The organism is Bradyrhizobium sp. BR 10261 (genome assembly GCF_019455395.1).
In the GTDB taxonomy this organism is placed as follows: Bacteria; Pseudomonadota; Alphaproteobacteria; order Rhizobiales; family Xanthobacteraceae; genus Bradyrhizobium; species Bradyrhizobium manausense.
In genome coordinates this window covers 1-107021 of record NZ_JACOFQ010000021.1, presented here as the reverse complement: position 1 = coordinate 107021, position 107021 = coordinate 1, and the positions used below count along the sequence as shown (strand labels likewise).

Annotated in this window: 131 protein-coding genes, 4 tRNA genes and 2 pseudogenes (1 of these 137 running past the window's edge); 62 read left to right on the top strand and 75 right to left on the bottom strand. The window is 63.2% G+C overall.

Annotated features, from left to right (window positions below; translation table 11 throughout):
- On the top strand, positions 1-403 hold the final stretch of the coding sequence (locus tag HYH07_RS23845) for a Na/Pi cotransporter family protein (RefSeq protein ID WP_220004781.1). 1286 nt of this gene lie to the left of the window's left edge; 403 of the gene's 1689 nt are visible here — the last part of the coding sequence; its start codon lies beyond the left edge, outside the window; it ends in the stop codon at positions 401-403.
- Here the strand turns inward: HYH07_RS23845 and HYH07_RS23840 are convergent.
- The 7 genes from HYH07_RS23840 to HYH07_RS23810 form a co-directional block, all read right to left on the bottom strand.
- On the bottom strand, positions 377-814 hold the full coding sequence (locus HYH07_RS23840) for a DUF3592 domain-containing protein (RefSeq protein WP_220004780.1): 438 nt from the start codon (positions 812-814) through the stop codon (positions 377-379). The genes HYH07_RS23845 and HYH07_RS23840 overlap by 27 nt on opposite strands.
- 38 nt (positions 815-852) lie before the next feature.
- Positions 853-1191: a lipid-A-disaccharide synthase N-terminal domain-containing protein gene (locus HYH07_RS23835; RefSeq protein ID WP_220004779.1), complete on the bottom strand. Its 339-nt coding sequence runs from the start codon at positions 1189-1191 to the stop codon at positions 853-855.
- Positions 1188-1922, bottom strand: a complete 735-nt coding sequence (locus tag HYH07_RS23830) for a glycosyltransferase family 2 protein (RefSeq protein ID WP_220004778.1) — start codon at positions 1920-1922, stop codon at positions 1188-1190. Before HYH07_RS23830 ends, HYH07_RS23835 begins: the two co-directional genes overlap by 4 nt.
- A gap of 63 nt (positions 1923-1985) precedes the next feature.
- Entirely contained in the window at positions 1986-2831 is an 846-nt protein-coding gene (locus HYH07_RS23825) for a phosphatase PAP2 family protein (protein ID WP_220004777.1), read from the bottom strand.
- Position 2832: 1 nt separating this feature from the next.
- The gene (locus HYH07_RS23820) at positions 2833-4575 is read right to left on the bottom strand and encodes a glycosyltransferase family 39 protein (RefSeq protein WP_220004776.1); all 1743 of its coding nucleotides are present in this window, start codon (positions 4573-4575) and stop codon (positions 2833-2835) included.
- A gap of 50 nt (positions 4576-4625) precedes the next feature.
- A complete protein-coding gene (pbpC, locus tag HYH07_RS23815; RefSeq protein ID WP_220004809.1) occupies positions 4626-6734 on the bottom strand; it encodes a penicillin-binding protein 1C in 2109 nt (702 codons plus the stop codon).
- Positions 6735-6829: 95 nt separating this feature from the next.
- A complete protein-coding gene (locus HYH07_RS23810; RefSeq protein ID WP_220004775.1) occupies positions 6830-12037 on the bottom strand; it encodes an alpha-2-macroglobulin in 5208 nt (1735 codons plus the stop codon).
- Between the two features lie 404 nt (positions 12038-12441).
- Between HYH07_RS23810 and HYH07_RS23805 the strand changes: the two genes are divergently transcribed.
- Positions 12442-12518 (top strand) — tRNA-Arg (locus HYH07_RS23805).
- A 1248-nt stretch (positions 12519-13766) separates the two neighbouring features.
- On the opposite strand, the gene HYH07_RS36630 is transcribed toward HYH07_RS23805, so the two are convergent.
- On the bottom strand, positions 13767-13898 hold the full coding sequence (locus HYH07_RS36630) for a hypothetical protein (RefSeq protein ID WP_283842851.1): 132 nt from the start codon (positions 13896-13898) through the stop codon (positions 13767-13769).
- A gap of 337 nt (positions 13899-14235) precedes the next feature.
- On the opposite strand from HYH07_RS36630, the gene HYH07_RS23800 reads away from it, so the two are divergent.
- Positions 14236-14406, top strand: coding sequence for a hypothetical protein (locus tag HYH07_RS23800; RefSeq protein WP_220004774.1), 171 nt, complete (start codon positions 14236-14238; stop codon positions 14404-14406).
- 304 nt (positions 14407-14710) lie between these two features.
- Here the strand turns inward: HYH07_RS23800 and HYH07_RS23795 are convergent, their stop codons facing one another.
- The 3 genes from HYH07_RS23795 to HYH07_RS23785 all read right to left on the bottom strand — a co-directional run bounded on the left by HYH07_RS23795 (position 14711) and on the right by HYH07_RS23785 (position 16249).
- Positions 14711-15490 carry a hypothetical protein gene (locus tag HYH07_RS23795; RefSeq protein WP_220004773.1) on the bottom strand — a complete coding sequence of 260 codons (780 nt, stop codon included), beginning with the start codon at positions 15488-15490 and terminating at the stop codon, positions 14711-14713.
- Between the two features lie 197 nt (positions 15491-15687).
- Entirely contained in the window at positions 15688-15927 is a 240-nt protein-coding gene (locus HYH07_RS23790) for a hypothetical protein (RefSeq protein WP_057754848.1), read from the bottom strand.
- 85 nt (positions 15928-16012) lie between these two features.
- Complete coding sequence (locus HYH07_RS23785; protein WP_220004772.1) at positions 16013-16249, bottom strand: hypothetical protein; 237 nt, start codon at positions 16247-16249, stop codon at positions 16013-16015.
- 264 nt (positions 16250-16513) lie between these two features.
- Between HYH07_RS23785 and HYH07_RS23780 the strand changes: the two genes are divergently transcribed.
- Positions 16514-16861 (top strand): DUF6481 family protein, encoded by a 348-nt coding sequence (locus tag HYH07_RS23780; protein ID WP_057754842.1) that lies wholly within the window; start codon positions 16514-16516, stop codon positions 16859-16861.
- Positions 16862-17058: 197 nt separating this feature from the next.
- Here HYH07_RS23780 and HYH07_RS23775 read toward each other — a convergent pair whose 3' ends face one another.
- Positions 17059-17301 carry a pentapeptide MXKDX repeat protein gene (locus tag HYH07_RS23775; protein WP_220004771.1) on the bottom strand — a complete coding sequence of 81 codons (243 nt, stop codon included), beginning with the start codon at positions 17299-17301 and terminating at the stop codon, positions 17059-17061.
- A 344-nt stretch (positions 17302-17645) separates the two neighbouring features.
- Between HYH07_RS23775 and dctP the strand changes: the two genes are divergently transcribed.
- Genes dctP through HYH07_RS23760 form a run of 3 tightly spaced genes read left to right on the top strand, consistent with a single transcriptional unit; the run spans position 17646 to position 20574 of the window.
- Complete coding sequence (gene dctP / locus HYH07_RS23770; protein WP_220004770.1) at positions 17646-18668, top strand: TRAP transporter substrate-binding protein DctP; 1023 nt, start codon at positions 17646-17648, stop codon at positions 18666-18668.
- Positions 18665-19219, top strand: a complete 555-nt coding sequence (locus HYH07_RS23765) for a TRAP transporter small permease (RefSeq protein ID WP_220004769.1) — start codon at positions 18665-18667, stop codon at positions 19217-19219. The genes dctP and HYH07_RS23765 overlap by 4 nt, the downstream gene beginning before the upstream one ends.
- Positions 19216-20574: a TRAP transporter large permease gene (locus HYH07_RS23760; protein WP_220004768.1), complete on the top strand. Its 1359-nt coding sequence runs from the start codon at positions 19216-19218 to the stop codon at positions 20572-20574. The genes HYH07_RS23765 and HYH07_RS23760 overlap by 4 nt, the downstream gene beginning before the upstream one ends.
- Before the next feature lie 124 nt (positions 20575-20698).
- Here the strand turns inward: HYH07_RS23760 and HYH07_RS23755 are convergent, their stop codons facing one another.
- From HYH07_RS23755 to HYH07_RS23740, 4 genes are read right to left on the bottom strand one after another with little or no spacing between them, the layout of a single operon-like run.
- A complete protein-coding gene (locus HYH07_RS23755) occupies positions 20699-21610 on the bottom strand; it encodes a hydroxymethylglutaryl-CoA lyase (RefSeq protein ID WP_220004767.1) in 912 nt (303 codons plus the stop codon).
- A 1-nt stretch (position 21611) separates the two neighbouring features.
- Positions 21612-23615, bottom strand: a complete 2004-nt coding sequence (locus HYH07_RS23750; RefSeq protein WP_220004766.1) for an acetyl/propionyl/methylcrotonyl-CoA carboxylase subunit alpha — start codon at positions 23613-23615, stop codon at positions 21612-21614.
- Positions 23616-23619: 4 nt separating this feature from the next.
- Positions 23620-25224: a carboxyl transferase domain-containing protein gene (locus HYH07_RS23745; protein ID WP_220004765.1), complete on the bottom strand. Its 1605-nt coding sequence runs from the start codon at positions 25222-25224 to the stop codon at positions 23620-23622.
- 31 nt (positions 25225-25255) lie between these two features.
- Complete coding sequence (locus HYH07_RS23740; RefSeq protein ID WP_220004764.1) at positions 25256-26428, bottom strand: isovaleryl-CoA dehydrogenase; 1173 nt, start codon at positions 26426-26428, stop codon at positions 25256-25258.
- Between the two features lie 115 nt (positions 26429-26543).
- Here HYH07_RS23740 and HYH07_RS23735 point away from each other — a divergent pair, with 115 nt between their 5' ends.
- Positions 26544-27572, top strand: coding sequence for an AraC family transcriptional regulator (locus tag HYH07_RS23735; RefSeq protein WP_220004763.1), 1029 nt, complete (start codon positions 26544-26546; stop codon positions 27570-27572).
- Positions 27573-27602: 30 nt separating this feature from the next.
- Here the strand turns inward: HYH07_RS23735 and HYH07_RS23730 are convergent, their stop codons facing one another.
- Complete coding sequence (locus HYH07_RS23730) at positions 27603-28094, bottom strand: Lrp/AsnC family transcriptional regulator (protein WP_220004762.1); 492 nt, start codon at positions 28092-28094, stop codon at positions 27603-27605.
- Between the two features lie 236 nt (positions 28095-28330).
- On the bottom strand, positions 28331-28636 hold the full coding sequence (locus HYH07_RS23725; protein WP_220004761.1) for an ETC complex I subunit: 306 nt from the start codon (positions 28634-28636) through the stop codon (positions 28331-28333).
- 254 nt (positions 28637-28890) lie between these two features.
- On the opposite strand from HYH07_RS23725, the gene HYH07_RS23720 reads away from it, so the two are divergent.
- Together HYH07_RS23720 and HYH07_RS23715 are read left to right on the top strand one after the other, a co-directional pair.
- Complete coding sequence (locus HYH07_RS23720) at positions 28891-30069, top strand: OpgC domain-containing protein (RefSeq protein WP_220004760.1); 1179 nt, start codon at positions 28891-28893, stop codon at positions 30067-30069.
- Between the two features lie 179 nt (positions 30070-30248).
- Entirely contained in the window at positions 30249-30674 is a 426-nt protein-coding gene (locus HYH07_RS23715; protein WP_220004759.1) for a translational machinery protein, read from the top strand.
- 138 nt (positions 30675-30812) lie between these two features.
- Here the strand turns inward: HYH07_RS23715 and HYH07_RS23710 are convergent, their stop codons facing one another.
- Together HYH07_RS23710 and HYH07_RS23705 are read right to left on the bottom strand one after the other, a co-directional pair.
- Positions 30813-31004, bottom strand: coding sequence for a hypothetical protein (locus HYH07_RS23710; protein WP_057754803.1), 192 nt, complete (start codon positions 31002-31004; stop codon positions 30813-30815).
- A gap of 530 nt (positions 31005-31534) precedes the next feature.
- Positions 31535-32263, bottom strand: coding sequence for an outer membrane protein (locus tag HYH07_RS23705; protein ID WP_220004758.1), 729 nt, complete (start codon positions 32261-32263; stop codon positions 31535-31537).
- 356 nt (positions 32264-32619) lie between these two features.
- Between HYH07_RS23705 and HYH07_RS23700 the strand changes: the two genes are divergently transcribed.
- The 10 genes from HYH07_RS23700 to HYH07_RS23655 all read left to right on the top strand — a co-directional run bounded on the left by HYH07_RS23700 (position 32620) and on the right by HYH07_RS23655 (position 38713).
- A complete protein-coding gene (locus HYH07_RS23700; protein ID WP_220004757.1) occupies positions 32620-33282 on the top strand; it encodes a hypothetical protein in 663 nt (220 codons plus the stop codon).
- Complete coding sequence (locus HYH07_RS23695) at positions 33279-35045, top strand: hypothetical protein (protein WP_220004756.1); 1767 nt, start codon at positions 33279-33281, stop codon at positions 35043-35045. The genes HYH07_RS23700 and HYH07_RS23695 overlap by 4 nt, the downstream gene beginning before the upstream one ends.
- Complete coding sequence (locus HYH07_RS23690; protein ID WP_220004755.1) at positions 35042-35857, top strand: radical SAM protein; 816 nt, start codon at positions 35042-35044, stop codon at positions 35855-35857. Before HYH07_RS23695 ends, HYH07_RS23690 begins: the two co-directional genes overlap by 4 nt.
- A 253-nt stretch (positions 35858-36110) precedes the next feature.
- The gene (locus HYH07_RS23685) at positions 36111-36455 is read left to right on the top strand and encodes a hypothetical protein (protein WP_220004754.1); all 345 of its coding nucleotides are present in this window, start codon (positions 36111-36113) and stop codon (positions 36453-36455) included.
- A 132-nt stretch (positions 36456-36587) separates the two neighbouring features.
- Positions 36588-36827: a hypothetical protein gene (locus HYH07_RS23680; protein ID WP_220004753.1), complete on the top strand. Its 240-nt coding sequence runs from the start codon at positions 36588-36590 to the stop codon at positions 36825-36827.
- A gap of 84 nt (positions 36828-36911) precedes the next feature.
- A complete protein-coding gene (locus tag HYH07_RS23675) occupies positions 36912-37091 on the top strand; it encodes a hypothetical protein (RefSeq protein ID WP_220004752.1) in 180 nt (59 codons plus the stop codon).
- A gap of 212 nt (positions 37092-37303) precedes the next feature.
- Complete coding sequence (locus HYH07_RS23670; RefSeq protein ID WP_220004751.1) at positions 37304-37453, top strand: hypothetical protein; 150 nt, start codon at positions 37304-37306, stop codon at positions 37451-37453.
- A 157-nt stretch (positions 37454-37610) separates the two neighbouring features.
- Positions 37611-37997, top strand: coding sequence for a hypothetical protein (locus tag HYH07_RS23665; RefSeq protein ID WP_220004750.1), 387 nt, complete (start codon positions 37611-37613; stop codon positions 37995-37997).
- A 16-nt stretch (positions 37998-38013) separates the two neighbouring features.
- Entirely contained in the window at positions 38014-38433 is a 420-nt protein-coding gene (locus HYH07_RS23660) for a hypothetical protein (RefSeq protein WP_220004749.1), read from the top strand.
- Positions 38426-38713: an MBL fold metallo-hydrolase gene (locus HYH07_RS23655; protein ID WP_220004748.1), complete on the top strand. Its 288-nt coding sequence runs from the start codon at positions 38426-38428 to the stop codon at positions 38711-38713. The genes HYH07_RS23660 and HYH07_RS23655 overlap by 8 nt, the downstream gene beginning before the upstream one ends.
- A gap of 39 nt (positions 38714-38752) precedes the next feature.
- Here HYH07_RS23655 and HYH07_RS23650 read toward each other — a convergent pair whose 3' ends face one another.
- The 4 genes from HYH07_RS23650 to HYH07_RS23635 all read right to left on the bottom strand — a co-directional run bounded on the left by HYH07_RS23650 (position 38753) and on the right by HYH07_RS23635 (position 41664).
- Positions 38753-39553 (bottom strand): phytochelatin synthase family protein, encoded by an 801-nt coding sequence (locus HYH07_RS23650; RefSeq protein WP_220004747.1) that lies wholly within the window; start codon positions 39551-39553, stop codon positions 38753-38755.
- Positions 39554-39944: 391 nt separating this feature from the next.
- Positions 39945-40178, bottom strand: coding sequence for a DUF1127 domain-containing protein (locus tag HYH07_RS23645; protein WP_220004746.1), 234 nt, complete (start codon positions 40176-40178; stop codon positions 39945-39947).
- Positions 40179-40322: 144 nt separating this feature from the next.
- Positions 40323-40610 (bottom strand): hypothetical protein, encoded by a 288-nt coding sequence (locus tag HYH07_RS23640; RefSeq protein WP_220004745.1) that lies wholly within the window; start codon positions 40608-40610, stop codon positions 40323-40325.
- Between the two features lie 352 nt (positions 40611-40962).
- Positions 40963-41664, bottom strand: a complete 702-nt coding sequence (locus tag HYH07_RS23635) for a Crp/Fnr family transcriptional regulator (RefSeq protein ID WP_220004744.1) — start codon at positions 41662-41664, stop codon at positions 40963-40965.
- A gap of 422 nt (positions 41665-42086) precedes the next feature.
- Between HYH07_RS23635 and HYH07_RS23630 the strand changes: the two genes are divergently transcribed.
- From HYH07_RS23630 to HYH07_RS36625, 10 genes and pseudogenes are all read left to right on the top strand, one after another.
- Positions 42087-43406, top strand: coding sequence for an MFS transporter (locus tag HYH07_RS23630; protein WP_220004743.1), 1320 nt, complete (start codon positions 42087-42089; stop codon positions 43404-43406).
- Between the two features lie 204 nt (positions 43407-43610).
- Positions 43611-43910, top strand: coding sequence for a hypothetical protein (locus tag HYH07_RS23625; RefSeq protein WP_220004742.1), 300 nt, complete (start codon positions 43611-43613; stop codon positions 43908-43910).
- 577 nt (positions 43911-44487) lie between these two features.
- Positions 44488-44849: pseudogene (locus HYH07_RS23620) on the top strand (hypothetical protein).
- A 62-nt stretch (positions 44850-44911) separates the two neighbouring features.
- A complete protein-coding gene (gene ligD / locus HYH07_RS23615; protein WP_220004741.1) occupies positions 44912-45832 on the top strand; it encodes a non-homologous end-joining DNA ligase in 921 nt (306 codons plus the stop codon).
- Entirely contained in the window at positions 45832-46050 is a 219-nt protein-coding gene (locus HYH07_RS23610) for a hypothetical protein (protein WP_220004740.1), read from the top strand. Before ligD ends, HYH07_RS23610 begins: the two co-directional genes overlap by 1 nt.
- 80 nt (positions 46051-46130) lie before the next feature.
- Positions 46131-46496 (top strand): hypothetical protein, encoded by a 366-nt coding sequence (locus tag HYH07_RS23605; RefSeq protein ID WP_220004739.1) that lies wholly within the window; start codon positions 46131-46133, stop codon positions 46494-46496.
- Between the two features lie 445 nt (positions 46497-46941).
- Positions 46942-47832, top strand: coding sequence for an ABC transporter substrate-binding protein (locus tag HYH07_RS23600; protein WP_220004738.1), 891 nt, complete (start codon positions 46942-46944; stop codon positions 47830-47832).
- Positions 47833-48198: 366 nt separating this feature from the next.
- Positions 48199-48720, top strand: coding sequence for a helix-turn-helix transcriptional regulator (locus tag HYH07_RS36740; RefSeq protein WP_220004737.1), 522 nt, complete (start codon positions 48199-48201; stop codon positions 48718-48720).
- Between the two features lie 123 nt (positions 48721-48843).
- Complete coding sequence (locus tag HYH07_RS23590; RefSeq protein WP_220004736.1) at positions 48844-49020, top strand: hypothetical protein; 177 nt, start codon at positions 48844-48846, stop codon at positions 49018-49020.
- Positions 49021-49086: 66 nt separating this feature from the next.
- Positions 49087-49221 (top strand): hypothetical protein, encoded by a 135-nt coding sequence (locus tag HYH07_RS36625; RefSeq protein WP_283842850.1) that lies wholly within the window; start codon positions 49087-49089, stop codon positions 49219-49221.
- A 289-nt stretch (positions 49222-49510) separates the two neighbouring features.
- On the opposite strand, the gene HYH07_RS23585 is transcribed toward HYH07_RS36625, so the two are convergent.
- Genes HYH07_RS23585 through HYH07_RS23570 form a run of 4 tightly spaced genes read right to left on the bottom strand, consistent with a single transcriptional unit; the run spans position 49511 to position 51672 of the window.
- The gene (locus HYH07_RS23585) at positions 49511-49774 is read right to left on the bottom strand and encodes a hypothetical protein (RefSeq protein WP_220004735.1); all 264 of its coding nucleotides are present in this window, start codon (positions 49772-49774) and stop codon (positions 49511-49513) included.
- The gene (locus HYH07_RS23580; RefSeq protein ID WP_220004734.1) at positions 49774-50043 is read right to left on the bottom strand and encodes a hypothetical protein; all 270 of its coding nucleotides are present in this window, start codon (positions 50041-50043) and stop codon (positions 49774-49776) included. The genes HYH07_RS23585 and HYH07_RS23580 overlap by 1 nt, the downstream gene beginning before the upstream one ends.
- Positions 49985-50413 carry a hypothetical protein gene (locus HYH07_RS23575; protein WP_220004733.1) on the bottom strand — a complete coding sequence of 143 codons (429 nt, stop codon included), beginning with the start codon at positions 50411-50413 and terminating at the stop codon, positions 49985-49987. Before HYH07_RS23575 ends, HYH07_RS23580 begins: the two co-directional genes overlap by 59 nt.
- Positions 50414-50415: 2 nt before the next feature.
- Complete coding sequence (locus HYH07_RS23570) at positions 50416-51672, bottom strand: peptidoglycan-binding protein (RefSeq protein WP_220004732.1); 1257 nt, start codon at positions 51670-51672, stop codon at positions 50416-50418.
- Between the two features lie 104 nt (positions 51673-51776).
- On the opposite strand from HYH07_RS23570, the gene HYH07_RS23565 reads away from it, so the two are divergent.
- Entirely contained in the window at positions 51777-52391 is a 615-nt protein-coding gene (locus tag HYH07_RS23565) for a hypothetical protein (RefSeq protein WP_220004731.1), read from the top strand.
- Here the strand turns inward: HYH07_RS23565 and HYH07_RS23560 are convergent.
- The 22 genes from HYH07_RS23560 to HYH07_RS23455 form a co-directional block, all read right to left on the bottom strand.
- The gene (locus HYH07_RS23560; protein WP_228749735.1) at positions 52384-53577 is read right to left on the bottom strand and encodes a phage tail protein; all 1194 of its coding nucleotides are present in this window, start codon (positions 53575-53577) and stop codon (positions 52384-52386) included. The two genes, HYH07_RS23565 and HYH07_RS23560, sit on opposite strands and share 8 nt — an antisense overlap.
- Positions 53574-54800 (bottom strand): hypothetical protein, encoded by a 1227-nt coding sequence (locus tag HYH07_RS23555; protein WP_220004730.1) that lies wholly within the window; start codon positions 54798-54800, stop codon positions 53574-53576. The genes HYH07_RS23560 and HYH07_RS23555 overlap by 4 nt, the downstream gene beginning before the upstream one ends.
- Before the next feature lie 55 nt (positions 54801-54855).
- Complete coding sequence (locus tag HYH07_RS23550) at positions 54856-55638, bottom strand: hypothetical protein (protein WP_220004729.1); 783 nt, start codon at positions 55636-55638, stop codon at positions 54856-54858.
- A 10-nt stretch (positions 55639-55648) separates the two neighbouring features.
- Entirely contained in the window at positions 55649-57235 is a 1587-nt protein-coding gene (locus tag HYH07_RS23545; RefSeq protein WP_220004728.1) for a hypothetical protein, read from the bottom strand.
- Between the two features lies 1 nt (position 57236).
- Positions 57237-57713, bottom strand: coding sequence for a hypothetical protein (locus HYH07_RS23540; protein ID WP_220004727.1), 477 nt, complete (start codon positions 57711-57713; stop codon positions 57237-57239).
- A 37-nt stretch (positions 57714-57750) separates the two neighbouring features.
- Positions 57751-58182: a hypothetical protein gene (locus tag HYH07_RS23535; RefSeq protein ID WP_220004726.1), complete on the bottom strand. Its 432-nt coding sequence runs from the start codon at positions 58180-58182 to the stop codon at positions 57751-57753.
- Positions 58183-58258: 76 nt separating this feature from the next.
- Positions 58259-58651, bottom strand: coding sequence for a hypothetical protein (locus HYH07_RS23530; protein ID WP_220004725.1), 393 nt, complete (start codon positions 58649-58651; stop codon positions 58259-58261).
- Between the two features lie 10 nt (positions 58652-58661).
- Positions 58662-62201, bottom strand: coding sequence for a hypothetical protein (locus tag HYH07_RS23525; protein WP_220004724.1), 3540 nt, complete (start codon positions 62199-62201; stop codon positions 58662-58664).
- A gap of 15 nt (positions 62202-62216) precedes the next feature.
- A complete protein-coding gene (locus HYH07_RS23520) occupies positions 62217-62405 on the bottom strand; it encodes a hypothetical protein (RefSeq protein ID WP_220004723.1) in 189 nt (62 codons plus the stop codon).
- Between the two features lie 98 nt (positions 62406-62503).
- Positions 62504-62956, bottom strand: a complete 453-nt coding sequence (locus tag HYH07_RS23515; RefSeq protein WP_220004722.1) for a hypothetical protein — start codon at positions 62954-62956, stop codon at positions 62504-62506.
- Between the two features lie 157 nt (positions 62957-63113).
- Positions 63114-64616, bottom strand: a complete 1503-nt coding sequence (locus HYH07_RS23510; protein ID WP_220004721.1) for a phage tail tube protein — start codon at positions 64614-64616, stop codon at positions 63114-63116.
- A 72-nt stretch (positions 64617-64688) separates the two neighbouring features.
- Positions 64689-65003, bottom strand: a complete 315-nt coding sequence (locus HYH07_RS23505) for a hypothetical protein (RefSeq protein ID WP_220004720.1) — start codon at positions 65001-65003, stop codon at positions 64689-64691.
- 91 nt (positions 65004-65094) lie between these two features.
- Positions 65095-65697, bottom strand: a complete 603-nt coding sequence (locus HYH07_RS23500; RefSeq protein WP_220004719.1) for a hypothetical protein — start codon at positions 65695-65697, stop codon at positions 65095-65097.
- Positions 65694-66008, bottom strand: a complete 315-nt coding sequence (locus HYH07_RS23495) for a hypothetical protein (protein ID WP_220004718.1) — start codon at positions 66006-66008, stop codon at positions 65694-65696. Before HYH07_RS23495 ends, HYH07_RS23500 begins: the two co-directional genes overlap by 4 nt.
- Before the next feature lie 19 nt (positions 66009-66027).
- Positions 66028-66360 (bottom strand): hypothetical protein, encoded by a 333-nt coding sequence (locus tag HYH07_RS23490; RefSeq protein ID WP_220004717.1) that lies wholly within the window; start codon positions 66358-66360, stop codon positions 66028-66030.
- A gap of 64 nt (positions 66361-66424) precedes the next feature.
- Positions 66425-67474, bottom strand: coding sequence for a major capsid protein (locus HYH07_RS23485; RefSeq protein ID WP_220004716.1), 1050 nt, complete (start codon positions 67472-67474; stop codon positions 66425-66427).
- Between the two features lie 96 nt (positions 67475-67570).
- Positions 67571-68248 carry a head decoration protein gene (locus HYH07_RS23480; protein ID WP_220004715.1) on the bottom strand — a complete coding sequence of 226 codons (678 nt, stop codon included), beginning with the start codon at positions 68246-68248 and terminating at the stop codon, positions 67571-67573.
- Positions 68249-68337: 89 nt separating this feature from the next.
- Entirely contained in the window at positions 68338-69801 is a 1464-nt protein-coding gene (locus HYH07_RS23475) for a S49 family peptidase (RefSeq protein WP_220004714.1), read from the bottom strand.
- 2 nt (positions 69802-69803) lie between these two features.
- Positions 69804-71447 carry a phage portal protein gene (locus HYH07_RS23470; protein WP_220004713.1) on the bottom strand — a complete coding sequence of 548 codons (1644 nt, stop codon included), beginning with the start codon at positions 71445-71447 and terminating at the stop codon, positions 69804-69806.
- Positions 71448-71482: 35 nt separating this feature from the next.
- The gene (locus HYH07_RS23465; RefSeq protein WP_220004712.1) at positions 71483-71701 is read right to left on the bottom strand and encodes a phage head-tail joining protein; all 219 of its coding nucleotides are present in this window, start codon (positions 71699-71701) and stop codon (positions 71483-71485) included.
- Between the two features lie 6 nt (positions 71702-71707).
- Positions 71708-73825: a phage terminase large subunit family protein gene (locus tag HYH07_RS23460; protein WP_220004711.1), complete on the bottom strand. Its 2118-nt coding sequence runs from the start codon at positions 73823-73825 to the stop codon at positions 71708-71710.
- Positions 73761-74381: a hypothetical protein gene (locus tag HYH07_RS23455; RefSeq protein WP_220004710.1), complete on the bottom strand. Its 621-nt coding sequence runs from the start codon at positions 74379-74381 to the stop codon at positions 73761-73763. Before HYH07_RS23455 ends, HYH07_RS23460 begins: the two co-directional genes overlap by 65 nt.
- Positions 74382-74589: 208 nt before the next feature.
- Here HYH07_RS23455 and HYH07_RS23450 point away from each other — a divergent pair, with 208 nt between their 5' ends.
- The 5 genes from HYH07_RS23450 to HYH07_RS23430 all read left to right on the top strand — a co-directional run bounded on the left by HYH07_RS23450 (position 74590) and on the right by HYH07_RS23430 (position 78315).
- The gene (locus tag HYH07_RS23450; RefSeq protein WP_220004709.1) at positions 74590-75117 is read left to right on the top strand and encodes a hypothetical protein; all 528 of its coding nucleotides are present in this window, start codon (positions 74590-74592) and stop codon (positions 75115-75117) included.
- Between the two features lie 6 nt (positions 75118-75123).
- The gene (locus HYH07_RS23445) at positions 75124-75723 is read left to right on the top strand and encodes a hypothetical protein (protein WP_220004708.1); all 600 of its coding nucleotides are present in this window, start codon (positions 75124-75126) and stop codon (positions 75721-75723) included.
- A gap of 87 nt (positions 75724-75810) precedes the next feature.
- A complete protein-coding gene (locus HYH07_RS23440; RefSeq protein ID WP_220004707.1) occupies positions 75811-76047 on the top strand; it encodes a hypothetical protein in 237 nt (78 codons plus the stop codon).
- A gap of 50 nt (positions 76048-76097) precedes the next feature.
- Positions 76098-76523 carry a hypothetical protein gene (locus HYH07_RS23435; protein ID WP_220004706.1) on the top strand — a complete coding sequence of 142 codons (426 nt, stop codon included), beginning with the start codon at positions 76098-76100 and terminating at the stop codon, positions 76521-76523.
- 223 nt (positions 76524-76746) lie between these two features.
- Complete coding sequence (locus HYH07_RS23430; protein ID WP_220004705.1) at positions 76747-78315, top strand: recombinase family protein; 1569 nt, start codon at positions 76747-76749, stop codon at positions 78313-78315.
- 156 nt (positions 78316-78471) lie between these two features.
- Here HYH07_RS23430 and HYH07_RS23425 read toward each other — a convergent pair whose 3' ends face one another.
- Positions 78472-79110 carry a DNA methyltransferase gene (locus tag HYH07_RS23425; RefSeq protein WP_220004704.1) on the bottom strand — a complete coding sequence of 213 codons (639 nt, stop codon included), beginning with the start codon at positions 79108-79110 and terminating at the stop codon, positions 78472-78474.
- A 15-nt stretch (positions 79111-79125) separates the two neighbouring features.
- Here HYH07_RS23425 and HYH07_RS36620 point away from each other — a divergent pair, with 15 nt between their 5' ends.
- Complete coding sequence (locus tag HYH07_RS36620; protein ID WP_283842849.1) at positions 79126-79260, top strand: hypothetical protein; 135 nt, start codon at positions 79126-79128, stop codon at positions 79258-79260.
- A gap of 469 nt (positions 79261-79729) precedes the next feature.
- Here HYH07_RS36620 and HYH07_RS23420 read toward each other — a convergent pair whose 3' ends face one another.
- The 7 genes from HYH07_RS23420 to HYH07_RS23390 form a co-directional block, all read right to left on the bottom strand.
- The gene (locus HYH07_RS23420) at positions 79730-80356 is read right to left on the bottom strand and encodes a transcription termination/antitermination protein NusG (protein ID WP_220004703.1); all 627 of its coding nucleotides are present in this window, start codon (positions 80354-80356) and stop codon (positions 79730-79732) included.
- Between the two features lie 178 nt (positions 80357-80534).
- Positions 80535-80885, bottom strand: coding sequence for a hypothetical protein (locus HYH07_RS23415; RefSeq protein WP_220004702.1), 351 nt, complete (start codon positions 80883-80885; stop codon positions 80535-80537).
- Between the two features lie 51 nt (positions 80886-80936).
- Complete coding sequence (locus HYH07_RS23410) at positions 80937-81200, bottom strand: hypothetical protein (RefSeq protein WP_220004701.1); 264 nt, start codon at positions 81198-81200, stop codon at positions 80937-80939.
- 111 nt (positions 81201-81311) lie between these two features.
- Positions 81312-81584 (bottom strand): DUF2312 domain-containing protein, encoded by a 273-nt coding sequence (locus tag HYH07_RS23405; protein WP_220004700.1) that lies wholly within the window; start codon positions 81582-81584, stop codon positions 81312-81314.
- Positions 81584-81913, bottom strand: coding sequence for a hypothetical protein (locus HYH07_RS23400; RefSeq protein WP_220004699.1), 330 nt, complete (start codon positions 81911-81913; stop codon positions 81584-81586). The genes HYH07_RS23405 and HYH07_RS23400 overlap by 1 nt, the downstream gene beginning before the upstream one ends.
- Complete coding sequence (locus HYH07_RS23395) at positions 81910-82989, bottom strand: helix-turn-helix domain-containing protein (RefSeq protein ID WP_220004698.1); 1080 nt, start codon at positions 82987-82989, stop codon at positions 81910-81912. The genes HYH07_RS23400 and HYH07_RS23395 overlap by 4 nt, the downstream gene beginning before the upstream one ends.
- Before the next feature lie 100 nt (positions 82990-83089).
- Positions 83090-83308 carry a hypothetical protein gene (locus tag HYH07_RS23390; protein ID WP_220004697.1) on the bottom strand — a complete coding sequence of 73 codons (219 nt, stop codon included), beginning with the start codon at positions 83306-83308 and terminating at the stop codon, positions 83090-83092.
- Positions 83309-83527: 219 nt separating this feature from the next.
- Here HYH07_RS23390 and HYH07_RS23385 point away from each other — a divergent pair, with 219 nt between their 5' ends.
- The gene (locus tag HYH07_RS23385; RefSeq protein ID WP_220004696.1) at positions 83528-84154 is read left to right on the top strand and encodes a helix-turn-helix transcriptional regulator; all 627 of its coding nucleotides are present in this window, start codon (positions 83528-83530) and stop codon (positions 84152-84154) included.
- Positions 84155-84396: 242 nt separating this feature from the next.
- Here the strand turns inward: HYH07_RS23385 and HYH07_RS23380 are convergent, their stop codons facing one another.
- Positions 84397-84651 (bottom strand): hypothetical protein, encoded by a 255-nt coding sequence (locus tag HYH07_RS23380; protein ID WP_220004695.1) that lies wholly within the window; start codon positions 84649-84651, stop codon positions 84397-84399.
- An 11-nt stretch (positions 84652-84662) separates the two neighbouring features.
- On the opposite strand from HYH07_RS23380, the gene HYH07_RS23375 reads away from it, so the two are divergent.
- From HYH07_RS23375 to HYH07_RS23330, 10 genes are all read left to right on the top strand, one after another.
- Complete coding sequence (locus HYH07_RS23375; RefSeq protein WP_220004694.1) at positions 84663-84923, top strand: hypothetical protein; 261 nt, start codon at positions 84663-84665, stop codon at positions 84921-84923.
- A complete protein-coding gene (locus HYH07_RS23370; RefSeq protein WP_220004693.1) occupies positions 84920-85240 on the top strand; it encodes a hypothetical protein in 321 nt (106 codons plus the stop codon). The genes HYH07_RS23375 and HYH07_RS23370 overlap by 4 nt, the downstream gene beginning before the upstream one ends.
- Positions 85237-85446 carry a hypothetical protein gene (locus HYH07_RS23365; RefSeq protein ID WP_220004692.1) on the top strand — a complete coding sequence of 70 codons (210 nt, stop codon included), beginning with the start codon at positions 85237-85239 and terminating at the stop codon, positions 85444-85446. Before HYH07_RS23370 ends, HYH07_RS23365 begins: the two co-directional genes overlap by 4 nt.
- Positions 85439-85723 carry a hypothetical protein gene (locus HYH07_RS23360; RefSeq protein WP_220004691.1) on the top strand — a complete coding sequence of 95 codons (285 nt, stop codon included), beginning with the start codon at positions 85439-85441 and terminating at the stop codon, positions 85721-85723. The genes HYH07_RS23365 and HYH07_RS23360 overlap by 8 nt, the downstream gene beginning before the upstream one ends.
- 8 nt (positions 85724-85731) lie before the next feature.
- Positions 85732-85807, top strand: a tRNA-Gly gene (locus tag HYH07_RS23355).
- 174 nt (positions 85808-85981) lie between these two features.
- Positions 85982-86296: a hypothetical protein gene (locus HYH07_RS23350; protein WP_220004690.1), complete on the top strand. Its 315-nt coding sequence runs from the start codon at positions 85982-85984 to the stop codon at positions 86294-86296.
- A complete protein-coding gene (locus tag HYH07_RS23345; RefSeq protein ID WP_220004689.1) occupies positions 86296-86475 on the top strand; it encodes a hypothetical protein in 180 nt (59 codons plus the stop codon). The genes HYH07_RS23350 and HYH07_RS23345 overlap by 1 nt, the downstream gene beginning before the upstream one ends.
- Positions 86472-86897: a hypothetical protein gene (locus HYH07_RS23340; RefSeq protein WP_220004688.1), complete on the top strand. Its 426-nt coding sequence runs from the start codon at positions 86472-86474 to the stop codon at positions 86895-86897. The genes HYH07_RS23345 and HYH07_RS23340 overlap by 4 nt, the downstream gene beginning before the upstream one ends.
- A complete protein-coding gene (locus HYH07_RS23335; protein WP_220004687.1) occupies positions 86851-88077 on the top strand; it encodes a hypothetical protein in 1227 nt (408 codons plus the stop codon). Before HYH07_RS23340 ends, HYH07_RS23335 begins: the two co-directional genes overlap by 47 nt.
- On the top strand, positions 88064-88612 hold the full coding sequence (locus HYH07_RS23330) for a GIY-YIG nuclease family protein (RefSeq protein ID WP_220004686.1): 549 nt from the start codon (positions 88064-88066) through the stop codon (positions 88610-88612). Before HYH07_RS23335 ends, HYH07_RS23330 begins: the two co-directional genes overlap by 14 nt.
- 18 nt (positions 88613-88630) lie before the next feature.
- On the opposite strand, the gene HYH07_RS23325 is transcribed toward HYH07_RS23330, so the two are convergent.
- The 4 genes from HYH07_RS23325 to HYH07_RS23310 form a co-directional block, all read right to left on the bottom strand.
- Positions 88631-88707 (bottom strand) — tRNA-Pro (locus tag HYH07_RS23325).
- A gap of 170 nt (positions 88708-88877) precedes the next feature.
- Positions 88878-89357 carry a DUF192 domain-containing protein gene (locus HYH07_RS23320; protein WP_220004807.1) on the bottom strand — a complete coding sequence of 160 codons (480 nt, stop codon included), beginning with the start codon at positions 89355-89357 and terminating at the stop codon, positions 88878-88880.
- A 174-nt stretch (positions 89358-89531) separates the two neighbouring features.
- Positions 89532-90164 (bottom strand): cold-shock protein, encoded by a 633-nt coding sequence (locus HYH07_RS23315; RefSeq protein WP_220004806.1) that lies wholly within the window; start codon positions 90162-90164, stop codon positions 89532-89534.
- 198 nt (positions 90165-90362) lie between these two features.
- Positions 90363-91124: a Sir2 family NAD-dependent protein deacetylase gene (locus HYH07_RS23310; protein WP_220004685.1), complete on the bottom strand. Its 762-nt coding sequence runs from the start codon at positions 91122-91124 to the stop codon at positions 90363-90365.
- 263 nt (positions 91125-91387) lie between these two features.
- Between HYH07_RS23310 and HYH07_RS23305 the strand changes: the two genes are divergently transcribed.
- Complete coding sequence (locus HYH07_RS23305) at positions 91388-91552, top strand: hypothetical protein (protein WP_164933808.1); 165 nt, start codon at positions 91388-91390, stop codon at positions 91550-91552.
- Between the two features lie 73 nt (positions 91553-91625).
- On the opposite strand, the gene HYH07_RS23300 is transcribed toward HYH07_RS23305, so the two are convergent.
- Positions 91626-91910 (bottom strand): hypothetical protein, encoded by a 285-nt coding sequence (locus HYH07_RS23300; protein WP_220004684.1) that lies wholly within the window; start codon positions 91908-91910, stop codon positions 91626-91628.
- Between the two features lie 279 nt (positions 91911-92189).
- Here HYH07_RS23300 and HYH07_RS23295 point away from each other — a divergent pair, with 279 nt between their 5' ends.
- Complete coding sequence (locus HYH07_RS23295; RefSeq protein WP_057754732.1) at positions 92190-92420, top strand: hypothetical protein; 231 nt, start codon at positions 92190-92192, stop codon at positions 92418-92420.
- A 74-nt stretch (positions 92421-92494) separates the two neighbouring features.
- Positions 92495-92620, top strand: coding sequence for a hypothetical protein (locus tag HYH07_RS36615; protein WP_283842848.1), 126 nt, complete (start codon positions 92495-92497; stop codon positions 92618-92620).
- Positions 92621-92860: 240 nt separating this feature from the next.
- Here the strand turns inward: HYH07_RS36615 and HYH07_RS23290 are convergent, their stop codons facing one another.
- Positions 92861-93001, bottom strand: a complete 141-nt coding sequence (locus tag HYH07_RS23290; protein ID WP_167354004.1) for a hypothetical protein — start codon at positions 92999-93001, stop codon at positions 92861-92863.
- A gap of 470 nt (positions 93002-93471) precedes the next feature.
- Positions 93472-93768 (bottom strand): HU family DNA-binding protein, encoded by a 297-nt coding sequence (locus HYH07_RS23285; RefSeq protein WP_057754729.1) that lies wholly within the window; start codon positions 93766-93768, stop codon positions 93472-93474.
- Between the two features lie 411 nt (positions 93769-94179).
- Here HYH07_RS23285 and HYH07_RS23280 point away from each other — a divergent pair, with 411 nt between their 5' ends.
- Positions 94180-94482 carry a hypothetical protein gene (locus HYH07_RS23280; protein WP_220004683.1) on the top strand — a complete coding sequence of 101 codons (303 nt, stop codon included), beginning with the start codon at positions 94180-94182 and terminating at the stop codon, positions 94480-94482.
- Between the two features lie 130 nt (positions 94483-94612).
- Here the strand turns inward: HYH07_RS23280 and HYH07_RS23275 are convergent, their stop codons facing one another.
- Positions 94613-94777: a hypothetical protein gene (locus HYH07_RS23275; protein WP_220004682.1), complete on the bottom strand. Its 165-nt coding sequence runs from the start codon at positions 94775-94777 to the stop codon at positions 94613-94615.
- Positions 94778-94783: 6 nt separating this feature from the next.
- Complete coding sequence (locus HYH07_RS23270) at positions 94784-94990, bottom strand: hypothetical protein (RefSeq protein WP_220004681.1); 207 nt, start codon at positions 94988-94990, stop codon at positions 94784-94786.
- A 696-nt stretch (positions 94991-95686) separates the two neighbouring features.
- On the opposite strand from HYH07_RS23270, the gene HYH07_RS23265 reads away from it, so the two are divergent.
- Positions 95687-96004, top strand: coding sequence for a PilZ domain-containing protein (locus tag HYH07_RS23265; protein ID WP_057754719.1), 318 nt, complete (start codon positions 95687-95689; stop codon positions 96002-96004).
- A gap of 196 nt (positions 96005-96200) precedes the next feature.
- Here HYH07_RS23265 and HYH07_RS23260 read toward each other — a convergent pair whose 3' ends face one another.
- Both HYH07_RS23260 and HYH07_RS23255 read right to left on the bottom strand, forming a co-directional pair.
- Positions 96201-96536 carry a GYD domain-containing protein gene (locus HYH07_RS23260; protein WP_220004680.1) on the bottom strand — a complete coding sequence of 112 codons (336 nt, stop codon included), beginning with the start codon at positions 96534-96536 and terminating at the stop codon, positions 96201-96203.
- A gap of 360 nt (positions 96537-96896) precedes the next feature.
- Positions 96897-97526, bottom strand: a complete 630-nt coding sequence (locus HYH07_RS23255) for an outer membrane protein assembly factor BamE (RefSeq protein WP_220004679.1) — start codon at positions 97524-97526, stop codon at positions 96897-96899.
- A 254-nt stretch (positions 97527-97780) separates the two neighbouring features.
- Here HYH07_RS23255 and HYH07_RS23250 point away from each other — a divergent pair, with 254 nt between their 5' ends.
- The 3 genes from HYH07_RS23250 to HYH07_RS23240 all read left to right on the top strand — a co-directional run bounded on the left by HYH07_RS23250 (position 97781) and on the right by HYH07_RS23240 (position 99211).
- A complete protein-coding gene (locus tag HYH07_RS23250) occupies positions 97781-98284 on the top strand; it encodes a Spy/CpxP family protein refolding chaperone (RefSeq protein WP_220004678.1) in 504 nt (167 codons plus the stop codon).
- 23 nt (positions 98285-98307) lie between these two features.
- Positions 98308-98808: a hypothetical protein gene (locus tag HYH07_RS23245; protein WP_220004677.1), complete on the top strand. Its 501-nt coding sequence runs from the start codon at positions 98308-98310 to the stop codon at positions 98806-98808.
- Positions 98809-98947: 139 nt separating this feature from the next.
- Complete coding sequence (locus tag HYH07_RS23240; RefSeq protein WP_220004676.1) at positions 98948-99211, top strand: hypothetical protein; 264 nt, start codon at positions 98948-98950, stop codon at positions 99209-99211.
- A gap of 97 nt (positions 99212-99308) precedes the next feature.
- On the opposite strand, the gene HYH07_RS23235 is transcribed toward HYH07_RS23240, so the two are convergent.
- Positions 99309-100226 (bottom strand): alpha/beta fold hydrolase, encoded by a 918-nt coding sequence (locus tag HYH07_RS23235; RefSeq protein ID WP_228749734.1) that lies wholly within the window; start codon positions 100224-100226, stop codon positions 99309-99311.
- Between the two features lie 163 nt (positions 100227-100389).
- Between HYH07_RS23235 and HYH07_RS36825 the strand changes: the two are divergent.
- Positions 100390-101523: pseudogene (locus HYH07_RS36825) on the top strand (tannase/feruloyl esterase family alpha/beta hydrolase); the annotation flags it as partial.
- Positions 101524-101640: 117 nt separating this feature from the next.
- Positions 101641-102057 (top strand): tannase/feruloyl esterase family alpha/beta hydrolase, encoded by a 417-nt coding sequence (locus tag HYH07_RS36820; protein ID WP_409363908.1) that lies wholly within the window; start codon positions 101641-101643, stop codon positions 102055-102057.
- A 227-nt stretch (positions 102058-102284) separates the two neighbouring features.
- Here the strand turns inward: HYH07_RS36820 and HYH07_RS23225 are convergent, their stop codons facing one another.
- On the bottom strand, positions 102285-103103 hold the full coding sequence (locus HYH07_RS23225) for an alpha/beta fold hydrolase (protein ID WP_220004674.1): 819 nt from the start codon (positions 103101-103103) through the stop codon (positions 102285-102287).
- Positions 103104-104420: 1317 nt separating this feature from the next.
- Here HYH07_RS23225 and HYH07_RS23220 point away from each other — a divergent pair.
- The 3 genes from HYH07_RS23220 to HYH07_RS23210 all read left to right on the top strand — a co-directional run bounded on the left by HYH07_RS23220 (position 104421) and on the right by HYH07_RS23210 (position 105858).
- Positions 104421-104873 carry a VOC family protein gene (locus HYH07_RS23220; RefSeq protein WP_220004673.1) on the top strand — a complete coding sequence of 151 codons (453 nt, stop codon included), beginning with the start codon at positions 104421-104423 and terminating at the stop codon, positions 104871-104873.
- A complete protein-coding gene (locus tag HYH07_RS23215) occupies positions 104840-105025 on the top strand; it encodes a hypothetical protein (protein WP_220004812.1) in 186 nt (61 codons plus the stop codon). Before HYH07_RS23220 ends, HYH07_RS23215 begins: the two co-directional genes overlap by 34 nt.
- Positions 105026-105219: 194 nt before the next feature.
- Positions 105220-105858: a glutathione S-transferase family protein gene (locus HYH07_RS23210; RefSeq protein ID WP_220004672.1), complete on the top strand. Its 639-nt coding sequence runs from the start codon at positions 105220-105222 to the stop codon at positions 105856-105858.
- Positions 105859-105977: 119 nt separating this feature from the next.
- On the opposite strand, the gene HYH07_RS23205 is transcribed toward HYH07_RS23210, so the two are convergent.
- From HYH07_RS23205 to HYH07_RS23195, 3 genes are read right to left on the bottom strand one after another with little or no spacing between them, the layout of a single operon-like run.
- Entirely contained in the window at positions 105978-106145 is a 168-nt protein-coding gene (locus HYH07_RS23205) for a hypothetical protein (protein WP_220004671.1), read from the bottom strand.
- A 6-nt stretch (positions 106146-106151) separates the two neighbouring features.
- Positions 106152-106382 (bottom strand): porin, encoded by a 231-nt coding sequence (locus HYH07_RS23200; RefSeq protein ID WP_220004670.1) that lies wholly within the window; start codon positions 106380-106382, stop codon positions 106152-106154.
- Positions 106383-106428: 46 nt separating this feature from the next.
- A complete protein-coding gene (locus tag HYH07_RS23195; protein ID WP_057754690.1) occupies positions 106429-106683 on the bottom strand; it encodes a PilZ domain-containing protein in 255 nt (84 codons plus the stop codon).
- 226 nt (positions 106684-106909) lie between these two features.
- Here HYH07_RS23195 and HYH07_RS23190 point away from each other — a divergent pair.
- Positions 106910-106984, top strand: a tRNA-Glu gene (locus tag HYH07_RS23190).
- The last annotated feature ends 37 nt before the right edge of the window (positions 106985-107021 follow it).

Genomic DNA, 107021 nt, shown 5'->3' with positions numbered 1-107021 from the left:
CGCCACCAAGAAGATCAAGCGGCGCTTCCAGTTCTCGCCCGAGGGTGCGGACGAGCTCGCCGCCTTTCACAAGCGCACGATGGATTCGCTGCGGATCGCCTTCGGCGTGTTCATGTCGGGCGATGCCAACGAGGCCCGCAAGCTGCTGGTGGAAAAGACCGCGCTGAAGAACACCGAGCTCGCCGCCGTCGAGCGCCATCTCGACCGCCTGCGCGAGGGCCGGCCCGAGACGATCGAGACCACATCGCTGCACCTGGACGTGCTGCGCGATCTCAGGCGCATCCACTCGCATATCTGCTCGGTCGCCTATCCTGTGCTGGATGCGGCGGGCGAGCCCTATCGCCGCTCCGAGGCGGAGACATCAGCCCTGCCCGCCTCAGGCGCGACGGCGCTGCCGCGCTAGGGCTGCGCGCACCAGCACGGCACCGCCCGAAAGCAATAGCCCCGCCACGCAAAGCAGCGTCGGGGCGATCCACAACGTCAGGAACGACAGCAGGCGCGCATCGCCGGGGCGCTGCGGATCGTAGGCGATCCTGACCCGCTCGCCATCGGCATAGGGCTGTGCGGTCGATCCGGATGGGGAGGTGAACGTCATCACGCGGCCGTCGCGTGTGGTGAATTGAAAGGTCGGATGGAGAAACGTGCCGCCGTGGTTTCCACCGCTTCGTGCGACGGCACCGACGAAGCGCGCTTCGGTCTGCTCGGCCCTGGCAAGAAAAGCGATCGTGTCGCCCAGATCGAAAAGGCCGCGCCCGAGCAAGGTCAGGCCGATCAGGAGGACCAACAGGAACAGAACTAGCGGGATTTTGCCCATGCCGATCCGGAGATTTGCATGTCCACGCGAGCCCTGATTCAGCGATTCAACGTCTTCGACGCGCGGCCGCGGTTCTTGATGATCAGCATGATGTTGCGGACGTAGATGATCGTCGCCAGCGCCTGTCCGAGGATGATGACGGGCTCACGTTTGACGACGCCGTAGACCAGCGTCATCAGGCCGCCGCCCATCGAGCAGAACCAGAACGCCATCGGCACTACGCTGTTGCCGGCGCGCTCGCTCGCGATCCACTGCACCAGGAAACGCGCGGTGAAGAACAGCTGCGCAACCAGGCCGAACGCCAGCCAGAAATCGAACTTGGCGACGAAGACGTCGTAGAGATAATTGCTCAACGCCTGTCCGTATTGGATGATCATGCGTTCACCTCAGTTACTTCCGGCGTCGGCTTCTTGCGGCGGATCAACCACCACACGCCGGCGAGATCCATGATCCCGATCCACAGCCGGTCGAAGAAGCCGTAATTGGACACGCCGGAATGGCGGGGCCGGTCGACCACGTCGACATAGGCGATATCGAAGCCTTCGCGGCGCATCAGCGCCGGCAGGAAGCGATGCAGCCCGTCGAAATAGGGCATCATCAGGAAGACCTCGCGGCGGAACGCCTTCAGTCCGCAGCCGGTGTCGCGGGTGCCGTCATTCAGGATGGCGCTGCGAATCCTGTTGGCCACCCGCGACTGGAACTTCTTGAAGCCGGTGTCCTTGCGCCCGACGCGCTGTCCGGCGGCAAGGCCGACATTGACGCCCTTCTCAACCGCCGCGATCAGGTCCGGCAGGAAAGCAGGATTGTTCTGGCCGTCGCCATCGAGCGTCGCCACGATAGCGCCGCGCGCCGCGCGCACACCGCTGCGAACCGCGGCCGACTGGCCGCCGGATTTTGAATGACGAAGCTGCCGCAGATTGCCGCGCTGCCTCATGATCGCCGCGAGCCGCTCGCCGGTCGCATCGGTCGAGCCGTCGTTGACATAGATGATCTCATAGGCCCAGCGGCCATCGAGCGCGGCCGTGATCTCCTCGATCAGGGGCGCAATGTTATCGGCTTCGTTGCGCACGGGGACGACGATGGAGACCGAAGGCTGGGACGACGACAAATCGAAAGCTCGTGGTTGGATTGGCCCGTTCCCGGGAACCCTTGGCCCGGGAAGCAGCCGCTTTTATGGGGCGGATGGGCCGCCGGCAACCCTTTTGAGGCGCCCTGGAAGCGCTCCTGGAAGCGGCACGATGCTGCCGTCGGCGCGGATGGCGAAGGCGAGCCGTCGCGCCGCAAACCAATAGCGGACCGCCATGGCGCCGACCATGCCGACCAGCGCACCGGCCGTGACGTCACTCGGGTGATGCGCCAGCAGCACCAGGCGCGTCAGCAGGATGACAACGGCGTAAGTGAACATGACCACGCGCAGACGCGGCCAAAGCGCCGAAACCGCAAAGGCGAGCGCGAACGCCGTCACCGCATGCCCCGACGGCAGGCTGGCATAAGCCCCCGTGCCTTCGAGCGGGATGAAATTGAACGGATCGGCTTTGCCGCCGACGAACGGACGTCCGCGACCGATGAGATATTTCAGGATCTCGGTGACGAACACCGACAGCGCAACAGACAGAAACAGATATTGCAGCCGCGTCCCGAAGCCGAGCAGCAGCGCCCGGCGGCTGCCATGCATTCCGCTGGCGACGAGCGCCACGACCACCAAGGCTGCGCCCAGCACCCAGAGCACGTTCTCGTCCTTGCCGAAATCGGTGAGGATGCGGATCGGCCACAGCCAGGCCGTGCCGCGAGCCGGCATCAGCTGGATCTCGGTCCCATCGAACGCGAGCATCAGAGCGATCACCAAAGCGGCACCCGCCGCGCTGAGCCACAGCGAATGCCGCGCCAGTTTTCGCGCAGCCGCAGCACGGCGCGAATGCGACGGCGAACGCACGAGCTGCGCGAGCGCCCGTCCCACGACAGAGACCAATTGCGTGGGGTAACTCGCACGCGGCGCGATGGTGGCCGTATCAGGCATCCTAGTCAGGGCCCTCGGAACGGAAGATCGAGATCGAGATCGCACGCCCCTGCGAGAAATTATAGCCGTCGATACGCGCGCCGACCTTGTAGCGCAGCCCGATCGCCTCGGCGCGCTGCACGAAGCTGCGCTCCGAGCGCTGCTCGACCAGGGCAAACCGGCAGCTTCCCTGCCTGAGGAAATCGGCAGCCCCCGATCCGTCGGTGAGCAGCGTCTGGGTGCCGGTCAGGAACACAAGGCTCGGCTCGGCATAGCCGGCTGAGGCCGCCTTGGGCCCGACGCAAGTCACGTTGCGCAGCGCGCGCGCGACCTCGATGCTCGGAAACAGCGGCGTCAACGACGGCAGCACGATGCCGTAGACCGCGACGGCCAGCATGAGCGCTGCGACCAGCGCGTTGAGCAACGAGCGCTCGGCGCGATTGGTGTCGAACAGCCACCAGGCGAACAGGCCGAAGATCAGCGAGGCCGCGATGAACGGCCAGGCCGCGAAGGCCGGCTGCCGCGTCAGCATGACCGCGCCGACGACTGCGATGATCGAACCGCCCGCAGGGATCACGAACCACCAGGCCGAGCCGCGCGCGAGCCACGAGCGCGACAGCACGTTTCGCTCCACCGCCCCGGCGGTGAGGATCGCAATCGCGGGATAGAGCGGCAACACGTAATGCGGCAGCTTGGTCAGCACCGCCTCGAACACGATCCAGGACGGGATCAGCCAGGCCAGCAGGAATTGTGCGCCGGGCTCGCGCCGCGCCCGCCACACCGCCGGCGCCGCCATCGCCGCAAGCGGCGCGCCGGGCCAGAAGGTGATCCAGAACAGCGCCAGATAGACACCGGGCGGCGCGCCATGGGATTCCTGCGCGCCGATCTTGCTCAGCATGTCGCCGCCGACGGAATCCGCAAAAAAGGCATCGCCGGCGCGCCAGAAGATCGCGACGAACCAGGGCAGCACCAGCACCAGCACCCACATCAGACCCCAGACCGGGCGCAAGCGCCATAGCCAGGAGGCATCGCGATCCTGGATCGCGAGCGCGACGATGGTGAGCCCTGCGAACATCAGGATCAGCGGGCCCTTGATCAGGATGCCGACCGCGAGCGCGGTCCAGAAAATCGCCGGCCAGCTCCAGGGCGGATGGGCCTCGTCCTCGGCACGCTGCCAGGACAGATAGGCGCGTGACATCGCGCCCATGGCGGCGACCACCGAGAACAGCAGCACGGCGTCGGTCTTGGCGAGGCGCGCCTCGACACCAAGCAGCACGGAGGCGGCCATCAGCAGCGCGGCGAGCACTGCCCCGCGCCGCGTGACGAAGCCCAGCGCCGTCCAATAGGTCATCAGCACCGCGCCGATCGCACCGATCAACGAGGGCAGCCGATAGACCCAGATGCGCAATTCGGCCTTGGGCAGCTTCAGCACTGTGGCCACGTCGACGGCCGCGGATTGCAACCAGTAGATGCCGACCGGCTTCTTGTAGCGAACGTCCTCCTGGAAGCGAATGTCCACATAGTCGCGGCTCTCGACCATCTGCTTGGTGGCCTGCGCGAACCGTGCCTCGTCGCGGTCGACGGGCGGGATGGTGAAAAATCCCGGCAGAAACAGCAGCAGCGCGCACAGCACCAGGAAGCCCACGGCGCGGGCGTGGCTGGCGGTGACAAAGTCGAGCATCAGCACAAGCCGACTGCCCGGATTCACGGGCGTTTTCGGCTGTCGGGGCGCTCCAAATCGGGGAGTCGGATGGGTCTCGGCCATTGGTTCCGCTTACGCTGAAACCGCCATCGCCACAACCGCTTAAGCCGCTCTCATTGAATTCGAATGACGACTGTGTCCGCGGCGCCCGTGGCGTCGATCACCGTCAGCCGTGCAAAGCCCGGACCGGGCGGATCGATCAGGCGCTGGCGCCGTCCGTCGATCTCGCCCAGCGCCGTTCCGTTGACCATGACAGTCATCGGCAGCACCCCGCCGGCGACCTTGACCGGCATGGCGGCCGCCTCCGCTCCGCCCGACCGATCCACATCGATCCGGGAGCCGTTGAGCGGGAACTGGATGTGGAGCGCCTGCTCGCCGCCGGTCCGGACCAGTTCCCCGACGGGCCGGAACCGTTTCAGCGGCAACGGCAACTTGGCGTTGTTGGCAAGGAGGGTTCCCTTGGGGGGCTTTGGCAGTGGGCTCAACGTCTTGCCGGTCCGTGCGAAGGCATCGAACAGAATGGGCGCGGCGGCGAGGCGGCCGATCAGGCCGGGCACCGGCGCGCCATCGGGCCGGCCGACCCAGACGCCGATGGTCATGCGGCCGTCGAACCCGACCGACCAAGCATCGCGATAGCCATAGGAGGTGCCGGTCTTGAAGGCGATGCGGTTATGGGCTGCGTTCTCCGGCGGCGGGGTTCCCAGCAGCACGTTGCCGACCTGCCAGGCCGCCACGGGGTCCAAGAGCCGCAGCGGCTCGCGATCATCCTTGGTGGCCATGATCTCGCGGAGTGGCTTGGTGGTGCCGAGCCGAGCGAAGCCTGCATAAAGCTGCGCCAGATCCTGGAGCGTAACGCCGACACCGCCGAGGCCCATCGCGAGCCCTGGCGACTCGTCCTTGGGCAGAACCAGATTGCCGCCGGCCTGCCGCAGCCGCGAGGCCAGCCGGCTCGAGCCGACGCGGTCGAGCAGCACGATGGCCGGCACGTTCAATGACATCTGCAGGGCCTTCTTCACCGGCACCGTGCCCTGGAACGTCATGTCGAAGTTTTCGGGCGCGTAGGAGCCGAAGCGCACCGGACGATCGTCGATCAGGCTGTCGGGGTGAACGAAGCCGTCCTCGAAAGCCAGGCCATAGATGAACGGTTTCAGCGTCGAGCCCGGTGAGCGGATGGCGCGGGTCATATCGACCTGCCCTGCCCGGCTCACATCGAAATAATCGGCCGAGCCGACACGGGCGAGCACGTCGCCGCTCTCGACGTCGACGACGATGATGCCGACCGAAATGTTCGGCCCCAGCGCAATGGCGCGGTCGCGCGCCAGCGGCTCCAGCACCTTCTGCAGATTTGAGTCCAGCGTCAGCTTGATAACAGGCGCATCCTTGACCGTTGCCAGCGCGTTGTCGGAGGCATGCGGCGCCAGGATCGGCATCGGCTTGCGCAGCGTTGGCACGGGCACGGCCTTGGCCTGCCTGGCATCGTCGACGCTGACCACATGCTCCTCGACCATGCGGTCGAGCACGCGATCCCGCGCGATGCGCGCGGCGTCGGGATAACGATCGAGCCGACGGGTTTCCGGCGATTGCGGCAACGCGACCAGGAGCGCGGCCTCCGCCAGCGACAGCCGCTTCGGCTCCTTGCCGAGATAAGCGATCGATGCGGCACGAATGCCTTCGAGATTGCCGCCATAGGGCGCGAGCGCGAGGTAGAGGTTAAGGATCTCGTCCTTGCTCAAGCTTCGCTCCAGCTCGATCGCGCGCACGATCTGATGCAGCTTCGCGTAAAGCGAGCGCTGCCGCCGCGGCTCCATCAGCCGCGCCAGCTGCATCGAGATGGTCGAGCCGCCCGACACGATGTGACCGCGCGTGCCGAGCTGCACCGCCGCGCGCCCGAGCGCCAGCGGATCGATGCCGTCATGGGCGTAGAAGCGCTGGTCCTCATAGGCGAACAGCAGCTTCAGATAGGTCGGATCGACATTCGTCTTGGCATCGACAGGCAGACGCCAGCGCCCGTCCGCCATCGCGTAGGCACGCAACAGCTTGCCGTTGCGATCGACGACAGTGGTCGAGACGCCTCGCGCCTCGTCGAGCGGCAGCGGGCCGAGGGAATAGACCCAGCCGACGAAGCCGATGATGGCGAGGATGAACGCGAGCGCAGCTGCCGATAGAAGACGATGGCGCCAGCCCGGCGCTCTGTCATGGCCGGGCTTGTCCCGGCCATCCACGATCTTGCTGGCCGCATCAAAGCCCGTGGATGCCCGGGACAAGCCCGGGCATGACGACGGAGTATGAGGCGCGAGCTCGTTCATCCAATCACCACTCACTTCGCCGCCCGCACCTCGACTGTGCCCGTGCCGGTGCGGCCGTAGCGCGAGGGGTTGTACATGTCCTCGACATAGGCCTGCGGCAGCACATATTTGCCCGGCGAGACCACGCGCACGACATAGGCGACGGTGAAGACCGCCTTGGAATCCGAGGCCCGGTCGACGGCCGCGGTGAAGCGGTCATCGCGGAATTCGGTATCCTCGGGCTCCGCGCCATCCTCGATCCAGTCCAGCGTGCCGCTGTCGCCCGACGACACCAGCTTCGGATTGTCGATCTCGAGCCCGGCTGGCAGATAGTCGGACACCATGATGTGGCCATATTCAGGCTTGGCTTCCGTAATCTTCAACACCACGGCAAAGCGGTCGTTCTGCTTGACCTTGCTGATGTCGGCCGGCTTGCCGTCGAGCGTGAAGTAGTTGCGCTCGATCTTGAAGCCGTTCGAGGCGGCCGGCTCCGGCGTCACCGGTGAGCCCGATACCGAGATCACCGCCTGCACCGGCGCATCGCCGGTGTTGGTGATCTTCAGCGGCTTGCCGCTCAGCGTATCAGCTTTGTAGCTGCGGTAGAGCGCAGTCTTGATCGGCTGGCCGTCGTCGACCTCGATCGAGAGGTTTTCCTTGGCCAGCGCCCGCGCGGCCAGCACCAGCCATGCATTCTCCTGCGTGGAGGTGTAGGGCGTCAGCCCGCGCGCGACTTCCACCCGCGAGACCGCTTGCGTCAGTGTCGCCTTGGGCGCATTGCCTTCGCTGGCGAGCGAGACCAGCGCTGCGGCATCGCGGAGCTGCGAGCCGTAATCGGTGCGGCCGAACTCCAGCACCGGCTTTGGCGCCAGACTGTCGAGCGCCGCGCTGTAGACCCGTTCGGCGCGGTTGCGATCGCCGACCAGAGCGAGCGCCGCCGCAAGCTGAGATTTGGCGATCGGCGTCGCCAGATTGCTCAGCTTGGTGTCGGCGAGATAGCGGAGATCGCCGATCGGAGCTGCGCCATTGCGGGCGAGCACGTAGAGGCCGTAGGCGAGATCGCGGCCGCCGTCCTTCTCCGGCTCGTTGCCGTTGACGACAGAGTTTCTGATGCGGTCGAGCGCGTTCTTGAACAGAACGTCAGGCACCACAAAGCCCTTTTCACGGGCGCGAGTCAGGAAGTCCGTGACGTAAGCATCGAGCCAGGCGTCATCGCCGCCGGCCGACCACAGGCCAAACGAGCCGTTGGAGCCCTGACGGGCCAAAAGCCGCTCGATGGCGTCGCGGATGCGGTGGTCGACCTCGGTATCCATGGCGAGATGCGCCCCGGCCGCGAGATCGTTGACGTAGAGCAGCGGCATGGCGCGGCTCGTGATCTGCTCCGAGCAGCCATAGGGATAGCGATCGAGCGCCTTGAGGATCGTCGCCGCATCGAGCGCGGTAGACAGGCTCGCCGAGACCGAGACGCTGCCGGTGCCCGGCACGAGGTCGGAGAACATGTCCGAGGTCAGCGTCAGGCTCTCGCCTTTCGCCAGCGTCCGGATCGAGCGCCGCGCCAGCACCTGCGTTGCCGCCTTGACGTCGAGCGCGTAGTGGCGCGCGAGCGTCAGGCCGTTCGGCCCCTTGATGTCGACGTCGAGCGTTGCCTGCCCGGCCGCGGTGGCATCGATGGCAAGCGCGAACGAGTTGCGCTGCTTGGCGGCGAGCTTCACCGTGGTGGCGGGGTGGCCCGTCATCTTCACCGGACCGCCCGTCTTGACGCTGATGACGTAATCGCCGGTCTGGCCCTCGACATTGTCGATCTCGAGATTGACCGTGCCGTGGTCGCCATTGAGCAGGAAGCGCGGCAGGGTCGTGGTCAGCACCACGGGGTCGCGGATCACGACATCGGTGTTGGCGCGGCCGAGTTTTGTGGCCGTCCACGCCACCGCCATCACGCGCGCGGTGCCGGCGAACTCCGGAATGTCGAAGCTGACTTCCGCCGTGCCGTCGGCGCCGACGGTGACGATGCCCGAATAGAGCGCCAGCGGCTTTTGCGCGGGCGGCGAGCCCTGCAGCTCGTCAGCGCCTGCGTCGCCGCCGGATTTGATCTGGCCGCGGGTGCCGGACATGCCGTCGATCAGCTGCCCGTAGAGATCGCGGATTTCCGCCGAGAGCTGACGCTGGCCGAGATAATAATCGTCAGGTGCCGGCGGCTTGTAATTGGTGAGGTTGAGGATGCCGACATCGACCGCGGCGATCACGATCTTGGCGTCTTCGCCGGGATTGAGCCCGTCGAGCCTGACCGGGATCTTGAGCGTCGAATTCGGCCGGATCAGATCCGGCGGCGTCAGCTTCATGGCAAGCGTGCGGGCCTGCTTGTCGATGCCGAACCATTTCAGGCCGATCGCGCGGCCCGGCATGCGCTGGGCGGCCGCATCGAGCGGACGGCGCAGCGTCGCCACCACATAGGCCCCGGTGCCCCAGTCCTTGCCGACCGGGAGCTTCACCTGCGCGGTGCCTTCCTTGACGTCGACGGTCTGCGTCGTCAGCAGGCGGTCGCCGACGACGTTGATGGTCAGCTTGCCGGCGGAGCGGACATTGACCGACACCGTCATGGTATCGCCGGACGCATATTGCGGCTTGTCGATGGAGGTCTCCAGCAAATCAGGCGTATCGGCGCTGCCGTCGGAATACCAGCCGACGTCGAACTGCACCGAGGTCACCGGACCGTCTGCGTCATTCGACTTCACATCGAGCCGGTAGCGGCCGGGCCGGGGCGCCAGCGAGATCCGCGTCGGCTTGTCGGCGGCGATCGTGACGTCACCGTCGGCGACGCGCGAGGTCGACTTGACCGGCTCGTACTCCCAATAATTGTTCTGGCGGTACCATTGATAGCGCGATTCCATCTTCAGGAGCTCGTAGCGCAGGCCGTCGCGGGGAAGCGTCTTGCCCTCGGGCGAGACGAACACGATTTCGAACTCGGCCTTGTCGCCTTCCGCGACGTTCTTGTCGCCGAATAGCGGCTTGATGCCGATCAGCGCGGTCGCGGGCGCGACCGGCAGAACGAGCTTGCGCTCGACGGCGCGGCCGCCGGTCTCGACCATGCGGACGAAGATCTGCGCCTCCTGCGGACGGGTCGAGGCAGGCTGCTTCTCCAGCGTCACGGGGAAGGTCGCAACGCCATTGGCGTCGGCCTCGGGCAGGTTCTCCAGTGGCGTACGCTCGTTCGAGGTGGTCTGCTCGTCATCGACGCCGAACTGGTAGCCAGCATAGCCGGGTCGCCCGGAGGCAGGCGCAATCAGAATGTCGCCCTCGAGGCCGAGGCCGGAGGCCGGTGCGCCGTAGAGGAAATGACCGTCCGCCTTGAGCTCCACAGGAGTGTTAGCTTTGATCAGCTTGTCCTTGGCGGACAATTCGAATTCGATCCGATCGGGGACGTAATCCTCGACCATGAAGGTGGTCTCGCCGACCGACGAGCCCTTCGGATCGGTGAAGGCGCGCACCCGCCAGGTCCCGGTCGGAACGGCCGAGTTGAGCGGCACGGCGAGCGTGCGGCCGCCGGCGCCCTGGTCAGCCAGCACGGCGCGGCGGAATTCGACGCCATCAGGACGCTCGATCACGAGCGTCAGCGGCCCACCATTGACGGCATTGCCCTGCCCGTCGCGCAGCAGCGCGGTGAGATAGACGGTCTCGCTGGAGCGATAGACGCCGCGCTCGGCATAGACGAAGGCATCGGCACCCGCGGGCACGACGCGGCCCGCGACACCACGGTCACTGAGGTCAAAGGCCGAGCTCTTCAGGCTCAGGAAAGCGTAGTCGGCCTTCTCGCCGGTCACCGTCAACATCGCGGGCGACAGGCCGCCCTCGCCGCGCGCCAGCCCCGCCTCGAACAGCACGTGGCCGGCATCGTCGGTCTTGCGCGTCGCCAGAATCTCGTTGTTGCGGGCGACCAGCCGCACCTCCGCTTTGCCAACCGGATCGGTCGAGGCCAGTGAGTTCACGAAGACATGGATGCCGTCATTGCCGGAATACGCTGACACGCCGAGGTCGGAAACGATGAACCATTGGGTTGCGAGCTGATAATCATCGTCGCTGCCCGGCCCCTTGGCCGCCGCCGTCATCACATAGACGCCGGGCTGCAGCTCGCCCAGTGCCTCGTCGACCGGGAACGCGGTGGTGACGTCCTGGTTCAGCGTCATCGCGGTCGCGAGCTCGCCGGACCAGACCTTGACGCCGCGCTCGTTGCCGAGATCGCTGAGCTGGTACTTCGACAAAGTCTTCTGGAAGTCGCTGTCGACCACCGTGTTGATCAGGTTGCGATCGCCGATCCGGAAAACATTGATGTTCACCGCGGGCGTGTTGACGCTGACCACGGGAATGCCGCGCTGCCCGGTCCGCGGCAAGACGTAGGCGCGGCTGGTGAAGCGCACGAACGGCTTGCGGTCGCGCACATAGATGTTGAACTCGGCCGATTTCGGCAGGCCTTCCTTCACCGTCGACGGCAGGCCGGCACGTAAGTTGATGTTGTAGCGCTCGCCATGCTTCAGCCCGTCGACGCAGAGCTGCTTGCCCTCCGCCGACAGCGCCGGCTTGTCCTGGCCTGCGAGCGCCAGGAACGGCGCGAAATCGGTGCGCTTGGCGAGCTCTTCCGAGAACTGGAAGCAGGCGCGCGGGCTCGCTGAATCCAAGTCCACGGTATAGTCGAGCAGGCGGAAGCCGTGCTCGTCGCGCAGCTTCTCATATTGGCCGCGGACATCGGCGACCTCGCGCATGTCCAGCGACAGCCGCAATGCGTCGAGTGCCGGCCGGAACAGATGCCGTTCGGCGAGCGACCTGCCGAGCACCGCGAGCGCATCGGCCTCCTCGCCCTGATTGCCGGCACGCGTGTAAGCGATGTAGGCGGCCGTCGAGGCCCGCTCCCAGAGGAACGTCTGCTCGCTCGAGCTCCGCGGCGTGATCTGGAAGATCACCTTCGCGAGCCGCAGCCAGTTACCGGCGTCATCGGGCGTGGTCGCGGCGATCTGGCCAAGGACCGAGAGCCCGGTGCGGTAATCGTTGCGCTTGAAGGCGGCGTCGGCGTCCGTCTTCAGCGTCGCATTGGTCTTGGCGACCGGCCCTGCCTCGCTCTTGATCTGCGCCTCCAGCTTGATCGCAGAATCAGCGAGATCGTCGCGCTTGAACGCCTTGTCGGCGGCATGCGCCGCGCTCAGGCCAAACGCCAGCGTTGCGCAGAGGGTGACGGCGCGAACCAGACCGATCATGAATGGACTCCCGGAAATCGCGGACGAGCGCCGCGGCGGCGATAATGTGTGCGGAAAGGTGACGGACTCATGGCGATGGAACCAAAGGTGCAAAACGTCGCATTCGCCATGGCAAGGGCACGCCCAGAGGAGACCGATCACGCTACCGCCGCGCACGCCGTCCTGAGGCGCAGGCAATATCGGACCAGTCGACCGGCGACCGTGTCCCGGAAGCTGGTCAGCGTTGCCGGCGACGTAATCCGTCGTCCAGTCCGCTGCCGCTCAACCCGGCACCCTGACACTTCACCGTTCCGGTTTGTCGCAGCACTGAGGAAAACGGTTCGGTTCAGGCTTGGCGAAAGACCAGATTTTTCATATTGCCATGATATATGGTCAGCCGGGCCCCAACCCGGGCTGGCCGGAACGGTCCCGTAGCTCAACTGGATAGAGCATCAGATTTCTACTCTGAGGGTTGCAGGTTCGATTCCTGCCGGGATCGCCACCCGTTCAACTTATCCGCTTCGTTCTTGCGCCCGATCCGTGTTGCGCAACGTCGCTTGGCGCCGACAGCAAATTCAACGCGTTGCGCGGCACTACAAATCACTCCAGGCAACCCGGCAGCAACACGCTCATTCGCTTTCCGTTCACGAACGGAGCGCTGCGATGATCAACGCAATACTTGCAGGGATCGGAGGATCGTCGCGACACTAGTCCCAGCCGTGATCGCCTTAGGCGCCGTCGCGACCAACGACTGGCAGTAGCTCGCGCTCGTTCAGTGCCACAAGGAATCGACTATTTGACTCTCGACAGTACCGAGTTTCGATCGAGGGATGAGTGTCCGCCTTCTCAAACACGAAGCCGTACCCGGCACAGGAAGCTTCGAGGTCCGCTTCGCGGATGGTCGCCGAAGTCGATACTTTTATTTCGACGACCTGCCATCGCGACGGCTCCGTCCAGGACAAGTCCCGCGCGAGCAAGCGATCGATTGGGCGAGAATGTTCGCACGGATTATGCGTGGCTTGATCGAAGGTTGGGACTGGAGGAAAGAGGCCGCCAACTGAGGCGGCCCAACGTGTGGGTGTTCCGCTTGTAGGTACACGTCCGAAGAACAAAAGCAGGTCTATTATATTCAAAGTCCGTTCTCGACCGGAGAACAAAGAGACAAGGGGCGGCCAACGCGAGCAGCATGGCTTGAGGCTGGCTTAATCATCCCAAGTTCGGTCGCCGCATTCGCATTCGAACGTGCGCACGGTCGTACCGCGGTCTGGGAAATGCACCACCCTCAACAAGCGAAGCGTTCTTCCGCAAAATCTACACTTCTTGTCGGGTCGGCTTTCGGTTTCGCCGATCTTTTCCGCCTTAAACAGTTCCATCTGGCTCTAGCCAAAGGTGTTGATGCCTTAGAATTGGGCACAGATCCCGCGCGTTGTTTGTTCAAAAATTAACCTATGTTACCTCTCAAGACGCCCACCCCTACCTGGGTGTTCCGCTTATAAATACACGTTCAAAAGACAAAGCAGGATCAGCACAACCTTTCTCCGCCCTGAGAACTATGGGCCCGCCAGAGCGAACCGGCGGCTCCCCTATATTCTAATCAGCGACCATGCAGGGTTGAGGTTCATTGAACCACCGTCGGCGATCGAGTGATCCCGGTCTTCCGCGCCATCGTTGCCATCGTCAGCACTGCAACGCGCGCGATGACTGCCGTACTTGTCCGGATGTTCGACCAGGTAGTCGCGACCAAACGGGCCTACGGCCCAATGCGATCAGTCCCTGCGCTCGATTCATCGACACGACGATCGCGCGCAAGCTGATGCCACGCCAGCGCCAGCTCGATGAGGCGTTGCCGGTCGGGGCCTTCCGACTCGGCGGCGCGCTTCATAGCTGCCTCGGCTTCATGCTGTGGATCGTACTCGGTACACATGAGTGCCGACTCTAACCGCTCGATCCGGACAAGTGCGTGGCAATTTCGTCCGTATGATTGCGGATAACGGGGCGTGTTGCCGACGATTTCAGCACGCTCTAATTGTGACCTCCATAGAATTGCACTGGCGGTTTCAAACCGCCGGCAAGCGCCCGCTGCGCGCGACGTTGCTGATCATACACACAAAGCGGTGAGGCCCGTTCATTTGCACCGATCTGTGAATTGCATCACAGCCGAGGCTCGGCGCGTCCGCTAAAGAGCGACATAGTACTCCGCAGAACGCGACAGAGGATCGATGGCTCTCCCCCTCACGAGACGAGAAGCCGAAGCGCAAGCGCCCGCGTCGACGCGCAATGCCGACCTGCAAGGCTTCGCCTTTCTCGCAACCATCGCCATCGTGATGACCGCCTGGATCGGTGCCCTGGTCTGGGCTGCGATGGCGTTCCTGACCTGGCTTGTCTCGTAGCGCGAATGGCGCGCTAAAACAGGCAGTGCGCGATCTGCACCCCCTTGATACCCCCGCAAACGATCATGGCCCATAGCGCCAAGCTGATCTGGATCGCGTCCAGCATGTTCCACTCCCCTGCGACTCACCTTTGATTTTTTCTTTGATCAATCGCGCGAGGCGGCAATGAGCGCTAGTGGAAATTTAAGCCGTTGTTGTGCGCCGCCACGGAGATTGATTTGCAAAAAACAGCATTCTGTCATTTCCGCAAACAAATGAGGCGGGCTTGAGCCCGCCTCGTTCAATTCAGATCTCGCTCAGACGCTCAGTAACAGGCGCGCGGATCGACCTGCACATACTGGCCGCTCGGATAGCGGTAATAACAAACCCCTTCGGCGACATAGTAGCCCGGACGTGAAGCGGCCGTTGCTCCCGCGATGGCACCGGTTGCACCGCCGATGACCGCGCCCGCAGCCGCACCCGAGGCGTTGCCCGAAAGCAGGCCGCCGAGCACACCGCCGACAATGGCGCCGCCCAGCGCGCTCGCGCCGGGATCGGGCGCCGGCGGCGGGGGCGGTTCATAAGCCACCGGCGGACCCGGCGGGGGCGCGTAGGCCACCGGCACGTCGTCCACATATTCCTCGGAGATATAAGCGGGTGGGCCGTCCATCCGCTGCGGATAATAGTACCAGACGCCGCCCACGTCCCACCACCAGCCGGGACGGCCATTGTGGACCTCATGACGCCAGCGTCCGCCCTCCCAGGCAAGATTGCCACGGTAGGTATGTCCACCCCAGTCGCGCGCGGGCGCCGGACCGCGCACCATGGTGCGGCCGGGCCTCGGGGACGGACCATCGGCACGGTGCGGACCGGCTCCGGGCGCCGCGTGGGCCTGACCGCCAGGTTGGGAGCCGGATCGCCCTGCCTGCGGTGGCGGACCTTTGCGGGTGTTCTGGTCGGCCGGTGGCGGGCTAGCTGCGCCCTGCCCTGGCGGTTGACCTGCGCCCTTGGGCGGACCCGCGTCCTGCGCCTGGGCGGACAATGCCAGCAACGACATGGCCGAAACCACAGGAATGATGATCTTCATACGGCTGGACGCACCCATTCGTGCCTACCCCTTAACTTTCAGAAATTGCCGTGGCCCATGCGCGATAGCCGATTCCGATCGCATGTGGCTGATGCCGGCTGACATAGCTGATTTGCCAGATTGAGCTGCCAGATTGAGCTGCAAAGGCCGCTATGTCCCGTTACATCTGGTTAAGATCGCGGCGAATTTTCGTCCGGACGGGCGGTAAACCCGGCCTAGCGCGCCGGCTCGATCACATCGCAATTGCGTCGCCCCGACATCAGGCAATCCTGCATCTTGCTGGCTGCTGTGAGGTCCCGAGCGAGCCACAGGCCAACTGCGAGAAGTGCGGCAGCAATGATGAGCCCGGCGACCGCGCCACGACGGCTGTCGCCGGATTGGGATTTGGGGGATTGGGGTTTGGGCGAAGCTTTGGGCTTCTCTACGGGTTCGGGCATCAAGTCAGGCTCGGACATGGGCGGCCTTGGCGCTCGCTGAGGCCGTTTATCACCTCCGCGACGTCACGTCACATCCCCGCGCGGCCGTCGCCGCTCGGGCCGCTCAACCCTTGGTCTGCCGCACCGCTTCTTTGCGCAAGGTCTCGACCGCCGGGATCGCCTGCTGGGCGCGCGGCGCGCAGCTCGTCAGGATGAACGCGGTTTGGGTACACTCCCAGGCGGCTCCAAGAACGGCACTCTCGATCGGCTGCGGACGGGCAGCCAAGAGGACCGCGCCTACGACCGCCACTGCGGCAACCACGATCGCAAGGGCTTTCGGGCTCAGCCGGAAAAAGATCATGCCCGTGCTCCGTCTCGTATGGCGGACGCTAGGCGCCGCCGCTGGGTGCCCTTATGAGGGACATCACAATTCGGCAGTTTTTCCGGGCTACGAAGGGTCGGTTGGTTCAGCGATTTCGTGGACCTGATCGGCTGCGAATATGGGTGGCTTCGCGGCGCGTGGCGATGTACACGCTTCTGCGTCGCGTGGCGCCTGCTTGTGCCCAGCCGACGTACCAACAGGCAGTGATGTAGGATCGAAAGCGAGGAAGACAAGGCTCGTCGAATGAGTGGATTTAGGGAACCCGGCTTCGCAGACCGGCAAAAGGCGGCGCTGGAAGCCCGCAAAAATCTTTTGAACAAATTCAAGTCGCAGCCGGGACCTGACGATCCCGCTGTGGTGGCGAAGCGCGCCGAGCGCGAGGCGCTCGCGGCCAAGCGCGCCGAAGCGAAGGCTGCGCGCGAGGCCGAAAAAGCCGAGCAGAAGCGCCGCGAGGAAGAAGCCAAGGCCGCGGAAGCCGCGCGCCTTGCGCGTGAGGCCGAGGAAGCGGCTGCCAAGGCGGCAGCGCTCGAGGCCGAGCAGAAGGCCAAGCGCGACGCCCGTTACGCCGCCCGCAAGGCCAAGCGGAAGTAAGCTTCAACAAAATTTGACCTGAAAATTTGACCTCAAAATTTGACCTCAAAATTTGACCTGGGGCCCACGGGCTCCAGGTCAAATCGCGCCGCACCGGCCGCGAACGCGAAATGCGACGACGGGCCGCGGATGGACGAGGCAGATGCTGGGCATGCCGGGCTCGCCCCGTTGGAGGCGGCCGGCATGACGGCAGAAGATCAGTTCTTCTTCATCATCCCGTCGTCTTTTTTCATGCCATCCTTCGCCATCGTATCCTTCTTCATGCCGTCGTCCTTGGACATGTGATCCTTCTTCATGCCGTCCTTGGACATCGTGTCCTTCTTCATCATGCCGTCGTCCTTGCCCATCTTGTCCTGGGCAAAAGCGGCCGGCGACAGCGCCAGGCCAAGCGAGAGAGCGGCAGCCGAGACGCCGAGCACGATGCGGGTGCGAATGGTCATGAGAGATAATCCCTTCGAGATGGTGTTGTGAAAGCGACAGGTGCCGCTACTCAATCTCGACGGATCGACACGCGCGCTTGTTACGCGACATTGCGAACTTTTTTCGTCAGGCCGCCGCGCGATTGGGCGATCGTTTCCCTGACCAAAAGCGTTAATGACCGAAACACGAGGCTCGGCGAGTGCAGCGCAGCAAGGCGAACACTTGCCGCGGCCTTCCATCTCGAACTATCAGATGAGAGAACCCAAGGTCTTAGACCGGCTAGAATGGGCCTCCGTGCCGGTCTCGCGACCCGCCAGATCACTCAGATGAGAAGCGTTCAAAGAACCGTCGAAGGGGATACTTCATGTTCACGCGTCGTCACCTGCTCGCGACAGCCGTCGCAGCCCCCGCCATTCTCCGCTTCGGCATCGGCACCGCGCATGCCGCGACCACGCTGAAGATCTCGCACCAATTCCCCGGCGGCACCATCGACAAGGGTGATTTCCGCGATCGGCTCTGCCGTATGTTCGCAGCCGAAGTCGCCAAACGCAGCAATGGCGACATTGCCGCCGAGATCTATCCGAACTCGTCGCTGGTCAAGACCAACGCGCAGTTCTCAGCGATGCGCAAGGGTGCGCTCGACATCTCGCTGTATCCGATGCCCTATGCCGGCGGCGAATTGCCGGAGACCAATATCGGGCTGATGCCCGGCCTCGTCACCACCTATGACCAGGGCATGCGCTGGAAGAAGGAGCCGGTCGGCAAGGCGCTCTCCGACTTCCTCGCCGACAAGGGCATCATTCTGCTCACCTGGGTCTGGCAGGCCGGCGGCGTCGCCAGCCGTTCCAAGCCGATCGTGGCGCCGGAAGATGCCAAGGGCATGAAGGTGCGCGGCGGCTCGCGCGAGATGGACATGGTGCTGCAGACCGCCGGCGCCTCAGTGTTGTCGGTACCGTCAAACGAACTCTACGCGGCGATGCAGACCGGCGCATGCGATGCCGGCATCACCTCCTCCACCAGCCTGATCTCGTTCCGCCTCGAAGAGGTCGCGAAGTCGCTGACCTCGGGCGCCGGCGCGTCCTACTGGTTCATGCTCGAGCCATTGATGATGTCGAAGGCGATCTTCGACAAGCTGCCGAAGAACCAGCAGGACATCCTGGTCGCTGTGGGCCAGGAGCTCGAAGCCTTCGGCCGCAAGGGCGCGCAGGATGACGACGTCGAGGTCGCCAAGGTCTACGAGAAGGCCGGCGCCAAGGTGAGCGCGCTCGATGCCGCCACCGTCGGCAAGTGGCGCGACATCGCCCGCGACACCGCGTGGAAGGATTACGGTGCCAAGACGGCGACCGCCGCCAACCTGCTCAAGCTTGCGTCCGACGTCGCCGCATGAGCCACGGTCCTCAACCGGATCGTGACGATCAGGCCAATGCTGCCGCAAGGACCGGCCTTGCGGCAACGCTCGATCGCGGCCTCGCCATCCTCAACCGCGTCATCGTCGTGTTCGCGGCGGTGGCGCTGGTGGCGGCCTGCGCCATCCTGAGCTACAGCGTGCTCAGCCGCGCGTTGTTCAAGGCCGCAAATTACTGGCAGGACGAGGCCGCCGTGTTTCTGCTGGTCGGCGCCACCTTCATGACCGCCGCCTATGTGCAGCAGAATCGCGGCCATATCGGCATCGAAGCCTTCGTCGGCCTGCTGTCGCCGCTGGCGAACAGGGTCCGGCTCTGGATCGTCGATGCCGCAACGTTCCTGTTCTGCGCCTTCTTCACCTGGAAGTCGTGGACGCTGACGCATGAGGCCTATGTCGACGGCCAGGTCTCGAACTCGATGTGGTCGCCGCCGCTGGCCATTCCCTATTCGCTGATGGCGCTCGGCATGAGCCTGCTCTGCCTCCAGATCCTCGTGCAGCTGGCGCTGCCCTTCGCAGGAGCCAAGCGGCCATGAGCGTTTTCGGCATCGGTATCGCTTACGGCGTTGCGACGCTGCTCGTGATGTTCTCGGGCATGCCGATTGCGTTCGCGCTCGGCGCGGTCGCGGTCGTGTTCATGGGCATCTACATGCCCTCGGCCTCGCTCGATACGGTGACGCAGAACGTCTACGAGGAAATGGCCTCGATCACGCTGCTGTCGATCCCGCTGTTCATCCTGAAGGGCGCGGCGATCGGCAAATCGCGCGCCGGCCAGGATCTCTATTCCGCGCTCCACGCCTGGCTGCATCGCGTGCCCGGCGGCCTCGGCGTCGCCAACGTGTTTGCCTGCGCGCTGTTTGCGGCAATGGCGGGCTCGAGCCCCGCGACCTGCTCGGCCATCGGTTCGGCCGGCATCCCCGAGATGCGCAAGCGCGGCTATTCCGGCGGCTTCGCGGCCGGCATCATCGCCGCCGGCGGCACGCTCGGCATTCTTTTGCCGCCCTCGATCACCATGATCCTGTTTGCGGTCGCGGCCGAGAAGTCGCTGGGGCGCCTGTTCCTCGCCGGCATCGGGCCCGGCCTGTTGCTGGTCTCGCTATTCGGCTTCTATGCGGTGTACCGCTTCCGCCGCGAATATGCTGCGGCCGAAGCGATCTACAAGAACGGCGGTCCGGAGGCGCCAATTCTCGCCCGCGACGAGTACACGCTCGCCGAACGCTTCAGCGTGCTGCCACGCGTGATCCCCTTCGTCCTCTTGCTCACCGGTGTCATGGCCGCGCTCTATGGCGGCTTTGCCACGCCGTCGGAGACAGCCGGCCTCGGCGGACTTCTGGCGCTGGGGCTGATCGCGGCGATCTACGGCGTGTGGCGGCCGGAAGATCTCGGCCCCATCATGAAGTCGACGATCCGGGAATCGACCATGCTGATGATGATCATCGGCATGTCGCTGCTCTATTCCTACGTGATGAGCTATCTGCACATCTCGCAATCGGCCGCCGAGTCCGTCGTGGCGATGCACCTGCCGCGCTGGGGCCTGCTGCTCGCAATCCTGGTCATGGTCGTTGTGCTCGGCTTCTTCCTGCCGCCGGTCTCGATCATCCTGATGACCGCGCCGATCATTCTGCCGCCGTTACGCGCTGCCAATTTCGACATCATCTGGTTCGGCGTGGTCATGACCATCGTGATGGAGATGGGACTGATCCATCCCCCCGTCGGGCTCAACATCTTCGTCATCCGCAACGTCGCGCCTGATATCCCGCTGAGCGAGGTGATCTGGGGCACGCTGCCTTTCGTGCTCCTGATGATGGGCGCGGTACTGCTGCTCTGTCTCGTACCCGAGATCTCGACCTGGTTGCCGGACCTTGTGATGGGCCCGGACGGAAGCAGGTAGCGGCATAACAGGTGCCGTAGTCCGTAGGGTGGGCAAAGGCGCATAGCGCCGTGCCCACCACGTCTCAATGTTCGGGTAGATTGCGTGGGCACGCTTCGCTTTGCCCACCCTACGGCACTAAGCCTCAGGGCGTCGCCCGCTTCTTCTTCGCATTCAGCGCCGACGCCACGCGGCTCACCGGCGGTTTGCCCAGCACCGCGCTCATCACATTCGTCGCCGCCAGCAGCTTCTCCATTTCGACGCCGGTCCTCACGCCCATGCCCTCGAGCATGTAGACCACATCCTCCGTCGCCACATTCCCCGTTGCCCCCGGCGCGTAGGGACAGCCGCCGAGCCCGCCGGCGGCGGCATCGATCACGCGGACGCCCTCCTCCATCCCAGCATAGAGATTGGCCAGCGCCTGGCCGTAGGTGTCGTGGAAATGCATTGCGACCTTTGCCGCCGGAATGTTCGCGGCCACCGCACGCAGCATCTCCTTGGCCTTGGCGGGCGTGCCAACACCAATGGTGTCGCCGAGCGAGATCTCGTAGCAGCCGAGATCCCACAGCGTGCTGGCGAGATCGGCCACCGCCTTCGGCTTGATCTCGCCGTCGAACGGACATCCGAGCACGCAAGAGATATAGCCGCGCACGGGCACGCCATCGTCCTTGGCGCGCGTTAGCACGGGCTTGAAGCGCTCGATGGACTCCGCAATCGTGCAGTTGATGTTGGCCCTCGAAAAGCCTTCGGAGGCTGCCGCGAACACGGAGACCACTTTTGCGCCTGCGGCACGCGCAGCGTCGTAGCCCTTCTCGTTCGGCACCAACACGTGGAATTCGGCGCCCTTGATGTGGCTCACGCCGCGCAGCACGGCATCTGAGCTCGCCATCTGCGGGATCGCCTTGGGCGAGACGAAGGCGCCGACCTCGACCGTATCGAGCCCGGCCGCAACCAGCGCCTCGATGAAGGCGATCCGGGCCTCGACGTTGACTGGCGTCTTCTCGTTCTGGAGGCCGTCGCGCGGCCCCATCTCGATGATGCGGACGGGATCGCTCATGTCACTCTCCGGAGGCCTCGACCACGGCGAGCTCGATGCCTTCCTGCACGATGTCGCCGACCTTGCATTTGATGGACTTCAGCACGCCGGCATAGGGCGCCCGCAGCGTCTGCTCCATCTTCATCACTTCCAGGGTCAGGATGGGCGCGCCCTTCTCGAGTTTTGCGCCTTCCTCGGCCAGAACGGCGACGACCGTGCCCGGCAGAGGCGCTGCGATCTTGTCTTCTCCGACATGTTCCTCGCTCTCGCCGCCGAACGGATCGACCCAGTGCAGGTCAAAGCGCCCATTGCGCGTGCGCAGATACAGCTCGTGGCCGTCGATCACGGCGGCGACGGATGATTTGACGCCATCCAGCGTCAGATCGAAGCCGCCATCCTTCGGCGCAACCGCGAACGCCAGCTCGCTCTCGCCGATCAGCAGCGTCGATGGCCCGCTGCCATAATTCAGCGCGATCTTCTGCTCGGGACCATGGCCGACGCGGAAGGCAAAATTGCGCTGGCGGCGGCCGACTGGCTGCCAGCCGAAGGTCTGCCACGGCGAAGGCGGCTCGCCTTGCGCCGCCTGCCGCTCGTCATTGACGATGGCTGCAACCGCGGCACAGAGCTCGAGCTCGCCCGGTGTCGGCGCCGCCGATGTCAGGACCGCCAGCTCACGCTCGATGAATCCGGTGTCGATCGCATTGGCCCGCACCTTCGGATGCGTGATCAGCGCCGACAGGAACGGGATGTTGGTGACGATGCCACGGACGTCCGAGTCTTCCAGCCCACGGTTGAGCCGGTCGATCGCCACATCGCGCGTCGGCGCCCAGGCGATCATCTTTGCCAGCATGGCGTCGTAGTACGGCGAGACGTTGTCGCCCTCGCGATAGCCGGCGTCGATGCGCAGGCCGCCTGTCTCGGCAGGCAGCCGCCAGGTCGAGATCCTGCCGACCGAGGGCATGAAATTCTTGGTGGGGTTTTCGGCATAGACACGGGCCTCGATGGCGTGGCCGTTGAGCTTGATCTCGTCTTGCTTCAGCGGCAGCGCCTCGCCGAACGCGACGCGCAGCTGCCATTCGACGAGGTCGACGCCCGTAATCAACTCGGTCACGGGATGCTCGACCTGAAGACGCGTGTTCATCTCGATGAAGAAGACGTCCTTGCCGTCGGAGACGAACTCGATGGTGCCGGCGCCGACATAGTTCACCGCGCCCGCCGCCTTGCGCGCGGCAGCGCAGACCGTCTCGCGCTGGGCTGCATTGAGCGTCGGCGACGGCGCCTCCTCGATCACCTTCTGGTGGCGGCGCTGCAAGGTGCATTCGCGCTCGAACAGCGACAGCAGATTGCCGTGGCTGTCGCCGATGATCTGCACCTCGATATGCCGGGGATTGTCGACGTACTTTTCGATCAGCATGCGGTCATCGCCGAACGCGGCCTTGGCCTCGCGCTTGGCGCTGACGATGGCCGGCCCCAGTTCGGCCGCCGAGCGCACGATGCGCATGCCGCGGCCGCCGCCGCCGGCCGAAGCCTTCACCAGGATCGGGAAACCGACCTTTTCGGCCGCCTTCGCCAGCGTTGCATCGTCCTGCGCGTCGCCATGATAGCCGGGCACCAGCGGCACGCCGGCCTTCTCCATCAGCGCTTTCGAGCCTGACTTCGAGCCCATTGCATTCATCATCTCGGCAGTCGGGCCGACGAAAACGAGGCCGGCGTCGTAACAGGCCTGCGCGAATTCGGCATTTTCAGACAGGAAGCCGTAGCCGGGATGCACGGCCTCCGCGCCGGTCTTGCGCGCGGCCTCGATCAGCCGCTCGATGTTGAGATAGCTGTCGCGAGCCCGCGCGGGTCCGAGCAGCACGGCCTCATCCGCGAGCGCCACATGCATCGCATCGCGGTCGGCCTCGGAATAGACGGCGACGGTGCGCAGCCCCATGGCACGCGCCGTGCGGATGACGCGGCAGGCGATCTCGCCGCGGTTGGCGATCAGGAGCGTGCGAAAACGGCGGTAGAGCTTTGTGCGGTCCATCGCATCACATCCTGAACAGGCCAAACTTGGTCGGCTCGATCGGCGCATTCGACGCCGCCGACAGGCCGAGGCCGAGCACGAGGCGCGTGTCGGCTGGGTCGATCACGCCATCGTCCCACAGGCGCGCGGTGGCGTAATAAGGATGGCCCTGACTCTCATATTGGTCGCGGATCGGCTTGCGGAACTTGTCCTCCTCTTCCTTCGACCAGCTGTCGCCTTTGGCCTCAATGTTATCGCGGCGGACCTGGCTCAGCACCATCGAGGCCTGCTCGCCGCCCATCACCGAGATGCGCGCGTTTGGCCACATCCAGAGGAAGCGCGGCGAATAGGCGCGGCCGCACATGCCGTAATTGCCGGCGCCGTAGGAGCCGCCGATCACCACGGTGAATTTTGGAACGGAAGCGGTCGCGACCGCCGTCACGAGCTTGGCGCCGTCGCGCGCGATGCCGCCCGCCTCGTATTTCTTGCCGACCATGAAGCCGGTGATGTTCTGCAGGAACACCAGGGGAATACCGCGCTGGCAGCACAGCTCGATGAAATGCGCCCCCTTCAGCGAGCTCTCGCTGAACAGGATGCCGTTGTTGGCGATGATGCCGACCGGATAGCCCCAGATATGGGCGAAGCCGCACACCAGCGTCGTGCCGTAGAGCTTCTTGAATTCGTCGAACTCCGAGCCGTCGACGATACGGGCAATGATATCGCGCACGTCGAACGGCTTTCTGCCATCGACCGGCACCACGCCATAAATCTCCTCCGCGGCGAACAGCGGATCACGCGGCGGATGCATGTTGAGGTTCGGCCGCGCCGGTGGCTTCAAGGTGCCGACGATGCGGCGCGCGATGCCGATCGCATGCGCATCGTTCTGGGCGTAGTGATCGGTGACGCCGGATTGCCGCGAATGCACGTCAGCGCCGCCGAGTTCTTCGGCGCTGACGACCTCGCCGGTCGCAGCCTTCACCAGCGGCGGGCCGCCGAGGAAGATGGTGCCTTGATTGCGCACGATGATGCTCTCGTCCGACATCGCCGGCACATAGGCGCCGCCGGCCGTGCAGGAGCCCATCACGATGGCGATCTGCGGGATGCCGGCTGAAGACATCTGCGCCTGGTTGTAGAAGATGCGGCCGAAGTGCCGCTCGTCCGGAAAGATCTCGTCCTGCAGCGGCAGGAAGGCGCCCCCGGAATCGACCATGTAGACGCAGGGCAGATTGTTCTGCCGCGCAATGTCCTGCGCGCGCAGATGCTTCTTCACGGTCATGGGATAATAGGTGCCGCCCTTGATGGTGGCGTCGTTGGCGACGATGACGCATTCGCGGCCCGAGATGCGCCCGATGCCGGTGACGATGCTCGCCGAATGCACGTCGCCGCCATAGAGGCCATGGGCCGCCAGCGGCGACAGCTCCAGGAACGAGGTGCCGGGATCGACCAGCAGATCGACGCGCTCGCGCGCCAGCATCTTGCCGCGCGAGGTGTGGCGGTTGCGCGAGGCCTCGCCGCCGCCGCCGGCGACCTGGGCGAGCCTTTCACGCAAGTCCGCGACGAGCGCGCGCATGGCGTCCGCATTGCGGGCAAAATCGGATGACGATGGGTCGATGCTGGAATGGAGCGGCATGTGGTCCCGCGTTTCTGACGTGGTTGAGGGTCTAAGCGGTTTCCGACATCAGCTCGCGGCCGATCAGCATGCGGCGCACTTCGGACGTGCCCGCGCCGATCTCGTAGAGCTTGGCGTCGCGCCAGAGCCGGCCGACCGGAAACTCGGACGTATAGCCGACGCCGCCGAGCGCCTGGATCGCCTCGCCCGCCATCCACGTCGCCTTCTCCGCGGAATACAGGATCGCGGCCGCCGCGTCCTTGCGCAACGTGCGCGCGTGGTCGGCGCGATCGCAGGCCTTTCCCACAGCGTAGACGTAAGCGCGCGTGGCCTGCCAGGTCGCATACATGTCGGCGAGCTTGCCCTGCATCAGCTGGAAGTCGCCGATCGGCTGTCCGAACTGCTTTCGTTCATGCATGTAAGGCACCACCGCGTCCATGCAGGCCGCCATGATGCCGAGCGGGCCGCCCGACAGCACCGCGCGCTCATAGTCGAGTCCGGACATCAGCACCTTGACGCCCTCGCCGACCTTGCCGAGCACGTTCTCCTCCGGCACCTCGCATTCGTCGAAGAACAGCGGATAGGTATTGGAGCCGCGCATGCCGAGCTTGTCGAGATGCTGGCCATGGGTGAAGCCCTTGAAACCCTTCTCGATCAGGAAGGCGGTCATGCCGCGCGGGCCGGCCTCCGGATCGGTCTTGGCGTAGACCACCAGCACGTCGGCATCGCCGCCATTGGTGATCCACATCTTCGAGCCGTTCAGCACATAGCGATCGCCGCGCTTGTCGGCGCGCAGCCTCATCGAGACGACGTCGGAGCCGGCGCCGGGCTCGGACATCGCGAGCGCGCCCACATAGTCGCCCGAGATCAGCTTCGGCAGATAGCGCTGGCGCTGCGCGTCATTGCCGTTGCGCCGGATCTGGTTGACACAGAGGTTGGAGTGGGCGCCGTAGGACAGGCCTACGGCCGCGGAGCCGCGCGAAATCTCCTCCATGGCGACGATATGGGCGAGATAGCCCATGTTGGACCCGCCATACTGCTCCGGCGCGGTCATGCCGAGCACGCCGAGGTCGCCAAGGCGCTTCCACAGGTCGGCAGGGAACAGATTGGCCTTCTCGATCTCGGCAGCGCGCGGGGCGATCTCCGCCTCGACGAAGGAGCGCAGCGTATCGCGCAACATGCTGATGTCGTCGCCCAGATCGAAGTCGATGCTCGGGATGTTCAAGGCGATTCCTCCAAGGATCCTGCATGTTTCTTGTCGGCCCCGAACCTACCCCCACCCGGGCGCTCCGGCGGTCGAAAAGGTTGCATTTTCCGCCAAGTTTGGCGAGGATTTTCCGATGCCCTTCCAGGCCGCAACCGCGACGCCCCGCCGCGCCATGACCCCCGCCGCCTTCGTCCGCGGCGTGGCCGCGGCCTACGCCCGCTATGGGCGGGATCCGACCGAGGCGCTCGCCAAGGGACAGGTCCATCCTGACCTGGTTGGATCGGCCGACGGGCGGATCACGGCCGTCCAGTTCGAGGCGCTGGCGGGCCACGCCATGCGCGAGCTCGACGACGAGGCGCTGGGCTGGTTCTCGCGCCGCCTGCCCTGGGGCAGCTACGGCATGCTGTGCCGCGCCTCTATCACCGCGCCCAATCTCGACGTCGCGCTGAAGCGCTGGTGCCGGCATCACCGCCTGCTGACCGACGACGTGCTGTTCGAGCTCGCGGTCAGCGGGGAGACCGCGACCATCTCGCTTCGCGAGCAGTGCGATCTCGCCGACTGCCGCGAATTCTGCCTCGTCACCCTGCTCCGCTACGTGCTCGGCTTCTCCTGCTGGGCGGTGGATTCCGCAATCGCGCTGCGTGCGGCGGAATTCCCTTATGGAGAGCCCGCCCACGTCTCGGTCTATCCGACCATCTTCTGCAAGCACATCCGCTTCGATGCGGAGGCCGCCCGCATCATCTTCGACAAGCACTATCTCTCACTGCCCCTGACCCGCAGCCCCGCCGATCTCGACAGCATGCTCAAGGGAGCGCTGCGCCTGACCGTGCTGCCCTATCGCCGCGACCGCTTGCTGGTCGAGCGCGTCCGCCGCGTGCTGCGCGAGGCGCGCGGACGCATTCTGGGCGCGGAGGACGTCGCGAGCGAGCTCGCGCTCTCCACCCGCACCATGCATCGGCGGCTACGTGAAGAAGCCACCTCGCTGCGCGACCTCAAGGAAGAAGCAAAGCTCGAGCTCGCCAAGCAGGAGCTGATGCGCGGGCGCACCCCGATCAAGCGGATCGCCGAGATCGCCGGCTTCCGCAACGAAAAGAGTTTTTCGCGGGCTTTCCGCTCCTGGACCGGTGCCAGCCCGCGCGAGTTTCGCGACCGCTATCGTTGATAGCGCGCAGTTGCGTGGTCTCTCATCGCCCTATCCTGCCGGCGCGACCGCGATCTCCTGCACGGGCAGCGGCACGTCCTTGGCAACGCCAAGCACTGGAAAGCTGCGCACGTTCTTCACGTTGGGCATGGCGGCGAAATGCAACAGTTGCTGCCGCATGCTCTCGACGCTCGGCGCCACGCATTTGAGCAGATAGTCGGTGTCGCCCGAAATGCGCCAGCATTGCTGGATGCGCGGGATCGCTGATATCGAGCCCTCGAAGGCCTCCAGCACCGGCTGAGCCTGGCTGCCGAGCTGGATTGAGACGAACGACACCACTTCATAGCCGAGCAGTCGCTCGTCGATGACGGCGCGCACGGCGCGGATCACGCCGCGGCTGAACAGTGATTTGAGCCGCCGCAGGCAGTTCGGCGCCGATACGCCGATGCGCAGCGCCAGCTCGTTGTTGCGGACGCGCCCGTCCTGCTGCAATTCGGAGAGTATCTTCAGATCGACGCTGTCGAGCTGGACACGCCCGGCCATCCCTTAACCTCGTCATGGTCCCGTCATGCGAGTTAGCGAAGCACGGGGGGCAGACGGTGCCAAGGGCTTGGAGAGCTGGTGTCTCCTCGCGTCATGGCCGGGCTTGTCCCGGCCATCCACGTTCTTTCACGCGGCCCGAAAGACGTGGATGCCCGGGCCGTCGCCACGCCGAAGCGGCTTTGGCCGCGCAGGCGGGACAAGCCCGGGCATGACGTCCCGATAGAGTTTGTCGCGGATCAGTGCGTCCAGGGCTCGCCGCGGCGGAAGGAGAAATTGTCGGCGTAGGCGACCTGGCGATGCAGGGATTCCTTGGGCTCGATCACCTGGTAGGCGATGCCCTTGCGCTCGCAATAGGCCACCGCCTCGTCCTTGGTGTGGAAGCGCAGCGTGATCTGTTGCTTCATGTCGCCGGATGAGGTCCAGCCCATCAGCGGCTCCACCGCGCGCGGCAGCTCCGGCTCGTAATCGAGTTGCCATTCCTTGGTCTTGGACCGGCCGGATTGCATCGCGTTCTTGGCGGGCTTGAAAATGCGTGCGGTCATTGGCGGTCCGGCCTCTTCGTCTTTCGTTCGATTTTCGTGCGTCACGGTAGCGATTGGTGCAAACCGCGGGCATAGTATAGAGACACCTTCGGGAACTGATCGGTGATTCCGGCCCTCCCGGGTCTCTCACCGACGGGTATAGTCATTATGCTGCACTGTGACAATTGCGTACCCACCCTCCGCCCGGGAATCCCGCCTGGCGGCCTCACCTCGTCGCCTTCAGGGTATCTGCCCCCTTCGAGAGCTTTCGTCGCATGGCCTTCCTGAACATCAATGCCACGCTCCCCGACAAGGGCCGTGACCTCAGGCTCGACCTGTTTCGCGGCATCGCCAACTGGGCGATCTTCCTCGACCATATCCCCGACAACGTCGTGAACTGGATCACGACGCGCAACTACGGTTTCTCCGACGCCGCCGACCTGTTCGTCTTCATCTCCGGCTATACGGCCTCGTTCGTCTATGCGCGGATGATGCTGGAGCGCGGCTTCATCGTCGGCGCCACCCGCCTGACCAAGCGGGTCTGGCAGCTTTATGTCGCCCACATCATCCTGTTCGTGATCTACATCGCCTCGATCAGCTATCTGGCGCTGCGCTTTGGCGATTCAGAGATGATCAACGAGTTCAACGTCGCCGGCCTCGTCGACAACGCCACCGAGACCTTGCGCCAGGGCCTTTTCCTGCGCTTCAAGCCGCTCAATCTCGACGTGCTGCCGCTCTACATCGTGCTGATGGGCCTGTTTCCGCCGGTGCTGTGGTTCATGCTGCGCAAGCCCGATCTGACGATGGTGGCGTCCATCGTACTGTGGCTCTCGGCGCGGCACTTCGGCTGGAATTTGACCGCCTATCCGGCCGGCCAGTGGTATTTCAACCCCTATTGCTGGCAGGTGCTGTTCGTGTTCGGCGCCTGGTGCGCGATGGGCGGCGCACGTCGCTCGGGCTGGCTGATCAATTCGCAGATCACGTTGTGGGTCTGCCTGGCCTATCTCGCCTTCGCGCTGGTCATGACCATGGCCGGCCGTTTCCCGGCGCTCGGCGGCATGTTCCCGGAATGGCTGTTCTCGGCCTTCAATCCCAACGACAAGACCAACCTTGCGCCCTATCGCTTCATTCATTTCGTCGTGATCGTGATCCTGGTGATCCGCTTCGTGCCGAAGGACTGGCCGGGGCTGGAGTGGAAGGTCTTCGATCCCGTGATCGTCTGCGGCCAGCAATCGCTCGCCGTGTTCTGCGTCGGCGTGTTCCTGTCCTTCGTCGGCCGTTTCGAGCTGTCGATGAGCTCGGGCTCGCTGTTTGCGCAGCTGTTCGTCTCCATCGCCGGCATCGCGATCATGACGACGGTCGCCTATTACATCTCCTGGTCGAAGCGGCAGGACAAGCCGCTGAAGCCGCCACCGGCAAAGCCCGCAGCTCCCCCGGCGGCAAAGGCCGCCTGAGGCGTCGAACGCGCGCTTGCGTTCGACAGGCGTTGCCGTGCCCGGCTTGTCAGGGATCGGCTTGACAGCGATCGGCTTGACCTGGGTCAACCGGGAGCAACGCCGATCGGCCTAGGGTCACGAGGACACGCGCCGCCGCACCGATGTCGGCGGCCTCCCCTCGGACAAGGCACAAGCACATGCCCTCTCATTTTCACGCCGTGGTTTGGATCGATCATTCGCAGGCCCGGATCTTCCATCTTGGCCTGAGCGGCTCCGACGAAGTCACGCTGCATCCGCAGCTGGCAACACGGCATCTTCATCACAAGGCCAACGAAATCGGCAGCGGCCACGCCGCGCCCGACTTAACCTTTCTCGCCGAGGTGACCAAAGCTCTCGCCGACGCCGGAGAAATCCTCATCATCGGTCCGGCGAACGCGAAGATCGAGCTCGCCAGCCACATTCGCGCCCATGCGCCCGATCTCGCCAAGCGGATCGTCGCGGTGGAAGCGGCCGATCATCCCACCGACAACGAGATCGTCGCTTACGCCAAGCGTCACTTCAAATTGCCGCTGCCGCGCGTGCAGCCCCCCGGCGCAGCCGCGGGCGAAAGGCACGCCGGCTAGAGCATGATCCGGACCCGAAGGGCCGCGTTAGCGCAAAGTGCGAAGCGGTTTTCCGAAAAGATCATGCTCAAACAAAGAGCTAAAGCGCGATGACGATTCAACCCAATCACATCGCTCTTTAGGCAAGGCGCCTCCGTCTCAGGCCGCCGCCTCGTCGTCGTACTCGGTGAATTTCTTGTAGATCCAGTCGCGGCCGTCGTGACGACGCCAGACCTTGCCGTAGACGAGCTGCCCATTGATTGAGCGGCGCGGCACGATGACGGTCCAGAGATGCCAGATCTCGGTCCAATCAGGCCGTTGGCGGGATGTTTTCGTGAGATCGAAAGCCATGACGGACAACTCGCGCGAAACGCCGCGACGAATGTGATCTCGTGTGAGCCACTGCCGGGTCGTCGCGTGCCGAAACCGGTTGATACCATCAGTCAAAATGGCCGCAACGACGCTCCCTGCTTAACCTAACCGATCAACCTTACTCGTCGACGGGCAGCCGCGTTGCCGGTTGAAACGCTTGCCTATCTTTTCTAAGATGCATGCGCGATTTGAGAATGAATGCGCCGTTTCCGAAGAGCGCAGCGGGGCTGATTTCAGGCTGAATTTTTTCAAACGACTGACTTGCGCAGGTCGATCATCATGAATTTGCAATTTGCCTATTTGCATCTGGCGATAGTTTCGCCGCCTCCAGCACCGGTTGCCAGACAGCCGCAGGACTGCTTGCTGAAAGCTGCCAACGACAATCATGCGGTCTGGCCGCTGGTCCCGTTTCCGGCGGGATGGTACGCCTCGGGCTAAAAGCCCTCAAAAGCGCAACGCCGCGCGAGCGGAGTATCTTCGCTTGCGCGGCGTCCAAGCAACGATGCAGCTTAGTAGTGATAGTTCACGCCGATCGTCGCAGCATGGATCGTGTCCTTGAGATGGGCCACGGTGACGCCTTCGGTCGGACTGATCAGTTGGACCGGGCTCTTGGTGCCGAAGTCGTGGTAGTTGTATTCGACATTGGCCGACCAGCACGGTGCAAACGCCCATTCCACGCCGGCCCCCAACGTCCAGCCCGTCCGCATGACGGACGCGCTTGGATCGACCGCGAAACCGGTGGTCGGATTGATATACCCCTCATCGATCTTCTCGTGAGTCCAGGCGACGCCGCCTCGCCCGTAGAACAGCCAGCCTGAGCCATAGGCGTAGCCGAAACGCGCGGTGATCGAGGCGAGAAAATCGTTCTTGAAGTCGAACTGCGAGGGCGCGGCAAGATTGCCGAGCGCTGGAAAGACCACATGGCTCGCGTGCTGGCTCGACAGGCTCGACCATGCGGCCCGCCCTTCGGCGCCGACGACCCAGTTGGATGCAAATTGATGATCGCAGCCCACCTGTCCACCACCGATAAAGCCGCCTGCGCCGAAATCGACCGTCCCACCGGCGTTGTTGATCGTGCGATCGTCGCTCGCGCCGCCGCCGAGATGAGCTCCGAGATAGCAGCCGGTCCAGTTGAAGGTGGGCGGAACCATCGGAGGTGCCGGCCTCGCATAGTCGGCCGCCATTGCCGTCGTCGCGGAGAAGGCGAGAAGCGCCGTAGCACAGAGAGTTCTAAACATATCCGGTCGTCCCCATTGCATGCGCAGAGGTAAAGCATGCGAGGCTGACGCGGAGGTTGTGGCGCGACCAACGTGTCGCGGCGACAGTTCCGCCGGCCTGACGAAGCCATGGCGGCGGATACGCTTCTCATTCTCTAGGGAAAATGGAGGAGGCCTAAGCCCGGGACTGGTCGGGGCAGCTGGATTCGAACCAACCTCAACCCATTGGAATCGTTGAAGACGATTCTGACCGCCGCCTCGGTCGAGGCCTGACAGGCTCCTAAACGTCCCCGCGATTCTGACAACCCAAGTTGGAGCTGTCAGATCGTGCGACCAGAACGCGTTGTTCCCAAGCTGCTGGCCGGCGAGGTGCGGCCGTGAGCCAGAAGCACGCCCCCTCCATGCACCACCGCAGGCGCGCGAAGAAAACGCGCGTATGGAACCGGCATCCGGAGGATTGGTACATTGAGGAGGAATGGGTCAACGACCGCCTCTTCGAGGTCGAGAGCTTCGAGGGCCGCGTTCACGATCCCGCCTGCGGCTCGGGACGCATCGTCCGCGCGGCCAGGCGCGCAGGCCTCCGCGCCACCGGCAGCGACATCGTGCTGCGGGCGAAAGGGTTTCGCGTCGCCGATTTCTTCCAGTCGACCAAGCCGGTCGACAATATCGCCTGTAACCTGCCGTTCCGCTTTGCCATGGCCTTCGTCGGCCACGCGCTGAACCTGGCGCGGCGCAAGGTGGCGATGATCGTGCCCACCGGCTGGGTCAACGGCAACGACAGATCGCAATGGCTCGAGCGCACGCCGCTGCGCCGGGTCTATCACCTCTCCCCGCGGCCCTCGATGCCCCCAGGCCCTGTGGTCATGGCCGACAAGCAGAAGATCGGCAACGGCACCACCGACTATTCCTGGGCGGTGTGGGAGCACGGCTATGTCGGCCGCCCCGAGCTCTGCTTTCTCCGCCGCGGCGGGACGTCCCCCATCACCAGCGTTCCGGCGCCCGGATCTGCGGCGCATCTCCTTCCGAAAGAACCTTCATGAAGCATCCCATCCCCCTCGCCGCACTCGACGACCGGCTTGGCTTCATCGGCACCTCCGGATCCGGCAAGACCTACAACTCCGGAACCGCCATCGAAATGCTGCTGGCCAAGCACGCCCGCGTCGTGATCGTCGATCCGCTCGGGGCCTGGTGGGGCCTCCGCCTCCTCGCCGACGGCAAGACGCCCTCGCCCTTCAACGTGGTGATCTTCGGCGGCGAACATGGCGACCTTCCACTCAATGAGCAGGCAGGTAGCCTGATCGGCGAGACCGTCGCCACCATGGCGGAAAGCTGCATCATCGATCTCAGCAAGCTGCCCAACCGATCGGCGGAGCGCCGGTTCATGGTCGCGTTCCTCGAGACGATCTACCGCAAGGCTGCCGGTGACCCCTTCCACCTCGTGGTGGACGAAGCCGACCTGTTCTCACCTCAAAAGCCGCAGAAGGGCGACGAGGTCCTGCTCGGCCACATGGACAACATCGTCCGCCGCGGCCGCCTGCGCGGCTTCATCCCCTGGCTGATCTCGCAGCGGCCAGCGGTGCTGAACAAAAACGTGCTGAGCCAGGTCGACGGCCTGCTGGCATTCAAGCTGACCTCAAGCCAGGACCGCGACGCGCTCGATGCGTGGATCGAGGGCCAGGCCGACAAGGCGCAGGGCAAGGAGATCAAGGACTCGCTGCCGACGTTCCAGGTCGGCGAAGGCCTGATCTGGCTGCCAGGCCACGGTATCCTCGAGCGCAAGCCCTTCCCGCAGAAGATCACGTTCGACTCTTCGCGCAAGCCGAAGCGCGGCGAGAAGGTGAAGAGCCGCAAGCTCAAGCCGCTCGACGTCGGCAAGCTCGAGCAGCAGATCGCTGATGTCGTCGAGCAGGTCAAGGCCTCCGACGTCCCCACCCTGCAGAAGCGCGTCCGCGAGCTCGAGCAGCAGCTGAAGAAGGCGCAAGGCTCGCCGGCGCCGGCGGCCGATCTCGCGGCAATCGCCGCGGCTGAGCAGCGCGGGTTCGACCAGGCGCGGAAGAAGCTCACCTCCGAAATGGAGCAGGAGCTGCACCGGCGCACCGTGACCTGGCTCTCTGGCATCGGCGAGCGTGTCGGCCCGCTGATGACGTTCCTGAGCGAGGAAGCCAAGGCAGCCAAAGCGCAAAAATTTGCGTTCAAAATCGATTTCGCCCCATCGGGCCGGCCGTCGTTGAAACAAGCCACCGTGGACGCCCCGACGCGCCAGCCGGCCGCTTCTCCCCGTGGCGCACGTAAGTCATCGCCAGCGCCCGAAGGCGGCGGTGACGTCCCTTCCCTCGGCGCCGAACGCAAGCCGCTCGCGGCCCTCGCCGCGGTCCACCCCGCTGGCATGACCGAGGCGCAATGGGCGGTGGCGGCCGGACTGAAGCGTAAGGGCGGCACCTGGAGCACCTATCTGTCGCGGCTGCGCACCGCCGGCTGCATCGAGAAGAGCGGCGATGAGTACTTCGCGACGGACGCCGGTCTTTACGCGCTCGGTGATGCCATCCCGACTTTGCCGCCGCCCGGGCCCGAGCTCGTCGGCTTCTGGAAATCGAAGCTGTCGGGCGTCGGGCCCATGCTCGATGTGTTGACGGGCCACTATCCTAATCCGATCACGCGCGAGGACCTCGCGGCCGAACTCGGTTTGGCCGCCGGCGGCGGCACGTTCTCAACCTACATTTCGAGATTGCGCTCGCCCGGCCTGGTCGAGGTCAACGGCTCGGAGATCCGCCTGGCGCCGGCGCTGATGGGAGACGCGGCATGACCGACCTTTCTGCCCTCCTCACGCGCTGCGCTGTGATCTACGAGCCCAAGGGCCAAGCCGGCGAATATGCGCCGCTCGCCACAAACCCGTACCGAGGCTGTGGCCACGCCTGCGCATATTGCTACGTCCCGTTGGTGACCAAGCAGAAGCGCCACGAATTCGATGCCGGCGCAGTCTGGCGCGATGGCTACATCGAAAAGCTCGAGCGCGACGCAGCGAAGTTTCAAGCCGCCGGTATCACCGGACAGGTCATGCTATCGTTCGCGACGGATCCGTACCATCCGGGCGACACGATGCCGACGCGTCAGGCGCTCGAGATCCTTCACCACCACGGTCTATCCTTCTGCACCCTCACCAAGGGTGGCACGCGGGCGTTGCGGGACATCGACCTGTTCCGGCCGCAAAGCGATGCATTTGCATGCACGCTGACATCGATGAGCGACACGTTCTCGGCAAAATGGGAACGCCATGCCGCACCTCCGGCCTCACGCATCGCAGCGCTGCGCGTCTTCCACGCCCGCGGGATCTTCACCTGGGTCAGCCTAGAGCCGACGCTCGACGTCGAAAGCTCGCTCGCGATCATCGACGCCACCGCACCCTTCGTGGATCTCTACAAGGTCGGCCGCGCCAACTACCTCAAGGAGATCACGCGCACCACCGATTGGGCCGCCTACACCCAGCGTGTCATCGCCAAGCTGCAGCGCCTCGGCAAACCGCACTACATCAAGCGGGATCTGCAGCAGTACCTGCCGGCCGGCTACCACAACCCACTGCGCGTGCCGCAGCATCATGCCGGGAGGGTGGCGGCATGATCGGCTTCCCTCACCTCGAGCTCGCCAACCCGGACAACCTCTCTAGCTTCCGGATGGACGGCAGGATCTGGGCTATAGGACTTTTCGCGAAAAATGCAGTCACGTTGACCCTATTCGAGTGCACGATCCGATGAACCTTTGCAGGATTTTCCCGACCCATAGTGAACAGCGTCACACAGGGCATCCGGGCCCGGGGCTAGGCTGAGTATGGAATTTGCATTGGGAATACCTCTAATTCAAAAGGGTGAGTCCCATGAAAAATCTGTTTCTAATGGTAACCGCCATTGCCGCCTTCGCTGCAACCAATCGCGCCGACGCTTGCGCATTACGCCTTCCAACTTTTGAACTTGCGGGCTTTCCGATCTCCCAGCATCAAGTAGCCGTGCTGGGCTCGGCCCAAGTGGAGGAGAGCACGGTTAGGCCGACGCTAATGTTGGACGGTATGCCGGCCTCTCCCCATCAGATCGCGGTTCTGACGCCACGTGCGAAAACACTGAAAATTGCTCAGGCTTCACTGGATCTCAGTCAACTCTCCGTTGGTCTGACGAGGTCTGGCTCGCAGAGAAGCGCTGGACAGGCGTTGTGTGCCTCTGAGTAATCTTCACAGCGTGAAGCAGAAAATCCTGCGCGTCGAAACGGTTTTCCGATTGTCAGGAAGCAGGACCAATTCACTCTTGATGGAAACTCTCGGAAGTGATGACTGATCCAACTGATTCCAAGGAACTTTTCCATGGATTATTTTTGTGAGGATTCCGCCCACATTACCAATGGTCTTTCGCTAAACGAACCTGCTGCAAGCACTCACGAAGACAGGATGACCCACCAGCGTTGGACTAAAGCCGTCCTGGGCTTCTATGCCTGCTTGTTCTTGGCTGGCGGGACGGCGATTGGTGTCCACCAGCGCATGACCACGTCAAGCGGCATAGAAAACCATGCCGCCTTGCGCACCGACATTCGATCTACCCACTAACATCTGCCGCAATTCACAAGTGAGGAGCCACTCGCCGCCATCTCGGCACACTTTATGGAGCGCCAAACTCGAAGGAGTTAGGTCATGGCAACCACCGAATATACTCACGCCGCGTCGTCAGCGGAGGCGACACGAGACTACGACGGATGGATCACTGCTGGTTATGGCATTTTGGGAGCGATCGCGCTCGTTGCGCTCTACTTTGCGTCGGGCGGTCCGGGAAATGGCGAGGCTGCCCTTGCCATGATGGTGGCCATGCCTTGATATGAGTCGCTCGATGCGGGGGCTTCTCATTCTCTTTGTAGCTTTCTCGCTTATGTTGGCCGCACGAGGCCAGCATCAAACGAATTTCGTACCGCGCCCGACCGCGTCTATGCCACCAGTCAACGTGCCCTAGCCAAGTTGGATTGCAGGTTGCGCTGCCTGCGCGATTCGTACCGACGTTTTATGAAAGCAATTTTTGGCGGGAGGGCATCATGCCCGAGACACTGGAAGTAATCCTATGGTGCGCCGCGCTCGCGACATGGCTGATGATGTTCTTCGCATTCATCACGGCGGGTCTGAAGCCATTTGCTAAGAGTATTCGGCGATTGGCGGCAGCGGTCTTCCGGGTCAAGCTAAGGTAGTTTTTGGCTGAGCTGGCGCGCGCCGACGACTGTTCACGGCATGGGGCCGCGCCCGTACGGCAACAGCGACGAGCAGTAGACAATTCCGGGCTGAAATTAAAGAGGCCGCCAACCCTTAACTTGGGCCGATTTGTTATCGGATGATGGATTGACGTCGATGTTCCGTTATCTGTTTGCCCTCGCGCTGATGGCATGGACCGGCGCCGTGCTCGCGCACGATCACAATCGACCCGATCTATCGGAGTGGTTTGAAAGGCTTCGTGACCGAAGGGGAGATCGGTGCTGTGACGGTAGCGAAGCGATGCATTTGTCCGAGGTAGATTGGGAGATTACCGGCAGCCACTACCGTGTCCGCGTGCCAACAACGCCCGGGGGCTTCAAGCTCGCGATGGCGGGCGCGACGAACGTGGAAACCGAGTGGGTTTACGTTCCCGACGCTGCCGTCATCGACGAGCCGAACAGAGCTAACGTAACTCTCGTCTGGCCTCTGTACGGCCCCACGGGCGTAAGCGTTCGCTGCTTCATACCGGGGACGATGACGTGAGGCACCGCAGTGTGTATTGGATCGCGTGATCCTATTCGACGCCAAGCTGTGGTCCGCTTCGGGTCAGGAGCGCCGTTTCGACGGTTGGCCCTTGCTTCTGGTCTACTCCGATAAGCTGACAATTGAAGACGCCGCCCAAACTTCGCATTCGGGCCAACAGGCGACATCATTCGATCACCTCGTCGGAGTGGAACATCGGCAGGATTTCCATCTCCAGCGCGTTGGCGGTCCTGAGATTTATGGCAAGATTGAGCAACAAAAAGCTCGCCCAAGAACAAACGGAGGGAAGAGCCAAACGCTCAAGATCGGCGACGTGACCATCACCAGCCTCATCGAGCGCGACGGGCCTTGGCGAAAGCCAGAGGAAATGTTTCCGGCCTATGATCCTGTGATCGGGCGCCGACACCTCGCGGACCTCGACCCCCTTTGTGTTTGATCCCGTCAGCGGCCGCGTGGTCATGACCTACCAGACTTTTCTCGTGCGCACACCCAATCATACCGTATTGATCGATACCTGCGCTGGTGAGGACAAGGGCTATCCGCCCCCATGGGACTTTCCCAAGCAGCCCTGGCTCGACAATTTCCGTGAGGCAGGGTTGCGCTTCGAGGACGTTACCCACGTCTTCTGCGCGCATCTTCAATTCGACCATACCGGCTGGAACACCCTGCTTCGCAATGGCCGTTGGGTGCCGACGTTCCCCGTACGCGAAGTATAGCGATAGTTTCCGATTCAGCGACCCGAAGTGAAGAACGCCTCAAGGGGGCTCAACAAGAATATACCCGCGATTCTCGACCGTATCGAAAGTGCGCATACCCTTAACGAGGGCCGCAGTTGGCATCCACACCCAGCCAGCGCTCGCAGGGTTGACGTCAAGGACAAGGAACGAGTCGGATTCAGCGTCGTATGCGCCAAGCGGCGAAATATGTCCGGGGCCCTGTTGGCCTACAGCCTTGCGTTGGTAGTTGACAATCACATAGTCACTCCGACGTTTGAGGTTTTCAACCAAATCACTCCGAATATCCTGCTCGGGTTTGCTGTCATCAACGATGACAAGCCGGGTCGTAAGACCATTTGCCCTCAGCATCTCATCGAGCTGACGGATCTGGTAGCCGAAGTCCTGTATCTGTTTTCCATTGATTGTCACCGGTTCGCCGAAAACTTGCGCGCGGGTCTTCAGGCCTTTGGTGATCACGTTGTCCTGTGTGAAGCGAGGAATCGTCGGATCGAAGGCGCTCGGAATGTATTTCAGGTCTTCTGAATGTAATCGGCTCCGATCCCGTGGCAGATCAGGTCTCCGGCCTCGAACAGCGTTGAGCACGATTGCGGCAGACGCGGGTCCACAGAATGCGCCGTTCGACTCCGCTTCGAACTGATTGGCAAGGGCGGGAAAGTCCACCTTGGCAGTTGAGCGGGCCAGCCGCGCAAGCCCCTCATCCGACGAGAATTGCACAAGCTCCTGAGAAATGGTCGTTGGTGCATTATCAAGCGCAAATGTTGCCGGAAGTTGTGCCGTCGCTAGCAAGAGCGCGACTGCAATTCGCGCGAGATGGGACATCGTTACCTCCTATTTCTTGGAAGACCGACCGAAACGAATCTAACGATTCCCAAAGGCCGGTTAGGAGACTGAGGTCGCCCATGCGCCCGTCCACATCAGACCTAGGAGGATTGATGTGCTGAAAATATTCTGTCGTATTCCGGGACTGGTTTTGGTCGTTAGGGCAATCGTCAGCGCTCGTCGGACTGAGGCCAAGCGATCCCAAGCTGGGCGAAGGCACGACGCTGCGGTCGTAACACTTCGAGCGATCATGCCGGCCGATTGCCGCTTGGGCTCCTCGAGCCAATAGCTTTCATACCAAGAGCGATCGACTTGAAAGAAACGCATCGCGAGGTCGTGGTCTCCGGGAGAGCGATGCGAGCGACGAGTTGGCATGGCACTCTCCTTGCGTTTACCGGACGCCTCGTGGGTCGCTACCTCGGTTCGAGGCGACATAGTCGATCTCGCCACGCGAAGTACCGATGTCCATCAGTTCCCTGTCACTTAGATCGGACAGAGCGGCGCGTAGCCTCTCGCGTTCGCGCCCTTCTTGAAACGCTTCCCAATATCTTTCCAAAAAGCTGACGACGCGCGGTCCAGGGGCCAGCCGTCTGTCCCACCCTAATGCTCTATAGGTCGTGCTCATTGCGCAATCTCCGGAGTCCCAACTCGGCCGGCAGACACATCATTGCCGCCGCCTTGTTTGCGGGTGCAGTCCTAAAGATAGGTTGTGATGGCAACGGAGCAGATGACCACCGAAGCCACCACAGCAACAAGCGTCCCCGCCGCCTTATCGCTCTGACAAGCCGACTGTGGTCAGCTTCACGGCCGTTGCCTTCGCCGTCACGCTGGGCCGTGGCGTCAGTACGACGATCTGATGCGGAGACGCCGGCATCCCGCCGTACATCAGCGTTGGGGTCACCGACTGTTCCTTAACATCTTGCGCTCCCATAACTGCGACCTGATGTCGCGTGATCGGAAGGCCTTTCAATTCAAAGCTTGGAAGCTCTACGGCCCCTGCCTGGGAGCCGACTACCATAATTGCCGCAACAGCGGCCACCAAGAAGACTTTCTTCATGGCAATCCTCCTCCTCAAATTAAACAGAAAATCGCACCGCAATTCCAAATGACATAAATCAATTCGCCGGCGCGCAATGTGAGCCGGTCCCTCCACCGGTCCAGGTTAGGGGCCCATTTTAAGTCCAAGTGTGACTGAGGTTACCAGTGCAAAGTACTGTGCGTCGACTTGCTCCGTTCGTTACTCTTGCCTTCCGGTAAGCCGATTGAGACATGATGGTCGTCGCCGCGGTGAGGCGAGGCTACGCCCAGGAACCGCGCCGGGCGTTGAGTTTTGCCAATGTATGAAAAAAAATCGGGGCGGTGGGATCGGCCCATCGCATGCCACATTGCACGAGGAAGCCGGGAGTGGGCTACTCGCCCTTGATGTCGCGCACAAGCTTCTCTAGACGGCCGATGTCGGTGACCCGCAGGTTACGTCCCTCGCGACGCAACAGACCGATCGAAGTGAGACGGCTTACCTCCCGAGAAACTGCTTCTCTATGAGTGCTGACACGGTTGGCGATGTCGGAAAGCGATGGGGCCGGCGACAACAACGGTTGCGCTCCGTCTCTATCAGCCTCAGCCGCAAGACGGAGCAACTCCGCCTGAATTCGGTTTTGCACAACAAGCGTGCTGAACTCGAACACGCGTTGCGACAATCTTCTCAGTTCAGCCGCGACGTGGCGCAGCGTTGCCATTGCGACGCTTGGCTCTTTGAGCAGCAGATTTTCAAACTGACTAGAGGTCAGGGTCGCGACGGTCGCTGCCTCCAGTGCCTCGATCGATGCTGATCGTGGACTCCCGTCGATGGCAGAAATCTCACCAAAAATGTCGCCCGTCCTAAGGTCCCTGAGGATGATGGCTTTGCCACGTGCCGAGTGGATGATTGCGCGGACCCTGCCGGAGACAAGAAAGAATACATTGTTCGAAGGATCGCGATACCCGAGTATTTCTTCGCCGCGCTTGTAGGTATGCCATCTGGACGTCTTGGCGAGCTCCTCCAAAGATACCTGCGATAAGCCAGCCAGAATCTGAACGCGCTTTAGAAACTCCAACTGCTGACCCGGGTGCATGGGGCTCTCTGCCTCGGACGGGAAAATCTGGACCCCAACCGTCCCGCGTTGCGAGCACTGCTTCCAAAAGCAGAACAATCGAGGCAACACTCCGGCTCTTCTTGCCGACAAATCGTCATATTACGCCGTGGCTATCGCAACTGCGAGACGATAGCACTGACCAAAGCGAAATAACACCGACCAGAGCGACGTCCGAATGCGGCCAGGGCCCGTAAGGCTCTGGTTGAGAAAATGTCTTTCCCGTCGCCCCGCACCGAATCTTCCGAGTCGTGCCGGTTTGAGATTTGAGCACGTGCAGCACAGTGCGAGCGCTGAAGTCGATCCCTACTCAATTCGTCAGCGAGAGCAGATGGTAGCCACGTGCATTGGCGCGCCGCCAATGTTATCGTCGGCCGGGCGATGCCTGCACGGGAGGATCGTCAATGACCGCGGCCACCGCCGCACCGGTATCCGATCTCGAGCAACGCATTCAGCTGCGCCGGGCGGTCATCGCCAGCACGGTCGGCACGACAATCGAATATTACGATTTCATGCTGTACGGCCAGATGGCCGCGATCATCTTCGCGAAACTGTATTTTCCGTTATCCGAGCCGCTCACCGGGACGCTACAGGCGTTCGCTACTTTCGCGGTCGGCTTTGTTGCCCGCCCGATCGGCGCGGCGATCTTCGGCCATTACGGCGATCGCGTCGGCCGCAAGGCGGCGCTGATCGCGACCGTATTGCTAACTGGCGCGTCGACGTTCCTAGTCGGCTGCGTCCCGACCTATGAACAGATCGGCGTCTGGGGCGCGGTCTTGCTGATTGTCCTGCGGTTTATTCAGGGCATCGGCGTCGGCGGTGAATGGGGCGGCTCGGTGCTGTTGTCGATGGAGTGGGCGCGCACCAACCGGAATCACGGACTCATCGCAGCCTGGCCGCAATTCGGCGGGCCGGCCGGGTTCTTCCTGGCGACCCTGGCGATCCTGGCGTTCAGCCACATATCGGGAGAAGAATTCCTGAACTGGGGTTGGCGCGTCCCGTTCTGGCTGAGCATTGTCATGTTCGCTATCGGCTTGTGGATCCGTCTTGGCATCCTCGAGACGCCGATCTTCCAAAGGGTGATCGCCGAGGAGCGGGTGGCGCGCGCGCCCGTCGTCGAGGTTTTCAAACGGCAGTCGAGAGAGATAGTCCTCATCGCCCTCGTGCGCATGGGCGAGATGGCGCCGATCTTCGTCTACATCGCCTTCATTTTCCCCTACGGCACACAGGTCCTTCACCTGTCGCGCGACTTCATTCTGATCGTACTGCTGATTGGATCGTTCATATCGTTCTTTACGATCCCGTTAGCCGGCTATCTGTCTGATCGGCTCGGGCGCAAGCGGGTCTATGTGTTCGGTGCAGCCGCTACCGGGCTTTTCGCGTTTCCCTATTTCGCGATGCTCAACAGCGCCAAGCCCGGACTGGTGATCCTGGCGACCATCGTCGCAATCTTTTTCCACGATTTGATGTGGGGGCCTCTGGCGGCGCTGGCTGCAGAAGTGTTCACGCCGCGCCTGCGCTACAGCGGTTCCTCGATCGGCTTTCAACTGGCCGCAGTGGTCGCCGGCGGGCCGGCGCCGATGATCGCGACGGCGCTCTTGGCCGCCACCGGCTCGGGCTATGTCATCGCGCTCTACATCTTCGGCTGCGCGATCGTCAGCATTGTCAGCACAGCGCTCCTGCCGGACGTCAAGGATCGTGATTTCGCGCGCGATCACCTTTGACCCAATAGGTGGGTCCCAGCGCTTCAGCCAGCAAACGATGCGAACCCATACGTCGAGGTACGGCAGTGTCGCTGTCGCTTGCGAACCTTGAACCAAACTCAATCGATGAAGACAAATCTTCATCGAGATTGCATTGAGGCTCGCTCCTCAAAGCTAGCTCGTACATGCCTCTTGGACAATTTCACACAATGATGGAGGTAGCCAATGCCGATCGTTCAATTCACTCGCTTCAAGACCGAGAAGCCCGAGGAAATGACCCGGGTTGTCAGGCAGGCGAAGAAAATCTTCGAGAAACACGGCGCGGAATTTCTTCGGCTGTCCCGCTTCCACACAGGTCCATGGGCTGGAGAGTTGCTGGTGGCGACGCGCTACGCCAATTGGGAAGTTTACGGCAAAGTGCAGGAGGCCGTGTCAAAGGACGCGGAATTCGCGCAGGTGTATGCGGATGCAATGAAGATTGCGGAACTAACGGCCCGTAATATCGCTGTCAGCATCGATCTGTAGTCGGAGCGCCGCTCGGGGAAACCACGTCAAGCGAGGAGGCCGCCGGACACATTGCCAGCGGCCTTCTTTCTATTTCCATGGATTGCACTGCGTTACTCCGCGCCTCGCCAACCAAGACTCAGGGTCATGCGCGTCGGTCGGGGCGCATGCCAACCACTTGCGGTCGCCCTCGAAGAGCCGGAGCCAAGGAACGACCATTCGCCACGAAGTCAATTGAGTCTCAAGACCCTCGGATGTCCGGGGTGGGTCAAAAGCGGTAACGCTCAGAATGAGCCGAATAATTCTGCTTTGCTATCACAACCGGACATCCGCAAGGCACTCCGGGCTCGCTTTGTTTTCAGGCCGCCTTGCACAGCTGCCCTTTTCGTCTCTTCGCGCTCGGAACAAGCTCCGGCTTGCCGAGTTTTCCCAACGCCCTTTGCCCAAAGGGCGCCCCCAATGACCCCCAGCTCATCGCCCCCAACCCTGCGAGCTGGGGCCTTTCTTATTCAATCGGCTGCCCGGAAACCTTTGTCGCCGAACTGGCTTTTCCGACTCGCCGATCCTAAGCTCTGATCGGTCCTGCGGAGTAAGCGTCATGCGTTCCTCGCCCTCGATCGTGCCGGCCGATCGCCTCGACCGCGACATCTATCTGGTGCTTGAGGATTTTGGCGCACACGCCGGCTGCGCCTGGCGTGAGACGGATGAGCGAGACACCGATCGTGAGACAGTGCTAAGGGACATCATCTCCGGCCAGTATGCTTATCCGCTCAGGATCGTCGCGTTCAATACCGTCGAGGGCTGGTCCCGCGATGCCACCGAGGACATCGCCGATGCTCTCGCCGCACGTGCTGCTCGCGAAAGCGTCGATCTCTCGCCCGCACTCGAAGCTTCATCCAAGCCAATGCGCGCCGCCCAATTGCGCTGCAGCTCGCCCTACCGCTGCCAGGCGCCGCCTAACAGCGGAACGATTCCCCGCAGAAAGACTCGAATCGACGTGTGTGTTGCGTCGGAGTTCGTCAGTGGCGTTGCGTCGCAAAAAAAGGGAAGCGATCGGCATACGAGCGCCCTTCCCGGGCTTTATCGAGCCCGTGCTCGCCGAGCAGGTCGATCGCGTCCCGCGCGGCGATCGCTGGATCCACGAGGTCAAGTATGACGGCTATCGCGGCCAGCTGCACATCGCCAACCATGACGTCAGGATCTACACCCGGCGCGGGCTCGACTGGACCAAACGCTTCCGCAAAGTCGCCCATGATGCCGACCTGATCGGCGCCAGCTCTACCATCATCGACGGCGAGATCGTGGTGCCTGGCCAAGGCGGCAAGACCGATTTTGCCGTCTTGCAAAAGAGCCTGACCGGTAAGGCGGACAATCTCAAGATGGTCGCCTTCGACCTCCTCTATCTCGACGGCCGCGATCTCAGGCAGATGCCGCTTCTCGCGCGCAAGGCTGCGTTGAAGACGCTGCTCGCGGGAACGCCGATCGAATACAGCGAGCATTTCGATATGGACGGCGCCGAGCTCTACGCGCGCGTCTGCGCCGGCGAGCTCGAGGGTGTGGTGTCCAAGATCGCGGACTCGCCCTATGGCGGCCTGCGCGGCAATTACTGGGTCAAGACCACCTGCGCGCATCGCGAGACGCTGGCGATCGCCGGCTTCAAGATCAAGGACAACCGCTTCGACGGAATCTATGTCGGCCGGCAGGAGGGCGACAAGCTGCTCTATGCCGGCAAGGTCGAGCACGGCTTCGAGGACGCGGCCGTGAAGGATCTCCAGCGGCGGCTGAGCAAGCTGGTGCGCAAGTCCCAGCCGTTCGCCAAGCGCATTCCCAACAGCGGCATCTGGGTGGAGCCGCGCCTCAACGCCGAGATCGAGTACCGCGCCAAATCGGCGAACGGCCATTTGCGGCATCCGTTTTTCAAGGGCCTGAGGGAGGACCTGTGATGGCGCGCCTGTCCCCCGCCGAGCAGATCGAGCAGAGCTACGACCTCGCGATCATGGCGCTCGCCGACTATCTCACGCATAAGCGCGATGCGACTGCGACCGTTGATGCGCTGATCCGGATTCTCGATCGCGATGCCTTGCGCGATGCGATCACCGAGGTCCTGGTCGATTCCCGCGTGCATCCGCGGCCAAAAGCGGACCTTCCCCTCGTCCGGTAACCTCTCATTCACCAGATTATGGAACATTTCAGCCGCGCGCGGCCCTTGTCCCTGCGTTCCGCGCTGCCCCAGGACCGGCCATGCCCGCGATCGAGCTCGATGCCAAGACGCTCAAGGAGCGCTCCGAACTCTGCCTCGAGCTGCTGAAGCTCCGCAAGAAACACGTCAAGGACTTCGATCGCATCGATGCGATCAAGGAACGGCTGAAAGCCATCGCGACCACGATGGAGGTCGGCTTCAAGGAGGTCGATCAGAAGCTCGGCAAGGTCTCGGTCTCCCCCGAGAAGGCCGAGACGTTCGGCGGCGACTTCCCCGAGATCGACGTGCGCAAGCTGCAGGCCCTGCCCGACAAGGACCGGCAGAAGCTCTACGACGACGGCCTGATCGTCATCAGGTCGAAATGGTCGAAGCCCTATTACGGCCAGGTCACCGTCACCCTCTTTTGAGGACGAGCGTCATCATCACGGCCGGCCGGCTGCGCGGACAGTGCGGATCGATCGCGGGATCGCTCGAGGACCGCGTGAGCCGAGGTATCACCAAGGCGATCGTCCGGACGGACGCTGAGGTTGAGCTTCTCTCGGTCGAGAACGTGCGCCTCAATTGCCAGCTCGACCTGTTCAGGCCTGAACCTTCGGTTGACGTCAGCTCGCGAAGACAGAGCAGACCAAACCGCGGGAACCGATGACGTCGCAATCTGACCCATCTCTACCCATCTGCCGATCAACTGCTATGATGCATGGGCGACATGCCAATCACGATGCGGCGATGCCATAGTGCCTGCGAGGGATGGTCATGAGACGGCGCAACTTCGTCAAGCTGCTTTGTGCCGCCGGCGCAGGGTGGCCGCTCGCGGCACATTCGCAAGACAGACTACGGCGTATTGGAGTACTGTTGGGGCGCCCGCTTGCGGACCCCGAAGGAGAGAAACAGGCTCAGGCACTGGAGCAAGGACTTTCGCAGTTTGGTTGGAAGCGGGACCGTACTGTCCAGATTGAATACCGCTGGGCTGGTGGCGATCCTGAACGCGCCCGGATGTTCGCGAAAGAGCTGGTCAGTCAGCGGCCCGATGCCATCGTCGCCCAGAACACTGCCATAGTGACGGCATTACTGGGCGAGACACGCACCATTCCCATCGTTTTTGTGCAGGTTACTGATCCGATCAAAAGCGGCTTTGTTGCCAGCTTGGCCAAGCCCGGTGGCAACGCGAGTGGCCTCGTCGATCTGGAGCCCTCACTCGCGGGAAAGTGGGTTGATCTGCTGAAGCAAATCGCGCCCAGACTCGCGCGGGTCCATTGTATTTTCAACCCGGAGACCGCGCCGGGGGGCGGGTCGTATTACTTGCGTCCGCTAGAGGCAGCTGCAACATCCCTGGGTGTCGAACCGATGGCCGTGCCGGTGCGCGACGCTGCCGGGATCGAACAAGCGATTGCCGCGATTGCCGGCGAACCCGGTGGTGGGCTCGTGGTTATGCCAGATATTTTCAATGGCATTCATCATGAGCTAATAATCTCGACAGCCGCCCGAGACCGTGTTCCCGCAATCTATGCCTTTCGCTTCTTTGCTTCAGGCGGCGGATTGATGTCTTACGGCGTCGATATCCTTGATTTGTACCGGCGAGCCGCATCTTACGTCGACCACGTCCTGAGAGGCACGCAAATTGCTGATCTTCCCGTGCAGCTGCCGGTCAAATTTGAACTCGTCGTTAACTTGAAAGCTGCGAGAGCGCTTGGCGTCAATATCCCTTCATCGCTGCTCGCTCAAGCCGACGAAGTGATCGAATAGGCCCTTATTACGACGTATGAAGTCCGGATTTGGCCCATTCCTGCCGCATCCCACGGCCGAGGATATGTCGGGTGTCATGCGTAGACCGGGCGTATCTCAAACCGAGTCAAACCGTCGCGATTGAAGCATTGCTGACTTGCCCATCTTGCGTCCGGTCAGCCCACTAAAGCCAACTACCGTTTCGTGCACGAGTTAATCCAATTTTAACAGGCTGGGTCCACGATTTTGGTATGAGGGGTCTCGGCGCAATTATTGTTGCTCTCCTTCGCGCTCAATTTCGTGGACGAGCATACAACAATGGTCGCTATTCGCGAGCGGCGACTATGATGTTGGCGCACATCACCAGATCATTTGGTTGAGGGAGCAATGCGAGCTGCCCCACTTCCGTCGCGCAACCGGCACAGTTCAATCATTGCAGAGCTAGACGAACTGGTCAGCGCGCTGCCGCCATCGAGACCGCTCTACAGCAAAGAATTAGCTCAGCAAATTGGTACGTCAGTGCGAACGTTGCAGTCGGCATCGCTTTCCGCCCGCGGCATGAGCTTGCATTCCTATCTTCGTCTGAAGAGGCTATCAGAGGCGCGGCTGCAACTTTCGACGGGTGCGTTTAGCGTCAAGTCGGCGGCTCTTGCCAATGGCTTTTGGCACTTGGGGGATTTTTCGCGGGTCTACCGTAGCACTTTTGGTGAGATGCCTTCGCAAACGCTCGCACGGGCTCGAGCAGTGAACATTTTACCCTTCCGTGCGCCCAGAGAAAGCAAGCCGAAGGTGGTGCTAGTCTCGTCCCTTTCAAGACAACGTAAGCCTCGGCCTCTCTGCGGATCACGACAACGTTCGTTAATGGCCCGGCGGATTGGGCGACGGCATTGTCAAGAAACGTCTGGATGACGTGCTGCAAGCGCTTCTCGCGGCCTCGCGCCCGCGCTTGCAAGTTGATTTTGGAACTGTGCCAATTTACCCTTCTCAAGGCGGAGCCAACGGCGCCTTCGCCCCGCTAAGTGGGGTACGGCCATGAAAGATTATCTGGCACAGATCGAAAAATTACGAAAAGACGCTGCCGAAGCCGCTCTAATCCGAGATTTGGCGACGGACCCGCAAAAGCGTCAGGTATTTGACAGGATCGCGAGCCATCTCACCGTCCTGGCCGATCAAGTCGAGAAAGCGATGTTAGAGCGGAAAACTGGCTAAGTCAGTTGGCGCCCTCCCATTGATCAAACTCAATGGCTGGCCCGTTGTCCAAGAGACAGTCGAGCCATGACCGAGCCCGACAAACAGAGCGAGGTACCGGAAACCAAGCCCTCCCGGCTGGACGAAGCGCGACGCATCATCGAGGAGTATGCCGCCGATCTGCGGGAAATCATTCGGAAGTTCCGGCGCAAGATGAATTAAGGCCGTCTCAGTTGGCGCCTCTTTCAATTCAGTCGACGGTGACTTCCGATGCTGGCCCATCTCCGAAGTCGCGCCGCGTCTGCCGCAGGTCCGCCCATCGCGGTCGAGCGGACCAGATTGCTCTACCTGAGTTCTTCGTGTTTTGACCCGCTGCAGACCCACGCTCCGCGCGTCGATAGGTCCGCTTCCTGCGGAAGCGGCAGCAGACGAAACGTATTCGCGATCAAAAGAAAACGCCGCCGGCGCGGAAAGCACCGACGGCGTTGATGAGCTGATGCTGATTTGCGGATCAGTGTCCGAAGAACTTCCAGATTGCGACACCGGCGGCGCCGATCGAGGCCGCGTAGCCGACATATTTGAAGCCGCCATCGATGACGGCCTTGATGGTGCGCGCGCCCTTCAGCAGATCCACGAGCTCACCGAGCTTGGTCTCGATGCTTTCGAGGCGCGCGTCGCGCTTCTCGTCATTTTCGGCGCGCGCCCTCTCCCGCTCTTCGAGCGCGGCGATGCGCTCGACCTGGGTGGGCGGCCGCCCTGCTGGCACCACACGCATCACTTCGTCCCTTTCCCGGCATAATCGAGCCGCTGCCGGCGCAGGCATTGCTGCGTCAGCTCGATCACACCGTGCTGCTCGATCACGATGGCCTCGACGGCGAGAAAGGCCTGAATCGCGTCGTCGTTGGGCCCGAACGCCGGCAGCGGGATCCGCTCGAGCAGGTCCTCGCATGTCGTCGGCAATTCGACCTGGAGCGGCGGAGCGAGATCAGCGAGCCGCGGGGCGCAGGAGGCCAGCAGCATCACCGAGGCGGCAACGCCCAGCATTGCCGGACGCGGCCGGCGCCTTCCTCTTCGCATATTGGGTCACCTTGTCCTGGAGGGGAGCGTTCTCCTTGCGGAGCGCCTCGAGCTTCGGCGTGAAGAAATTGTTGAGGTCCTTCGCATTGTCCTTATCGCGCTGCGCAGCCTCGGCCACGGCTTGACGGTGATCGGCCTCGATGCGCGCGTCGCAATGCGCGACGTCTCCGCGATGCACATGCAGCGCCGTGAAGCCGATCGCGGCCAGAACCGCGAGGACCTTCAGACAGGTGCTGCAATGGAGCAGGTAGTCGAGCGCCTTGGCGCCGGCGGCAACGGTCGAGCCGCCACCAGGGATGAGCGCGATCGCGCCGGCGATCGATCCGAGCGACAGCATGGTCAGCGTCCCATGTTGGCGGCGGAACGGTGATCATCGAGCCTGGCCCTGGCGATGCGGCCGGCGTCGATCAGCACCAGAATGCCGACGACCGCGGCCGCCGCGCCGATCGGCAAGGCCCAGGCGCTCGAGAACACGGCTTTGAGCATGGGGCGGACCTGGTCGAGGATGCCGGCGGCCTGGTGCGCCTTGTCGATGCCGGCCTGGATGGCGTCGAGATCGAAGCCGCCGGCTTGCTCGGTGCCGACGCCGCCGAGCGTGGTCAGCCCCAGCGCCAGCTTCAGCTTGGCGAGCAGGCTGATCCGATCCGTTCCCGCGATGGTCCGGGAGCCGGCCTCGCGGAGATCTTGGACGGTGGCGGTGGCGCGCCCCTCGGCCACGGGAACGCCCGGAGAGCGCGCCAGGGCATCCCTGGTGGCCTTGTCGGCCACGCCAGTCGGCGGCAGGCCATGGTTGAGCTGCAGGGTCGCTACGGCGCCGCGGGTGGCCTCGTGGTATTGCCCGTCATCGCGGCCGACCCCGTAGCCCTTGGCCTTCAGCTCGGCCTGCAGGCCCTTCACCTGAAAACCCTGGTCGCCATAGCCGAGCTCGCCCTCGGGACGCGGCACCGGGGGCGGAAACAGCGCCGTCTGGCCGTGCTCAGCCATCAGGGCACTCTTCCAGCGCCGGGTAAGGTCCTCGCGCTCGGCGAGGCCGATAAAGCCGCCGTTGAGGTGATAGGTGACGGCGCGGATGTCGTCCTTCAGCGCGAACGGCAGGCAGCCGCACAGCACGAAGTCGATCACTGCACATTCGAGGAACAGATCCGGCCGGTTGACCAGGTCGGGATCGTTGAGCAGGTCGAGCGCGGTCTTTTGCGCCAGGCGGATGTAGCCGTCGTGGCCGGTGGTGTTGGTCCCGCCCCTGCCCCTGAACCAGAAGCCGTCATTGGAGCCCGGGCGGTTGCCCATGCGGCCGTTATAGACCTTGTTGGCCAGCTTCTGCGGGCTGTGCGCGAACGGAATGGCCTCCGCCAGCGATTTGAAGCGGCTCGGCCAGGTCTGGACTATTCCTTCGGGGGAATAGTTCAGGTTCTCGACGAGCTCGCGCCCGGCGCCGCACTCATGGGTAATCTGGCCCATGAAGATCGCGATCACCAGCGGCGTGAAGCCGTATGCGGCAAAGACCTGCGGCGCCTTGGCGACGATGCCGTCGCGCAGTTCCTGGTTGGCATGCGGCCACAGGCGCGCGAGCGCCTGGCCGAAGATGGTGTCGGTCATGGGGAGTCTCTCTGAGGTGGAAAAGCTCGATGGATGGTGGCATGCCCGCGCCGCTATGCTAGGTTGCAGCGTGGAAATATTCAGAAACAGGGGGCAGCACTTCAATGCTTGCTCGTCTTCTCCGACTTCTGCCGGCCAAGACGCTCGAGGGGTATGAGGATCCAGAGTTTGTTTCCGAAATCCTGGCAAAGACGATCGCAGCATCGCCGAGGGGACAATGGCCTGAAATCCGCGGCATCAGAACCGTTCTAGATTTCGGCGGGGCGTGCGGAATCCACTACAAACTGGCAAAGCTTCAGGAACCGCTGATCAGATGGGCCGTGGTCGAGACACCGTCGATGGCGCGCGCAGGATCAGAGCTTGCGACCGATCGCCTGCAGTTTTTCGATAGCATCGACGCAGCCGCAAAATGGCTAGGCGAGATCGACTTGATGCATTCAGACGGAGCACTGCAATATACGCCCGCGCCTGCCGAAATCGTTCGAAGCCTCGTGGGCATATGCGCGCACCGCATGCAGTGGCGCCGCTTATTCCTGTCAGAACGGCCAACGAGCGAGATCCAGCGATCAATGCTGATCGAGAATGGTCCGAGTTTCCGCTTCTCCACGAAGGCCGTTACGTACGAGCGCAAAAGCTTGTCACGAGACGAATTCCGAGGCGCTCATCGGGGCTACCGCGTTGAAGCGAGCGGCCCCGATTGGTTCGATTTCGTCAAATAACTCGAAGTAGCTTATTCGCGACAATTGCGGGGGGCACGATCGAGTGGGCGCCGCCCCCGGTATTGCTTGAGGTCACGTTGATTGTGTTGTCGCCGCTGAAAGAGTTGATTGAGTCCGGGTGCTGGTTGTTATTGGGGTAAGGGAGATTTTGCGGACCTGAACCGGAGGGGCTGTACCAATTCCATGTGGTCGCGGCACCCGGGACGTATTCACCGGGATTGCCGCTTGGGTAAACGGTGATGGAGTTGCTCCCGCTGGACTTAATGCCACCAGGCAGCTCACCCAGCGATAGGGTATGACTTTGGGAACCACCCGTTGCGCCGAGTGTGGCAGCGCTCGCACCAAAATAGCCCGACGTCAGGCGCGAAGCCGCCGCGCCGCCCATATCATCCCTGCCCGCGATAAACCGACCGCGAAGATCCGGAATATTGAAGGTGGTGCTACCGTCGCCCGCTCCGAAGGTCGTTCCGAGAATTGCGAATAGAGCCGCGTAAGCCGTGCGCGAAATCGCCTGGCCATACATCAGAGCAAAGGCAGTGCTGGGCGACGTGGCGCCCCAATAATCGATGCTGCCGCCGAGCGGCACGCCGTAGGCGTTGCCGCCCAGGCCATGGAGGTAAACTGCCCCGTCCGCGTTATTATATAAACCGATATATGGGGTACCCGCGACCAGGACGCCGGATTCCAAACCGACGCCCGTGGAAAGCCTCAGCGGCTTTGCGCCAAGTCCGTCGACGTTGAGCGTTGCGTTTTGCCCGTTGGTGGCGTGCGGCGTAAAGGCGATGATATTGCCGTCGAGCCGCGCCAGGCTGTCATACTTCCGGTAGCTTGCGACCGTATATGCCGTGGACGTGCCGCCCGTCACGATCGCGCCGGCGATGTCCTCGCGAAACATCGAGGCCGAGGCCAACGGCGAGGCCATGATTTCCTTGGTGCCGGCGCCGAAGCTGCCCTTGGTCTCCTCCACCGTCGTCAGCGTGATCTGGCCGGCGGCGCTGTAGGTGGCGATGCCGGTCCAGAACGCGACGCCGGGCTCGACCACGGTCACATAGGTCTGATCGCCGACGCTCATGAACGACCCGAACGTATTGTAGGAGCCGTCGGCGGCGCCGGCGAGCGCGAGCGGGCCGCCTCCGGACGTCGTCGAGAGCTCGAGGATGCGCGCGCGCGGGCGGACGAAAGTCATGCCATGTACTCCTCGGCCAGCAGCGAGCCGCCGTTGCCAGGATCGCTGGTGGTCGCCCACTGGCAGGTGTTGGTGCCGTCGCCCTTGAGCTGGACGTTGTAGGTCACGGAGGCGGCCGTGTTCGGAAGATCAAACGCCCACATCGCACTCGGGAGAACGACGGTGGTGCTGCTGCCCCAGGCCGTCACGCGCTGCGACTGGCCGATCTGGGTGCTGCCGCGCGCGAGCCTCACCGTCCCTGGATTGAGCGGTGCAGTTGCCGTCACCGCCCCCTGCGCCTCGACCTTGACCAGATTTGCCGTGGACTGAGGCGTGAACGATACCGACAGGGCGGTCGCATAGGACGTCGACGAATTGGACGTTAAGCTCGACGTTGCCGCGATTTCGCGGCGAACGACATCGCCCGGCCGCTTCGAGCCGGCCGTGAGCAGTTCGACCACGTCGGGCGCAACCCATGTTCCTGCCGTCGCCAGCGACGTCCAGCGCAGCCGGGCCAGGAAACGCCACGGCGCCGCGGTCGCGATGGCCACGGCCGAGTACCAGGTCTTGGAGGCGCCCGCCGGCACCGCCGTTGTGTACTTCTGGCCTTCGTCCGGACAGAACACCCCGTTGATGTCGGTGCAGTTGATGGCGGCGAGGCGCACCGTCCCGGCGTCATTGAACGCGGCGATGTAGACGTGAAGGCCGGCGCCGCTGGTGGCACCGAGCGCCTTCGTCGAGCCCAGCACCACGGAAAGCGCTGATGTCACGGCGATCCGCGTGTAATCGCCGGCCGTCAGCGTCGCGTTGCGAAAGTAGAAATAGACCGGATCGGCCGCGCTCGGATCACTGCCGGCGAGCGTCTTCACCGCGACCGTCAGGGCGCCGGCAGACGCCGAGGCGGTCAGGATGCCGTTGCTCATGCCGACCAGGTGCGGCAATCCCTGCTGCGCGACCGAGGCCGGAAGCGTCATGAAGACTTGCTTGGTCCCCGCGGCGGAAAACGATCCCTTGCTCTCGGCAACCTGCGAAACCGTGATCTCACCGGTGTTGGAATAGGTCAGGATCCCGGATTTGAACGCGATACCGGGCTCGACCACGGCGCCGAAGCAGGTGTCGCCGACGCTCATGAATGCGGAAAACGCATTGCAGGATGCGTCGACCGCGCCGGTCACGCTAAAGACGGACTGGCTGTTCGAGGTCGAATTCTCGAGCACGCGGTCATGATGCGGAACGAAGGCCATTTTTACCTCTCAGCGCTGTTCGCCACTGGGCTGTCGCGCCCGGGGCCCGCGCGCGTCAGATCCTCTCGTCGATCCGGAGCTGCTTGCCGAACAGCGGCTTGCCGTCGACGGCAAAGGCGTTCGAAAAGGCGACCGGCGTCTGGTCGGTCACCAGGCCATAGATCGAATCCCGCGCGAGATTGTCGCTGGCGGGATCCGTGATCATCAGCACGTTGCGCTTCCTGCCCTTGACGCGATCGAGCCGCTCGACGAGGCCATAGCGCTGCGCTGATGTCACGGCGTTGAACGACAGGCTGAGACGGCGAAAAGTGTTGTCGTCCCAGACCAGCGTCATGCCCGAAGACGTCGCGGAAATCCGGCTGCGGTCGACATGCTGGACGGTGTCGCCACCGGTGAAATTATAGGCGAAACTCTCGCTCAGGCCTTCAGTGAGGCAGCCGGCCTCGACATAGGAGGCATCGGGATCGCTGATGTCGAAGCGCGTGTAGCGCCACGCCGCCGGCGCCGAAAGCAGCCAGACGAATGCGCCATACGCGACGTCGAAGGACGGCGTGACCCCGTTCGCGATCATGCCGGTGTCGAGGATATCGCCGGCGATGCCCGACGCGTCGATCGACGACAGGCGAAGCCGCACCTGCGCATCCTCGGAACAGGTCAGGCCGCAGATCATCACGGTGTCGCCCGGCACGGCCGCGCCCTTGTCGGACACAAACCAGTCCGCCGAGGTCAGGCTGCGCCAGCGCTGCGAGGGATGCGGCGTCAGCAGCTTCGACGCCGGCATGGTCAGCGCCTGGCTCGACGCCGTGACCAAGGCGCCCTCGGCCAGGTTGTCGATCATGAGGCAGGCGTTAGCCATAAGCGGCGATCTCGACGGTATCGATAGCCTTGCCGGAAAAATCCATCTGCAACTTCCACTCGACGATGGTCATCAGGCGCCCGAACGCGAGGTCAAAGCGCGGATGCGTGACCTGGATGACGTCGCCCATCTCCCGGCGCAGCGCCCGGCGCGGCAACGGCATGCGGTAGATCGCGCGCGTCGTCTTGAAGAGGTCGATCAGGCGCGCCGCCTCGGTTGCGGCATCGGCCTGGTTCGAAAAATACGACTGCACGGGATCGCGATCCTGCGCGAAGGGATGGTCGAGCTGGATCGTGCCCGATGTCGCCTCGGCAAGACGATACGGCTCGGCGACAAAGGCCTTGCGCGCGGCCGAGACGGCGCCGGCAAGATCGGTCTGCACGGTCCAGCAGCGCTGGTAGGGAACGCGCCAGCGCCAGCGCGGCGGCCGATACGAATCCGGAAGCGGCTCGCGCTTGATATCGCCGCCGACCATGTCGGCGCGCGCGAAAGATGCGACGGGCACGCCCGACGGCGCCGAGAAGATCCGGACCTCGAAAGTGCCGTCGAGCCGGTGCCCTCCCCAGCCGCCGATGCCATTCATGATATTCTGGATGAAGCCCGCGACGGTGAGATTGTCGTCGGGCCCGATGAAATAGTCGATCGGCGCCGGCTGTGCCGCGTTCACCGCATCGAAGGACGAGACGTAGAGATCGGCAGGATCGGCCAGCACGGTGCGATGGCGCAGCGCCCAGCGGACGATGTCGGCTGTCCTGGTGAGGTAACCGTCGGTCGCATCGCCCTTGACGTCGGCGGTCACCGTGCCTGATGGGCTCGAGCCGAGCTTGAACAGGCCCGCGGCGAGGCAGGTCTTGAACTGGCCGGAAGTGACACTGGCTGCTGCCAGCGTTGCATAGTCGGCGACGTCGCCGGCGCCGGTGAGCGCGATGCCGCGATCATAGACCGTATCGATCGACTGCATCGCGCCGTCATGGGCCTGGTAGATCAGAAGGTTCGGAACGAGCAGCACCGGCGAGAGGTTGAGGGCATTGCCGAAAACCAGCGGCTTGCGCTTTCCGGCGAGATCCGTACCGCCGTCGACGCCGCCCGTGCCGCCATAGGTGTTGGGCTGGATCGGCACTTCGAGCTTGTAGGAGAAGTCCTCGAGGTCGATCGAGATCTGGTCGGTGTTGATGTTCCAGCCCGAGGCGGTGAGCCGCGCCATCTGGAACGCCGCCGCGTAGGCCTGATCGGCGCGGCCGATGCGGATGGTGATGGGCCGCCCGTCGATCGCATAGGTCTGCGGCAGGAAGTCGTACTCGGCGTCGGCGTTCGAGATGATGAGGTTGCCGGTGCCGGTGGTGAATTGCCCGATATCGTTCTGCATGATCGAACGCGAGAACGAGAAGCTCTGCAGCACGCCGCGAAAGGGCTGGTTCGCCGGCGTATCGGACGGCTCGGTCGCATAGCCGGCGGCGGTGGTGACGTAGATCTTCAGAGTCAGATCCGCCGACAGATCCATGGTCATGTCGAAATAAGCCCGCATGTCCCTCCGGTCGGCGGACCAGGGCAGCGCGCCCATCGGGGCTATTCCGTACATGTCACGACCTGTCCGTCAGCACCCAGGGCTCGATCTCGGCGAAATAGGCCATCGGGACTTCGTCCTTGGCCAGCATGACGTCCCAGGCGGTCGAGCCGCCGAGCGATATCTGCGCGCCGCCGGAGACGAACAGGCGCGCGCCACCGCCGGAGATCAGCACCACGCTCGCGGCGCCGCTCACAAGCAAGCGGCTTGCAGCGCCGCCAATGGGAACGAAGCGGCCGCTTCCGGCAATCGTCAGAATTGCGCCGGCGTTGCCCCTGGCGACAAAGCTGCCGCCGCCGGAGGTTCCGAGGCGCGCGGCACCAGCGCCCTTGAATTGGACCGCCGCCGCTCCGGCGCCGGCGAGGACTGCGGCCTGCGCGCCCTTGAACGAGGCGCTGCCGGCGGCGCTCGCCTGCAGTAGCGCCTTGTTGACTGCAAGGTGGGCGCCGACGTCGGAGAACGGCAGGCCGCTGAAGGGGCCGTTGAGGAACATGGCGGAGCTCCCTCGTGATCCGGAGGGGCTGTCCCGGTCAGGTTTCGGTGATGGTCGAGCCCTGCACCAGGACGGGCGGAACGCCCGAGCTCACGACGATGGTCGGCGACAACGCGCCGCTCCAGAGAATCTTGCCGGCGCCGCTCGCAGCCGTGCCGATCGAGGCATAGGTGGCGGTGCCGCCGGTGCCACCGCTCGAGATCGGGAAGTCGACATCGAGGGTCGGCGACACGGTCTGCCCGGTCACGGTCCAGCCGCCTGAATTGCGCGTGACGGCGACGCGCGCATAGCCCGTGTAGGAGATCTCGTTCGTCGCCTGGTTGCCGGCCGCGCCGGGATCGGCGGTGTGCAGCGCCACGTAGAGGTTGGTGAGCGGCGAGCTCGCGGCGTTGTCGGCGATGTTGGCGATCGCCGTGCCGTTGAAGACCAGCTTGAGAAAATCGTTGATGAAGGTGTTCGACTTGCCCATGCAAGGCTCCGTTCAAGGGGGGACGAGACGAGGGTTGGCCGGGGCTTCAGGTCAAGCGAAGCCTTGGCATCCGGCTCTAGGTGAGCCGGAGCCTGAGTTGCCCGACCGGGATCTGCAACGGCTGGCCGGTGGTGATGGTGCGCGGCATGGCAGGCACGCCGGGGCACAGCATGTTGCCTCCGGAGGGCGAGTCCTCGATGCCGAAATGGGTGATGGTGCCCCAGTCCGCCGTGGCGGGACCGAAGGTGATGACTGATGTGTTGACGCTGATCCCCGAGGCGTCAGCCGCGCCCATCACCCCTGATAGAGCGACACGCGCATAGCCGCCGGCAGTGACCTCGAATGCGTGCGAGCCCATGCCGCCCGGGTCGCCGCTATGGGCCGACAGATAGAGCGGCGGCGGCGCATAGGAGGCGACGCCGGTGAGATCGTCGATCATCTTCTTGCGCAGATAGCTTGTCGAGCTCATCAGCCTGCCCTTAACCCGTCCTCGCCGCCGGCCGCGTCGGCTTGGCCCGCGAATTCTCAACGGAGGCCTTGAGACTATCGAGCTTGGCCGTCAGCGCGTCGCGCAGGTCCCGGATGGCGGCGACGTCCGCACTGGCTGCAGAGGCGATGGCTTGCACCAGCGTCGAGGTCTGCTGCGCGAACAGCGCGGCATTGTCGTTGGCGGCCGGCTGTACGGTCGGGATCGACGTGCCGATCGGCGCCGAGACGGCCGGCGCGATCGTGGCCGTGGAGGTGGCGTTCGGCGCGGAGCCGGCCGGCTGCGAGCCGCCGGTGAGGCTGGCGAGCGCTGATGTCACGGCCTTGTAGATGTCGGCATAGCCGCTCGAGGAGGCGAAGTAGCTCTTGGCCTGGTTCAGCAGCGTGTCGGCATACTTGGTGATCGAGCCGATGGCGTCCGCGTTGCCGCCCTGGGCGAGCGCGAGCTGCTGGTTGAACTGGCCCTGCGCGGCCGTGAGCTGATCGTGCGGCGACAGGATCGAGTTCGAGCCGACCTGAAGCGATTGCAGATAGTCGCTGATGGTCTTGATCGAAGCCGTGACGTCGACGGTCGCCTGTTTCACGACGCCGGCGAGCTCGGGGAATTGCTTGATGAAGTCGGAGAAAGAATCCCCGACCAGGCCGGCATCCTGGACGATCTTCTGAGCCTCGGCCTGGAATACGGCGGAGATCTGCGACAGCACGGCCGGGTTGTTGCCGAGCTCGGCAGCATCGGCGAGGTCCTGTTGATGCTGCTTCAAGAGCGCAGTCGCATCGTTGAGGTAAGTCTTGCCGAGCGCGCTGTTGAGGCGCGTCGACAGATTGGACGTCAGCGTGTCCGCCGCATCCTGCACGAGCTTGGCGATCTGGGCCTTAACGGAGGCATCAATGCCGGAAAAATAGCCAGTCAGATCCCAATGGTTGGCCGTGTCGATCTGCGTCAGCGTGTCCTTGAGACCGGTCGCCTCGTCGTTCACGGCCTTGATCGACTTCTGCAAATCCGACAGCGGCGTGGTCTGCTCGAATTCCGAGACCACGCGCGCGGTGCCTTCGAAAAGCGTCTGCCCCAAGCTGGTGCGGGCGTCCTCATTCTTCGCCTTGCGCGCGGCCTCCTCGAGCGTCTGGAACGAGGACCAGAGCGACTGCAGCTGGTTGGTCAGCGGGCCGAGGTCCACGCCCTTGGCGGCCTCGTTGAACTTGGTGACCTGGTCGGCCATCTTGGCCCATTGCTGCTGGGCTTCCTGCAGCTCCTTCTTCGCCTTCTGGTCGCCTGCGAAGAGCGAGGCCCCGAGGGCCCCGATCCCTTCGATGCCGCCCTGGACGAAATTGCCCGAAAGAATATCGGTGATGGCCTTGTCGCCGAGCTTCGAGGCGAGCTGGCCAGCGGCATCCGTCAACGCGTCCATCGCCGATTTGCCTGACATCAGCCCGCTGACGAAGGTTTTCGCAAAGTCGATCCCGGCGTCGCGGCCCTCCTTGATGGCGTTGTTGACGCGCATCGCGGCCGCTTCCGACGAGGCAAGCGCCGCGGGGACGTCGTTGCCGTAAATCCCTTTCAGCTGCTGTGCGATCTGCAGGTCCTCAGGGCTCAGGAACATCGTATCGCGGCTGTATTTGATCTCGGCCGCGACCTTGGCCTTCTCCAGTGCCTGCGCGGCGTCCGAGGCCTGGTCGCCGAGCTTCTGCATTTCCGCGGTCAGCTCGGCCGTAACAGGCGTGCCATCCTTGATCGCAGCCGCCGTCAGCTGCGCCACCACCCTCGCCTTTTCCTGCTGCGCGACGCTCAAGCCGACCGTATCTGCGGACGCCTTGGTGACCTCGATGTATTTCAGCACGGCTTCGGTCGCGCGCTGATAGGCGGCGGTGGTTTGCTCAATATCGTCGGGCTTGGCCGTCTTGGACTTGTCCGGGCGCAGCTGCTCGGACAGCGCGGTGGTCTGATCACGGGCGGCAATGACGTTATTCGGATTGGACAAATCCGATGCCAGGCGTGCGCGCGCCGCGGCCAGCGTATTCGTCGCGGTTCCCTCACCGCTATTCAGTGAATTGTAAAGCGCTGATCCGCCGACAATCAGCGGGCCAAACCCGGGAATGGCACCAGCTGCGACCGTGACGCTCGCGGCCGAACCTCTGGCGAGGAAGTCCCAGAATTTCTGCGGAATCTTGTCATAGATAGCCTGCCCCAGCCGGAACACAGCGTCGACGGCCTGCGCGATCGCCGAGACGATGTTGACCCAGATCGTCTGCATCTTAATGCCGAGCTCTGTCAGCACGTCCTGGATCGGGTGCCAGCGCTGCTCCAGGATCTTGACGGCGGCATCCCATTGCAGCTGCAGCGCGACCGCGCGATCGATATCCTCCTGCTTGACGAGATCCGTCTGCGAGACCTCGTCCATGCTCTGCTTGATTTTGGCGAGATAGCCGTCGTCCTTGGCGAGGTTGGCGGCGACCTGTGGCCCGAAGATGGTCTTGACCACGTCGATCGCGGCGAGCTTCTCGCTGGCGGCCGTCGCCTGCCGATAGAAATCCAGCACGGCCGCAAACTGCTGCTCGGCGGTGGTTGCCTGCTTGATCGCGGTGATGCCGCTGTTGCCCTTGAAATTGCCATAGGAGACCAGCTTTTCAATTTCGGCGATGGCATCGCTGCCGCCGAGCTTCGGCGCCAGCGCCTCCTGCATCTTGCTCAGTGCAGTGGTGAGGCTATCGACCGGAATTTTGGCGTCGGTCGCGGCCTTCGTCAGCCGCTGCAGGAAGTCTGTCGACACGTTGATCGAAACGGCTCTCTCGGCAAGGTCAGTGTATTCCTTCAGCTTGGCACCGCCGAGCTCCCAGGCCTGGCCGACCAGCTTGATCGCATCATAGAGCAGCAGCACCTGCCCGACGATCGGCAGGAAGCGCGAAATGACCGTGCCCGCGAGGCCCAGAATGGATGCGCTGATGCCGGCGACGGTGGGGGCGAAGGCCTCCAGCGCCAGGCCAGCCGACCGGGCATACGATGTCAGCCCCAGGAATGCCGGCGCAACGCGTTCGACGACGCCGGCGACCGTGATGAGGCCGGTGCCGGCCAGGTTCACGCCGCGCACGATGCCCGTCGCAACGGCTTCCAGCGCCACGCCGGCGCCCGCTAGCGCTGGGCCGGCGAGTTCGTTCACCACGCCGCGGAAGGCCGGCGAAAAGGCGTAGGCCGCCTCGGCTGCCTGCCGCATATGGTTTGCGACCTCGGCCCACTCGATCGCGTTGGCCTTGGCTCCCGCAGTGTTGTCGTTGGCGGCGACGCCAGCCTGCTGCAGCGCCTGGCTCTGCCGCTGCAGGGATTCCGTGATCTGCTGCTGAAGCTTGACGTTGTCGTTGAGCTGGGCGCCGAGCTTGGCGATCGCGGCCTCGGCGAGAGCCGCGCTGGTGCCCGACTTCGCTATCGCCGCGGCGGTGCTGTCCGATGCATCGGAAACCTGGCCATAGGCGCGCGCGACCTGGTCCATGCCCTGGACCTGGCCCTTCACCGTCACCTCGCGAACGACCTGCTGGATGTCCATCGCGCGCCTATGACCTTAAGGTTTTGGCTTGTTGAGGATGGCGAGCTCATGAATGTCGAGCTGGCCAACGATCCCAACGAACCGGTCGAATTCACAGAGATCGTCGATGCCGTAGCGCTCGGCGAAGCTCACCATCGCGGCAAACGGGATACGGCCGGTGTAGACCGCCCCGAAACCGATCGAGACGGGGCGGTCACCTCGCAAGGCACGAAGCCCTGTGAGATATGCGGCCGCCTCCGGCAGGAGATCCGGCGGGTACCAGTGCGCCGGATGCTCGAGGCCTTTCTCGTCGTAATTCGCCTTCAGGAGCTCGACGTCGCGGCCCCACTCGCGCTCCCAGTCGAGGAAGGCAATGAGTTTCCCACGATCGCCTGATTTTCCGCGGCGACGCCCTGCTGGACGCGCTTGGCGGCCGCGACGACGCCGTCGCGGAAGACCTTGTATTTCGGGTTGATCAGCACCTGCTCGGCGTAATCGGCATCGAAGGGCAGCTCGGTGTCGCCGCTCTGGTAATTCTTCCAGCCGAACAGAATGGTTCGCGCGATCGCGCGGCCCAGCACCCGGCCGTAAGCGGCCGGGTCGACATTGCCGTCGGCGCGAAGCGCGGGCGGCAGCGCGCGAATGCCCTTCTGCATCGCCTTCTCGAACGCCGGGTTGTCCCAGGGCGCCACCAGCACCTCGAGATCGCCGAGCTCCGGCAGATCCTTCTGCCACTGCTGGCCGTCGACGACGACCACAACGCTTTCGATATCCATGTCATTCCTCGTGGGGTTTGATCGCGCCATCCCCGCGCGATGAGGGGTGGCCGGGCAGCCCCACGACTGCCCGGCCGGGCCCGGCGCGCCGCCCCGGGGAGGAAGGCGGCTCGACGGGCGTCGCTTCGCGCGTGGGGGCGCGTTCGAAAGTGCGGAGTTACGACGGCATGTACCAGAAGCGGCCGATCGACATCGTGTAGCCGAGCGTCGGATGCGGCTCGGCGTCGAACGGGCCCGAGACCTTGCGCGCCTGGTTGGACGCGCCGACGGCCGAATTCGGCGTGATGCGGATCGCCGGAACGTCCCAGCGGTAGCCCTCCTTGTCGCCGGAATTGTTGCCGGTGAAGGTCGTGAAGGACGACAGCGTGTTGTTGATGCCCTTCGCCATGATCGAGGGATCGGCGAGATAGGTATCGACGTTGCCGGATCCCGTGAACGCGCCCACATTGGTCGCCGACGAGCCCAGGGGACCGACCACCGCTTCGCGGCCGATGTTGTTGGCGATCTTGATCGATCCCGAGCTCATGCAATTGACGCCACCCATCAGCGTGACGCCGCCTTCGGTCAGATCGCCGACATTGGTGGTGCAGGTCATGGTGCCGTAGGCGGGCGGAGCAAGGTCGGTCGAGCTCGCATAGCGAACGGTCCCGATCGTGTCCGCCTGGTTGCCGACAAGATCAAAGGACACCGTGATCTCCTTGCCGCCGGCCAACGTCATCGTGTAGCCGTTGATCAAGGTATCGTAGAAATATTCGTACATCGTCGAAGCGACGCCGGTCTGCTGGCTTTCCCAGTCGAACGCCCAAATCGTGGTGCCGTTCGCCATGAAGTCGCCAGTGTAGACCGCGATGGTCTTGCCGGTGCCAGCATCGGCGGCAAAGCCTGATGGCACCACGTCGAACGATAGCCGCTGCGCCGCGACACCGCCCTGCGCGATGCGGGCCCAGCCATTGCAGCCCGCGGTCGCGAACTTGTTGCCAGCATTGGTGATGTCGCCGATCCAAACCCAGCGGCCGCTGCCGACGCCGTTGCCGAGCGTTGTGAAATCGAGCGCTGTCGAGGTCAGGGCATTGCCTCCCGTGGTGGCGGCGACGAGGTCGCCGGCCGCGCCCTGAAAACCCACCACGCGGACGCTGGCGCCAACCGGGATCGGGTTCGTTTCGGCCGTGAACGTCGCGGCCGGGTAGACGATTGTGGTCGCCGTGTTCGACGAGACACGCGCGATCTTGTTATTGCCGGCGGTCGGGAAGCCAAGCGTGCGCGTGAGGTGACCGGTCTTGAAGTTGGCGCCGCCGGCGGCCACCGTCATCGTGGTCGCCGAGAGGTCGCTGATCTCGGTGTCGAGCGTCACGACCTTGATGAATGCCTGCGTCAGCCACTGGCTTTTCATCATTGCTTCGAAAAGATCGTCGAGATGCTGAAACTTCAGCTCGGTCGCCACCGAACCCGCGTTCGAGAGATCCGTGAGGAAGGTGCCCGCGGCCTGGCCGTCGCCGCGGCGGTCGTTGCTGCGGCCGCGAGTCGGCGAGGCCTTCAGGCCGAAATTGCCGTTGCGGAATTCCTGCCAGGCGGGGCTCGTCGGGCGCACGCCATAGTTGGCCGCGGGCTTGCGCACATAGGACTGCTTGGTCTGGTTGGTTGAGGGGACAAGGCCGCTCATAGGGCGAACTCCTTCGCGGTGGACGGATGGTGGCGTTGGGGAAAAGCCGGGCGCGCGCCGATCGCGGCGGCGCTACTTGACGAAGTCGAACTTGAACTTCGAGACGAACGGCACGCGGTAGCGGTTGCCGTTCCTGTTGTTGTCATCGAAGACGGGCGCGGAAACCTCGCCGGTCTCGACGATGCCGCTCAGCATTTGGGATCTGAAGAGGTCGCGCAGCTCGTCGGCCCAGGTCTGAACCTGCGCTTTCCAACCCGGCTGGAACGCCGCGACGGTGATGATGAAGCGTGCGCCGCCGGTCTCGCGATAGACGGCAGGCTTGCCGACACTGATGCGGGTCTCGACGCTGACCGGATACTCGATCTCGATGAACGGAGGTTTCGGCACCTGCGAAACCACGTTGAGATCAACGAACGGACATGATCCCAAATTGGACCACGTCGCCAGTTGTGCCTCATACGCGTCTGATACCGCTTTGCTAGGCATCGTTCGGCCGCACGATGATGGCGGGCTCGATACCGCGGTACTCGAAAGTGATGGTCGCGATGCCTGCGAACATCTCCTTCGCGAGCAGCGCGATCACCTGGTAGACGCCGTCAGGCGCCTGCCGGGATTCGCCGGGCTCGTCGCCATGAGGCTCGATCAGCGGCGCATAGTGGACGGTCGACAGGAAGGTGAACTCCTTCAGGTTCGGCGACAGTCCGGGCAATGACCAGCCTTCAGTGACCGCGGCGATCCCCTCGCCGTCGGCCTCGAGGCGGTGCGAATGCTGATAGCGGCCGCTGCGCACCGGCGAATGCTGCCACAGCCAATTGCCAATCTGGAGGAGCACCGCAGGCATGAGGTCATAGGTCCTCGCGATGAGACCTTCCGCATGCACCCGCTCGAGGTCCTCGGTGGGCACGCCATCGACCACCGTCCTGTGCGGGATCGCGGTACCGATCGCGGCGGCGTTTTCGGCATCGGTCTGCACAAGGATATCTCGCGCGGCGTCGGCGAGGATTTGCGCGCGCACGTCAGGGCCCGCGAGCGCCTGCAGCTCGCCCTCGACGTCGAAGCGCTGGATGATTGCTGTGATCATTCGGCCCACATCGTCCAGACCAGGCCCTCTTCGTCGTCGAGCTTCGGGCGGTTCACGATGGTGACCGTCCTGTTGTCGAACGCGAACACGCCCCGTGTTGCCGGCGCGACGACTTCGGACTTTCTGACCTGAAGCGAGATCTGACCGGCCTGCGGCCGCCCGTCGTCCGGCCTGGCGCCTTCATCCCTGAGGTCGACCAGGATGGTAATGGGATCACCCGGCTGGCCACCGGGCGGCGCGTATGTCGCCGCGTGCCCCCATTCGGCAAAGGTGTCATCGATCACCATCTGGGCGTCGGAGGTGCCGCTCATCGTGAAGACCCCGCTCCGCTCACGGCCTGAGCACCGTGATGTCGACCCAGGTCTCGGTCCAGAGGTTGAACTCGAAAGTCCCGCTCCCGCCCGCGATCCTGGCGCCGCCGGACAGAACCTCGGCCTCTCCGGCCGAGACCGCGTGAAGTCCCGGCGAGAGCCGCATGCGGAGCGTCACGGGGGCGCCCTCACCGACCATCGCAATTTCGGGCCCGGTCGAGGCATCCGAGGCCTCCTTCGGGGCCTCGTCGGCGGGAATGGCCTCAGTAGGCCGGTTCCCGGCCTCCCCAGGCGCCGTTGGCGCGTCCGGCGTTGCGGGCGGCAAAGTAAGGCGTCGAGAACGGCGACTCATGGGCGCCCTCCGCAGCTAGCGCCCCGCCCGGTTTTGCGGGCGAGACGGGATCGGTAGGTCAGGCTCAGTCGGCGCCCGTGCGCTTGCCGCTCTGCAGGGCGCCCGGCATGGTGCAGACGGCCAGGGGATAGGAGAACGTCTCGACGTCCGCCCACATGTCGCGCTTCTCGTCGAGGACCACCCAGGAATAGGTCGGCAGGCCGAGCGTGTTGACGAACTCCATCCGGGGCGCCGGGGCGTAGGCCATCTGGAAGATGCCGGCGTTCAGCGGAAAGAACTTGGCGCGGGTCGCCGGAATGCCGACGGTCGGCGTGTCGGTGGTGTCGCCGTCGTCGGTGGAGCGGTAGTTCGACCAGCTGATGTCGCCGAACTGGAAATTGCTCCAGGCATTGCCGCCGCGCAGCTCGACCGCCGCGCTCCAGTTGAGGTAAGTCTGGCGGACCTCCGGATGCGCCGTGAAGGCGTCCCAGAACTTATCGCCGACAACGGCCGCGATGCGGACGTTGTCGCCGCCGACGCCTTGCAGCTTGCGCTTCATGTGTCGGACCACCTGGTTGCACTGGGCGCGGAGAACGCCGGAGGCCGGATTGGCGTTCTGCAGGTCGAAGTTGATCTCCGCGGCCTGGGCCTGGTTGAACTCGGCATTCCAGTCGTAGATGGTCGTGCCGTCGGCATCGAGCAGCTTGCCCTGGATGACGCCGAGGCGCCAATTCTCCTTGGTCAGCTCGATGTCGTTCTTGATCAGCAGCTGCCGCCGCGCGAGCTCGGTCATCAGCGACTTCGTCTCGGTCTCGGAGCCGAAGGCGCGGATGCCCTGCAGCTCGTCCGCCATGATGCGTGAGCCCTCGCCGAGGGTCTTGGTGCGAAACGAGCGGGCGCCACGGTTCTCGCTGCCGCGCTGCTTGGGCGGCGCCGAGCGCTCGGTGGTCTGAATCAGCGCCGGACCGTTCGAGCGTTCCTCGATCCAGATCGCGGTGGTGCGCACCGGCGTGTCGATGAACAAGCCGGGAAGCGTGCCGAGATATTGCGGAACGTAGCCGAGCTTGTCGACGGCCGCGGTCAGCGAGACGGCGGAGAACGCGTCCGCCCGGAATGCGTCCATGGTGATGGTCATGTCAGTGTTACTCCACAGGAAGGGTCGGACGGTTGCGCCGACGTGGTTTCAGGGAAAGTCTCGCGGCCGGTCGAAGCAGCCGGCCCCGCGTGGTCGTCAGCGAACGATGATCTGCAGCGCTTCGAGCTGCCGGATGGCTTCGGCCTGCTGCGCAGCAGTGATGCCGGCGGGCCAGGTCAGGTCGACGCCGCGCACCTCGGCGGCGCGGGTGACCACGGTGGCCTTCTGCGTGTTGCTGCCGTCGGTGGTGACGTTCGACCACATGATCCCGGCGGCACGCTGGGTGCCGTCGGTCGCGGTCGGGTTCAGCACCGCGACCTGGTAGTCGGTCTCCTCGATGCCGACGGTGACGGAGAACGCATCGCCGATGTTCCAGTCCGTGGCGCCGTCGGCGATGACGAACTTGATCTGGTTATTGAAGGTCGCACCGACGGCGACGCGGCCGATCTCGACACCGTCAGGGTCGAACACGAGGAACATGCCGCTGTTGGCGGACACCAGCGTGTTGACCACCCGATAGACGCCGTCCTTGGCGCCGGCACCAACGGGCGCGGTGCCGTCGATGGTGAAGACACCGTTGCCGGTGTTGCCGGCGTCGGCGACGACGCTCGAGGTGACGAGGCTCGTCACCGCCGTCTTGCCGATCACCTGGCCCGCGACCAGCGTCTGGTTCAAGGCGACGGTGAAGACGTCGCGCGAGCGATAGGATTCGGCTTCGCTTACCATGAAGCAGCCGGAGTGCTTCGTTTCAGTCTGAACGATACCAGTGGTCATGGATGTCTCCTCTCATGACGGGTTGGGACGACGGGTGAGAACCGATCGGCTTTTCGTCGTCGAAACGGCCGGCGGCTGCTGAAAAGGGGTCAGCGCTTGGGAATCTTCGCGTTGATCTCGCCGACGACCGAGTCCCAGGCTGCCGCGACGTCGGTCTCGACCTTCCCGGCGGGCTTGGCGGTGCCGTCGACCGCGGTCGCGTTCGCGGCGTCGGCGGCACGCCTGGTCAGCGCGGCGCGGACGTCCGCGATCGGCGTCTTCGCGGCCACGAAGGCCTTGGCGTCCGCCGCCGGCACCTTGGCGATCGCGCAGAGGTCCATGGTCTCGAGCGCCATCTCGACGGTGTATGTCCCGGGCGCCGCGGCGCTGGTTTCGTCGTCGTCCTCTTCCTCGCCCGGCATGATCTGGCCGCAGGACGAGCACTTCGCGCCAGGCGCGGATTTTGCGGCCGCGGCGGCCGGCGCCGGCGGCGCATGGGTCACAGCCGCCTGCGCGGGATCGGTCTTGGCTTCGGGCGCGGGAGCGGCGGCCTGGGCATTGGCGATCGCCGTCGGCGACGCGCTCGCGAGCATCTGGGTCTTCTGGGTCGTCATGGTCGCATGTCCTCTGTTCGCGGCCGCGGCCGCAGTCCGGGGTGAGCTTGGGGATTGGCCGCTGATGAGCTCGGTCAGCTCTGTCAGCACGTCGTCGAAGTTGGCGACGCCGTCGGCGAGGCCGGCCTCGACCGCTGCACTGTCGGAATAGACGGCGGCCTCGGTGGCGAGGGCCGCGTCGGCCGTCATGCGGCCCTGGCGCCCGACGAGCTCGGCGAGCATTTGCCGGCAATGATCGACGCGATCCTGCATCCAGGCCCGCGCGTCCGGCGACAGCGAGGTGTGATCCCAGCCGTTGATCTTCTGGCTGCCGGAGAAAATCGCGCTGTATTTGATGCCGCTGGCCTGGTCCTGCGCGGAACGATCGGTGTGCATCATCACCGCGCCGATCGAGCCGACCATAGCAAGCCGCGGCAGATAGAGCCGCTCGGCCGAACCGGCGAGCGCATACGCAGCCGAAGCCGCAACCGAATTCGCGATCGCCCAGACCGGCAGCTGCTGGCGCGCGGCGAGGATCTTGTCGGCGAGATCGAGCAGGCTATCGACTGAGCCGCCCGGGCTGTCGACATCGAACAGGATGGCGCGCACGCGATAGTCGGCGAGCGCCGCGTCGATCGAGGCGCCCAAGCCTTCGTAAGTTGTGAAGCCGCAGGCCGCGGCGAGCCAATCGAAGCGCTTCGACAGGGCGCCCGATACCGACATGATCGCGACGCCCTCGCGGGTCAGCGCATATTCGGTCAGGCCGCTGTTGGCACGGACCGGCTCGGCCTCGGTGATCGCGGACAGCCGCTCTTCGCGCTGCGCCTTCGCCACCTTGCGGCTTTCCTTGATGTCGATGCGCTCGCCGGTCAGCACGCGCTGCCCGAACGGCCCCTCTATGATGGCGCGCAGCGCGTTCGGCTCGATCGCGTGGGCGCGGCCGAACAGCTGCTCGGCGACGTGCGGATAGGCAAAGGTCATAATCAGGGCTTCGGTGCTGTGGGCTTGGGCGGCGAGGTCTTGGGCGGGACGGCCTTGGCGGGCGGCTTGAGGATCTTGCCGTTGGGATCTGGCTTGAGATCGGCGCTGTCTTCCGAGGGCGGCGGATCGGCCTCGAGCTGGCGCAGGCTCTGGACGCCCGAGAACTGGATGCCCAGGCGCGCGGCGCGCGCCGCGTCCTCCGCGATGCGCTCGTCGACCTCGGCGGCGTCGTAGCCTTCTTCCTCCACCACCATCGAACGGGCCTTGAAGCCTGCGTCGACGGCGAGGATCTCGGCCTGGCGATCCTTCAACGGATCGATCCACATCCAGCGCGGCGGGATCCAGTTCATGTCGAGGTAGTCTCGCGGGTTGTCCGCATAGCCGTCGAAATCAAGCGCGCCGGCGATGTGCGCCGAATCAAGGAAGGCGCGGAACACGGGCCTGCAGAACTGGAAGACGATGACGCCGTGCTGGATGGCCTCGGCGCGGCGGCGCGCCTCGATCATCGCGGCGCGCTGGTTGCCGTAATTGGCCTTGACCATGTCGCCGGTGACGCCGGCATAGGGCAGCCCGAGCGCAGCGCAGACGCGCGCCAGCGTGCGATACTGGAATGGCTCGTAGGACTGGCCGCTGTCGGCGGGCTCGGCGACCTTGATGTCCTCGCCGGGCAGCAGCACGTGCGCCGCGCCAGGCTCGAGCTTCACCTGCGCGGATCCCGCGCTCGGGTCCTTGCCCTGCATTTCCTTGTCGAAGAACTCGCCGTCCGGATCCGGACGGGTGACGAACACGGAAAACAGAGCCGCGGTTTTCTTACGCTCGAGCTCGGCATCATCATAGAGGTCGAGCATCCACAGCGTGATGATCGCCGGCGTCAGCCGGGAAAGCCCGCGGATCTGTCCGCCCTCGAGCGGATCGAACACGTGCAGGATCTGGCTTGCCGGGATCCGGACGCGCTCGCCGAACTTCGGCGCAAGCGTGATATCGCCGGGATTGACCTTCCAGAAATGATAGGCGACCCGACGGCCGATCTTGTCGAACTCGATGCCCTGGCGGATCCAGTTGCCGTTCTCAAGCGGCATGGTCAGCCACAGCGGCAGCTGCTCGGCCGGCAGCAACTCCAGCTGCAATGGGATCGAAAGCCCATCGGCCATGTAGCGCGGCCGCAGGCGCACGAAGACCTCGCCGGCGATGAAAAGCTCGCGCGCAATGCGCTTCTGCAGGCCGTAGAAATCGGTGATGCCCTCGGCATCGGCTTCGTCGGTCCAGCGCGCCCACAGCGCGTGAACGTCCTTCTTTTGAGCCGCAGCAGCCTTGGCCTTGCGCTTGTTCGCCTTCCTTTTGGTCTCGCTGATCTCGTCGTCGGCGCCGACGGGCTCGATCCCCTTGGCTAGCGGAGATTTCCAGCTCGGCGTGATGCCGGCGCCGACCAGGTTGGAGGCGAAGCACTCCACCGCGCTGTAGGCATAGCCGTTGTTGCGCGCCAGGAAGCGCGCGCGAGCCAGCGTGTTGGGGCCTGACTGGTTGATCAGCGTGTTGACGTGGACGCGCGACGGAATCCAGCTGCCAAGGCGCCTGCCCATGCGGCCGGCCTCGAGGCCATTGCCGTCGCCGCCGCTCCACATGCCGGCGAAGACTCGCCCGGCCATGGAGCTGACGGCACGTCCGAACCCCCCGAGCATGCTCACAGACCTTTGCAATTCGTGAAGAAGTAAGTGCGCTGGATGCTGCCGCCGGTCAGCTTGGCGATGTCGGTCTCGACGTTCTTGATGGCAGTTTCGATCTCCGCGACGGAGCGGTATTTGGTGGTGCGGCCCGCATAGCTGATCTCGGACCTGCCGTTCGTGAGGGCTGTCTTGAGCGCATCGAGGCGCGCCTGCAGGGTCGGAAGGTCAGCGGGCATCGATCATCAATCCATGAAATCCGAGCGCGAGCTCGAGCGCTGAAAGCGCGGCGGTGATGGAGGTGGTTTCTTCGGTGTCGGCGGCGGTAAAGCCGGCCGCGGGGCGCCGTGAACGGATGCGCTCGCGTCGTTGGGCGGACGGTCACTGACCGTTGGGGCTCCGAGCCTTTGCTCGAGTTCGCTAAAACGGCGATCGCGCCAGCGGTCCCATCCGCGCATCGCGGCCAGGGCGCGGGCATAATTGGCGCAGTCGAGGACCTCGTTGCGGCGGCCGGCGATGACGCTCCAGCTTCTGCGCGTGCGGCCCTTGACGACGTTGGTCACCAGCTCTTCCGAGGTCAGCTGCTTGACCTGGTCCTCGCTGACGTCGCCGGGCAGATGGACGTAACCAGGTGGCGTGGCCTGTCCCTGTTCCGGGCGATCGAGGCCGAGCTGGCTTGCGAGTTCCTGTTTGCAGAACGAAGATCCGACCTTGACGGTCTTGAGTCCTCGGCGAAGCTTCTTGCCGTTCTTCCTGGCGTCGAGGGCACCGACGCCGACATAGGCGACCAGCGAATTGTCCTGGCCGTCGATCGCATGAACGTTGCCCCTGCCCGCCTGGCCGCGAACGAAGGCGCCGACCTCGGCGGCGAACGCGCCGGAATCGATACCCCAATCCTGGACCGACATCTCGGTGCCGCCGGCGTGCTGCCAGGTCTCGGCGAACATCTGCGCAAGCGCTTCCCAGACTTCCGGTCTGTTCGTCGCGCCCGGGAGCACGCGGTGCTCGATCAGCCATCGCTCGCGGTTGCGGCCGAAGCCCCAGATGCCGACCTCAAGGCGATCCTTCTGGACGTCGACGCCTCCGAACAGGATCAGCACGCCCCACGGAATTGTGCCCGACCTGTAATCTTCGCGACGGCCGTAGACGCGGTCCCACTCGGGCGCCTCGCTCGCTTCCTTCCATGTCCTGGCGAGCTGGGTGTTGTAGAAGGTCTTCAGCGCTTCGATGCCGCGCTCGAACGCGCGCCGATATTTCTTGACGAGGTCACGGATGCCCTGCTTCGGCGCGTAGAGCTTGGAGGCCCAGCCGCCGGCGTGCTCGTTGGGCACCGTCCGCTTGCCGCACTCGATGCAGACCGCATACTCGATGCCTGGCGCGGCCGGCTCGCAGATCCATTTCTCCGGCTTCTGGTGCTTGCCGCAACAATCGAATTCGCGGGTCTGGCGCCATGTGATGCGCGTCAGCGCGCGGAGCCGATCGGCTTCCGACCAGACGACGCCGCAGCCCTGACCGATGCAGACATATCCGGCTGTCTCGGGGCGGATGCGCCCGCGCTCGTCCTTCTCGAACTGAACCGCTTCCCATTCGAGGACCTGCTCGAAGCCGCAGTGCGGGCAGGCCACGAAGGGCTTGCGCTGGTCGCTCTCGAGATAGGACGCCGCGATCGCGCTGCGCCCCTCGATCGTCGGCGAGCAAACGCGGGCTGCAAGCTTGTCGGCGGAGAACTCGGCCTGGCGCTCCTCAGCCAGGTCAACGGGCGGCCCTTCATTGCCGGCCGACAGCGGGTACTTGTCGATCTCGTCGGACAGCACCAGGCGGATCGGCCGCATGGCGAGGTTGGTCGGGCTGTTGGCGCCGACCATGGTGATGTGCCCACCCGGGAATTGCTTGTGGGTGAGCGTGTTGCTGGCATCGCGGGCCTGGCTGCGGAACAGGTCCTTCAGCACCGGCGTGTCACGGATCATCGGCGCGAGCCGGTCCTTGGAAAACGTCTCGGCCGCATCGTCCTTGGGCTGCAGCACCAGGATCGGGCACGGATCCAGGTGTATGAAGCGGCCAGCGACGTTCTCCAGGAACGTGGTCTTGAGCAGCTGGGTGCAGGCCATCAGCGTGATGACCTGGACGCCTGGCTCAGTTGCCCAGAGCATCGGCCCGCGCGCCACCTCGACGCGGGAGACGATGAACTTGCCGCCGTTCGAGGATTCCTTCGATAACCTCCGGTACTTTTCCGCCCAGTCGACGACGGTCATGTTCGGCGGCAGCCGGAGGCCCGCCTGCCAGGACGCGGTGAGATCGTCAGCCCGGCGGAGCGAGCTCGGGAGCAGCGGGTTCCCCGAGCTCGTCAAGGTGCTGGCGGACATTCGCTGTGAGGACCTCGACCAGCTTGCGCTCCTCGATGCCGAGATCCGACGCCATCAGCGTGGCGACGCGAGCCGGCCAGCCGAGCCAGGCGTCGCGGATCTCGCGGGACCGATCGAAGAAGGCCTTGTTCGCCGCCTCGCGGTCGACCAGGCGCCCGGCCTCCTTCTCGAACTCGAGCGCCCGCTGACGGGCGAGGTAGTTTTCCTTGACCCGCTGGGCCTGGGCGAAGGCCAGCATGACCCCATCGGCCAGGACGAGTTCGTCGTCGGCGCCAGTAAGGGGCTCGGGCGTTGCATCGGAAGCGCGTGTCGTTGCATCCGGCGGCCGCGTCGTTGCATCAGCAGCAGGCGCTGCAGCATTCTTTGCCGGGGTTCGGGCCGCCGGCCGCCGACGTGACTGCGTCAGGTCGATGTTGTTACTGCGATCGGCTAAGACTTCGGAAATATTGACTTTTCCGCCGTGGGACCGGACCGCCCCGCTCTTCACCTGGCGGCTGAGCGTCGATTTGTTGATTCCGATCTTCCGCGCCGCCTCGCCGATGCTGATCAGCTCCAAAACCGTTGCATCAGACGATCGTTGCATCAGTTTTGAGCCCCAAAGCTACGAATTAAAAACGGCGGAGCCACTTGTTTTGGTTTGCCGCCGCGGAGGACCCGGAGGTGCGATCAGTAGCTGTGCATGCGATACGCAAAGATATTGCCGTGAGGGAACTTCACCCACTAACGTGTGCAACCTTCAAGCGAAGCGCCGCGGTGGGGAGAAGATGGCAGAAGATCCCGAATTGAAAGCAATAAAGACGATAATCGAGCTGATGGCACCACTCGACGAAACTGGCAGAAGTCGCGTACTTGAGTACGTTTTGAAGCGTCTCGAAATGACCGCATTCCAGTCTGACGGCCTTGTGCCGGAAATCGCTTCGGCATCCGCGGCTTACGAAACCCGCAATGCGCCAATCAAGGACATCCGCACTCTTACCGCTGAAAAGCAACCTCGGTCAGCCAATGAAATGGTGGCCGTCATCGCATATTACCTTTCCGAAATCGCCTCATCCGCTGAAGCCGCATCAACGATCAATGTCGAGACGATCCGAAAATACTTTAAGATGGCCGCTTTCCCGATGCCGCGAGTGCCTAAGAGCGCACTCACAAATGCCGCCGCAGCCGGTTATTTAGAAAATACAAGTCGCGGCGAGTATCGACTAAGTCCAGTTGGGTACAACTTAGTTGTTCATGGTTTACCACGGTCAAGTGCAGCGCAGCCTGCAACGAAGCAGCGCCGCAAGCGGCGGTAAGCGCCGATGGCTCGCCGCCCAACCAAGATTGCGGTCCCGACACCAACCGAGCTTCTCATCGCGAAGACCCTACGTCGCATCGTTCCCGCGGCAGCGGTCTCTTACGAACAGGTGATCATTGACCTCGCTGATGTAAGGCGGCATTCCTATCGAGGAATTGCACACGAGCTACGAGAAGTGCTCCGCGAGACGCTGAACTATCTGGCTCCAGACGCAGAAGTTATGGCGGTACACGGCTTCAAGTTGGAGAAGGATCAAGACAAGCCCACTCAGCGACAAAAGGCGCTTCACGTGCTTCGGAAACGCAAATTGTCGAAAGAGGAAATGTCGGCGCCCGAACTAACGATTAACTTAGCCGAAGAGCTCAGCGCGACCATTACACGCAATGCTTATACTCGCGGGGCAAAAGACGCCCATACGCTCAGCTCAGCGCCGGAGGTTCGGCAGCTTAAGATGTGGATCGACGCCGTTCTTGGGGAATTGCTGGAAATTCACCGGCCTCGCCCACCCGAGATCGAACGTGTTGCCCGCCGAGCAGCGGCGCCAGCTGAAGACCGGATTGAATACGCGGTACAGCTAAAACTGGAGTCCGATAAGAGCCCTTAGCGGACTCCAGGCGTTGGACGCCTGTCTGTTTGACAAGCCCTGGTTGCACGGCGATAACAGCTTTCGGAATTGGCTGGGGGTTATTGCATGCGAAAAACGCTTTTTCTCTTTCTGCTGTTGCTGACGGGCTGCATGAGCGCCGAAGAGCGGACGGCAAGAAACGAGGCGCAAGACGATCAGGCATGTCTGTCTTACGGCGCCAAAAAAGGCACTGAATCTTACGTCAATTGCCGTGCGCAACTCGAAGGATCGCGCCGACAAGCTGATGCAGCGATAGATGCTGGAATGATTGCGTCCCGCGCCGGAGAAGATAGGCGACGCTAGTGCGGCGAGCGAAGGCATGGATCCGGCCACTTGCTGATGACGATCAACTGATGGTTGCTGTTATGCGCCGGACATCGCGGCTCGCTTTAATTTACCTGCTAGCCCTCGTTGCGCCGGCCAGAGCTGCAATCGACCCCGTCGCCGACCCCTTGGATATGGGACGCGCCTCTGGCGATCTTAATCAATGGCGGAGGATCGATTTCCGCTCTCCAGGCCAGTCACGCGGAAACCCGGCGCAGATCAAAGTCGCTATCCGCACCAGGGGCCCCAGCATGCAGGGCTTGATCCGGATTCCCGGCGCACCAGCGTCCAATTTCGACACCGGCAACGGCCTGACCGTGGTTGACCTGATTAACGTCGGTAACGACAGCAGCGGCTATGCTGAGATCTCAGCATTGGAGATTTGCATCACGCAGACCACCCATGGGCAGTCTTTCCAAGTCTTTGCCATGGACGACGACAAACCCATACAGTGAAGTGGGCGAGGCACATAGAGCGATTGTTCCTGTGCCTCTCCTTGCGCCAAGCTTCTCCACACCCACGACGCGCAGTAGCTCGAGCGCGCTCACACGACGTCCAGTGCGGGATTAACAATTTCGGTCAAGTACGCTTCAACTCGCCCTCGCACGGCAAAGAGAATTTCAACGAACAACGAGCTAGAATCTTTTCGGATGAAATGGCCACGTGCGGGCTATTCTCATGCAAGATATCTTGCACCCAGCGGACGCCGTGTTGCGGTCATCTCGTGCCGCGCAGTATGTGCGCATGTCGAGAGATCACCAAAAATATTCGCCTGAAAATCAACGAACGGTGATCGCAGAATATGCCGCGCAGCGCAACATTGAGATCGTGCGCACCTACATCGATGAAGGACGCAGCGGGCTCACCTTCGCCGGACGTGCTGGGCTTAAGAGACTGATCGCTGATGTCCAATCTGGCAGCTCGGACTTTGATTGCATCCTCGTCTATGACGTCAGCCGATGGGGGCGTTTTCAAGATTCGGACGAAGGCGCATTCTACGAGTTCATTTGTAAGCGCGCAGGCATACGCGTTCACTACTGCGCCGAAAGCTTCGACAATGACGGCAGCTTAGCGTCCGTCCTGCTCAAGAACATAAGCCGGGTTGATGCGGCCGAATTTAGCAGGAAACTCTCGCGACGTGTTTTCGTCAGTCATTGCAATTTTGTTACCCTCGGATTTTGGCGAGGTGCGCCGGCAGGTTACGGTTTGCGGCGTCAAACCGTGGACGAAACGGGTAAACCGCGGGCCCTGCTCATGCCGGGTGAGCAGAAACATTTCAAATTGGATCGCGTCATCCTCGTGCCGGGGCCCAGGTCGGAAATCGACGTGGTGCAGCGGATCTTCACTGACTTTGCGGATGGCAAACTGACGCGTACAGCGATCGCCAATAAGCTGAACGCCGAAGGCATTTGCAATTCCACGGGACATCCCTGGACCATGAAAACGATCGACGACTTGTTGCGTAACGAAAAGTATGTCGGCCACAACGTCTTCAACCGCCGTTCTGCGAAGCTAAGGCAGACACCGATTGTAAATCCGCCAGAGATGTGGATACGGCGCGACAACTCGTTCAAGCCGATCGTGTCGCAGGCGCTCTTCGATCAAGCCCAAACCGTCTTGTCCGATGTTGGTCGAAAACCTAGTGATCGGGAGCTCTTAAGCAAACTGAAGGCGCTCTGGCGAAAAAAGGGCCACCTCTCAATGCGCCTTATAGAGAAAGCAAAAGATGTGCCTGACTGGACGGTGTATGCGCGGAGGTTCGGCTCGCTCACGAACGCCTACAGGAAAATCGGCTTCGAACCAAACCCACGTTACGGTTACGCCGAGACTGGGCTCAAGATTGATGCGATCATTCGAGCCGCCGCTGAGGACATCATGTCCAATCTGAAAGCTGAGGGCGAAGCGTCATTTCTGCCTGAACTCTACCTGCTCACAATCGGCAAGGGCTTCACCCTTGCAATAGCTGTCGCATGGTCGGTCTCAGACGGAACAGGAATGCGACCGAGAAGATGGGAAGTGAGGAAACTTAAGTACTCCCGATCTGATTTCGTACTCGTAATCAGAATGGACGCGGCCAACGCCCAAATTCAGGACTATTTCCTGCTCCCCTCGCCCAAGCTGCCGCCTACATCCAGCCGCCGCAAAATACGTGTTTCGGATCGCGTCTTTGGTCAATTCCGCTACGATGACTCCCTTGCTGTCGTGAATGCGTTGCGCGCTCTGCTTCGGCAGCGTCGCGAATCCTAACGCTCACCATACGCGCAACCGAGGCCCGCTTTTCCACACCCACCACACACAGCATCCCGGACGCGCTCCAGGGGCGCCAGAGGAAATAGTTCGAGAGAGCTCCCAACCGTTCCGGTTACATCCGCCGGCCGCCGGCGCCCAAGCAAATGGCCGGCCCTAATCCGCTTGCGCGGCTCTCGAAATCAATCGGGCCTTGCGCCCGGTGAGCTGCTCCCAGCGCGCGATGATCAGTCCGCAATATTCGAGACTAAGCTCGACGCCGTAGCAAATGCGGCCGATCATTTCGGCTGCGATCATCGTGGTCCCGCTCCCGAGGAAGGGATCATAGACCGCCTCGCCCTGCAGCGTGTGATGCAGAATCGGCCGGCGCATGCATTCGATCGGCTTCTGCGTGCCGTGACCGGTGTCGCTGCGGCGGTGCGGGATATGCCAAACGGTGGTCTGCTTGCGATCGCCTTGCCAGTTGGCGGTCTTGAGCTTGCGCACCGCGTACCAGCAGGCCTCGTGCCGCCAGTGGTAGTGGCCGCGCGAGATGATCAGCCGGCCCTTGTCCCAGATGATCTGGGATCTCACGCGAAAGTCGGCGGAGGCCAGGCTCAGTTCCACGGAGCTCGCGTGCAGGCCAGAATGCCAGACGTAAGCGATATCGCCGGGAAACAGCGCCCAGGCCTCGCGCCAGTCGCTGCGATTGTCGTTCAGCACCTTCCCGGTGGCGCGAACGATGGTTGGACTGTTCTTCAGCTTGCGCCGCCACTCCGGCTCGTAGCCGACACCGTATGGAGGATCGGTGGCCATCAGCCGCGGCCGGGCATGGCCGAGCAGCTTCCGGACGAGGGCGGGGTTTCGGGCGTCGCCACAGGCGAGCCGGTGTTTACCAAGCTGCCAGATGTCGCCGTTAACGACGCGGACGAATTTAGCCGGCCGAACGAACGCCGGGGACTCTGAGTTGTGCATGATCTCTGAAACAACTGGTCCCGCCGCGTGCGCGGTGGCGGGATGGCCGGATAGCGGCCGGATCAGGTCATGCGAGTTACGAGCTCGCGGCTTAGGGTGTTGGTAGCACCCGCGGCCCCCGTCTCTCTTAGAGACGCGGCCTGTTATCGATCGAGCATTTCCTTGAGCTCGAAAACGGTTTGCGCTGGTCCAGCAGGCGCAGCGCGTGAAGGCGCGAGCGCGCGACGAAGCTCATTGAGAAGGACATCGAAAGGGCGTCCGGTCTAATTCATCGTCATAGCTTCGCAGGAGCTAATCTCCGAAGAGATCAGGGTCGGAACGGCGAAAAGCCGCGCCGCGACACTCCCCGGGTTACGCCGGTCGATGCCGCGAACCGCGCGCCGGAGATCCGGCCGCGTCACTTGCAGGGATGGATCATACTGGAGCGGAATCCCGACCTGATGCAGATTCGAAGAAAAAATCAGCCCTCGACGAACTTCAGCTTGTGCTGCTCGACCGGCCACACCTGGCGCCCGAAGATCTCGACCTCGGTCAGGACGTTGACCCGCCCTCGCCCGTCCAGGTCGACGATCTTGCCGAGCATCTTGCGCAGCGGCAGGATCTCAACCCAGACGTCGCGCCCGGGATGATACGGACTCTTCTCGGCGCGAAGCAGCAGGTTGCGGTACCGTTTGTCCCGCTTGGCTTCCATCTTGCGGACCTCCTCGACGACGATCTCCGGCAGCGTCGCGAGCTTCTCGCTGCCGGATTGCGTCATGAAGTCGATCACGCCCCGTGCCGCCAGCACCCGGCTCCAGGCCTCCATGGTCTGCGGCATCGGCACCAGGATTCGGCTCGGGAACATCGATACCGTGATCTCGCGCGATCGTCGGCGGCCGCCGGGCGTCTTGCGGTGAAGATGCGGCCAATAGGGATGCAGTCCGAGCTGTTCGATGCTGGCGATCGCGCGCGCCTCGCGGCCGGGTTCGGTGATGACGACGTGCCAGAGTAGATCAAGGCCCGCGGTCGCGATCGGCTGCGGCTTTACGATCGTGACGTAGCCGACATGCGTGCCTTTGACCCATGTTGATGTGTCGACGTGCGGCATGCAGCGGCCTCTTGTTTTTCTGTCTCGAGTCCGAGCTCGACCAGTTCACGGATGCGCTCGGAAAGCTTGATGCCGCGCCTCTCCGCGGCCGCGGCGAGCTCGATGAAGGTATCCTTCTCGAATCCGACCGTGGTCCGCGGCATCTGATTGCCGCCGGCGGAGTGGCCCTGCGCGCGCATCAGCTTCCCGAGGCCGCGTTTGGAAAGTACGGGTCGAGCCCGGTCGGCGAGAACGCCACCGGCGCGCCCACAATAATGTGCCAGCGGTCGAAGCCGGACGGCCGCACGGGCGTGTGCAGAATCGCGCCTATGGCCGTGGGGCCGCCGCGCACGGCGTCCTGCAGCAGCGCCGCAGCCGCGTTGAACACACGCGCCTGACTCGCGCCGCGGATCCGCACCAGCGGCAGCTCCAACTCGAGCGCGCAGTCCAGCTGCTCGACCAGGCCACGCTGCATGGCGGAATAGACCCGCCCCGGCGCCGGCCGCGGCAACAGGAACGACAGATCGAATGAAGCGGGGTGGGAACGCATGCACATAACCCCCTGACGATGCAGGGTTACGGCAGACCGGTGACGAAGCGGTTAACGGCTCAGCAACGGGTCGATGGCGCGCACCTCGTCCTCGTGGCGGGCCAGGACGGCCAAGATCTCCTCCGCCTGGCTGAGCAGCTTGGCGCGCCGCAACCAGGTGCCGATCTCGATCGAGCCGGGATCGCGGGCGTTGCCGGTCATCACCAGGTGCTCGATGACGTGGATCCGATGCCGCTCCCACATGGCGATATCCTTCACCGCGGCGGCGATGTCGGCGAAATCGTCATTGAGCAGTCCCCGCGATTGGTCGGTCACAGCCCCTCTCCCGCCCCCAATATAAGCAGACGGGAAAATTACACAAATACAATTGGTTGTTGCGGGGGTTTAACCCGGTTTGTGATTGGCGGGCGGGCCGGGCCTTCGCCATCACAGCATCCCCAGCGCCTGCAGATAGGTTTCCAGGATCGTCTCGGCTTCTGCGCGCTCGTTCGGATCCTGCTTGCGCATCCGCACGATCGTCTTCAGCGCCTTGACGTCGTAGCCGTTGCCTTTCGCTTCCGAATAGATGTCGTTGATGTCGTCGGAGACGGCCTTCTTCTCTTCCTCGAGCCGCTCGATGCGCTCGATGATCGATTTGAGCTGATCCTTTGCGAACGCCGTGGCCGGCTCGTCGCCGGCGATCGCTGCGCTGGTCGCCATCAGAACAGCCTCGACAGATCGTCGATCGCCGCCTGCAGCTCGTCGGCGACCTGGTCGTTGCCATCGGCGATCATGTTGAGCGCGCCGAAGAACGAATTGGCCGGCTGCAGCGAGCGGTTGTCCGCCGGCGCCGGCGGACGGCGCGCGCCAGGCGCAATCACCGCACGCACATCCTCGACCTGCCGGCGCAGCGAATTGTAGCGATTGCATTGCGCGAGCAGCCGCTCGAGCAGCTGCTGGCCTTCGGTCTTGCCGCCGGCTGCCGGTGCTGATGAGGCGTGGGCGGCGCCCTCCTCCGCGACGGCGCCGACGACATCGGTCAAGCTCATGATGCGCTCCGCTTCTTCAACCGGTCCTCCGGACCGAATTTCAGCTCGCCCTGGTGAAACACCTTGGCGTCCTGCTTCACCTTGCTCTTGAAGCGATCCCCCCGCAGGTCGAACTTGGCGGCGTTGACGATGATCTGGCGCAGCGCCGCCGGATCATTGCGGCAGCGGCCCATCCAGTCGGTGATGTCCTCGGCGGCGCGATCGCGGCTGACGCCGAGCTGGTCCGCGACGAGATCGGTGCCGATCTCGAGCAGCCAGCGCGCGTCCGGATTTTCGCCGGGCCTGGTCGGCGCCGACGGCGGTCCCACGACCGGCCCGGCCTCCGCTTGATGCTCCACGACGATGCGCAGCTGGACCAGCGAAGGCACGCCCACCCGCCATGCCGCGAGCACAGCCTCGGCGAAATTGTTCTGGATGTAGGACGCGACGAACCGTGTGGGGGCCTGCAGCACGAGCTCCTCCTCGCCGACCGAGACCACCGCGACCTTGCCGAGCCAGCTCTGGAACATCGCATCGCCAAGCCTGCGCCTCAGCGCCACACCGGGAATGCCGAGATCGAACGACGGGCCGGCGGCGCCGTCAGGCGCAGCGCCGACGGCCCCGGCCGCCGCGGGCGCAGAAGTGTTGAGAGGAGTCCTAAGAGAAGTAGGGGGTCCTTTTTTGCACCTATCCGGTGACGTTTTTTGCACCTGTTCCGGACGGATTTTGCACCTGTCGTCCTCCAATAGGTGCAAATTCTGCCCCTGTTGCCCCGCTGACAGGTGCAAATTTTGCACCTTTTCCGCGGGCTCGTAGATCGGGACGTAGCGGTTGCAGCGACCGCGTTTGACCACGGTGAAATAACCCCGCTCCTGGAGCGCCTTCACCGCCATCTTCACCGTGCGCGGCGACAGGCCCAGCTTCTCCTCGAGGTGCTCGATCGAGGGATAGGCATCGCCCGTGTCGAAATCGACCTTGGCGAACAGCTCGCCGCCGACGGCGCGGAACGACGCCGAAAGGTTCGTATCCCGCCGTACACGGTCCATCGCGGCCAGGCGCTTGCGGTTGAAGTCCTTGAGAGCTTCCTCGCGCGTCATGCCAGGGCCAGCTGCCTGACCGGAAACGTCTGCATCGCGCGAAGTGGCTTAGAGCCGAAGGCCTCGACGACGAGAGCTGGTCGATCTGATGCCCCTGCCCTCACCGCGAACTCTCCGCAACGCGCATGTCGAAGGGGGGCGCGGTGAAGCGGATGGGGTCGGCATCGGCCGACCAGGCGCGCGCGATCGCCTGGATCGAGACCGCCGTGGCGAAGGCAAGCGCGATGCCGATCAGCGCCGTGGCGCGGTCGGCTCGATCTAGACCATGCCAGAATTGATGAAGAGCGGTGCGCCGCCAGCGATCGCGCAGGAGATTCATTGCGGCCTCAGCCACTTGGAGGGAAAGGGACGCGAACGCAACAAAACGCCAGAAACTCAAAAAAACTTATCCACAGACCTTATGTGACGTGCGAAGGGCTTGCGCGCGACTCGACTCTGTGCCTGCAGCCGTGATCACTCCGCCGCATGTTCACGCGTATCCGCATCACGCAACCGCCTGATCCATGTCGGGAGCGATCACCTGCCCCCAAAGCCTCGGATGGGCGCGAAGACGCTTTTTCCGAAGCGCCAAAGTCATCACGTAGAAATACCGGGAAGGAAATGTCGGGGTACGCTTCCACCCTTCGACGTTCTTCCAGCCATCATCGCCGCGCTGCTGCGTCAGCTCGGCAACGATTTTTTCGCCGCCGAGCGCATCAAGCACTTCGATGGTGGTGAGGAGCTCCCGCGACTCAGACCGTTTGCCCATTACAGAGCGATATTCGGGATTTTTTTGAAAAGCAACGAGATAGAAATGCTTGATAGCTTCGAATCTGCGCCCGCTGCACCTTTCGCGCCGATGGCGAAGAAGGCGTCCAAGAGTACAAATCCGGAACCAAAGGAAGAGGTCCCGGGCCAGTCGCAGCGTTTAAAGGACCTGCGGCGCGCCTTTGGATTCGAAACATCGACAGCGATCGCCAAATTCCTCGACATCAGCGTCCAGCGCTGGAACGCGTTCGAGAACGGCGCGCCCCTCAGCAGGGAGGTCGCCTTCCTGCTGGTTCGCAAGTTCTCTGGCTTGTCGCTTGACTGGCTCTATTTCGGCAAGACTGAAGCACTTCCACTCGAACTCGCTCGCCGGTTAGGCGCGCTGGGCCCGCCAGGAAAAGGCAAGACATCGGCCTGACCTCCTCCGTCCGTCAGCGGCGCGCCCGGCGGCCGCGGCCCAAACAAATACCCGATAATTTCCTCGACCAGATCCAGGACAGCCCAGACGTCCTCAATTTGCTCGGGCAGCATCGACGCAATTTGAAGCGCCTGTCGTTTCTGCCAGCTCGGGTCGGTACTCATACACATGACCTTCGATCGTCCCTACTCAAGCCCTTGAGCTTCCTACCTAAAGTAGTGCTTCGCAATCCCAGTGTTCTCTCAAGCGAATATTGATTTCGGGATTTTCTTGAAATCTAGATTGCATTTCAAAATTTTCTTGAACATATTGGTCCCTGTCCGGCGGTTGAGTCGGATGGCCGGCGATAGCAAGCCGGTCGGTTTCAAACCGAGACTGCTGCCGGCAACTTCGTTCGCGACCGGCGCAACGCGCGGATCGGTCCCAGCAACAGAACGGATCTGGGTTCGGTACCGGACATCAAAACCGATCCGCGCGCCTTCCTTTTCAAACCGCATGAGGGGTAGCCATGCGACAGGTCAGCGAAGCGGTGCCGCGCGCCGCCACCAAACACTGGATTGATCTCATCGATCGCGTGACCTTCGGCATCCAGCGCATCGCCGAAGCTGATCGCCTGAACAGCCGCTTCATTTTCGTCTCCGAGATCTACGAAGGCGCCGACCGGATGTCTTCGCGCATCGGCGTCGACCGTCGCGCCGCGGCCGCCGCGCTCGGGCTGGTGCTGGTCCAGGTTGCCGGCTTCTCCGCACCTTTCGAGGTGCAGCGATGAGCCGCTCCAACGTCACCCGCGCCTATTGCTTCGCGTCTGGCCTGATCGAGTTCGGCCGGCGCGTGCCCGACGGCGCCCTCGTGATCGCGCGCGGGCCCGAAACTGAACTGCGCGACTATATCGCCGGCGTCGCGCGCCACGGCTATCGCACGCGCCTCCAGGGCGGCCGGCCAATCAAGATCGAGGGCAGCGACACGCTGCTCGTTCCGGGCCTGCCCGAAGCGCCGAACCAGCTGGTCGCCAAGGCGCGCCTCGAGCATTGGCTCAAGCTGATCGACATCCGGGCGCCGAAGAACGTGCGGGTGCTGCCGCGATGACGGCCCGCATCATCCCTTTTCCGAAGCTCTATCCGGCCCACACGTCGCGCAACCAGGCCGGCCTGGTTCTCATCTTGCCGGTGATCAGGATCGAGCGCGAGAATGGCCCCGACGACAGCCGTCGGCGGCGCCGGCGCGAGCCCGATTTTGTCGCCACCGACTTTCCACTGATCGACGGACCGCTGACGCGAGGCCCCAATGGTTGAGATCTCGCGCGTCACCGCCAAGGAGGCGGCAAAGTCGATCCGCCCTGGCACGGTCAAAACGGTCGAGCTGCTGTTCCAGACCTCGGGCGGCCACGTTGCGCTCGTCCGCGTGTCGAAATCGCAGGTGATAACCATGCTTCGTCGCCTGCCGGACGGTGCTTCCGTCTCGATCGAGATCCTGAAGGGCTTTCAGAAAGCGACGATCGCCGGCGCGATCGGCCCGTTGCGCGGCGGCGATCTTTCGCGCGCGGCCGCGCTTGCGAGGCGCATGTCATGACGACTTTTGCGGGGATAGCTCAAGACAGAGCGGCGGCGCTACCCACGCCGCAGGTTGGAGGTATCGAATCCTTCCCCCGCTCCACCGCTTGTGATCGCGACGCTTGCGAGCTCGGCCACGGGGACACGGCCGATGGCCTGCCTGGCGCATCACGCCCGCCGAGATCCTGGCGCGCACCTTCGAGGGCTTTCGCGACGTCCTGTCCTGTCTCGTCGGCTATCGCGCCGGCGAGCTTGATCGGCTGAATGGGAGGAGCGCATGTTCTGCGAAGCCGTTGACATGAACTTGGACGTAACCGCCCGCCCGCGCACCGCGGGCCTCGCCTGCAAGTTCTGCGGCTGCACCGATGATAACGCGTGTCCCGGTCCATGCCGCTGGGTGTCGATCGACCCGCCGATTTGCTCGGCCTGTGCAGGAAAGGAAGCTGCGAGCCAACTCGTTCTCCCCGCGACCGCCGGCCTCTTCACCGCGCAAAATTGTCCGGGATCCGCAACGCCAGCTCTGCATTGCCCGATCTTCATCGACCATTGCTCAGGCTATTGCGCGCGCTGCCAAGAAGGATTCGAGCTGTGATGCAGCCGGGTCGCGAGATCACCGAGGTCGGGCGCCTGGTCGAGGCGATTTTCAACTGCCGCGTCGTTGCCGCGGGCATCGAAATGCGCCTCTGCCGGTGCCCGCCTGATAACGCCGAGCAGCTCGCGCGCGTCCGGCGGAAGATGCTCGAGGTCGCCGACAAGCTCGAGGGGCGATGAGCAACGTGAGCGAGCCCGAAAACAGGCGCGACGAATCGGTGGGCCTCTACGTCAGTTGGGAGGAGCTGCATCGCCGCGTGGCGCCGGCGCTCGGCCGCGATGCTTTTCGGGCACTGGTCAAAGACAAAGTCGCAAAGGCGGGTTTTCCACCGTTCAGCGACAGCTGGAAGGGGTTTTACTGGCCAAAAGTGAGGGCCTGGCTGGACTCTCAGAACGAGGTTGGAGCAGATGAAAGGGTCACCATCAGCGCCCTCGAAGTCGAAGACGGCGCCGACGAAGGCTTCAGGCATGCCCCGCCGCGGAGAAAGGCCCGGGTTCAAGATCGGCCGCAACAACCTGGGATACTGGCTGGCCAGCCAGGTCACCAGAGACCCCATGGGGTTTCCCGACACCTGCATTCCGTTGCCACCGGGCGCGAGTGACGAGGAGATCGGGGAGCTATGCCGAGGCTACACAGCGCAGCTGCGCCAGCACATCGAAGCCGAAAAGAAGAAGCTCGAGACCGGCGATCCGTCGCTGACGAAGACGCGCTACGACGGGACGATCAAGGCGGCCTGTCAGATCTACCAGGAGCATCCCAACTCCGCGTTCAACTACAACATCAGCGACACCACGCGGCGCGGCTACCTCTCCGACCTCAAGGTGATCATCGAGAGCGTCGGCCATCGGCGCATAAAGGGCTGCACGACGCTAGACGTCGAGGCCTGGTACCGGGAATGGCGCAAGGGTGCCGAGTACGTCGACGACGACGGCACGACCTGGTTCGGACCGGAGCGCATCGCAAGGGCCCACAACGCGGTTGCCATGGTGCGGACAGTGCTGCGTTTCATGGCGCGACTGCGCTATGCCGACTGCAAACTGCTCGCCGAGGAGCTGACGAACGTCAAGTTCGAGCGCGAGGGCGCGCGCGAGCAGGAGCTCACCTATCAGCATGTCCGCGATTTCATCAGAGCGGCGGGCGAAATGGTGGACAAGGGTTTGATCGCGCGCGATCGCGCGCTCTACCTCTCGATTGCGACGGCCGCCCAGTTCGAGCTGATGCTGCGCCAGGGCGACATCATCGGCAAATGGCAGAAGCGCAAGGAAGGCGCCAAGTTTCCCGGCGGCATCGAGCTGCTGCATGTCGGCAAGGATACCTGGGCGGGCTTCTTCACCTGGGAGAAGATCCCAGGCTGGCGCTGGCGCACGCGCACCTCGAAGTCGAAATATCGGGCCGCGGTCGAGTACGATCTGCAGATCTACGACCTGCTTTTCCCGCTGCTCGACCAGGTGCCGATGGAGGAGCGCACCGGCGCCATCATCAAGGGCGAGCTCGGCCTGCCAATTCGCTACCGCACGTTCGTGAAGGCATTTCGCAAGATCGCTCAGGTGGCCAAGATCCCGGACGAGGTCTGGAGCATGGACGCGCGAGCCGGCGGCGCCGGCGAGGCGGACGAGGCTGGCGTCGACACGACGCTGATCTCGGCCGGCCTTACCCACACCAACGTCACGACGACCGGCCGCTACTTGCGCCGGCGAGCAAAGAAGATCGTCACCATCGCCGAGGCGCGCAAACAGGCGCGCGCCGCCGGCGACAGCGGAGGCAGCGATGACGTCGCGTAAGCGTATTCCGGGCTGTCAGCGGCTACCGAAGCCGGGGGGCTGCTTCACCTGGTATTGGTCGGCGTCGCAGATTTCTCGACTGTCCAGCGGCTTTTACCCACGCAGCGTCCGCCTCTGGCACGGCCTCGGCGAGCCGGATGCGGCGGAGCTGGAGCAGATCGAGGCGCGCGCCCGGCAGCTGACGCTTGACCTCGAGGACTGGTTGGCCCAGCCGGAGCGAAAGGTCCGCTCGGCCCGAGGCTATGTGTATGTGATCAAGGCGGGCGAGAACGTAAAGATCGGTTTCTCGAAGGATGTCGACCAGCGGCAGAAGCAGCTGCAGACGTTCTTCCCCTTCCCGCTCGAGCTGCTGCTTTCAATGCCAGGCTCGGCGCTCACCGAGCGGCAACTGCATCGTCGCTTCAAGTGTTCACGCGTCACCGGCGAGTGGTTTCGCCTAACCCCGGAAATCTCTACGTTCGTTCAGCAGAACAACGTCAGAACCGCATGTCAGAATCGCGGTCCGGAATGTCAGAATCGCAGGGAAAAAGTTTAGGAGATTCAACGTCGGGACTGGTCGGGGCAGCTGGATTCGAACCAACGACCTGCAGTACCCAAAACTGCCGCGCTACCAGGCTGCGCTATACCCCGAATGTCCGGCGAGCCCCGTCGATACACGCTTCCTGGAGGCCCATCAAGCTTTCCAAGCCGCCGGCAAGCATCCAATCCGCCGGCAAGCATCCAAGCCGCCGGCAGGCATTCAAAAGCCGCCGGCGCTGCCCCGAAAATCCATCCGCCCGGCGGCAACAGCCCTGCCCGATCTATTTGCTGCCGAACAGGGGGTGCCCGACGCGGTCGCCGGGGCGGATGCCGTATTTCTGGGCTGTTCCCGCCACGACCTCGAGGACGGCCCGGGCGGGCCCCTTGGATGAGATGATCTTGGTTGAGAGCGGCTCGGTGTTTTCGGCGATGCGCAGGATGCGGCCATCGGCGCGAATGAAGATCATGTCGAGCGAGACATAGGTGTTCTTCATCCACATCGACACTTCCTGCTCGGGATTGAAGTCGAACAGCATGCCTTTGCCGTCGGCCAATTCCTTGCGGTACATCAGCCCGGTCTGCTTCTCCTCCTCCGTGGTCGCCATCTCCACCGAGAACACCTGCACGCCGTTCTTGGTGACGATCTCGAGCGGCTGAAAACTGGCGGCGCGAACGGGGGCGACGGCGAAGCCGACAATGACGAGAGCGGCGGCAAGAAAGCCCCGGGCAACGGACCGGGCGGCCTTTCGATCAATGCTCATGGCAGAAAACTCGGCAGAAAACTCGGCAGGAAACGCGGCAGGAAACGCGGTGACGATCATGATGGCCCGACGGTTGCGGGACTGCGACATCCTTACGCGGCCACCGCCCCAAAAGCCAGAAGCGCGCAAGGCCCATGCGCGCTTCTGCTAACGAATACGAAAATTTGAAGCCCGCTAGTGCGACTGGAGGCCTGGCGAGCCGGTTTCGGGGTGGATCTCGGCGGCCATCATGCCCTTGGAGCCAGGCCCGAAGCGGACCAGCACATACTGGCCCGGGCGCAGCTCGGTCATGCCGAAGCGGCGCAGCGTCTCCATGTGCACGAAAATGTCGGGAGTGCCCTCGCCGCAGGTCAGGAAGCCGAAGCCGCGCAGCCGGTTGAACCATTTGACCTGGGCCCGCTCGAGGCCGCTGGTCGCGGTGACCGTGACGTGGGTGCGCGGCGGCAGCATCTGTGCGGGATGGATCGCGGTCGACTCGTCCATCGAGACGACGCGGAAAGCTTGGTAGCCCTTGGCGCGCTGGACGCACTCGACGACGATGCGGGCGCCCTCGTAAGCGGTCTGGAAGCCGTCGCGTCTAAGCACGGTAACGTGCAGGAGGACGTCGGGCCAGCCATTGTCGGGGACGATGAAGCCGTAGCCCTTTGAGGCGTCAAACCATTTGATGACGCCATGGACCTCGACGAGGTTGGCGCTGCCCTCACCTAGCCCGGTGAAGGGACTGAGCGCGTTGTCGCGACCGGCGCCGTGCTCGCCCGACGCGGGAACTCCCAGCTTCTTGGACTCAAATCCGTCCGACGACCCCATAACCCCGGACCCCGCAACTGCCATGCAACCCGCCACATTGGCGGTGCTCGAATCACGCGTCTTAAGAGAATCTTCTCATTCGACGCGACGCGAATCTTTCGACTCAAAAGATAACACTCCCGGTTGAGACGCATAGATAAAAAAGTGATTCGCCTGAACCTATGAACAGCTTGCACGGCCGCGAATCAAACTAACGCCTCAATTGCCGACAAAGGGCCCGAGCGTCTCGCCGATGTCGTGGCGGATGACGAGGTCGGCGATGTCGTCCTGCTCGGTCGGCTCGCGATTGATGATCACCAAACGTGCACCCGAATTCTTCGCCATCATCGGAAAGCCGGCCGCCGGCCACACCACGAGCGAGGAACCGATGGCGATGAAGAGGTCGCAAGACTGCGACAGCTCGGTCGCGCGCTGCATTTCATCCTCGGGCATCGCCTGACCAAATGAGATCGTTGCGGTTTTCACCGGCTCGTCGCATGCGGTGCAGTCAGGGGCCGCGCCGTCCTGGTCGAAGCGGCGTTTCACCCAGTCGAGCTGATAGACCTGCCCGCATCCGATGCAGCGCGCGTAAGTGGTATTGCCATGAAGTTCAATCACGCAATCGGGAGCGAAGCCGGAGGCCTGGTGCAGGTTGTCGATGTTCTGGGTGATCACCGCCGGAACCTTCCCGGCGCGATGCAGTGCCGCCAGCGCACGATGACCGCGGCCGGGCTTTGCCGCGGCGAACACCTCATCCATCGCGAAACGGCGGCGCCAGGATTCATCGCGCGCCGACTGGCTCGCGACGAACTCTTCGAACTGGATCGGGCGGTGGCGGGTCCAAATGCCGCCCGGTGAGCGGAAGTCCGGGATGCCGCACTCGGTCGAGATGCCGGCACCGGTAAACGGCATGATGATCCTGGCACGCGCGATCATGTCGCCGAGTTGCTCGACGCCGCTCTGAAGGTCCTTTGCAATCATGTGCCACCTCCCGATTCAAAGTCGCGTCTGCTGCACCATTTGCAGGCGGCAAGATTGTTGACGCTGTTATCCCCCGCCGCGCAAGTCATGCACTGTCATCAGGCGGCAATCTTTTCCGATCCTCGCTTATCACAATCCTGCAATGCCTCCTCCCCATTGACGCCCCAATCAGAAGCGCCAATGCATGTGTTGACGCGACTCAACGTGATTGCGGCGGCAGTACTTGAGTTCAGACGCGCACAAATGTGGAGTGGGGATTTGACATGACCGAAGACGAACAACGCAAGATCCGCGAACGCGAAGAGATCGCCGCCCGTGTCGCCGCCTTCCGAGCCACGCAGGAGAAATTCAAGCGCGAGCGCGAAGAGTATTTCGTCTCGACGCTGGAGAACGCCCGCAAGGTGGAACGGCCCTCTCTTTGGCCGTGAGCGCATCGCACGGTGCCCGCCGAACGAAAAAAGCCCGGAGCATCGCTCCGGGCTTTTTCGATTCCTTGGGCCATTACCAGTGACGGTAGTAATAGCGGTGGTGCCGGTAGTACGGTCCGCCATAATAGGCATACGGGCCCGGGCCGTAGTCTTCATAATAGACCGGGCCGCCATAATAGCCGTATCTCGGTCCGTAATAGCCGTACGGATGGGACGCTGCGACGGCGCCCGCGGTGATCGCGCCGGCGGCGAGACCGAACGCAAGGCCCGGGCCGTAGTCGTGCGCCTGTGCGGGGGCCGCAACCGCGGTCACGCCGACGGCGGCGACGGTGGCAAGGACTGCGAGTGTCTTTTTCATGATCTCCTCCTTCGCATCTGGTCGGACAACGCAGCCCCGACGCATTGGTTCGCTGCGGATGGAACCGCAACGGGCAGAAAATAATCTCGCGGCGGACGGAACGTTTTGAACTGCGATGGATTGAGGCCATACATGCGAAGGCCTCCGCCATCCGGTTGGGGCAAGAGCATGAAGACCCCGTCAGCATCTCCGCGGTGCTGGCGGGGTTTTTAGTTTCGCGGACAAAATGGCAGCAGACATCAATGGCTGCCAACGGGGCGGGAGGCCGAGGAGACAAGATTGCCGATATCCGCTTTGCTCGCCCGCATCCGCAGGCTCGTTCCCGCAAACGACACGCAGCATTACGACGAGATCGTCCGGAACTTCGGCACCGGCGCGCTTCGTCCGCCGCCGACGCCAATGAGCGACGGCGAGCTCGCCCGCGCCATCGCCGAGTTCCTCAAATCATCGCCGTCCCCGGAGGCGGTTGCGACGCTCGGTCGGCGGCTCGATCCCACCTCGCCGCTTTGAGCGGCGTTTCTTCGCGAGGGAACAGGCGCCTCGCGCGCGGGTTGAAATCGTCTTCCCGCAAGAGGAGGCTCATCATGCCCGTCTGGCTCGAAGTCTTGCTCAACCTGTCCGGCTATGCCGGCTTCGTGGCGCTCGCAACAAGCGGCGCTGGGTGCTCGCACGACTCCGCCGAGGACGAGACCGGCCGCAGCAAACGCTAATTAGCCTGCCGCCCGTGACCCGCCGTGCACCAGCCGGTCGGCCTTTCAAAGGATTCGATAGACTCGTTTGGCACGGGCCGCGGCGCCGATGCCTCCTCACACACGACCCGTTCTGCATCCGACTCCATTTCGTTCTCGAACAACGAATCGGAGGCGACTCATTCGGTGGCAAGCATTTCCTAACGAGCGATGAAGCGACGCGCCGTCACCGGGGATCGTCATCGCCTCGAGCGGATGCCTTCAAGCCGCCGCGCGCCGGGCGCTCGGCTTCTCCGCAAAGCATTCCAGGATCTGGATACGGATTTCCTCTGCGGCCGGGCCCTCGACCTTCCTGAGCTGGTTCCAGAGCCGGATCACTTCGCGCTGCTTCTCAACGGTCATGAATCATCTCCTCGAGCAGATGACTCACTAGAACAAAATGAGAACATAAAGTCCAGCCCGCACGCCAATTTCCTTTGCGTATCGCATTGAACCTTTTCGGCGCGCTTAAGACCTATGGAAGCTGGGGATTTCAGCGCCCAGTCAGATTGGCAGCGCCGCGATGGACGAACATATTCCGTCACCGCGGCGCTGTTGCCTTTTTGATTTTCAACCTTAAGTTAGAGAGCGGCTGGCGGCCAGGCGCTGAAATCCCAACGCCGTCAGCGAGAGAGCCCCGTGCGCAAGCGCGGGGTTTTTTCGTCGTGCAGGAATGGCCTTGGAGAATTCCACGCAGAACTTGACGACATCAGTCTGAGAGCATGATCCGGGAACGTGGGAAGCGGTTTTCCGAAAAGATCATGTAAAAAAGAGCTAAAGCGCGATGGTGATTCAACCCGATCTCATCGCGCTTTAGACGCGCGACAGCCGGATCAGACGGCGTCCTTCGCCACCTTCAGCGGCGAGGCCTTGACCGACTTGCTCGCCGGCTTGGCAGCAAACTGCATCGGCTCCTTGGTGAAGGGATTGATGCCCATGCGGGCCTCGGTCGCCGGCTTGTTGACGACCGACATCTTCACGAAACCGGGAATAACGAACTCGCCGGACTCGTTGAGCTCCTTGTAGCCGACCGTCGCCATGTACTCGATGACCGACTTTACGTCGTTCTTCGCAAGCTGCGTGCCCTCGGCAATCGCATCGATCAATTGAGTCTTGGTCATCTTCGCCATGTCTGGAATTCCTCTGAATGGGGTGCGCGCGAGCTGCGCTGTAGCTTTGTCCCGGAAACGGTAAAACCATGCGCGCCGCGTCTGTTCGTGCCTGAAGGCCACGAAGCAGCCGGGCTTAGAGCCCATCAGGGGCGAAAACGCAAGCAGCAGTTCGGCTCGGGTTCCGTCCTGTTTCCGTCTGGCCGTGGCGATTACGTCGCCTCGGCAACGGTGCTGAGGACGGCGTACGTCCGATGCTTTGGCGCGCTTGAACCCGCGTGAGGGAGGTCCGCGCGTTGACCGTCACGGGAGTTTTCCACACCAGGCGTCCCCTCAACGGGAAACTTTCATCTCGATGCATGTTGTTCAGACTCTGGTAACCTAACGCATCCACTCTTTCATGCAGTCTTGTTGCGTTGGAGTACCCGAAAAGTGCTGAATTTTGACGAGCTGCGTGAACTCGCGGCCGATGTCCGCGTATTTGTCGATGTCGCCGAAGACAAGGCCGAAGCGCTGAGGTCGGTCATCAGGGCCTACGACGTGGTGCTGGCGATCTTCCCGTCCGGAGACGGCATGGGCCTCCACGTCATCAAGGGCAAGGATATCCTGGACAAGATCGCAAAGTCGTGCACGCACGCGATCTACAGCCACACGGCGATCGCGGTGCCTGACCTTGAGCATGCCGAAGCACTGAAATATTTGACGACGCCGCCAGAGCAACGGATCGCGGCGTAGAGCATGATCCGAAAAAGTGTGAAGCGGTTTTTCCGCGCGACATCAGCGGAACGCGTTTGCGTGGAGATCATGCTCAAATAAGGCGGCAAGCGCCGAGACAACGAGCGATCGTCCTCGGGACGATCGCCTTTCAGTGCCCCCATATCGCGATGGCAAAGCCGATCGCGAGAATGCCGATGCCGATGATGATGCTCCCGGCTTCTGCCACGTCGTCCGCGCCGAACAATTTGGCGATGGCGGCTCCAACCAGGTTAAGGACCATCTCGAAGACGAAGCCGAACAAGGCGTCAAGCATGGCAGCTCATCCAGCCTTGCCAGACTTGATGCCGTGCACCGCGTCGCCGATCGAGCCGCCCACGACCAGCGCAGCGAACACCGGCCAGCCTGCAGACACGACCAGGATCGTCGCCAAATGCGCGTCCTCGCCAGGCCGCCGATAGGCATCGTAGCCGGCGAAGAACACCACCGCGATCAGGCAGCTGACGACGTATCGTTTGAACCATGTCACGGCGAAATGCCCTCGTTTCCAGGCATTCGTCGCCTCAAGCGCCATCCCGGTTCATGCTTGCTTCGTTTGCGGGAGAGGCCGACACGATGCCGCAATCGCGCGGCCGCCGGGATGAATTCGATGCTGCAGGGGCTAAGGTTCGCCTATCCGGCCTGGCCAGGATCCATCCCCTGTGTCCTTGGTCGCAAAATGGCATCCAGCCGCAACCAGGCCCAGCGCAATGTTCGCGCCAAGCAGGATTTGCAGGAGGAGGCTCATGTCCTCGCTCACATACCTGACGTCGTGGCGGAGGACATAGCGCACAGGATGTGCACCGTCAGGCTCATGAGGCGAGATGGCCACAAGCGCAAGCAACGCGACCGTCCCGCAAAGCGCGACCCCCCACGCAATTCGTCCAAGCCTTCGTATCCAGCGCTTCATGCCGCCATCGTCATGGCTGTCCCCGCTTCGCTTTGCCTGACGTCGTCACCGCAATTGCAAGCCCTTCAGCATGTGACTTGGTCGCCCCGGCCCGCAAGGGGTTCATGAGGCGCCGTTCAAGGTCGCCTCGACCTGGATCAGTGCGACGCAGCGCAACAATCCCGTGCAAATCTCACCATGATTTTAAGCCTCCGCCCCCGCCGCCTTGTTCACCGAAGAGCAAGCTTCTTGCCGTAGCCTGCACCACCGCTTGGAGATCATCACCGGGGGTGCTCGATGAGCGAGGGAGAGTTACGCAAGGACAGGCGCGTCGCGTTCGAACGGCCGCTCGATGCGCGCGTCATGGCGATCGACGGCACATGGCAGCGCGCCTGCAAGATCCACGACGTCTCCGAAATGGGGGCGAAGCTGGTGATCGACGGCGCAGTGACGGATATCGGCCAGAGGGAATTCTTCCTGGTGCTGTCCCCCATTGGCCTCGCCTACCGACACTGCGAGCTTGCCTGGATCAATGGCGAATTCGTCGGCGTTCAATTCATCAATCGCGGCAGGGCAGCGAAGCGAGCGCGTCGCGGCGAAACCCTGGTGAAGTGACGGGGAACTCGCAAACTGTAGTCGGCGTGCTTTGTAGAGTGGGTTAGCTCAGCGGATGCGCGAAGCGCAGTCCGTTGAGCGTAACCCACCAACTTCGGTCGGCATTTGCGAAAAGCAAGGTGGGTTACGCCGAGCGAACCGCGTTTTGCGCGGTCGCAGGGCTAACCCACCCAGCGACAGCGGTGGTTCACAGAGATCAGCTGCCCGGCGGCTTGTAAGACGCGCGCAGCTTGGCTGCATTCTGCCGCACCTGCTTGATCTCGTCCTGGGTGAACAGGCGCGTCAGCTTCACGTTCTGCAGCGCACCTGTGGCAACGGTCAGCCCCGAAATCGCCGGTGCAACGCTCGGATCAGGCACGTCGAAGATCACGAGAACGCCGGGCCCGTCGGCAGCAACGCTGTACATCGAGACCAGCTTTCCACCGCCGGCTTCGATCACCTTTGCTGCCGCTTCCTGGCGATTGGTCGTGGGGTTTTCCAGGATGGCATTGAGAGAACGCGGGGTGTATTGCCCTGTGATACAGAAATGCATGGCTGAATTCCTTCTGAACTCATGAAAATCTGGCCGTGACGAGTTGGTCGTCACGAGCGTCGCTTGCGTCAATGATGGAGTACTTGCCCGCCGTGGGCACAAAGGCCGCCGGTTACCGACGAGATTTCGGCACACCTCGTTGGCGGCTCGTCCTGACGATACATCAGCCGGAGCAGGTGTGAAAGACGCCTTTCGCGTGCAGCCGCTGCAAGCGCGTCGGATGAGTTGCGCTCTTGCAAGTGTGCTGTCATCGCATTTTCGAAGGTGGTGCAGAAGCTGGGGTATCCGATGGGATCATGGCGGGAGCGGCGTTGCTCGCTCGCATCACGCGGTGAAGCATGAACGCTGCCAGCAGCCACTTCAATTCGTCGTGGTCTTGCCGCCGCGCATGGACACGAGCTTGTCCTCACGAAATCCGAGAATGAGCCATGCGGTCTCATCGAAACCGTGTGGGCGCTTTCCCGCGTGAGAATACACCATCTGGCCAGCTTCCGACTTCGACGGTTGTCCCAGCGCCGTGATGACCTGCTGACGCGACATACCTAAACGCAGCTTGCCGTCGAAGACGACGGGCGAGAACTTGTCCGGGAAGATGGCGCAATCGGTCGAGGCGCGGGCGTCTTTCTCGGCGGGCTCCTCGACGATCTCCGTGACGCGATGGTCCGCGCCGCCCATCTCTCCGCTGGACACCACCCATATCAGATGCTGCGCGCGCCGATAACACAGCCAGTAGCTGCTACCTGCAGCGTCGCCCTGCTGTTGCATCGTCCCCTCGCCCACGGCTTCGCTGATAGCACCGAGCGGCGTCTCCTCGAAGCGGCCGGCGAATGCGCCCAGCGAAAAGCGGGTCGCCAATCTCTTCACGACCGTCGGCGGCACGCGCTCGAGCGCATGCTCGTCGAGTGGCGGCGGCGGTGTCTGCGCGAAGCAGTCGTCCGCGGAGATCGCGAAAAGCAGAAGCAGCAGGAAGAGCGTCTTTGTCCGAACCATGCAGCTTAGTCGCGCTCGCTCGACAAGGGTTCAGTCGGCTTCCACCGTTCACTGCGAAGCCTTGATGTAGCCTTTGGCCTTCATCCATGTGGCCGCAAGGTTCGGGCAGTCGGAGACTGGAGTTATGGCGACAGGCGCGGAACCGTAACACATCTATAGGCCTGTCACCTGTCCTTTGACTTAGGTCAACATAGCGCCCGCCCGCACAGCTCCTTCTACTCGGGGGCACAGGATACAAAGCTCAGGAGTGTGCCATGGGCAGCAAAGCAAGCTTTGCGGCGATCGCGCTGCTGGCGACGACTTCATCTCTCACCCTCGCAGCCGAGGCGCCATCGACGGTGGGAGTAGCGCAGCCGAGCACCGCCGACCTGAAAAGCCTGACGGACATGCGTGTCGGCATCGTCAAGGCGGCGTTGCAATTGACGTCCGAGCAGGAAAAACTCTGGCCAGCCGTTGAGGAAGCCATCCGCAACAGAGCGAAGAACCGGCAGGCTCGCCTGGAGCGCATCGCCGAACTGCATGACGACGCGACGGATCCCCTCCACCAAACCAACCCGGTCGAGCTCATGCAACGCAGGGCGGACCGGCTGATTCAGCGCGGAGCCGATCTCAAGAAGCTCGCCGATGCCTGGGAGCCGCTCTACAGAACATTGAGTGATGATCAGAAGAGGAGAATGTCTTTTGCTTCCTATGTCGTCGTGCGGGGCATGCACGATGTGATCGAGCACAGCGTGGAAGCTCAGGACGACGACGATTAGAGCCAACAACGTGGAGGTAGATCATGCTTCGATACATCCTCACTGCTTTGGCAGCACTCATTCTGGTGACCGCCAGTCTCATTCCCGATGACGCGCTCGCCCGGCGAGGTGGCGGCGGTGGCGGCTACCGTGGTGGTGGTGGCGGCATGCGCGCCGGGGGCTTTCATGGCGGCGGCATGCGCGCAGCTCACGTCCGCGGCGGTGCCGTTCATGCCGGGCGCATCCATGGTGGCCGCGGCTACCGCGTCGCCGGAGGTCCTCGGCCGTCGCATCCAATAGCGGGCCGTCCGGGCCGCCCCGGCTATCCCGGTCGTCCGATCGCAGGCCGTCCGGGCCGTCCAATCGCCGGCTACCCCGGATATGGTGGCGGCTACTATCGCCCGGGTTGGGGCTACGGTGCCGCCGCTGTGGGAGCAGCAGCCGCAGCAGGAGCTTACGGCTACTACAACAACTACAACAGCGGCTGCTACTACGACGCCAATGGCAACTACGTCTGTCCGGGCCAATATCCCTACGGCTATTGACGAGATCGATCGCGCGCGGGCGGCAGAGATCACCCTGCCCCCGCGACGTCGAAGGGCCGACCTTCAATAGGCGCGAAGCGATTTTCTCTTGTATCCGACTTCGCACATTCGTCATGCAGACGCAGCACGGGGGATGGGAATGTGGGTGCTGATGTACGTCTTCTCCTACTCTGTCAGCCCGGCCGCGACGAGCGACAAGGCGGAATGGAGGCTGCTTCCGACGGTGGTGTTTCAGGAATTCACGAGTGAAGAGCGGTGCAAGTCGGCCAAATCGGCACTTGAGGGGAGCTTGAAAGATGCCGGTACCAAGCTGCGAAGCGGTTTGGAGGACCTGAAGAGCATCGGAAAAGCCGATCCTGCCCAGATCATCATCGCTTACAACGTGGAGTGCCTTCCGAAATAAAGTCGCTCACGGCGCTGCCACGTAAGCTCAAAGGGTACAGGATGGGTTGAGCCCTTGCGAAACCCATCTCTTCTGGATCACCGCTCTCCGAGCGCCTTCAGCTGGTCCAGCTTCGTACCGTCAGAACTGCCGCTGCAAAGTCTTCAGGCGCTTCCCAGGGCAAATTGTGACCGCAGTCGACGACGCGATGTTCGTGTCTGCCGCTGAACATCGGCGCATGGTTGGCCGTTCCGCCCGGCTTGAGCGGGTCGCGGGTGCCGTCGAGTGTCACGCAGGGAACGCTGATCTTGGGCTTGTCCGCGAGCCGCGCTTCAAGCGGATCCAGGTCTTTCTCGCCCGCTTCCGTTCCCAAATGGAAGCGATAGCAATGGATGACAACATCGACAAAGTCGGGGTTGTCGAATGAGGCAGCCGTCCGCTCAAACGTCGCATCATCGAATTGCCAGCCCGGGGACCATTGCGTCCACAAAATCCGGCAGAGCTCGCGGCGATATTTCTCAAGACACTCGCGCCCGCGTTCGCGCTGGAACAGATGCTGATACCAGACAACTTGTTCAAGCGAGGGCTCGTAAGCGTGCCGGTGGCGCTCAATATCGGCGACGTCATAACCGGCGTAGGAGACCAGTCCCGTAACCCGCTCCGGCCACAACGCCGAAGCGACGCACGAGGCGAGGCCGCCCCAGTCGTACCCCGCCAGAATCGCGCGATCCAGTCCCAGACCGTCGAGCAGACCGATGATGTCGGCAGCGAGCGCCGCCTGCTGACCGCTCCGCATGCGGTCGGCCGACAGGAAGCGCGTCGGCCCGAATCCCCTGAGATAAGGAACAATGACACGGGCACCCGCCTCAGTGAGTTTCGGCACGACTTCGTCGTAGGCGTGAACGTCGTATGGAAACCCATGCAACAGCACCACGGGCCAACCACCGGCCGGGCCCTGCTCCAGATAGGCGATCTCGAGAGTATCGGTGCACACAGTCTTCAAGGTCCACTCCCCGTTGATCTGAAGCCAAAACATTCCATCAATAGATATCTGCAGGTTGCGTTCCGGGATTCGAGAGCGGAGCGCAACCCTGCGGATTGCAATCGGTCACGGGGGATGACGGTGATGCTGCTGGACTGGACTGCACCGCTGAAGTGAGACACGATCATTACAGTGTCGGTGCACCGTATCGGCCCGCATGAGTGACGTGCACCGCAATAAAATAGAAAACGGCAGGGAAGAAACGATGCAGCGAAAAAGAAATCTGGCGCTTGATAGTGCCATGGCTTGCCCGGCTCTCGTAGCAGCCATCATGGTCCTTGCCATCTCGCCGGCACGCGCCGACGATTCAGCCAACATCCCGCCCGCCCTCAAATGCGCTGACTTGTCCAACTGGACGATGCCGGGATCGACGGCAACCATCGCCAAGGCCGAAATGGTGCCGGAGGCGCCGCCGGGCACCGTGCAGCCGTCGCCGCCGGCGCCGGCCACAATATCGGTGGCGCTTCCGCAAAACTGCCGCGCCGATGGCGTGATCGATCAGCGCGTGGGCGTCGAGGGCAAACCTTACGCGATCGGCTTTGCCGTCGCCCTGCCCGATCGCTGGAACGGCGGGTTCTTGTTTCAGGGCGGCGGCGGTTTGAACGGCTCGATCCGGCCGCCGCTGGGTTACCAGGCGGCCGGCGAGGTGCCGGCGCTGGCGCGCGGCTTTGCCGTCGTCTCGACCGACAGCGGTCATCAGGGCGCGGTGTTCGATGCCTCGTTCCTGAAGGATCAGGAAGCCGCGCTCAACTTCGCCACGGCCTCCGTCGGCAAGGTGACGCTGGCCGCCAAGGCGATCGTCGCGCATTACTACGGCCAGCCCGCAAGACATTCCTATTTCACGGGGTGCTCGACCGGGGGCCGCGAAGGCATGCTGGCCTCGGCGCGCTATCCCGAACAATTCGACGGCATCGTCGCCGGCGCGCCTGCGATGCGCACCGGCAACTCCAATATCGGTCTCGCCTGGGCCAACGCTGCCTTCAGCCAGGTCGCGCCGAAAGATGCGTCCGGCAAGCCGGAGCCCGCAAAAACTTTTTCCGCTGATGAGCGCAAGCTGATCACGAACGCGATCCTCGATGCCTGCGACGCCAAGGACGGCGTTAGGGATGGCCTGATCTTCGACGGCAAGGCCTGTCAGTTCGATCCCGGGGTCCTCACCTGCAAAGGCGACATCAAGGAGTCCTGCCTGGCCCCGCCGCAGGTCGATGCCATCAGGAAGGCTTTTGCCGGACCGAAGAATTCACGCGGCACGCCTGTCTACCCGCCGTTCCCGTGGGACAGCGGCGTGGCCGCCGAAGGCGTTGCCATTCCCGGCATCCTGGCGACAGGCGCGCGCAGTCCGGTCGGACCGCCTGTCTGGGAGAGCATCGACGTCGATCAACTCGAAGACCGGGTCAATGCGAGCGGGATGGATCGCCTCGCCAACACCGCCTACTGGACCAACCTTTCGAGCTATTTCGGCCATGGCGGCAAGCTGCTGTTTTACCACGGTGTGAGCGATCCCTGGTTCTCGGCTGAAGACACCGTGAATTACTACGAGCGCATGGCGGCGGATTCCGGCGGCATGGAGATGGTGCGGGAGACATCGAGCCGGGCCTTCCTGGTGCCCGGCATGGGCCACTGCTCGAGCGGCGCAACGCTCGATCGCTTCGATCTCCTCAGCGCGGTCGTGAACTGGGTGGAAGACGGCAAGGCGCCCGATGCGGTGGTCGCGACGGGACCAGCCTTTCCCGGCCGCAGCCGGCCGCTGTGCGCCTATCCGCAACATGCGCATTACAAGGGCCAAGGCGATCCGGAGAGCGCGGCGAGTTTCGAGTGCAGGTAGGAGAGATGTGCGCGGTCAAATGCGAACCATAGAACGCGAAGCCTGGGATTAGAGTGACCTCAAGGCCGAGCATCGTTGCCAAGACGCCGCTTCGATCGAGACCTTGGCCGATGAATTTTCGAGGAGGGTTTGCTTGTTCGTTTCTTCGTCACTACGGCGAAACCCGAACCCTCCTCGATATGCACCCACAAATGTCTACCATAGGCGATAGTGGATGAGAGATGTCGTCAAGACCTGATGAACGAGAGCAGGTCGGGGTTGAGGACATCCGCATGCGTGGTGAGCATGCCATGGGGATAGCCGGGATAAGTTTTCAGCGACCCGTTCTTAAGCAGCTTGACCGCACGCGGCACTGAACTTGCGAACGGGACGACTTGATCAGCCTCGCCATGCATCACCAGCACCGGCACGGTGATCTTCTTGAGGTCTTCGGTATAATCTTCGAGCCAAGAGTCGACGGTTGCGTAATGAGCGAGGGCGCCGCCGGCCATGCCTTGGCGCCACCAGTTCGCAATGATCGCCTCCGAAGGCTTCGCCCCATCTCGGTTGTAACCGTAGAACGGATTCTCAGGGACGAAACGGTAGAACTCCGACCGGTTGCCCAGCACGCCTGCCCGGATCGTTTCGAACCACTCCGGCGGTTGACCGGACGGGTTGTCCTCGCTCCGGTACATGTTCGGCGTCAGTGAAGCGACTAGCGCCGCCTTCGCGACGCGCTCCTGGTGGCGAGCGACATAGCGAGCCACCTCGCCGCCACCTGTGGAATGGCCGATGTGGATCGCCTCGCGCAGGTTGAGGTGTTCAGCCAGGGCCGCGAGGTCGGCAACCCATTGGTCCATGTTGTTGCCGGTGCTGGGCTGGTCGGACCGGCCATGGCCGCGCCGATCGTGGGCGATCACCCGGTAGCCGTGGCGAAGGAAGAAGCTCATCTGGGCGTCCCAGTCGTCCGCCGTCAGCGGCCAGCCGTGGCTGAAAACGATCGGCTGCCCTGAGCCCCAATCCTTATAGAAGATGTTGACGCCGTCCGTCGTCGTGATCGTGGGCATTGTTCCGTTCCTTTCGATGAGCCGCGGACGAGAGTCATCGCTCGCTGGCGCGGCGCTCCAGCGATGATCCCGTGAAACCAAGATGACCAGTCGTCGATTAAGTGTCAGCAGAGAGGACAAAAACAAAGCGCTCGAAGCCGGCGAAGGGCACACGGCTCCGTTCGACCTTGGCACGCATGACGCCCCTTCGAACGCGTCCATCAGCGCGACGGCAAGCTTCCCTGGATCCTTTCCGGCCGATAATTCCCCTTTCTCCAGCGCTTCCTCAGAAAGCTGCCCCACTTCCACAGCTTGTTGCGCTCTGGTTCTGGCAACTCATAGAAGCGATACCATTCAATATAAGGTATCCGCCCAGGTATCGCGCGATAAGAATGAGTACGACTTACACGTTCGCAGGATTTTCTGAAGGCAATACGTATTGGACCTATGAAATAGGCCGCCAACTGAGGCGGCCTTAATTGTTCCAGTTGTGTTGTCCGCACGACGACATGCTCGGCGGAAGCCGTCGAGTGCACTGTCACCGTTAATGGCCGATTGACGGTGAAGAAGCCTCCACACGAAACGAAGCCGAGGAGGTCCGCGGTCATGGCGCGACACTACCACGCAACAAGAGCGATGGGTTTCGCAAGGGCTCAACTCATCCTACGGGCTGTATTTACTTTACCCTTGCCGCGGCGTTCGAATGGTGCCCCGGCGTCACGTTTGCAGCGATTTCGAATGGTGCTCGGCGGAAAAGCAATTTAGGGCACTGTCACTGCAATTCTTCGATTCAATCGCGCTTCGACGGCGTGCTGCATTCTGTGTCTGATTGTGCATTCATGAATTTGGACATCGGTTACGTTTTCCGCTTCGCACATTCTACGGAGGGAAGCAGTGTCCAAATCTTCCCTTTGCGATACGTCGGAGGCGACCAAACCATGGATTAGCAGGACGAACAGACCGGCACCGAATAGGGTGAAAATCGGAAAATTGCTCATCTCCTCACCTCTTAGGCGTCTCCCATTGGTCCTATAACGCAAACGTCTTTGCCGAGTTTTCCCGGTCTTCAAAATATCGTCAGCGTCGAATAGCGGTGGCACTGCAATCAAGCTTGGCTGGCTTCAGCAACCGCGCGTCTTTTGCTCCAGCACTCGCTATGGCGTTGCAGCAGAAGAAGTCTCTATCCAACTAAACAGTTTGACCGCAATTTTCCCGACAGGCCCAACCCTACCTCAGGTTCCCCCGCCCCCTGCCCCTCCTCCCCGTTTCCTGCTATCTCTCCCCCCGCCGTTTCCGGCCCAAAGCAAAACCCTCCGATACCCAAAGGGAGCAACAACCATGCGTTATCTCCACACCATGCTGCGCGTGCGCAATCTCGATATCGCGCTGAAGTTTTACCAGGATGCGCTGGGGCTGAAGGAGGTGCGGCGGATCGACAACGAGAAGGGGCGGTTCACGCTGGTGTTCCTGTGCGCGTCTGACGATCTCGAGGCGCTGAAAAAGCAGCCGCCGACGCGCGGCGCGCCGCTGGTCGAGCTCACTTACAACTGGGATGAGGAGAAGTATGGCGAGGACCGCTTTTTCGGCCATCTCGCCTATGAGGTCGACGACATCTACGCCACCTGCGAGAAGCTGCAGAAGGCCGGCGTCACCATCAACCGGCCGCCGCGCGACGGCAACATGGCCTTCGTTCGCTCGCCCGATCTGCACTCGATCGAGCTGCTGCAGAAGGGCGAGCCGAAGGCGCCCGCCGAGCCATGGGTTTCAATGCCGAACACCGGCCATTGGTAGGCGGCTATCAGCAGGAACAAGCGACCGTGGCCGGCGTTGGCCCTCCGACAACGCTGATGGAGGAGAACGCGATGGGACGCGGAATTTTGCTGTGGCTGCTGGGTGTGCCGATCCCGGTGATCATTCTGTTGTGGCTGTTCTTCGGCCATTGATTCCAGCGCAAACGCGTTGAGCGTTTGTCGCTCCAGCGCAAACGCGTTGAGCGTTTGTCGCATCCGGCACCCCGCAGTGAAAGCTCCGCTCGCCTGAGCGGAGCTTTTTGCATGAGGGGCGCGCGCAATCGGCGTCGCTGCCTACGGCGAATTCGGCTATCACCCGCGACAAATAAACTTGCGGGAGACGCTTGATGCCGGACACACAGCTGACGATCTGGGGCCGCGCCAATTCGGTCAACGTGCAGAAGGTGCTGTGGTGCCTGACGGAGCTCGCGTTGCCCTATCAGCGCATCGATGCCGGCATGGCTTACGGCAAGACCCGCGAGCCCGAATATCTCGCCATGAATCCCAATGCGCGCGTGCCGACGCTGGTCGAGGGCGATTTCTCGCTGTGGGAGTCCAACTCGATCATGCGCTATCTCTGCATGGCGCATGGGCGCAGCACGCCCATCTATCCGGAGGCGCCAAAGCTGCGCGCCGGCGTCGACCGCTGGCTCGACTGGACGCTGTCGACGGTGCAGCCGGTCGACCGCCCGGTGTTCTGGGGCATCGTGCGCACGCCGCCCGCCGAGCGCGACATGATCCAGGTGCAGAAGGATGCCGATGCCGCGGCCGAGGTCTGGGCGATCGCGGATCAGCTCCTGGCGAGCCGCCCCTACATGGAGGGCGACGCCTTCACGCTCGCCGATATCGCCGTGGGCGCCTATGCGCGGCGCTGGTTGGGGGTCGAGGGCATCACCCGGCCGGCGCAGCCGAACCTGACGCGGTGGCTCGCCGGTCTCGCCAAGCGGCCCGGATTTGCCGAGCATGTGGCCCCGCCGATGTCGTGAGCGGCTGGCGGGATTTAAGTTGCGGAGAGCGCGCGCTGAATTGCCATGGGCGCGCAAAAGGCTCCGTGCCCGGCGTCTACCGTGCATGGGGTTGTTTTCGCGTTTTGGTTTGAAGGGGCCTAATGCCAGCCGCGCTCGACCGTCACGACGATGGCGATCAGCGCCAGCGTCACCACCACTGTGGCAATCCTTGCGGTCCAGGACAGCCCGCGGCCGACCCACCACAGCAGCGCGCAATACATCAGCAGGGGCACCAGAAGATCGAGCCGCACCAGATCCGCTGGCATCGGGCTTTAGTGCCTGACCGTGGTGTCGAGGCGGACCGCCCCGCCGATCTTCACGCAGGTCCCCTCGACCATGGTGAAGCCCTGGCCATAGGCGGCGCAGGCATTGGCTTTCGCCGTCCCGCTTGTGCCCTTGAGCGGCAGGGTCTTCGTCGATGGCTCGGTGGGCGGCAGGCGCAGGGTCTCGGCGCCGGCGGCTTGGGTCATCGCGAAGGCGGCGAGGATGAGGAGAGCACGCATGCGGCCCTTCTAGCGTGGCGCGGCACGCGGCGCCATCCGGGGGCGGCTAGAGGAACCTGACGCCCGCCGACTTGCCGCGGCGCCAGACCACCTGGCAGCTTCGCCCGGTCCGCGCGTCCCGCGCAAAGGCCATCCGGATCACGCCCGGAAGCTGACTGGCATCCTCGTCCAGCGTGATCCTGGCGCCCGAGGGCGAGATATCCCGGACCAGGCAATGCCGCGCCGCGAATCCGCCGTCCAGCGTGATCCAGGCGTGCTGCGACAGCAGCTTGCGGGCTGCGCGCTTCTTGGGCTGAGGCATCGGCGAAAAATCTCCCGCGCCAGCGCTAGCGCAAGGAACCCTAAGAAACCGTTGAAATCGCGGCCCGAACCGGCCCGGGGCCTTCTATCCACCGCCGGCCAAAGAGCCTGCCGGAACGGCTTGCCCGCGGCCGCAAAGGCCACTATACGTTCGCCCGCTGCAAGCCGCCGGGCACGACTCGGACGGCCAGCGGGCCTGTCGCCATCAGCGGCGTGGCCTTGCGTTTGCTCCCTTCGTCTATCGGTTAGGACGCCACCCTTTCACGGTGGAGAGAGCGGTTCGATTCCGCTAGGGAGCGCCACAATACCGCAAATCCAAGCCGATATTTGAGGGTTAGC

Excerpts from the sequence above, each read along its gene's own strand:
- HYH07_RS23825 (WP_220004777.1), bottom strand. The coding sequence starts at position 2,831 with ATGCCTGATACGGCCACCATCGCGCCGCGTGCGAGTTACCCCACGCAA.
- HYH07_RS23435 (WP_220004706.1), top strand. The coding sequence starts at position 76,098 with ATGGTTGCTGTTATGCGCCGGACATCGCGGCTCGCTTTAATTTACCTG.
- HYH07_RS23290 (WP_167354004.1), bottom strand. The coding sequence starts at position 93,001 with ATGACCGTTGAGAAGCAGCGCGAAGTGATCCGGCTCTGGAACCAGCTC.
- HYH07_RS23415 (WP_220004702.1), bottom strand. The coding sequence starts at position 80,885 with ATGCGTTCCCACCCCGCTTCATTCGATCTGTCGTTCCTGTTGCCGCGG.
- HYH07_RS23490 (WP_220004717.1), bottom strand. The coding sequence starts at position 66,360 with ATGAGTCGCCGTTCTCGACGCCTTACTTTGCCGCCCGCAACGCCGGAC.
- HYH07_RS23345 (WP_220004689.1), top strand. The coding sequence starts at position 86,296 with ATGCAGCCGGGTCGCGAGATCACCGAGGTCGGGCGCCTGGTCGAGGCG.
- HYH07_RS23710 (WP_057754803.1), bottom strand. The coding sequence starts at position 31,004 with ATGGCTTTCGATCTCACGAAAACATCCCGCCAACGGCCTGATTGGACC.
- HYH07_RS23570 (WP_220004732.1), bottom strand. The coding sequence starts at position 51,672 with ATGACCGACACCATCTTCGGCCAGGCGCTCGCGCGCCTGTGGCCGCAT.
- HYH07_RS23695 (WP_220004756.1), top strand. The coding sequence starts at position 33,279 with ATGAAGCATCCCATCCCCCTCGCCGCACTCGACGACCGGCTTGGCTTC.
- HYH07_RS23380 (WP_220004695.1), bottom strand. The coding sequence starts at position 84,651 with ATGCGGTTTGAAAAGGAAGGCGCGCGGATCGGTTTTGATGTCCGGTAC.
- HYH07_RS23670 (WP_220004751.1), top strand. The coding sequence starts at position 37,304 with ATGCCCGAGACACTGGAAGTAATCCTATGGTGCGCCGCGCTCGCGACA.
- HYH07_RS23680 (WP_220004753.1), top strand. The coding sequence starts at position 36,588 with ATGGATTATTTTTGTGAGGATTCCGCCCACATTACCAATGGTCTTTCG.
- HYH07_RS23630 (WP_220004743.1), top strand. The coding sequence starts at position 42,087 with ATGACCGCGGCCACCGCCGCACCGGTATCCGATCTCGAGCAACGCATT.
- HYH07_RS23195 (WP_057754690.1), bottom strand. The coding sequence starts at position 106,683 with ATGCCTCAGCCCAAGAAGCGCGCAGCCCGCAAGCTGCTGTCGCAGCAC.
- HYH07_RS23260 (WP_220004680.1), bottom strand. The coding sequence starts at position 96,536 with ATGCATTTCTGTATCACAGGGCAATACACCCCGCGTTCTCTCAATGCC.
- HYH07_RS23340 (WP_220004688.1), top strand. The coding sequence starts at position 86,472 with ATGAGCAACGTGAGCGAGCCCGAAAACAGGCGCGACGAATCGGTGGGC.
- HYH07_RS23530 (WP_220004725.1), bottom strand. The coding sequence starts at position 58,651 with ATGAGCTCGACAAGCTATCTGCGCAAGAAGATGATCGACGATCTCACC.
- HYH07_RS23210 (WP_220004672.1), top strand. The coding sequence starts at position 105,220 with ATGCCGGACACACAGCTGACGATCTGGGGCCGCGCCAATTCGGTCAAC.
- HYH07_RS23690 (WP_220004755.1), top strand. The coding sequence starts at position 35,042 with ATGACCGACCTTTCTGCCCTCCTCACGCGCTGCGCTGTGATCTACGAG.
- HYH07_RS23800 (WP_220004774.1), top strand. The coding sequence starts at position 14,236 with ATGGCTCTCCCCCTCACGAGACGAGAAGCCGAAGCGCAAGCGCCCGCG.
- HYH07_RS23625 (WP_220004742.1), top strand. The coding sequence starts at position 43,611 with ATGCCGATCGTTCAATTCACTCGCTTCAAGACCGAGAAGCCCGAGGAA.
- HYH07_RS23525 (WP_220004724.1), bottom strand. The coding sequence starts at position 62,201 with ATGGACATCCAGCAGGTCGTTCGCGAGGTGACGGTGAAGGGCCAGGTC.
- HYH07_RS23650 (WP_220004747.1), bottom strand. The coding sequence starts at position 39,553 with ATGTCCCATCTCGCGCGAATTGCAGTCGCGCTCTTGCTAGCGACGGCA.
- HYH07_RS36740 (WP_220004737.1), top strand. The coding sequence starts at position 48,199 with ATGCGAGCTGCCCCACTTCCGTCGCGCAACCGGCACAGTTCAATCATT.
- HYH07_RS23285 (WP_057754729.1), bottom strand. The coding sequence starts at position 93,768 with ATGGCGAAGATGACCAAGACTCAATTGATCGATGCGATTGCCGAGGGC.
- HYH07_RS23335 (WP_220004687.1), top strand. The coding sequence starts at position 86,851 with ATGGGGTTTCCCGACACCTGCATTCCGTTGCCACCGGGCGCGAGTGAC.
- HYH07_RS23485 (WP_220004716.1), bottom strand. The coding sequence starts at position 67,474 with ATGACCATCACCATGGACGCATTCCGGGCGGACGCGTTCTCCGCCGTC.
- HYH07_RS23580 (WP_220004734.1), bottom strand. The coding sequence starts at position 50,043 with ATGCTGGGCGTTGCCGCCTCGGTGATGCTGCTGGCCTCCTGCGCCCCG.
- HYH07_RS23350 (WP_220004690.1), top strand. The coding sequence starts at position 85,982 with ATGTTCTGCGAAGCCGTTGACATGAACTTGGACGTAACCGCCCGCCCG.
- HYH07_RS23665 (WP_220004750.1), top strand. The coding sequence starts at position 37,611 with ATGTTCCGTTATCTGTTTGCCCTCGCGCTGATGGCATGGACCGGCGCC.
- HYH07_RS23400 (WP_220004699.1), bottom strand. The coding sequence starts at position 81,913 with ATGAGCTTGACCGATGTCGTCGGCGCCGTCGCGGAGGAGGGCGCCGCC.
- HYH07_RS23450 (WP_220004709.1), top strand. The coding sequence starts at position 74,590 with ATGGCAGAAGATCCCGAATTGAAAGCAATAAAGACGATAATCGAGCTG.
- HYH07_RS23750 (WP_220004766.1), bottom strand. The coding sequence starts at position 23,615 with ATGGACCGCACAAAGCTCTACCGCCGTTTTCGCACGCTCCTGATCGCC.
- HYH07_RS23545 (WP_220004728.1), bottom strand. The coding sequence starts at position 57,235 with ATGTACGGAATAGCCCCGATGGGCGCGCTGCCCTGGTCCGCCGACCGG.
- HYH07_RS23715 (WP_220004759.1), top strand. The coding sequence starts at position 30,249 with ATGCCCTCTCATTTTCACGCCGTGGTTTGGATCGATCATTCGCAGGCC.
- HYH07_RS23370 (WP_220004693.1), top strand. The coding sequence starts at position 84,920 with ATGAGCCGCTCCAACGTCACCCGCGCCTATTGCTTCGCGTCTGGCCTG.
- HYH07_RS23540 (WP_220004727.1), bottom strand. The coding sequence starts at position 57,713 with ATGTTCCTCAACGGCCCCTTCAGCGGCCTGCCGTTCTCCGACGTCGGC.
- HYH07_RS23475 (WP_220004714.1), bottom strand. The coding sequence starts at position 69,801 with ATGACCTTTGCCTATCCGCACGTCGCCGAGCAGCTGTTCGGCCGCGCC.
- HYH07_RS23565 (WP_220004731.1), top strand. The coding sequence starts at position 51,777 with ATGCTTGCTCGTCTTCTCCGACTTCTGCCGGCCAAGACGCTCGAGGGG.
- HYH07_RS23500 (WP_220004719.1), bottom strand. The coding sequence starts at position 65,697 with ATGATCACAGCAATCATCCAGCGCTTCGACGTCGAGGGCGAGCTGCAG.
- HYH07_RS23425 (WP_220004704.1), bottom strand. The coding sequence starts at position 79,110 with ATGGCCACCGATCCTCCATACGGTGTCGGCTACGAGCCGGAGTGGCGG.
- HYH07_RS23725 (WP_220004761.1), bottom strand. The coding sequence starts at position 28,636 with ATGACCGCACGCATTTTCAAGCCCGCCAAGAACGCGATGCAATCCGGC.
- HYH07_RS23235 (WP_228749734.1), bottom strand. The coding sequence starts at position 100,226 with ATGTTTTGGCTTCAGATCAACGGGGAGTGGACCTTGAAGACTGTGTGC.
- HYH07_RS23385 (WP_220004696.1), top strand. The coding sequence starts at position 83,528 with ATGGGCGCGAAGACGCTTTTTCCGAAGCGCCAAAGTCATCACGTAGAA.
- HYH07_RS23405 (WP_220004700.1), bottom strand. The coding sequence starts at position 81,584 with ATGGCGACCAGCGCAGCGATCGCCGGCGACGAGCCGGCCACGGCGTTC.
- HYH07_RS23470 (WP_220004713.1), bottom strand. The coding sequence starts at position 71,447 with ATGGCCGGGCGAGTCTTCGCCGGCATGTGGAGCGGCGGCGACGGCAAT.
- HYH07_RS23720 (WP_220004760.1), top strand. The coding sequence starts at position 28,891 with ATGGCCTTCCTGAACATCAATGCCACGCTCCCCGACAAGGGCCGTGAC.
- HYH07_RS23330 (WP_220004686.1), top strand. The coding sequence starts at position 88,064 with ATGACGTCGCGTAAGCGTATTCCGGGCTGTCAGCGGCTACCGAAGCCG.
- HYH07_RS23265 (WP_057754719.1), top strand. The coding sequence starts at position 95,687 with ATGAGCGAGGGAGAGTTACGCAAGGACAGGCGCGTCGCGTTCGAACGG.
- HYH07_RS23200 (WP_220004670.1), bottom strand. The coding sequence starts at position 106,382 with ATGCGTGCTCTCCTCATCCTCGCCGCCTTCGCGATGACCCAAGCCGCC.
- HYH07_RS23560 (WP_228749735.1), bottom strand. The coding sequence starts at position 53,577 with ATGACTTTCGTCCGCCCGCGCGCGCGCATCCTCGAGCTCTCGACGACG.
- HYH07_RS23555 (WP_220004730.1), bottom strand. The coding sequence starts at position 54,800 with ATGGCCTTCGTTCCGCATCATGACCGCGTGCTCGAGAATTCGACCTCG.
- HYH07_RS23735 (WP_220004763.1), top strand. The coding sequence starts at position 26,544 with ATGCCCTTCCAGGCCGCAACCGCGACGCCCCGCCGCGCCATGACCCCC.
- HYH07_RS23465 (WP_220004712.1), bottom strand. The coding sequence starts at position 71,701 with ATGCCCGCTGACCTTCCGACCCTGCAGGCGCGCCTCGATGCGCTCAAG.
- HYH07_RS23780 (WP_057754842.1), top strand. The coding sequence starts at position 16,514 with ATGAGTGGATTTAGGGAACCCGGCTTCGCAGACCGGCAAAAGGCGGCG.
- HYH07_RS23510 (WP_220004721.1), bottom strand. The coding sequence starts at position 64,616 with ATGAGCGGCCTTGTCCCCTCAACCAACCAGACCAAGCAGTCCTATGTG.
- HYH07_RS23460 (WP_220004711.1), bottom strand. The coding sequence starts at position 73,825 with ATGTCCGCCAGCACCTTGACGAGCTCGGGGAACCCGCTGCTCCCGAGC.
- HYH07_RS23810 (WP_220004775.1), bottom strand. The coding sequence starts at position 12,037 with ATGATCGGTCTGGTTCGCGCCGTCACCCTCTGCGCAACGCTGGCGTTT.
- HYH07_RS23705 (WP_220004758.1), bottom strand. The coding sequence starts at position 32,263 with ATGTTTAGAACTCTCTGTGCTACGGCGCTTCTCGCCTTCTCCGCGACG.
- HYH07_RS23275 (WP_220004682.1), bottom strand. The coding sequence starts at position 94,777 with ATGCTTGACGCCTTGTTCGGCTTCGTCTTCGAGATGGTCCTTAACCTG.
- HYH07_RS23440 (WP_220004707.1), top strand. The coding sequence starts at position 75,811 with ATGCGAAAAACGCTTTTTCTCTTTCTGCTGTTGCTGACGGGCTGCATG.
- HYH07_RS23790 (WP_057754848.1), bottom strand. The coding sequence starts at position 15,927 with ATGTCCGAGCCTGACTTGATGCCCGAACCCGTAGAGAAGCCCAAAGCT.
- HYH07_RS23225 (WP_220004674.1), bottom strand. The coding sequence starts at position 103,103 with ATGCCCACGATCACGACGACGGACGGCGTCAACATCTTCTATAAGGAT.
- HYH07_RS23390 (WP_220004697.1), bottom strand. The coding sequence starts at position 83,308 with ATGAATCTCCTGCGCGATCGCTGGCGGCGCACCGCTCTTCATCAATTC.
- HYH07_RS23445 (WP_220004708.1), top strand. The coding sequence starts at position 75,124 with ATGGCTCGCCGCCCAACCAAGATTGCGGTCCCGACACCAACCGAGCTT.
- HYH07_RS23320 (WP_220004807.1), bottom strand. The coding sequence starts at position 89,357 with ATGAGCATTGATCGAAAGGCCGCCCGGTCCGTTGCCCGGGGCTTTCTT.
- HYH07_RS23535 (WP_220004726.1), bottom strand. The coding sequence starts at position 58,182 with ATGGGCAAGTCGAACACCTTCATCAACGATTTTCTCAAGCTGGTCTTC.
- HYH07_RS23420 (WP_220004703.1), bottom strand. The coding sequence starts at position 80,356 with ATGCCGCACGTCGACACATCAACATGGGTCAAAGGCACGCATGTCGGC.
- HYH07_RS36615 (WP_283842848.1), top strand. The coding sequence starts at position 92,495 with ATGCCCGTCTGGCTCGAAGTCTTGCTCAACCTGTCCGGCTATGCCGGC.
- HYH07_RS23685 (WP_220004754.1), top strand. The coding sequence starts at position 36,111 with ATGAAAAATCTGTTTCTAATGGTAACCGCCATTGCCGCCTTCGCTGCA.
- HYH07_RS23495 (WP_220004718.1), bottom strand. The coding sequence starts at position 66,008 with ATGAGCGGCACCTCCGACGCCCAGATGGTGATCGATGACACCTTTGCC.
- HYH07_RS23300 (WP_220004684.1), bottom strand. The coding sequence starts at position 91,910 with ATGAAAAAGACACTCGCAGTCCTTGCCACCGTCGCCGCCGTCGGCGTG.
- HYH07_RS23635 (WP_220004744.1), bottom strand. The coding sequence starts at position 41,664 with ATGCACCCGGGTCAGCAGTTGGAGTTTCTAAAGCGCGTTCAGATTCTG.
- HYH07_RS23610 (WP_220004740.1), top strand. The coding sequence starts at position 45,832 with ATGGCGCGCCTGTCCCCCGCCGAGCAGATCGAGCAGAGCTACGACCTC.
- HYH07_RS23755 (WP_220004767.1), bottom strand. The coding sequence starts at position 21,610 with ATGAGCGATCCCGTCCGCATCATCGAGATGGGGCCGCGCGACGGCCTC.
- HYH07_RS23765 (WP_220004769.1), top strand. The coding sequence starts at position 18,665 with ATGAGCCACGGTCCTCAACCGGATCGTGACGATCAGGCCAATGCTGCC.
- HYH07_RS23315 (WP_220004806.1), bottom strand. The coding sequence starts at position 90,164 with ATGGGGTCGTCGGACGGATTTGAGTCCAAGAAGCTGGGAGTTCCCGCG.
- HYH07_RS23785 (WP_220004772.1), bottom strand. The coding sequence starts at position 16,249 with ATGATCTTTTTCCGGCTGAGCCCGAAAGCCCTTGCGATCGTGGTTGCC.
- HYH07_RS23820 (WP_220004776.1), bottom strand. The coding sequence starts at position 4,575 with ATGGCCGAGACCCATCCGACTCCCCGATTTGGAGCGCCCCGACAGCCG.
- HYH07_RS23360 (WP_220004691.1), top strand. The coding sequence starts at position 85,439 with ATGGTTGAGATCTCGCGCGTCACCGCCAAGGAGGCGGCAAAGTCGATC.
- HYH07_RS23730 (WP_220004762.1), bottom strand. The coding sequence starts at position 28,094 with ATGGCCGGGCGTGTCCAGCTCGACAGCGTCGATCTGAAGATACTCTCC.
- HYH07_RS23590 (WP_220004736.1), top strand. The coding sequence starts at position 48,844 with ATGAAAGATTATCTGGCACAGATCGAAAAATTACGAAAAGACGCTGCC.
- HYH07_RS23645 (WP_220004746.1), bottom strand. The coding sequence starts at position 40,178 with ATGAGCACGACCTATAGAGCATTAGGGTGGGACAGACGGCTGGCCCCT.
- HYH07_RS36625 (WP_283842850.1), top strand. The coding sequence starts at position 49,087 with ATGACCGAGCCCGACAAACAGAGCGAGGTACCGGAAACCAAGCCCTCC.
- HYH07_RS23605 (WP_220004739.1), top strand. The coding sequence starts at position 46,131 with ATGCCCGCGATCGAGCTCGATGCCAAGACGCTCAAGGAGCGCTCCGAA.
- HYH07_RS23305 (WP_164933808.1), top strand. The coding sequence starts at position 91,388 with ATGACCGAAGACGAACAACGCAAGATCCGCGAACGCGAAGAGATCGCC.
- HYH07_RS23745 (WP_220004765.1), bottom strand. The coding sequence starts at position 25,224 with ATGCCGCTCCATTCCAGCATCGACCCATCGTCATCCGATTTTGCCCGC.
- HYH07_RS23215 (WP_220004812.1), top strand. The coding sequence starts at position 104,840 with ATGGGTTTCAATGCCGAACACCGGCCATTGGTAGGCGGCTATCAGCAG.
- HYH07_RS23675 (WP_220004752.1), top strand. The coding sequence starts at position 36,912 with ATGGCAACCACCGAATATACTCACGCCGCGTCGTCAGCGGAGGCGACA.
- HYH07_RS23480 (WP_220004715.1), bottom strand. The coding sequence starts at position 68,248 with ATGACCACTGGTATCGTTCAGACTGAAACGAAGCACTCCGGCTGCTTC.
- HYH07_RS23220 (WP_220004673.1), top strand. The coding sequence starts at position 104,421 with ATGCGTTATCTCCACACCATGCTGCGCGTGCGCAATCTCGATATCGCG.
- HYH07_RS23640 (WP_220004745.1), bottom strand. The coding sequence starts at position 40,610 with ATGAAGAAAGTCTTCTTGGTGGCCGCTGTTGCGGCAATTATGGTAGTC.
- dctP (WP_220004770.1), top strand. The coding sequence starts at position 17,646 with ATGTTCACGCGTCGTCACCTGCTCGCGACAGCCGTCGCAGCCCCCGCC.
- HYH07_RS23205 (WP_220004671.1), bottom strand. The coding sequence starts at position 106,145 with ATGCCAGCGGATCTGGTGCGGCTCGATCTTCTGGTGCCCCTGCTGATG.
- HYH07_RS23255 (WP_220004679.1), bottom strand. The coding sequence starts at position 97,526 with ATGGTTCGGACAAAGACGCTCTTCCTGCTGCTTCTGCTTTTCGCGATC.
- HYH07_RS36630 (WP_283842851.1), bottom strand. The coding sequence starts at position 13,898 with ATGAAGCGCGCCGCCGAGTCGGAAGGCCCCGACCGGCAACGCCTCATC.
- HYH07_RS23585 (WP_220004735.1), bottom strand. The coding sequence starts at position 49,774 with ATGCGTGTGGTGCCAGCAGGGCGGCCGCCCACCCAGGTCGAGCGCATC.
- HYH07_RS23365 (WP_220004692.1), top strand. The coding sequence starts at position 85,237 with ATGACGGCCCGCATCATCCCTTTTCCGAAGCTCTATCCGGCCCACACG.
- HYH07_RS23840 (WP_220004780.1), bottom strand. The coding sequence starts at position 814 with ATGGGCAAAATCCCGCTAGTTCTGTTCCTGTTGGTCCTCCTGATCGGC.
- HYH07_RS23795 (WP_220004773.1), bottom strand. The coding sequence starts at position 15,490 with ATGGGTGCGTCCAGCCGTATGAAGATCATCATTCCTGTGGTTTCGGCC.
- HYH07_RS23250 (WP_220004678.1), top strand. The coding sequence starts at position 97,781 with ATGGGCAGCAAAGCAAGCTTTGCGGCGATCGCGCTGCTGGCGACGACT.
- HYH07_RS23240 (WP_220004676.1), top strand. The coding sequence starts at position 98,948 with ATGTGGGTGCTGATGTACGTCTTCTCCTACTCTGTCAGCCCGGCCGCG.
- HYH07_RS23430 (WP_220004705.1), top strand. The coding sequence starts at position 76,747 with ATGCAAGATATCTTGCACCCAGCGGACGCCGTGTTGCGGTCATCTCGT.
- HYH07_RS23775 (WP_220004771.1), bottom strand. The coding sequence starts at position 17,301 with ATGACCATTCGCACCCGCATCGTGCTCGGCGTCTCGGCTGCCGCTCTC.
- HYH07_RS23575 (WP_220004733.1), bottom strand. The coding sequence starts at position 50,413 with ATGCTGTCGCTCGGATCGATCGCCGGCGCGATCGCGCTCATCCCTGGT.
- HYH07_RS36820 (WP_409363908.1), top strand. The coding sequence starts at position 101,641 with ATGGATCGCCTCGCCAACACCGCCTACTGGACCAACCTTTCGAGCTAT.
- HYH07_RS23375 (WP_220004694.1), top strand. The coding sequence starts at position 84,663 with ATGCGACAGGTCAGCGAAGCGGTGCCGCGCGCCGCCACCAAACACTGG.
- HYH07_RS23310 (WP_220004685.1), bottom strand. The coding sequence starts at position 91,124 with ATGATTGCAAAGGACCTTCAGAGCGGCGTCGAGCAACTCGGCGACATG.
- HYH07_RS23245 (WP_220004677.1), top strand. The coding sequence starts at position 98,308 with ATGCTTCGATACATCCTCACTGCTTTGGCAGCACTCATTCTGGTGACC.
- HYH07_RS36620 (WP_283842849.1), top strand. The coding sequence starts at position 79,126 with ATGGCCGAGCAGCTTCCGGACGAGGGCGGGGTTTCGGGCGTCGCCACA.
- HYH07_RS23550 (WP_220004729.1), bottom strand. The coding sequence starts at position 55,638 with ATGATCGACAACCTGGCCGAGGGCGCCTTGGTCACGGCGTCGAGCCAG.
- HYH07_RS23760 (WP_220004768.1), top strand. The coding sequence starts at position 19,216 with ATGAGCGTTTTCGGCATCGGTATCGCTTACGGCGTTGCGACGCTGCTC.
- HYH07_RS23835 (WP_220004779.1), bottom strand. The coding sequence starts at position 1,191 with ATGATCATCCAATACGGACAGGCGTTGAGCAATTATCTCTACGACGTC.
- HYH07_RS23395 (WP_220004698.1), bottom strand. The coding sequence starts at position 82,989 with ATGACGCGCGAGGAAGCTCTCAAGGACTTCAACCGCAAGCGCCTGGCC.
- HYH07_RS23515 (WP_220004722.1), bottom strand. The coding sequence starts at position 62,956 with ATGGATATCGAAAGCGTTGTGGTCGTCGTCGACGGCCAGCAGTGGCAG.